106 protein-coding genes, 2 pseudogenes and 1 riboswitch are annotated in these 111,815 nt (G+C 64.3%); of the genes and pseudogenes, 45 read left to right on the top strand and 63 right to left on the bottom strand.

The window, feature by feature from the left end; translation table 11 throughout:
* A partial coding sequence (locus tag ACIPY2_RS11925) for an HNH endonuclease signature motif containing protein (RefSeq protein ID WP_400266598.1) occupies positions 1–501 on the top strand: 501 nt, incomplete at its 5' end.
* Positions 502–667: 166 nt separating this feature from the next.
* Here ACIPY2_RS11925 and ACIPY2_RS11930 read toward each other — a convergent pair.
* Together ACIPY2_RS11930 and ACIPY2_RS11935 are read right to left on the bottom strand one after the other, a co-directional pair.
* Positions 668–1,855 carry a 4-hydroxybenzoate 3-monooxygenase gene (locus ACIPY2_RS11930; RefSeq protein ID WP_400266599.1) on the bottom strand — a complete coding sequence of 396 codons (1,188 nt, stop codon included), beginning with the start codon at positions 1,853–1,855 and terminating at the stop codon, positions 668–670.
* A 121-nt stretch (positions 1,856–1,976) separates the two neighbouring features.
* Positions 1,977–2,717 (bottom strand): IclR family transcriptional regulator, encoded by a 741-nt coding sequence (locus ACIPY2_RS11935; protein ID WP_400266600.1) that lies wholly within the window; start codon positions 2,715–2,717, stop codon positions 1,977–1,979.
* A 157-nt stretch (positions 2,718–2,874) separates the two neighbouring features.
* On the opposite strand from ACIPY2_RS11935, the gene ACIPY2_RS11940 reads away from it, so the two are divergent.
* Complete coding sequence (locus ACIPY2_RS11940) at positions 2,875–4,137, top strand: MFS transporter (RefSeq protein WP_400266601.1); 1,263 nt, start codon at positions 2,875–2,877, stop codon at positions 4,135–4,137.
* A 67-nt stretch (positions 4,138–4,204) separates the two neighbouring features.
* On the opposite strand, the gene ACIPY2_RS11945 is transcribed toward ACIPY2_RS11940, so the two are convergent.
* The 3 genes from ACIPY2_RS11945 to ACIPY2_RS11955 all read right to left on the bottom strand — a co-directional run bounded on the left by ACIPY2_RS11945 (position 4,205) and on the right by ACIPY2_RS11955 (position 6,415).
* Positions 4,205–4,642 (bottom strand): Hpt domain-containing protein, encoded by a 438-nt coding sequence (locus ACIPY2_RS11945; protein WP_400266602.1) that lies wholly within the window; start codon positions 4,640–4,642, stop codon positions 4,205–4,207.
* Positions 4,635–5,510: a signal peptidase I gene (locus ACIPY2_RS11950; protein ID WP_400266603.1), complete on the bottom strand. Its 876-nt coding sequence runs from the start codon at positions 5,508–5,510 to the stop codon at positions 4,635–4,637. The genes ACIPY2_RS11945 and ACIPY2_RS11950 overlap by 8 nt, the downstream gene beginning before the upstream one ends.
* Before the next feature lie 299 nt (positions 5,511–5,809).
* Positions 5,810–6,415 carry a TasA family protein gene (locus ACIPY2_RS11955; RefSeq protein ID WP_400266604.1) on the bottom strand — a complete coding sequence of 202 codons (606 nt, stop codon included), beginning with the start codon at positions 6,413–6,415 and terminating at the stop codon, positions 5,810–5,812.
* Positions 6,416–6,681: 266 nt separating this feature from the next.
* On the opposite strand from ACIPY2_RS11955, the pseudogene ACIPY2_RS11960 reads away from it, so the two are divergent.
* A pseudogene (locus tag ACIPY2_RS11960) lies at positions 6,682–9,157 on the top strand (molybdopterin oxidoreductase family protein).
* Complete coding sequence (locus ACIPY2_RS11965) at positions 9,154–9,615, top strand: hypothetical protein (RefSeq protein ID WP_400266605.1); 462 nt, start codon at positions 9,154–9,156, stop codon at positions 9,613–9,615. The pseudogene ACIPY2_RS11960 and the gene ACIPY2_RS11965 overlap by 4 nt, the downstream one beginning before the upstream one ends.
* 143 nt (positions 9,616–9,758) lie before the next feature.
* Here ACIPY2_RS11965 and ACIPY2_RS11970 read toward each other — a convergent pair whose 3' ends face one another.
* The 16 genes and pseudogenes from ACIPY2_RS11970 to ACIPY2_RS12045 form a co-directional block, all read right to left on the bottom strand.
* Positions 9,759–10,019, bottom strand: a complete 261-nt coding sequence (locus tag ACIPY2_RS11970; protein WP_400266606.1) for a GlsB/YeaQ/YmgE family stress response membrane protein — start codon at positions 10,017–10,019, stop codon at positions 9,759–9,761.
* A 68-nt stretch (positions 10,020–10,087) separates the two neighbouring features.
* The gene (locus ACIPY2_RS11975; RefSeq protein ID WP_400266607.1) at positions 10,088–10,990 is read right to left on the bottom strand and encodes a serine/threonine-protein kinase; all 903 of its coding nucleotides are present in this window, start codon (positions 10,988–10,990) and stop codon (positions 10,088–10,090) included.
* Positions 10,987–11,280: a hypothetical protein gene (locus ACIPY2_RS11980; protein WP_400266608.1), complete on the bottom strand. Its 294-nt coding sequence runs from the start codon at positions 11,278–11,280 to the stop codon at positions 10,987–10,989. Before ACIPY2_RS11980 ends, ACIPY2_RS11975 begins: the two co-directional genes overlap by 4 nt.
* A 207-nt stretch (positions 11,281–11,487) precedes the next feature.
* Positions 11,488–11,997, bottom strand: coding sequence for a MarR family winged helix-turn-helix transcriptional regulator (locus ACIPY2_RS11985; protein ID WP_400266609.1), 510 nt, complete (start codon positions 11,995–11,997; stop codon positions 11,488–11,490).
* Positions 11,998–12,155: 158 nt separating this feature from the next.
* Positions 12,156–13,178, bottom strand: coding sequence for an FUSC family protein (locus tag ACIPY2_RS11990; RefSeq protein ID WP_400266936.1), 1,023 nt, complete (start codon positions 13,176–13,178; stop codon positions 12,156–12,158).
* A gap of 254 nt (positions 13,179–13,432) precedes the next feature.
* Positions 13,433–14,647 carry a hypothetical protein gene (locus ACIPY2_RS11995; protein WP_400266610.1) on the bottom strand — a complete coding sequence of 405 codons (1,215 nt, stop codon included), beginning with the start codon at positions 14,645–14,647 and terminating at the stop codon, positions 13,433–13,435.
* Between the two features lie 29 nt (positions 14,648–14,676).
* The gene (locus ACIPY2_RS12000; RefSeq protein WP_400266611.1) at positions 14,677–15,192 is read right to left on the bottom strand and encodes a hypothetical protein; all 516 of its coding nucleotides are present in this window, start codon (positions 15,190–15,192) and stop codon (positions 14,677–14,679) included.
* 1 nt (position 15,193) lies between these two features.
* Positions 15,194–16,027 (bottom strand): hypothetical protein, encoded by an 834-nt coding sequence (locus tag ACIPY2_RS12005; RefSeq protein WP_400266612.1) that lies wholly within the window; start codon positions 16,025–16,027, stop codon positions 15,194–15,196.
* 95 nt (positions 16,028–16,122) lie between these two features.
* Positions 16,123–16,578: a hypothetical protein gene (locus tag ACIPY2_RS12010; protein WP_400266613.1), complete on the bottom strand. Its 456-nt coding sequence runs from the start codon at positions 16,576–16,578 to the stop codon at positions 16,123–16,125.
* Positions 16,579–17,138: 560 nt separating this feature from the next.
* Positions 17,139–18,146: a lipoyl synthase gene (gene lipA, locus ACIPY2_RS12015; protein ID WP_400266614.1), complete on the bottom strand. Its 1,008-nt coding sequence runs from the start codon at positions 18,144–18,146 to the stop codon at positions 17,139–17,141.
* Positions 18,147–18,291: 145 nt separating this feature from the next.
* The gene (locus tag ACIPY2_RS12020; RefSeq protein ID WP_400266615.1) at positions 18,292–19,692 is read right to left on the bottom strand and encodes an L-serine ammonia-lyase; all 1,401 of its coding nucleotides are present in this window, start codon (positions 19,690–19,692) and stop codon (positions 18,292–18,294) included.
* Between the two features lie 258 nt (positions 19,693–19,950).
* Positions 19,951–21,270 carry a serine hydroxymethyltransferase gene (gene glyA / locus ACIPY2_RS12025; RefSeq protein ID WP_400266616.1) on the bottom strand — a complete coding sequence of 440 codons (1,320 nt, stop codon included), beginning with the start codon at positions 21,268–21,270 and terminating at the stop codon, positions 19,951–19,953.
* Positions 21,267–21,650, bottom strand: coding sequence for a glycine cleavage system protein GcvH (gene gcvH, locus ACIPY2_RS12030; protein ID WP_400266617.1), 384 nt, complete (start codon positions 21,648–21,650; stop codon positions 21,267–21,269). The genes glyA and gcvH overlap by 4 nt, the downstream gene beginning before the upstream one ends.
* A 21-nt stretch (positions 21,651–21,671) precedes the next feature.
* Positions 21,672–22,793, bottom strand: a complete 1,122-nt coding sequence (gene gcvT, locus ACIPY2_RS12035; protein ID WP_400266618.1) for a glycine cleavage system aminomethyltransferase GcvT — start codon at positions 22,791–22,793, stop codon at positions 21,672–21,674.
* A 10-nt stretch (positions 22,794–22,803) separates the two neighbouring features.
* Positions 22,804–25,665 (bottom strand): aminomethyl-transferring glycine dehydrogenase, encoded by a 2,862-nt coding sequence (gcvP, locus tag ACIPY2_RS12040; RefSeq protein WP_400266619.1) that lies wholly within the window; start codon positions 25,663–25,665, stop codon positions 22,804–22,806.
* A 149-nt stretch (positions 25,666–25,814) separates the two neighbouring features.
* Positions 25,815–25,914: riboswitch (glycine riboswitch) on the bottom strand.
* 84 nt (positions 25,915–25,998) lie between these two features.
* Positions 25,999–26,184 (bottom strand): annotated as a pseudogene (locus ACIPY2_RS12045) (helix-turn-helix domain-containing protein); the annotation flags it as partial.
* Positions 26,185–26,412: 228 nt separating this feature from the next.
* On the opposite strand from ACIPY2_RS12045, the gene mscL reads away from it, so the two are divergent.
* The 7 genes from mscL to ACIPY2_RS12080 all read left to right on the top strand — a co-directional run bounded on the left by mscL (position 26,413) and on the right by ACIPY2_RS12080 (position 33,334).
* On the top strand, positions 26,413–26,871 hold the full coding sequence (gene mscL / locus ACIPY2_RS12050; RefSeq protein ID WP_400266620.1) for a large conductance mechanosensitive channel protein MscL: 459 nt from the start codon (positions 26,413–26,415) through the stop codon (positions 26,869–26,871).
* Positions 26,872–26,948: 77 nt separating this feature from the next.
* Positions 26,949–27,818, top strand: a complete 870-nt coding sequence (locus tag ACIPY2_RS12055) for an amino acid-binding protein (protein WP_400266621.1) — start codon at positions 26,949–26,951, stop codon at positions 27,816–27,818.
* A gap of 405 nt (positions 27,819–28,223) precedes the next feature.
* Positions 28,224–29,564 carry an MFS transporter gene (locus ACIPY2_RS12060; RefSeq protein WP_400266622.1) on the top strand — a complete coding sequence of 447 codons (1,341 nt, stop codon included), beginning with the start codon at positions 28,224–28,226 and terminating at the stop codon, positions 29,562–29,564.
* A 98-nt stretch (positions 29,565–29,662) separates the two neighbouring features.
* A complete protein-coding gene (locus ACIPY2_RS12065) occupies positions 29,663–30,343 on the top strand; it encodes a GntR family transcriptional regulator (protein WP_400266623.1) in 681 nt (226 codons plus the stop codon).
* Positions 30,340–31,149, top strand: a complete 810-nt coding sequence (locus ACIPY2_RS12070; protein ID WP_400266624.1) for an aspartate/glutamate racemase family protein — start codon at positions 30,340–30,342, stop codon at positions 31,147–31,149. Before ACIPY2_RS12065 ends, ACIPY2_RS12070 begins: the two co-directional genes overlap by 4 nt.
* Before the next feature lie 24 nt (positions 31,150–31,173).
* Entirely contained in the window at positions 31,174–32,598 is a 1,425-nt protein-coding gene (locus ACIPY2_RS12075; RefSeq protein ID WP_400266625.1) for an amidohydrolase family protein, read from the top strand.
* Between the two features lie 10 nt (positions 32,599–32,608).
* Entirely contained in the window at positions 32,609–33,334 is a 726-nt protein-coding gene (locus ACIPY2_RS12080; protein ID WP_400266626.1) for an aspartate/glutamate racemase family protein, read from the top strand.
* A 43-nt stretch (positions 33,335–33,377) separates the two neighbouring features.
* On the opposite strand, the gene ACIPY2_RS12085 is transcribed toward ACIPY2_RS12080, so the two are convergent.
* The 4 genes from ACIPY2_RS12085 to ACIPY2_RS12100 are packed head-to-tail and all read right to left on the bottom strand — an operon-like array spanning position 33,378 to position 36,639.
* A complete protein-coding gene (locus ACIPY2_RS12085) occupies positions 33,378–33,725 on the bottom strand; it encodes a hypothetical protein (RefSeq protein WP_400266627.1) in 348 nt (115 codons plus the stop codon).
* A 15-nt stretch (positions 33,726–33,740) separates the two neighbouring features.
* Positions 33,741–35,114 (bottom strand): NAD(P)(+) transhydrogenase (Re/Si-specific) subunit beta, encoded by a 1,374-nt coding sequence (locus ACIPY2_RS12090; protein ID WP_400266628.1) that lies wholly within the window; start codon positions 35,112–35,114, stop codon positions 33,741–33,743.
* Positions 35,111–35,452, bottom strand: coding sequence for an NAD(P) transhydrogenase subunit alpha (locus ACIPY2_RS12095; RefSeq protein WP_400266629.1), 342 nt, complete (start codon positions 35,450–35,452; stop codon positions 35,111–35,113). Before ACIPY2_RS12095 ends, ACIPY2_RS12090 begins: the two co-directional genes overlap by 4 nt.
* Positions 35,452–36,639, bottom strand: coding sequence for a Re/Si-specific NAD(P)(+) transhydrogenase subunit alpha (locus tag ACIPY2_RS12100; protein WP_400266630.1), 1,188 nt, complete (start codon positions 36,637–36,639; stop codon positions 35,452–35,454). The genes ACIPY2_RS12095 and ACIPY2_RS12100 overlap by 1 nt, the downstream gene beginning before the upstream one ends.
* A 188-nt stretch (positions 36,640–36,827) precedes the next feature.
* On the opposite strand from ACIPY2_RS12100, the gene ACIPY2_RS12105 reads away from it, so the two are divergent.
* Together ACIPY2_RS12105 and ACIPY2_RS12110 are read left to right on the top strand one after the other, a co-directional pair.
* Positions 36,828–37,439, top strand: a complete 612-nt coding sequence (locus tag ACIPY2_RS12105; protein WP_400266631.1) for an NADPH-dependent FMN reductase — start codon at positions 36,828–36,830, stop codon at positions 37,437–37,439.
* Positions 37,440–37,541: 102 nt separating this feature from the next.
* Positions 37,542–37,946 carry a hypothetical protein gene (locus ACIPY2_RS12110; RefSeq protein ID WP_400266632.1) on the top strand — a complete coding sequence of 135 codons (405 nt, stop codon included), beginning with the start codon at positions 37,542–37,544 and terminating at the stop codon, positions 37,944–37,946.
* Here ACIPY2_RS12110 and ACIPY2_RS12115 read toward each other — a convergent pair.
* On the bottom strand, positions 37,943–38,641 hold the full coding sequence (locus ACIPY2_RS12115) for an HAD family hydrolase (RefSeq protein WP_400266633.1): 699 nt from the start codon (positions 38,639–38,641) through the stop codon (positions 37,943–37,945). The genes ACIPY2_RS12110 and ACIPY2_RS12115 overlap by 4 nt on opposite strands.
* Complete coding sequence (locus tag ACIPY2_RS12120; RefSeq protein WP_400266634.1) at positions 38,635–38,901, bottom strand: hypothetical protein; 267 nt, start codon at positions 38,899–38,901, stop codon at positions 38,635–38,637. Before ACIPY2_RS12120 ends, ACIPY2_RS12115 begins: the two co-directional genes overlap by 7 nt.
* A gap of 144 nt (positions 38,902–39,045) precedes the next feature.
* On the opposite strand from ACIPY2_RS12120, the gene ACIPY2_RS12125 reads away from it, so the two are divergent.
* From ACIPY2_RS12125 to ACIPY2_RS12135, 3 genes are all read left to right on the top strand, one after another.
* On the top strand, positions 39,046–39,687 hold the full coding sequence (locus tag ACIPY2_RS12125; RefSeq protein ID WP_400266635.1) for an NADPH-dependent F420 reductase: 642 nt from the start codon (positions 39,046–39,048) through the stop codon (positions 39,685–39,687).
* A 127-nt stretch (positions 39,688–39,814) separates the two neighbouring features.
* Complete coding sequence (locus tag ACIPY2_RS12130; protein WP_400266636.1) at positions 39,815–41,404, top strand: phytoene desaturase family protein; 1,590 nt, start codon at positions 39,815–39,817, stop codon at positions 41,402–41,404.
* A gap of 114 nt (positions 41,405–41,518) precedes the next feature.
* The gene (locus ACIPY2_RS12135; RefSeq protein ID WP_400266637.1) at positions 41,519–42,301 is read left to right on the top strand and encodes a VOC family protein; all 783 of its coding nucleotides are present in this window, start codon (positions 41,519–41,521) and stop codon (positions 42,299–42,301) included.
* 21 nt (positions 42,302–42,322) lie between these two features.
* On the opposite strand, the gene ACIPY2_RS12140 is transcribed toward ACIPY2_RS12135, so the two are convergent.
* The 9 genes from ACIPY2_RS12140 to ACIPY2_RS12180 form a co-directional block, all read right to left on the bottom strand.
* Entirely contained in the window at positions 42,323–43,201 is an 879-nt protein-coding gene (locus ACIPY2_RS12140) for a PaaX family transcriptional regulator C-terminal domain-containing protein (RefSeq protein ID WP_400266638.1), read from the bottom strand.
* Positions 43,202–43,335: 134 nt separating this feature from the next.
* Entirely contained in the window at positions 43,336–44,346 is a 1,011-nt protein-coding gene (locus ACIPY2_RS12145) for an EAL domain-containing protein (RefSeq protein WP_400266639.1), read from the bottom strand.
* Between the two features lie 471 nt (positions 44,347–44,817).
* Positions 44,818–45,264 (bottom strand): acyl-CoA thioesterase, encoded by a 447-nt coding sequence (locus ACIPY2_RS12150; protein ID WP_400266640.1) that lies wholly within the window; start codon positions 45,262–45,264, stop codon positions 44,818–44,820.
* Between the two features lie 7 nt (positions 45,265–45,271).
* Positions 45,272–46,630 (bottom strand): MFS transporter, encoded by a 1,359-nt coding sequence (locus tag ACIPY2_RS12155; protein ID WP_400266641.1) that lies wholly within the window; start codon positions 46,628–46,630, stop codon positions 45,272–45,274.
* Between the two features lie 2 nt (positions 46,631–46,632).
* Positions 46,633–49,038 carry a bifunctional salicylyl-CoA 5-hydroxylase/oxidoreductase gene (locus ACIPY2_RS12160; protein ID WP_400266642.1) on the bottom strand — a complete coding sequence of 802 codons (2,406 nt, stop codon included), beginning with the start codon at positions 49,036–49,038 and terminating at the stop codon, positions 46,633–46,635.
* A 13-nt stretch (positions 49,039–49,051) separates the two neighbouring features.
* Positions 49,052–50,722, bottom strand: coding sequence for an AMP-binding protein (locus ACIPY2_RS12165; RefSeq protein ID WP_400266643.1), 1,671 nt, complete (start codon positions 50,720–50,722; stop codon positions 49,052–49,054).
* 58 nt (positions 50,723–50,780) lie between these two features.
* Positions 50,781–51,647 (bottom strand): acyl-CoA thioesterase, encoded by an 867-nt coding sequence (locus ACIPY2_RS12170; protein WP_400266644.1) that lies wholly within the window; start codon positions 51,645–51,647, stop codon positions 50,781–50,783.
* 2 nt (positions 51,648–51,649) lie between these two features.
* Positions 51,650–52,132 carry a cupin domain-containing protein gene (locus ACIPY2_RS12175; protein WP_144660639.1) on the bottom strand — a complete coding sequence of 161 codons (483 nt, stop codon included), beginning with the start codon at positions 52,130–52,132 and terminating at the stop codon, positions 51,650–51,652.
* A 30-nt stretch (positions 52,133–52,162) separates the two neighbouring features.
* Positions 52,163–52,999: a fumarylacetoacetate hydrolase family protein gene (locus ACIPY2_RS12180; RefSeq protein ID WP_400266645.1), complete on the bottom strand. Its 837-nt coding sequence runs from the start codon at positions 52,997–52,999 to the stop codon at positions 52,163–52,165.
* Positions 53,000–53,136: 137 nt separating this feature from the next.
* Between ACIPY2_RS12180 and ACIPY2_RS12185 the strand changes: the two genes are divergently transcribed.
* On the top strand, positions 53,137–53,535 hold the full coding sequence (locus tag ACIPY2_RS12185; RefSeq protein ID WP_400266646.1) for a RidA family protein: 399 nt from the start codon (positions 53,137–53,139) through the stop codon (positions 53,533–53,535).
* A 40-nt stretch (positions 53,536–53,575) separates the two neighbouring features.
* On the top strand, positions 53,576–53,920 hold the full coding sequence (locus ACIPY2_RS12190) for an iron chaperone (protein ID WP_400266647.1): 345 nt from the start codon (positions 53,576–53,578) through the stop codon (positions 53,918–53,920).
* Positions 53,921–53,937: 17 nt separating this feature from the next.
* On the opposite strand, the gene ACIPY2_RS12195 is transcribed toward ACIPY2_RS12190, so the two are convergent.
* The 12 genes from ACIPY2_RS12195 to ACIPY2_RS12250 all read right to left on the bottom strand — a co-directional run bounded on the left by ACIPY2_RS12195 (position 53,938) and on the right by ACIPY2_RS12250 (position 65,486).
* Positions 53,938–54,735 (bottom strand): IclR family transcriptional regulator C-terminal domain-containing protein, encoded by a 798-nt coding sequence (locus tag ACIPY2_RS12195; protein ID WP_400266648.1) that lies wholly within the window; start codon positions 54,733–54,735, stop codon positions 53,938–53,940.
* A 162-nt stretch (positions 54,736–54,897) separates the two neighbouring features.
* The gene (locus ACIPY2_RS12200) at positions 54,898–55,566 is read right to left on the bottom strand and encodes a 3-oxoacid CoA-transferase subunit B (protein ID WP_400266649.1); all 669 of its coding nucleotides are present in this window, start codon (positions 55,564–55,566) and stop codon (positions 54,898–54,900) included.
* Positions 55,567–55,568: 2 nt separating this feature from the next.
* Positions 55,569–56,255, bottom strand: a complete 687-nt coding sequence (locus tag ACIPY2_RS12205) for a 3-oxoacid CoA-transferase subunit A (protein WP_400266650.1) — start codon at positions 56,253–56,255, stop codon at positions 55,569–55,571.
* Positions 56,256–56,260: 5 nt separating this feature from the next.
* Positions 56,261–57,481 (bottom strand): thiolase family protein, encoded by a 1,221-nt coding sequence (locus tag ACIPY2_RS12210; protein ID WP_400266651.1) that lies wholly within the window; start codon positions 57,479–57,481, stop codon positions 56,261–56,263.
* Between the two features lie 80 nt (positions 57,482–57,561).
* A complete protein-coding gene (gene pcaC, locus ACIPY2_RS12215) occupies positions 57,562–57,996 on the bottom strand; it encodes a 4-carboxymuconolactone decarboxylase (protein ID WP_400266652.1) in 435 nt (144 codons plus the stop codon).
* Complete coding sequence (locus ACIPY2_RS12220; RefSeq protein WP_400266653.1) at positions 57,993–58,796, bottom strand: alpha/beta fold hydrolase; 804 nt, start codon at positions 58,794–58,796, stop codon at positions 57,993–57,995. Before ACIPY2_RS12220 ends, pcaC begins: the two co-directional genes overlap by 4 nt.
* Positions 58,789–60,207, bottom strand: coding sequence for a lyase family protein (locus ACIPY2_RS12225; RefSeq protein WP_400266654.1), 1,419 nt, complete (start codon positions 60,205–60,207; stop codon positions 58,789–58,791). Before ACIPY2_RS12225 ends, ACIPY2_RS12220 begins: the two co-directional genes overlap by 8 nt.
* Complete coding sequence (gene pcaG, locus ACIPY2_RS12230; RefSeq protein ID WP_400266655.1) at positions 60,204–60,791, bottom strand: protocatechuate 3,4-dioxygenase subunit alpha; 588 nt, start codon at positions 60,789–60,791, stop codon at positions 60,204–60,206. The genes ACIPY2_RS12225 and pcaG overlap by 4 nt, the downstream gene beginning before the upstream one ends.
* Before the next feature lie 4 nt (positions 60,792–60,795).
* Positions 60,796–61,680, bottom strand: a complete 885-nt coding sequence (gene pcaH / locus ACIPY2_RS12235; RefSeq protein ID WP_400266656.1) for a protocatechuate 3,4-dioxygenase subunit beta — start codon at positions 61,678–61,680, stop codon at positions 60,796–60,798.
* Between the two features lie 41 nt (positions 61,681–61,721).
* Positions 61,722–63,593, bottom strand: coding sequence for a bifunctional sugar phosphate isomerase/epimerase/4-hydroxyphenylpyruvate dioxygenase family protein (locus tag ACIPY2_RS12240; RefSeq protein WP_400266657.1), 1,872 nt, complete (start codon positions 63,591–63,593; stop codon positions 61,722–61,724).
* Positions 63,593–64,510 (bottom strand): shikimate dehydrogenase, encoded by a 918-nt coding sequence (locus tag ACIPY2_RS12245; protein WP_400266658.1) that lies wholly within the window; start codon positions 64,508–64,510, stop codon positions 63,593–63,595. Before ACIPY2_RS12245 ends, ACIPY2_RS12240 begins: the two co-directional genes overlap by 1 nt.
* Before the next feature lie 205 nt (positions 64,511–64,715).
* A complete protein-coding gene (locus ACIPY2_RS12250; protein ID WP_400266659.1) occupies positions 64,716–65,486 on the bottom strand; it encodes an IclR family transcriptional regulator in 771 nt (256 codons plus the stop codon).
* Between the two features lie 200 nt (positions 65,487–65,686).
* On the opposite strand from ACIPY2_RS12250, the gene ACIPY2_RS12255 reads away from it, so the two are divergent.
* On the top strand, positions 65,687–67,009 hold the full coding sequence (locus ACIPY2_RS12255; protein ID WP_400266660.1) for an MFS transporter: 1,323 nt from the start codon (positions 65,687–65,689) through the stop codon (positions 67,007–67,009).
* Positions 67,010–67,143: 134 nt separating this feature from the next.
* On the opposite strand, the gene ACIPY2_RS12260 is transcribed toward ACIPY2_RS12255, so the two are convergent.
* On the bottom strand, positions 67,144–69,885 hold the full coding sequence (locus ACIPY2_RS12260; protein ID WP_400266661.1) for an FG-GAP-like repeat-containing protein: 2,742 nt from the start codon (positions 69,883–69,885) through the stop codon (positions 67,144–67,146).
* A gap of 237 nt (positions 69,886–70,122) precedes the next feature.
* Between ACIPY2_RS12260 and ACIPY2_RS12265 the strand changes: the two genes are divergently transcribed.
* Positions 70,123–70,359 carry a hypothetical protein gene (locus ACIPY2_RS12265; RefSeq protein ID WP_400266662.1) on the top strand — a complete coding sequence of 79 codons (237 nt, stop codon included), beginning with the start codon at positions 70,123–70,125 and terminating at the stop codon, positions 70,357–70,359.
* A 57-nt stretch (positions 70,360–70,416) separates the two neighbouring features.
* Here the strand turns inward: ACIPY2_RS12265 and ACIPY2_RS12270 are convergent, their stop codons facing one another.
* Positions 70,417–70,704 (bottom strand): MoaD/ThiS family protein, encoded by a 288-nt coding sequence (locus ACIPY2_RS12270; RefSeq protein WP_400266663.1) that lies wholly within the window; start codon positions 70,702–70,704, stop codon positions 70,417–70,419.
* A gap of 7 nt (positions 70,705–70,711) precedes the next feature.
* A complete protein-coding gene (locus tag ACIPY2_RS12275) occupies positions 70,712–71,956 on the bottom strand; it encodes a WD40/YVTN/BNR-like repeat-containing protein (protein ID WP_400266937.1) in 1,245 nt (414 codons plus the stop codon).
* A gap of 233 nt (positions 71,957–72,189) precedes the next feature.
* Here ACIPY2_RS12275 and ACIPY2_RS12280 point away from each other — a divergent pair, with 233 nt between their 5' ends.
* On the top strand, positions 72,190–72,675 hold the full coding sequence (locus ACIPY2_RS12280) for a flavin reductase family protein (protein WP_400266664.1): 486 nt from the start codon (positions 72,190–72,192) through the stop codon (positions 72,673–72,675).
* A gap of 63 nt (positions 72,676–72,738) precedes the next feature.
* Here ACIPY2_RS12280 and ACIPY2_RS12285 read toward each other — a convergent pair whose 3' ends face one another.
* Both ACIPY2_RS12285 and ACIPY2_RS12290 read right to left on the bottom strand, forming a co-directional pair.
* Positions 72,739–73,968, bottom strand: a complete 1,230-nt coding sequence (locus tag ACIPY2_RS12285; RefSeq protein ID WP_400266665.1) for an amidohydrolase — start codon at positions 73,966–73,968, stop codon at positions 72,739–72,741.
* Positions 73,969–73,991: 23 nt separating this feature from the next.
* Positions 73,992–75,458, bottom strand: a complete 1,467-nt coding sequence (locus tag ACIPY2_RS12290; RefSeq protein ID WP_400266666.1) for an MFS transporter — start codon at positions 75,456–75,458, stop codon at positions 73,992–73,994.
* 102 nt (positions 75,459–75,560) lie between these two features.
* Here ACIPY2_RS12290 and ACIPY2_RS12295 point away from each other — a divergent pair, with 102 nt between their 5' ends.
* From ACIPY2_RS12295 to ACIPY2_RS12315, 5 genes are all read left to right on the top strand, one after another.
* The gene (locus ACIPY2_RS12295; protein WP_400266667.1) at positions 75,561–76,559 is read left to right on the top strand and encodes an Lrp/AsnC family transcriptional regulator; all 999 of its coding nucleotides are present in this window, start codon (positions 75,561–75,563) and stop codon (positions 76,557–76,559) included.
* 136 nt (positions 76,560–76,695) lie between these two features.
* Entirely contained in the window at positions 76,696–78,915 is a 2,220-nt protein-coding gene (locus tag ACIPY2_RS12300) for a catalase (RefSeq protein WP_400266668.1), read from the top strand.
* A 364-nt stretch (positions 78,916–79,279) separates the two neighbouring features.
* Positions 79,280–80,428 (top strand): glutathione-independent formaldehyde dehydrogenase, encoded by a 1,149-nt coding sequence (locus ACIPY2_RS12305; RefSeq protein WP_400266669.1) that lies wholly within the window; start codon positions 79,280–79,282, stop codon positions 80,426–80,428.
* Positions 80,429–80,476: 48 nt separating this feature from the next.
* Positions 80,477–81,625, top strand: coding sequence for a zinc-dependent alcohol dehydrogenase (locus tag ACIPY2_RS12310; protein WP_400266670.1), 1,149 nt, complete (start codon positions 80,477–80,479; stop codon positions 81,623–81,625).
* Positions 81,626–81,637: 12 nt separating this feature from the next.
* Positions 81,638–82,219 (top strand): hypothetical protein, encoded by a 582-nt coding sequence (locus tag ACIPY2_RS12315; protein WP_400266671.1) that lies wholly within the window; start codon positions 81,638–81,640, stop codon positions 82,217–82,219.
* 74 nt (positions 82,220–82,293) lie between these two features.
* Here the strand turns inward: ACIPY2_RS12315 and ACIPY2_RS12320 are convergent, their stop codons facing one another.
* A complete protein-coding gene (locus ACIPY2_RS12320; RefSeq protein ID WP_400266672.1) occupies positions 82,294–83,367 on the bottom strand; it encodes a LacI family DNA-binding transcriptional regulator in 1,074 nt (357 codons plus the stop codon).
* A 401-nt stretch (positions 83,368–83,768) separates the two neighbouring features.
* On the opposite strand from ACIPY2_RS12320, the gene ACIPY2_RS12325 reads away from it, so the two are divergent.
* The 10 genes from ACIPY2_RS12325 to ACIPY2_RS12370 all read left to right on the top strand — a co-directional run bounded on the left by ACIPY2_RS12325 (position 83,769) and on the right by ACIPY2_RS12370 (position 92,721).
* Positions 83,769–84,929 (top strand): substrate-binding domain-containing protein, encoded by a 1,161-nt coding sequence (locus ACIPY2_RS12325; protein WP_400266673.1) that lies wholly within the window; start codon positions 83,769–83,771, stop codon positions 84,927–84,929.
* Positions 84,930–84,979: 50 nt separating this feature from the next.
* On the top strand, positions 84,980–86,485 hold the full coding sequence (locus tag ACIPY2_RS12330; protein WP_400266674.1) for a sugar ABC transporter ATP-binding protein: 1,506 nt from the start codon (positions 84,980–84,982) through the stop codon (positions 86,483–86,485).
* A 3-nt stretch (positions 86,486–86,488) separates the two neighbouring features.
* Positions 86,489–87,475, top strand: a complete 987-nt coding sequence (locus ACIPY2_RS12335; RefSeq protein WP_400266675.1) for an ABC transporter permease — start codon at positions 86,489–86,491, stop codon at positions 87,473–87,475.
* A 43-nt stretch (positions 87,476–87,518) separates the two neighbouring features.
* Complete coding sequence (locus tag ACIPY2_RS12340) at positions 87,519–88,334, top strand: sugar phosphate isomerase/epimerase family protein (RefSeq protein WP_400266676.1); 816 nt, start codon at positions 87,519–87,521, stop codon at positions 88,332–88,334.
* A 62-nt stretch (positions 88,335–88,396) separates the two neighbouring features.
* The gene (locus ACIPY2_RS12345; RefSeq protein ID WP_400266677.1) at positions 88,397–89,569 is read left to right on the top strand and encodes a Gfo/Idh/MocA family protein; all 1,173 of its coding nucleotides are present in this window, start codon (positions 88,397–88,399) and stop codon (positions 89,567–89,569) included.
* Between the two features lie 76 nt (positions 89,570–89,645).
* Positions 89,646–89,966 (top strand): putative quinol monooxygenase, encoded by a 321-nt coding sequence (locus ACIPY2_RS12350; protein ID WP_400266678.1) that lies wholly within the window; start codon positions 89,646–89,648, stop codon positions 89,964–89,966.
* Between the two features lie 107 nt (positions 89,967–90,073).
* A complete protein-coding gene (locus tag ACIPY2_RS12355) occupies positions 90,074–90,853 on the top strand; it encodes an isocitrate lyase/phosphoenolpyruvate mutase family protein (RefSeq protein WP_400266679.1) in 780 nt (259 codons plus the stop codon).
* Positions 90,854–91,037: 184 nt separating this feature from the next.
* The gene (locus ACIPY2_RS12360; RefSeq protein WP_400266680.1) at positions 91,038–91,433 is read left to right on the top strand and encodes a cupin domain-containing protein; all 396 of its coding nucleotides are present in this window, start codon (positions 91,038–91,040) and stop codon (positions 91,431–91,433) included.
* 63 nt (positions 91,434–91,496) lie between these two features.
* Positions 91,497–92,096 (top strand): hypothetical protein, encoded by a 600-nt coding sequence (locus ACIPY2_RS12365; protein WP_400266681.1) that lies wholly within the window; start codon positions 91,497–91,499, stop codon positions 92,094–92,096.
* Between the two features lie 205 nt (positions 92,097–92,301).
* Positions 92,302–92,721: a hypothetical protein gene (locus ACIPY2_RS12370; RefSeq protein WP_400266682.1), complete on the top strand. Its 420-nt coding sequence runs from the start codon at positions 92,302–92,304 to the stop codon at positions 92,719–92,721.
* Between the two features lie 7 nt (positions 92,722–92,728).
* Here ACIPY2_RS12370 and ACIPY2_RS12375 read toward each other — a convergent pair whose 3' ends face one another.
* Positions 92,729–93,652, bottom strand: a complete 924-nt coding sequence (locus ACIPY2_RS12375; RefSeq protein WP_400266683.1) for a LysR family transcriptional regulator — start codon at positions 93,650–93,652, stop codon at positions 92,729–92,731.
* Positions 93,653–93,811: 159 nt separating this feature from the next.
* On the opposite strand from ACIPY2_RS12375, the gene ACIPY2_RS12380 reads away from it, so the two are divergent.
* A complete protein-coding gene (locus ACIPY2_RS12380) occupies positions 93,812–94,132 on the top strand; it encodes a hypothetical protein (RefSeq protein WP_400266684.1) in 321 nt (106 codons plus the stop codon).
* Between the two features lie 84 nt (positions 94,133–94,216).
* Positions 94,217–95,242, top strand: a complete 1,026-nt coding sequence (locus tag ACIPY2_RS12385; RefSeq protein WP_400266685.1) for an LLM class flavin-dependent oxidoreductase — start codon at positions 94,217–94,219, stop codon at positions 95,240–95,242.
* Here the strand turns inward: ACIPY2_RS12385 and ACIPY2_RS12390 are convergent, their stop codons facing one another.
* The gene (locus ACIPY2_RS12390) at positions 95,243–95,443 is read right to left on the bottom strand and encodes a hypothetical protein (protein ID WP_400266686.1); all 201 of its coding nucleotides are present in this window, start codon (positions 95,441–95,443) and stop codon (positions 95,243–95,245) included.
* A gap of 147 nt (positions 95,444–95,590) precedes the next feature.
* Here ACIPY2_RS12390 and ACIPY2_RS12395 point away from each other — a divergent pair, with 147 nt between their 5' ends.
* The 3 genes from ACIPY2_RS12395 to ACIPY2_RS12405 are packed head-to-tail and all read left to right on the top strand — an operon-like array spanning position 95,591 to position 98,982.
* On the top strand, positions 95,591–98,110 hold the full coding sequence (locus ACIPY2_RS12395; protein WP_400266687.1) for a CHAT domain-containing protein: 2,520 nt from the start codon (positions 95,591–95,593) through the stop codon (positions 98,108–98,110).
* Positions 98,107–98,472 carry a CU044_2847 family protein gene (locus ACIPY2_RS12400; RefSeq protein ID WP_400266688.1) on the top strand — a complete coding sequence of 122 codons (366 nt, stop codon included), beginning with the start codon at positions 98,107–98,109 and terminating at the stop codon, positions 98,470–98,472. The genes ACIPY2_RS12395 and ACIPY2_RS12400 overlap by 4 nt, the downstream gene beginning before the upstream one ends.
* 3 nt (positions 98,473–98,475) lie before the next feature.
* Positions 98,476–98,982, top strand: a complete 507-nt coding sequence (locus ACIPY2_RS12405) for a universal stress protein (RefSeq protein ID WP_400266689.1) — start codon at positions 98,476–98,478, stop codon at positions 98,980–98,982.
* Between the two features lie 217 nt (positions 98,983–99,199).
* On the opposite strand, the gene ACIPY2_RS12410 is transcribed toward ACIPY2_RS12405, so the two are convergent.
* From ACIPY2_RS12410 to ACIPY2_RS12425, 4 genes are read right to left on the bottom strand one after another with little or no spacing between them, the layout of a single operon-like run.
* Positions 99,200–100,591 (bottom strand): GntP family permease, encoded by a 1,392-nt coding sequence (locus tag ACIPY2_RS12410; RefSeq protein ID WP_400266690.1) that lies wholly within the window; start codon positions 100,589–100,591, stop codon positions 99,200–99,202.
* A 23-nt stretch (positions 100,592–100,614) separates the two neighbouring features.
* Entirely contained in the window at positions 100,615–101,250 is a 636-nt protein-coding gene (locus ACIPY2_RS12415) for a bifunctional 4-hydroxy-2-oxoglutarate aldolase/2-dehydro-3-deoxy-phosphogluconate aldolase (RefSeq protein WP_400266691.1), read from the bottom strand.
* On the bottom strand, positions 101,247–102,902 hold the full coding sequence (locus tag ACIPY2_RS12420; protein WP_400266692.1) for an amidohydrolase family protein: 1,656 nt from the start codon (positions 102,900–102,902) through the stop codon (positions 101,247–101,249). Before ACIPY2_RS12420 ends, ACIPY2_RS12415 begins: the two co-directional genes overlap by 4 nt.
* A gap of 8 nt (positions 102,903–102,910) precedes the next feature.
* Positions 102,911–104,209, bottom strand: a complete 1,299-nt coding sequence (locus ACIPY2_RS12425; protein ID WP_400266693.1) for an alanine racemase — start codon at positions 104,207–104,209, stop codon at positions 102,911–102,913.
* A gap of 179 nt (positions 104,210–104,388) precedes the next feature.
* On the opposite strand from ACIPY2_RS12425, the gene ACIPY2_RS12430 reads away from it, so the two are divergent.
* The 3 genes from ACIPY2_RS12430 to ACIPY2_RS12440 are packed head-to-tail and all read left to right on the top strand — an operon-like array spanning position 104,389 to position 106,563.
* Entirely contained in the window at positions 104,389–105,396 is a 1,008-nt protein-coding gene (locus tag ACIPY2_RS12430) for a sugar kinase (protein ID WP_400266694.1), read from the top strand.
* Entirely contained in the window at positions 105,356–106,162 is an 807-nt protein-coding gene (locus ACIPY2_RS12435) for an IclR family transcriptional regulator (protein WP_400266695.1), read from the top strand. Before ACIPY2_RS12430 ends, ACIPY2_RS12435 begins: the two co-directional genes overlap by 41 nt.
* Positions 106,159–106,563: a RidA family protein gene (locus tag ACIPY2_RS12440; protein WP_400266696.1), complete on the top strand. Its 405-nt coding sequence runs from the start codon at positions 106,159–106,161 to the stop codon at positions 106,561–106,563. The genes ACIPY2_RS12435 and ACIPY2_RS12440 overlap by 4 nt, the downstream gene beginning before the upstream one ends.
* 128 nt (positions 106,564–106,691) lie before the next feature.
* Here the strand turns inward: ACIPY2_RS12440 and ACIPY2_RS12445 are convergent, their stop codons facing one another.
* The 3 genes from ACIPY2_RS12445 to ACIPY2_RS12455 all read right to left on the bottom strand — a co-directional run bounded on the left by ACIPY2_RS12445 (position 106,692) and on the right by ACIPY2_RS12455 (position 109,256).
* Positions 106,692–107,450: a polyprenol monophosphomannose synthase gene (locus ACIPY2_RS12445; RefSeq protein WP_400266697.1), complete on the bottom strand. Its 759-nt coding sequence runs from the start codon at positions 107,448–107,450 to the stop codon at positions 106,692–106,694.
* A 491-nt stretch (positions 107,451–107,941) separates the two neighbouring features.
* Positions 107,942–108,556 carry a hypothetical protein gene (locus ACIPY2_RS12450; protein ID WP_400266698.1) on the bottom strand — a complete coding sequence of 205 codons (615 nt, stop codon included), beginning with the start codon at positions 108,554–108,556 and terminating at the stop codon, positions 107,942–107,944.
* A gap of 49 nt (positions 108,557–108,605) precedes the next feature.
* Entirely contained in the window at positions 108,606–109,256 is a 651-nt protein-coding gene (locus ACIPY2_RS12455; protein WP_400266699.1) for an LssY C-terminal domain-containing protein, read from the bottom strand.
* Positions 109,257–109,480: 224 nt separating this feature from the next.
* On the opposite strand from ACIPY2_RS12455, the gene treS reads away from it, so the two are divergent.
* Entirely contained in the window at positions 109,481–111,811 is a 2,331-nt protein-coding gene (treS, locus tag ACIPY2_RS12460; protein WP_400266700.1) for a maltose alpha-D-glucosyltransferase, read from the top strand.
* Positions 111,812–111,815: the final 4 nt, after the last annotated feature.

Consider the following 111,815-nt stretch of genomic DNA (forward strand, 5'->3'; position numbering starts at 1 on the left):
CACCGCGACCTCTACAACCAACTCACCACCACACCCACCAGCCAGGAACCACAAACACCCCCACCCGGCACCGGAACCGGAACCGGGACCTTCACAGGCCCCCTCCACCCCTCCACCATCCGCAAAATCGCCTGCGACGCCGACATCCTGCCCGTCCTGCTCGGCACCAACGGACAAATCCTCGACATCGGCCAAACCAGCCGCATCTTCCCACCCCACATCCGCAAAGCACTCAACGCCCGCGACCAAGGCTGCACCTTCCCCAACTGCACCATCCCCGCACCCTGGTGCGAAGCCCACCACATCACCTACTGGTCACACGGCGGACCCACCAGCACCAACAACGCAACCCTCCTCTGCTCCCACCACCACCACCTCATCCACAAAGAACAATGGAAAATCACCACCCAAAACGGCATCCCCTGGTACACCCCACCACCACACCTGGACCCCACCCAAACACCCCAACGAAACCACCACACACCACAACTGCGCACCTAAACGCGGGCACACCCAAACCCGACCGCTCCACCACCAACACAGCAGTGCGCACCAGCCACGCAAAAAGCGCCCGACAGCGGGATCACCGCCATCGGACGCTTCCAACGAGGCACACGAGCCAAGCCGCGAAGTACCGCAGAACGCTCAGGCCACGGGCCGGGTAAGGCTAATGCGAGGTCGGCCATCCGGTGTAGGACTCGGCGAGGTACGCCTTCGCATGTTCGGACGAGACGACCGAGTGCAACTCGCCGAGCTGGCGTGCCCGGTCAAAGTCGTCGGCACCGGGGACGGTGTGGAGCATTGAGGTCATCCAGTAGGAGAAGTGCTGGGCCTTCCAGACCCGGTCAAGGGCACGGTCGCTGTACGAGTCCAGGAGGGCCGTGGATCCCGTGGAGTAGAACGAGTCCAGGCCTTCGAAAAGCACTTTGACGTCGTGGATCGCGAGGTTCAGGCCCTTGGCGCCGGTTGGCGGAACAGTGTGTGCGGCATCTCCCGCCAGGAAGAGGTTGCCGTGCCTCATCGGGGTATGCACGAAGCTCCGGAACGGCAGCACCATCTTTTCTAGGACGGGGCCTTCCTTGAGCTCAAACCCGTTGCCGTTGACGCGTTTGCGAAACTCGGACCAGATGCGTTCGTCATCCCACTCAGCCACGTTCTCCTTGGGGTCGCACTGGAAGTACATGCGCTGAACCGTCTCGGTCCGCTGCGAGATCAAGGCAAAGCCGTGCTCGGAGTTTGCGTAGATCAGTTCGTCGGCACTGCGCGGCGCCTCGGCGAGGATCCCGAACCAAGCGAACGGGTACTCGTGAAAGAACCACTTCCTGTTGGCTTCGGGAATCTGGAAGCGGCAGTGGCTCCGGGAACCGTCGGCACCTATGAGGAAGTCGGCTTGGATCTCGAACTCCTGCCCGTCGGCGTCGGTGAACCAGACTTTGGGTTTTCCTTCGAGGTCGTGCACGGAGGTGTCAGAGACGCTGTAATGGACTTGGCCGCCGTCGGATTCCCTCCGTGCGGCCAGGTCCATGAAAACGTCGGTCTGCGGGTACAGCCACACCGACTCGCCGACGAGTTCCTTGAAGTTGATCCGGTGGCTTTCGCCGTTGAAGCGCAGTTCGATGCCGTCGTGCCGGTCGCCCTCCCGAAGGACCCGGTCGGACACCCCGGCGTCCACGAGCAGGTTGACCGTGCCGTGTTCGAGGATGCCGGCGCGGACGGTTTCGCTGATTTGCTTGCGACTGCGGATCTCAACCACCACCGATTCGATGCCCTGCCTGGCCAACAGGTGGGACAACATCAGTCCGGCCGGGCCTGCGCCCATAATGGCGACTTGGGTGGTGATTGGAGTGCGTGCCATGGTGTTCCTCGCTTCGTTGCGGTCCCGGAGCATGCCCGGGATGAGCCTGGATCCAGTGTGGCGGGAGGCAAGTGACTGGCGTTACACCGATTCCGTTGAACGGAATATCGCGAGGTAATCCTCAGTCGGCCAACTGGCGGCCGATCCCCCTCGCGGCAGTCTGCAGTGCGGGAACCAAAGCTTGGAGCCGCATCTCCGCCAGGGGTACCACCACGCCCAATGCGGCCACGGTTCGGCGCTTCCTATCAATGACCGGAACAGCTATGCCCCAGGTATCCGGATCAACCACGCCCGCCAGTTGTGCGTACCCCTGCTGCGCGGACTCGGCCAGCAGGTGACGCACGACGTCGGCCGTCACCTTGCCGGTAGGGTCTTGGAATTGCTTGAGGTACTCCGCCTGCAGCCCTTTGGGCTGATGGGACATGAGGGCGAGGCCCGCCGAGGAGATGTGAACGGGCATGCGTCCGGCAACCCGTGCACGGTTTGCCACCGAACCCCGGCGGGACAACCTTTCGACGAACAACGCCTCCCAACCCTCCAGCACCGCAAGGTTAACGTTTTGGTGCAGGACCTGTTGGATGTCCTCCATGAATGGCATGGCAGCCTGGCGTAGTGCCAACGTTGGAGAGTTGCGGTTCACCAGCTCCCAAAGCCGCAAACCGAGCCGAACAGTCCCGCCTGCCCCTGTATCCAGCAATCCATGTCCGGCCAACTGGCGGACCAGTCGGTGCGTAGAGGAGAGGGGTAGGCCCGAACGCTCGGCGAGTTCGGTCAACTGCAGGGATGTCACACCCTCCGGAAAGGCTTCGATGACGCGGACAACGCGGTCCACCACCGAATCACCGGAAGTCGAGTTGGCCATCGTCAGCTCCTTCGCCGCTCAGCACTCAGACAACAATCTTCCATTCAATGGTAGAACGTGTGCCCGGTTACAAGGCGCGGTGATACAAATCTCATACCTGTGCGGCCGTTCCGGCGGCGGGTTTCATCCAAGAAGTACCGAGGACGCAATGCCAACGATGTCATCTTCTCAACGCTCGCAGTGGCCTGTTTGGCTGTGCTGGCTAGCCATGGTCCTGGACGGGTTCGACCTTGTGGTCCTGGGAACCGTCATACCCACCCTGATCAAGACCGGTGAACTCGGCTTCGACGCCGTGGGAGCCACGTTCGCGGCAACGATCTCCCTGGTGGGCGTTGGCCTCGGGGCACTTTTCATTGCCCCGCTTTCGGACAAGTTCGGGCGGCGCAAGCTGCTCATTGCCTGCGTGGCAGGTTTCTCGCTCTTCACCATTGCGGTGGCTTTTGCGCCGAACGTGGCAGTATTCGCTGTCTTCCGCCTCCTTGCAGGCCTAGGACTCGGTGCCTGCCTTCCCGCAGCACTGGCCTACATGAACGACTACGCCCCGGCCGGTTCCGCGGGCAAGTCCACGACGCGCACCATGACCGGCTACCACGTAGGCGCTGTCCTAACGTCCTCGCTGGCAATCCTGATCATCCCCAACTGGCGGCTCATGTTCATCATCGGCGGCCTCGCCGGCATCGCACTCCTGCCGTTCCTGTGGCTGAAGTTGCCCGAATCGCTCCCCGAAGCAGCCCGCCCCCAGGTGAGCAAGGAAGCAACGCCGGCTTCCGGCGTCGTACGTACCGCAGAAGCTGCTCCCAAGACCGGGTTCCGCGACCTGCTCCGGAAGCCCTACCCCTTGGTGGCCGTGGGCATTGGTATCGCGTCGTTCATGGGGCTGCTGCTGGTCTACGGGCTGAACACTTGGCTGCCGCAAATCATGGCGGCTGCCGGCTACTCGGTCAGCACCGGCCTCACGTTGCTGCTGGTCCTCAACGTCGGCGCCGTGGTGGGGTTGGTATTGGCCGGGATCCTCGCCGACCGCCACGGGACCAAGAAGATCGTGCTGCTGTGGTTCGGTCTTTCGGCAGTGCTCCTGGCTATCCTCAGCGTGAAGATCCAGAGTGAGCTGCTGCTGAATGCAGCTGTCTTTGTCACCGGCGTCTTCGTTTTCAGCTCGCAGGTCCTGGTCTATGCGTGGGTCAGCCAATTGTTCCCGGCCAATCTCCGGGGAACCGCCCTCGGCTTCGCTGCCGGAGTGGGCCGGCTGGGTGCCATCCTTGGGCCGGCGGTTACCGGAACGTTGGTGGCTGCCAAAATCGTCTACCCGGCAGGCTTCTACGTCTTCGCCTCGGCCGGAGTCCTTGCTGTTGCCGCGCTGCTGCTGGTGCCGAGCCGGGTCCGGGAGGAAAAAGTAACCGTGCCGGCGGGAGAACGGTAACCGCCGGCACGGAGTATTTACAGGCCCCGCGAACCTTATCCCAGAAAGGATCGCGGGGCCTGTAGCTTTAGGGGCACTCGAGGGTTTCGCGTGCCTTTCCCAACAGTTGGGGCCTGGCGGCGACGCAGCGGTCCGTGTACTGCCTGAGCGCCGGAAGGGCCTTGACGGCGTAGTCGATGTGGTCTTCGCGGATCATGTGCTCCATGGCCCGGCACTGGTTCTCGGTCTCGCGTGCCCCGATCATCGCCGAGGAAATCTTCAGGCTGAGGACAGCTTCCATGCTGGCATCGGCATCGTTCTCGCAAAGGCCATTCGCGATCCTGCCGATCCGGCCCGGAAGCATGGACAGGTAGGTGGACAGGAGCCGCAGCACCGGCCGGGAATCGCCAAGTTCATCAGCGAGGGCTTTGAGGGTGCTGCCTTCGAGGGCCGGGATCGCAGCCGATGCAGTGCCGGGGAGGATAATTTCCGGGGTCGGGACCACCCGGTCTGCGAACTCACTCACCGCCGGCCGCCTGGGGTGCTGGGGCCGGGCCAGCCTGGGGTGCTGCGACCCGAGCGCCCGGCTTGGTCACCGTAGAGCGCTTCGCAGGGTCTTTGGACCAGATCGAGGCGAGCATGCCGAGCACCAGGATGGTCGGAGCCCCGTACATCAGGACCTTCAGCACCAGGGGATCGCGCAGTGCACGGATCGCATTGCCCACGTAGGGAATGGTGGCCACTTGTTTGTCCACAGTCTGGCCCTGCAGCGTGGCAACCCAGGGGTCGATGCCGTTGTTGGCGTCGCCCTTGGTCTGGACTGCGGTCCCGCCGTCGGCCGTCGTGGTGATCTCAGTGATCCGGTGGGTCTCCACCCGCTGGTCCTCAACGGGTATGTGGTACGTGATGATGTCGCCCACTTTGATGTCCTTCACCGGCGTCGGAACCGTCACCACAACGTCCCCCGGGTTGATCAGCGGGGCCATGGAGCCGGTCAGCATGGTGGAGGTCTGGTAGCCAAGAAGGCGTGGACCAACGGCCAGGAAGACAAAAGCTATAGCTGCCAGCACCAGCATGCCCGCGCCAAGCATCCTGAAAGACATCCCGGCGATGCGCCGGAAAACGCCTTGGACGGCTTTGGCCTCGGCGGTCCCGGCCTCTGCCGGCTTAGGTGCCGCTGCGGACTGCTTCACAACGACGACGCCGGCCTCTGCCGGCTTAGGTGCCGCTGCGGACTGCTTCACAACGGCGGCTTTGGAAACCCGGGCGGCCTGGCCGGACCCGGCGCCCCGACGGGGCTGCTGGGTCGGGCTGTTTCCGGCGGCCCGGGTGCTTTTGGTGGCGGAACGCCGGCCGTGAAGGGCTGGTGTGTTGATGCTGGTCAGTGCGCTCATGGTCCTGGCGTTCCTTCCGTGGACTGGTGGTCTCTGGTTAAGAGTTTGGATGGGCAGGCTCAGTCTTTCCTGCTGGAAATCCTCAAGTCTTGCTCAGGAATGGCCGACGGGCCTGATCAGAAAGGGGGGAAGCCTGACCAGGCCCGCCGGGGTGTGATGGCCGCCGGGGCCGCCGGGGTGTGATGGCCGCCGGGGCCTGCGGTGCCCGCCGGGGTGTGATGCCCGCCGGGGCTGGGGTGTCCGCCGCCCGGACGCGTCATCCAGCGGCTGATTGACCCGCAGGATGTAACCGGGGCGTCTTACTTGGTGGTTTGGGTGCGTTGGGTTCCGGTGAAGGAGAACGCGATGGTGGAGGTGGCGCCTTGGAAGGTGTTGTCCGCGGTGGTCGGGAACGCGGTGGTGACCTTCAGGTTGTCGGTCTTGGCCGAGGTCAGGGACGTCAGGTTGTTCAGGACAGTGTTCGCGGTGATCACCGGAGCCGAGGCCAGCACGGTGGTCTTGGTCCCGGCGCAGGTGTACGGGGCAGCGGCACCGGTCCACGGCACGGAGCAGTTCTCAATCGTCAACTGCAGCCCGTTCACCGTGTCCGTGGTCAGCAGCGAACCGGTGGCCCCGGCGGAGGTGGTCAAGGTGACGTTGTTCAGATCCGAGTTGCCGGTGTTGGAGAGAGTGACGAGCTTTTCGACCTTGTCACCGGGCAGCAGGCCCGCTACCGGGACGTTCAGGGTGTTCGAGGCCCCGGTGCCCAGGGCGATGGTGACGGTGCCTGCCGTGACGGCCTGTGAGGCAGAGGTGGAGGAGGTGAACGCACCATAGGTGCCCATCCCGGCCACGGCAGCGGCGGTGCCCACCAGAGCGACGGAGGCGAGGATCTTGCCGGAGGTGGTCTTGAGGCTGATACCCATCTGAATCGGTGTCCCTTCCAAAGTGGCCACCGTTTCCCCGGACGGCCGTTTCCTGTTTCCAGCCTCTCTGGCTGACAAGAAATACTCTGGCGGCCCCGCCTCAAGAACCCATCCTGCAAAACCGCAACAGTTCCTCAGGAAATCCTCAAGAGTTTTCCGCCCCTCCCCGCCAGCCTTGAGCACACTCCGAGGGCAGACTCTGGACGAAAGATAAGCATGCTGATAATCCTGTAACCGTGAACCAAAAACGGTAGAGGGGTTGCTCCATGACTGACCGGATCAAACACATCTGGGGCGAAAGGACACCGTACACGCGCGACGAGCAGTGGCCCGCGCGGGTGGACTACGCGATGCTTGAAGGGCTCAAGGAAGAAGACGTGGACACCTGGGTCCAGTCGGCCTGCGTCCTGTGCAGCAATGGCTGCGGCTGTGATATCGCCGTCAAGGACGGAGCCATGGTGGGCATCCGCGGCCGGGCCGTGGACATCATCAACAAAGGCCGGCTGGGACCGAAGGGCTTGTTTGCCAGCTGGCAAGGCGTGAACAACAAGGACCGCCTCACCAAGCCGCTGATCCGCGAGAACGGCCGGCTGGTGGAAACCGACTGGGACACCGCAATGAACCGGATCGTGAAACGGAGCACGCAATTACTGACGGACAAGGGCCCGCTGAGCCACGGCTTCTACACCAGCGGGCAGTTGTTCCTGGAGGAGTACTACGCACTTGGCGTGATCGGAAAGGCAGGAGTCGGCACGCCCCACATGGACGGCAACACCCGTCTCTGCACGGCGACGGCGGCCTCGGCACTGAAGGAGACGTTCGGCGCCGATGGCCAGCCGGGCGCCTACGAGGACATCGACAGCTGCGATGCCATTTTCCTCTACGGCCACAACATGCCCGAGACCCAAACTGTCCTGTGGTCGCGCATCCTGGACCGCCTTGCGGGCCCAAACCCACCCAGGCTGGTTTGCGTCGACCCCCGCAACACCGAGGTGGCCCGGCATGCAGAGGTCCACTTGGCGGTGCGTCCCGGCACCAACCTTGCACTGATGCATTCCCTGATCCGGGAAGTCCTACACAACGGCTGGCATGACCCCGGCTACGTGGAAGACCACACGCTGGGGTTCGAGGAGCTCAAGGCAGCGGTGGAAGAATGGACTCCCGAGGCAGCCGCCGCGGTCTGCGGGGTCAGCGCCCACGATATCCGCAAAGCCGCCCGGATCTTCGGAACAACCGAGCGGGTACTGTCCACGGTGCTGCAGGGTTTTTACCAGTCGAACCAGGCAACCGCGTCATCCTGCCAAGTCAACAACCTGCACCTGCTGCGCGGAATGCTCGGCCGGCCCGGTGCCGGGCTGCTTCAAATGAACGGCCAACCTACCGCGCAAAACAACAGGGAATGCGGAGCCGACGGCGACCTTCCGGGCTTCCGCAACTGGCACAACCCGGAACACATCAACGAACTCGCGGCCCTATGGAACGTGGATCCGGCGGTCATCCCGCACTGGGCGCCTCCAACACATACGATGCAGATCTTCCGCTACGCGGAACAGGGTTCCATCAATTTCCTGTGGGTCTCAGCCACCAATCCCGCGGTTTCCCTCCCCGAGCTGCCAAGGATCCGCAAGATCCTGGCCGAGCCGGAACTCTTCCTGGTTGTCCAGGACCTGTACCTGACAGAAACAGCCGAGGTGGCCGACGTCGTACTTCCCGCCGCGGCCTGGGGCGAGAAAACCGGCACCTTCACCAATGCCTCCAGGGTGGTGCACCTTTCGGATAAGGCGGTGGACCCGCCGGGCGAGGCCCGCAGCGATCTTGACATCTTCCTGGACTACTCACGGCGGATGGGCTTTACCAACCTGGCCGGACAACCGTTGCTCAGCTGGTCCGATCCGGAGGAGGTCTTCGAAGCCTGGAAGGACTGCTCCCGCGGTCGCCCCTGTGATTTACACGGGCCTCAGCTACGACAAGCTTCGCGGGGGCAGCGGCATCCCTTGGCCGTGCACGGAGGAACGTCCGGGCGGTACGCAGCGCCTCTACTCGGACGGCCACTTCCCCTCAGAGGCCGATTATTGCGAAAACTTCGGCCATGACATGCTCACGGGCGCCGAGGTTGAACCGGAGAGTTACAAGGCCAAGCAGCCGAAGGGCAGGGCCTGGCTCAAGACCACCAAATTCCACCCGCCCCATGAAGAACCGGACAACGAATACCCATTGCTGTATTCGACCGGCCGCACCGCGTACCACTTCCATACGCGGACCAAGACGGGCCGCTCGCGGGCCCTCAACGCGGCGGCGCCCCGCATGTGGGTGGAAATTTCAGTGGATGACGCCGCTCACCTGGGGATCAAAGAGGGCGACGTCGTTCGGGTCACGTCGCGCCGCGGTGTGGTGGAAGCCCCCGCACGAGTCAGCGAAATCCGCCCCGGCACCGTCTTTGCCCCGTTCCACTACGGCTATTGGGACGATCCCCAGGCCGACGGAAACAAGCCCGAAGAAGGCAACTTCCGGTCGGCGGCGAACGAGCTGACCTTGACCGAGTGGGACCCCATATCCAAGCAGCCTGTCTTCAAGAATGCGGCAGTGAAGGTGGAGAAAATACGCGACGGCGCCGGCATGGCTCCCGCACCCACCACCACGGCTTCCCGCCCCGCGGGGCAGGCCAGACCGGGAGGGCAGGCCACCCCCACTGGGCAGGGCACCCCCACCGGGCAGACCGGACAGGAAGGTCAGGACCGATGAACCTCAATATCTATCTGGGCCTGCTGCATAAGGGGGAGCAGACGCTGGCCGAGTCCTTCCGACAGGTGTCAGAGGGACACGGCGCCGAGCCCGATGTGCATTTCCTCTGCCGGACCCTGGCGAAGCAATGCGATGAGCACGAGGAACTCCTGCGTCCACTGGCTGAACGCTACGGCGAAGATTCCTCCGACAATGAACCCGAGCGTCTCCATGCAGACGGCTTGCACGAAACCCGGAGCGGACCCGTCGGGTTGCTGCGGGACCTCCAGGATCTTTACGTCCTGGCCAGTTTGGTGGATGTCACGTGGACCGTAGTGGAACAGGCCGGTTCAGCACTGCGCGACCGCGAACTGCTTGCCGCCGTCGAAAAGTGCCAACAGGAGACACAGCAGCAGATCAGCTGGCTCAAGACGCGCATGAAGCAGGCCGCACCGCAGGCGCTGCTCGTGGCTGGCTAGCGCTGGGTCTCCGCGCGGCTGGTGAAAGCAGGTGCCGCTCTTGGATTACAGAGGGGGGCGTGAAGGCCAACCACCATAAACACGCCAATGGCCCCGCTGCTACCGGGTTGCGGAAGCAGCGGGGCCATTCAGGCTTTAGGAGACTATGCCTTCCGGCGCGTCAACAGGCCCCAGATGATGAGGACGATCAGCGCACCACCGATGGCCAGCAGCCAGGTGGAAAGCGACCAGAACTCGTTGATGCCCACATTGAAGAGGGCGCTGCCGATCCAGCCGCCGAGGATGGCGCCGACCACACCCAGCAGGAGGGTGGCAAGGATCCCGCCGCCCTGCCTGCCCGGCTTGATCGCCTTGGCGATGGCGCCGGCAATAAGTCCCAAAATAATCCAGCCAAAGATTCCCATTTTTCCTCTTTCTCTAGTGCTGTGGTCCTGCGGTGATGTTTTCTCCCGCTACGGACCGTGGATAGTGCCTACCAGCGCAAGCGCCGGAACATGCCGGCCACTTGCTTGGCAGACGGCCTGCCGGCAGGGTCGGGGTCTGTCATGGCGTGCAACACCATGGACCAGCGCCGCCGAACCGTGCCGGGAACCCGGGGTTCGCTCAGAGTCCTTGCAACCATGGACTCCAGCGGTGGCCCTGGGAAGGCCTTGGTGCCGGTGAGGCACTCAAGGGCAACCAATCCCAGGGCATAAATGTCGCTCGCAGCAGTGGGCGCTTCTCCGCGCACAGCTTCGGGACTCATGTAGTGGGGTGTCCCGGAGGACGAGCTGCGTGCGGCATGCGCGGGACTGATCGCTACCCCGAAATCAGTCAGCATCGCATGTCCGGCAGAATCGGATGCCCGCGCTACCAGGATGTTCCCGGGCTTCACATCGTTGTGCACGATCCCGCGGCGGTGCAGGTGCGCCAAAGCCTTCGCGATGTCCGTCATCCAAGCAACGGTCAGGGCCGGACCTGCCGGGGCCTCGCGGAGTACGGAGCGCAGATCCTGGCCGCCGACCAGGTCCATCACCACATAGTCGCGGACCTGCTCTCCGTCCAGCAGCTTGCCCGAGTCGCGCACACGCACGATGTTCTTGTTGCGAAGGCGCTTGTGGATCTCCAGCTCCCGCCGGAACGCCTCGCCCTTGAGCCGGTCCGTTTCACGGAACACCTTGGCGGCCACCAATCGGCCTGTCCGCTCATCCAAAGCCTCGTGAACGTGGGCCTCGGATCCACCTCCCAACCAGGGTCCAAGCCGGTACCGGCCGCCGAGCAGCAGGCCGTCGCCTGCAGGGGGACGAATGGCTTCCGAACCCATCGCTTCGTGATTCAGGTTCGACGCCGGTGTCCCCGGTTCGGCCGCTTCGGCGGGAGTAATGAGGGAGGTCACTTGAGCAGGTTTTCGATGTCGGCCGGAACAACTCCGACAGCCCGGGCGAGTGTCTCCCGCTCGACGCCCGACTCTACAGCCTTGGTGAACGCGAGCTGGAGAGTGTTCTGCGCTATGGCGAGCTCGTGCTGGAGACTCTGCCAACGCTCGGCGGCTATCCAGACACTGCTGACCGGGTCCAGGGCATCGATGTCCATCCGGAAACCGCAGCCACAGGCCCACTCCGGCCAGACCGGTTCCACTGAAGTCCACTGCATCGACCCGCCCGTGGCACCCGAGGAGATAGCCATGCTGGCTCCGCAGTGTGTCGGTCCGGCCAAAACCGGGAGGACTGATACCTGCGCTGGCACCTGCATATCCCGGCAAACTTCCCCGTGGTGGACGGGTTCGGTTCCAGGGATTGGATCACCGGCGGGAGATGGCTCCCTCACTGCGATAGTCATGCTCTCTCCCGGAAGTCGGTAAGTAGTTTGGCTATCTAGTTATATGTGTACTTATCAATTATGTCCAGTCCGGGCGTCATTCGACTCAATCCCATCCACGACATCCCTGATCCTGCGCAGGAAATCGACCACCACCATCGACTCCCCGCGACTCAGCGAGGCGGCAACCTCCAACATCTGGTGATGCATGCCCCCGAGGGTCTGGCGGACTTCCCGATCGATGCCGGGAGTTGGCCGTAGAAGCAAAGCGCGACGATCCGTCGGATGCGGCTCGCGGGTAACGTGGCCGGACTTCACCATCCGGTCCACCAAACTGGTCATGGAGGCAGATGTGATCCCAAGGCGGGAGGCCAGCTCTTTGGGGCCCACGCCCCTACCCTCGCGCTCACACTCCAACAGGTAGCGCAGTGCCAGGAGGTCGGTTTCGCCCATGCCCATGGACGTCCGGGTTCGCCGACGCATGGCCGCCTCCGCCGAGCGATAGTCGCGGAGCGCGTTCAGAACCTCGACCGCAGGGGATTCCTGCCCGTACCAATAGCCCTCCTTGACGGCTTGCATAGTCATGAGAATATCCTTCGTTAGACGAGTAGCTTGTCTATCTAAGTACTCTAATGATAGCGAAGGTTACTTATGAACCGCGAGTCGAGATGACGGGTCGGCAGAGCGAGCCCACCGCCGTCGTGCGTCCGGGCGATGAGCGGCAAGTGCTTGGCGAAACAGACCTAGGCGCGGACGCGCCGCCACACCGCCGGGGCAGCCACAACCGCGACGCCGACGGCGGCACCGATCACCGTCTCGACGATCCGGTCGCGGAGCAGCAGGTTGGGATCAACCGGGGCCGCCAGCAGAGTGGCAAAAAGCGCCAACGGCGTCACGAAGACCTGGGCCACAAGATACTGGCGCGCAATGAAGAGTTCGGCCCCGAATTGGCAGGCAGCGATCACCAGGACCATGGCCCACGGCGCCGGGTTGAGCCACAAGATTCCGGCCAGCAGCACCAGACCGATGACCGTCCCCGCGATTCTCTGGACACCGCGGCTCACCCGGTGCCGCGTGGAATGGCCCACCAGCGGCACCACCGCGGCCACCATCGCCCAGTAGGTATGCCCGAAGCCGAGCCGCTGGCCCACGAGGGTGGCAATCGTCCCGGCCAGTCCTGCGGCAACAAGGTACCCGGCGCCTTCGAGCCAGATGGCCCTGCGTTCCGGTTGGGTGTGCCGGATACGCGGCGGACGCTTCCAAGGCGTCCTGTGGCTTTTGGCCACGCGTGCCGACATGCCTATGAGCAGGCACAGGACCGTGGTCAGTACGGCAACGAACATCGCCTCCCACAGAGGGGGCTGGGCCGTGATGGAAGCAATGGCCGCAAAGGCAAAGATGTGGAAGAGCGAGCCTCCCGGACGCAGGCGCCACGCGGCGACCACCACAGACGCGAGTCCGGCCACCAGGGTGGTTGCTGCCGTCAGCAGCCAGGAATAGGAGATGCCCTCGATGCCCAGCGCGGGTGCCAGCCGGGCCGTCAACGACGCACAAAGGATGATCAAAAGCATGAAGCCACCGGCACGGACTTGGCTGCGAAACCGGACACTGTGGGGCTCGTTGCGGCCGTAAATCCCCGTGAACGCCCCGAAGGAGGCAAACACCGCCAGGTCGAGCCGCCCGATCAAGGTCAACGTGATGAGCGGGACGAAAACACCTACGGCGCAACGGAGGGCGGGGTGATGGTCCTTGTTTCCGGGACCCATAGTGAACAATTCCGTTACAGCCTTCAAGGGGCGGCTCGCCTTTCGTCGCAGGATCAAACGTACGACGACGGCACTGGCGTCCGCTTCGAATATTACGCCCGGGTTGCGGAGCTGCTTCGGGTCCATGGCCGGATAGTGCGCCTAATCACGCTGAAGTGACGAAGGAGCCGGCCCCTAACCCGGGCTTCCGGGGTTGTGTACAGAGAATCCTTGGGAAGGGCTGCCAAGGTGTCCATCTGCACACAACCCCGGGCTTAGAAGCGGGAGGCCGTGGGGTCAGTAACCTGACTCGTAGCCAAGGCGTTGCCGGCAATGTCGCTGTGCCCGGAGGAAGGGGTGAACTTTGCCGACGCTGCGCTTTGCGGAGTCGAGTTGCTGTTTCCGGATTGGGTGCCCAAGGTTATGGTTATTGTCTTCGCGGCAGGGTCCCATTCAAGTACCGAGGCGTTGGCACTTGTTCCCTTGAAACTCATGCTCCCCGACGCGTAGTTTCCACCCAACGCGACCGTTCCAAACCTTAGCGTGCAACCGGTGGACGACACCGTCAGGTTGTCGGAATTGCTGATGCTCACCGTGACCTGGTTGTCGCCTCCGAGTCGCTGCTTTACTGTGTCGTCGGTCCAGGTGCTGCAGATCTTGCTAGCGTCCAAAGCCTCCGAGAACGTTACGACTACCTTGTCGCCCTGTTCCACCTTGCCGGGCGTGGCTCCGCCGTTGACGAGTTGTACACCTGTGACAGTTGGCGCGGTGGTGTCCTTGACCGAAGTGGTTGTTCCCGCAGGACCTGTGTTGCCCGCCGCGTCAGTGGCCCGTGCGGAGTACGTAATAATTCCGGCGTTGAACGTACTCAGGTTCAACGTTGTGGCCGACCAGGCCCCAGATGAATTGGCTGTCCTCGTCTGCGTCACGGTGTGGGCTGCGCCCACATCGGTCACAGTCAGCACAACAGTCGAGTTCGCTTCTGCTGTTCCACTGACCGGGACGTTGCTGACGTTGGCGGGAACGACGTAGGCGGGCGCTGTGACCGTGGGCGCAACAGGAGCAGTGGCGTCCACCGTAGCGACGGCGCTGCGCAGGCTCTCAGCTCCCTGCCACAGGGAAACGGTTGGGGTCACCACGTAGTACCAGGAGCCCGTGGTCGCAACGTCCGTGCAGGTCAGGGCAGTGACTACAACGGCGCAGGTGCCGGATCCAGCCGTGCTCGTTCCGCCGGTTGCGCTGGAGTAGCGAGCAATGGTGTAGCCGGACACAGGCTTTCCTGCCGCCGTCGTACTTGCCGCCCATGTGACGGCCACGTTCCCGGCTTGGCCGACTGCGACGGACGGCTTGTTGCCCTGAGCCAGCGCGTCGGCCTTGGCAGCAGCACCGTTGCTGCTGACCGAGCTCCAGAACGCGCTGGCGGCCGGACCGCCCCATGAGACGAGCAGGACGCCCAGCACCAGCACGACCAAACGGTTCCAGCGTCCCATGCTGACGCCCTGGGACTGACGATGCCGGTTCACTTCCGTACCTCCAGCGTGACGGGGATGGTGAATTGCGCGCCTTGGCAGGCAGAAACGGATGAGGTGCCCATGCTCGCCGCGCCCTGCAGGGTCAGCAGTACGGAACTGTTGGCCTGGATGGTGAGGGTCTGCGTGAGCGTGGGCGGTGTGAACGTGACGCCCGTGGTGGTGCAGCCGGAGTGGGCTCCGTCAGCGGTGGCTGTACCGTTGCCGCGGATTCCGTAAACCGTGACCGGATGGGCATTGGGGTTGGTTGCCCGCAGGATGACGTCCGCGGTTCCGCCCGGCACGAGGCTGGTCTGCAGGGTATCGCCCGGGACGAGTGCGTCCACCGTGACGGTCTGCATGGTGCCGTTGACGGCCGAGCCGCTGCCGAGTCCGGTGGCGGTCCAGTAGGCGTAGGCCGAGCCGACGCCGCCAAGAATGCAAAGGGCGGCAGTGGCGGCTGCGGTGCGGGCGAGCCTGCCGGGCTGGCTGAGGGTGCGGGTACGGGATGAGCGGAAGATGTTCATGTCAATTCGCCTGTCCCGTCCCGGAGAACGTGAGTTGGAGGGTGGCGCCTTTGCAACCGTCCTGGAGAAGAAGGGTGTCCAGCATCTTCACTTGCGGCCATTTGCTTTGGGCCACGCCCAGGCCGGACAACGAGCTGCTGCCGTTCGGAATGGTGAGTGGATACGTGCCACTGAACTGGGTGATGGCATAGTCTGCCGTGCTGCAGGGCAGGCCCGCAGCTACGGCCGCCGGAGTGCGGACCACCTGACTGATGGCCACAGTCAAGTCGCTTACGGCGATGCTTTTGCCCGTGCTGTTGGACATCTGAAGGTCCATGGCCCTGCTGATCCCGGGAGCCAAGGCAGCGATGGAACCGGTGACCCCGAAGGTGCGCTTCACCTCCTGCACCTGCAACTGCGCCGGGGCGCTGGACTGGATGCTTCCGCTGGTCCCGGTCACGGTGAAGTCCGTCTTGCCGGCCGGCGTGGTGGGCGACGTGGAAACCGTCAAGGTCACCTGCGCTGTTCCACCGGAAGCCAGGTTCACGGACGACGCCGACCACGTAGCCGAGGCGCCTGCCGGGAGCCCCGCTGCGGTGAAGGTGACCGGGCCGGTGAACCCTCCCGTTGAGGTCGCGGCGGCGGTGTAGGTCACTGAGAGACCTTGGTCGGTGCTGCGGCTCGACGGCGACAACGTCACCGTTATCCCCTTGGTGACCTTGGTGGTATTTCCCTGCCCGCTTCCCGCGGCGATCGCTGCCGCGGGCACCAGTGCCACCAGCACCGCGAGTATCACTGCGCGCAGCGGCCTTCCGACTCGGAGGAACGGTGTGCGGCGCTCTTGCCTGGGGTCCATGGAAGCTCTTTTCGGACTAACGGGTGGGAAGCGTTGGGAAAGGCCAAAAAGCCAGCCGGGGACCGCCGTCAAATGCGGTCCCCGGCCGGCACCGGCTACTTGCTGGTGACGTTGACCGTTACCTTGGCACCCTTGCAGAGGTCCTGGTTTTCGGTGGCGCTGTCGTTGAACTTGAGGATGCCGGTGCCCACGGCGGTGTTGGTGGAGTTGGCAGCAACCACCGCGTTGGTGGTGTTGGCCGTAACCTCGAACCAGGCCGGGAGGCAGCCGGTCACGTCGGTAGTGACGGTTGCGGTGAGGGCACCCACCACCGTGCTGGAGCTGGTGGAGTTGTCCGCCGAGTAGGCGACGTTGACCTGGTTGCCGGGGGCCAGCCCGTCGGCGTAGCTGGCGTGCAGGGTAACCGTTCCGCCGCCGTTTGAGTTGGTGGCCGTGCCGTTGCCCGAACCGGTGGTGGTCCAGTAGGCGTATGCGGCGCCGCCACCGACGGCCACGAGTGCCACACCAGCGACGGCAGCGGTGATACGGCTCTTCTTGGAAAGCTTGCGCATGATGACTCCTTGGGTTGATCTACGTTCCAGGGAGCCGCTTCGCAACCCCCAGCATCCGATCGTTGTTGTCGGATGAAGCGATGACCCCATGTTTGTTGGCGCTCCAACACTCCCGCCACTCTTGGGAGTACGCCTTTTTTCGTCCCGAACGATAGGTCGGAAATACCCTCATCCAGGAGGCAAGTACTCAGTTTCCGGGAAGCGGACTACTTGGTTTTCCCTGGTTGTTTGCTAGCGACGCCGGCATTTAGCGAGCGCTTGAACCACTCTGGTTCCTTGCCGTGGCTGGGATCCCGGGGTGTCTTTGCCGTGCTCCCAAGCCTGGCAAAAGAGCAGCATCCTGTGTACTCGGTTTTGCCCGTTGTTGAGGGGTTCCCTGAAGGTGGAGGTCTTCCAGCCACGAAGGCATTGCGCCAAGATTGTGCGCGTCTTGAGCTAAAACTGCGCTGGTGTTCGAGTGTTTCCGCACATGCCGTTCAAGCACGACGGCGGTCCGGTCACCTTGAGAGGCGACCGGACTGCCGTCGGGCTTCGATCTGGAGTGGTGTTGTGGCTGTGGTCTAGTTGTGGGCGGCGAGGATGGTGGAGGCTTCCTGGCGGGTGGTTCCGGAGGATTCGATGTGGGCCAGCGCTTCGGGGATGTCCCAGCCCTTTTTGCGCATCGCGGTGGCCCAGAGCCGGCCGGCACGGTAGGAGGAGCGGACCAGCGGCCCGGACATGACGCCGAGGAAGCCGATCTCTTCGGCTTCGTGCTGGAGGTCCACGAATTCCTGGGGCTTGACCCAGCGGTCCACGGGCAGGTGCCGTTCGGAGGGGCGCAGGTACTGGGTGATCGTGATCAGGTCACACCCGGCGGCGTGCAGGTCGCGGAGGGCTTCGGAGATTTCCTCGCGGGTCTCGCCCATGCCCAGGATCAGGTTGGACTTGGTCACCATGCCCAGGTCCCGGCCTTGGGTGATGACATCCAGGGACCGTTCGTACCGGAACGCGGGCCGGATCCGCTTGAAGATCCTCGGTACGGTCTCGACGTTGTGGGCGAACACTTCGGGTTTGGATTCGCAGATCGCGGCGATGTGTTCGGGTTTGCCGGAGAAGTCAGGGATCAGCAGCTCCACCCCGGTGCCGGGGTTCAGTTCATGGATTTTGCGCACCGTTTCGGCGTACAGCCACACGCCTTCGTCTTCGAGGTCGTCGCGGGCCACGCCGGTGACCGTGGCGTAGCGCAGCTGCATGGCCTGCACGGACCGGGCCACCTTGGTGGGTTCGAACCGGTCCAGCGGGGAGGGCTTGCCGGTATCGATCTGGCAGAAATCACAACGCCGGGTGCACTCGGACCCGCCGATCAGGAACGTCGCTTCCTTGTCTTCCCAGCACTCGAAAATGTTCGGGCACCCGGCCTCCTCGCACACGGTGTGCAGGCCTTCCTTCTTCACCAGGTTCTTCAACCCGACGAACTCCGGCCCCATCTGGACCTTGGCCTTGATCCACTCGGGCTTACGTTCAACCGGGGTTTGTGCGTTGCGGGCCTCAACGCGCAGCAACTTACGGCCTTCAGGTGCCAGGGTCATGGTTTTCCTTCATGTTTGGTCTGTACATTGTTGGCCTCCACGCAGGTTTCCTGCATGTGCGGCTGGCTTCCCTGCGTTGCGGGGCCCGCTCAGCGCGCTTCGCGAGCGTTTTGGGGCGCAGAGCGGGCCTCACAACAGGATGGGTTCAGCATTCGACGACGTTGACGGCCAGGCCGCCCATCGCGGTTTCCTTGTACTTATGGGACATGTCCTTGCCCGTCTCACGCATGGTCACGATCACCTCATCCAACGAAACCCGGTGCGTCCCATCACCCCACAACGCCATCTTCGCCGCGTTGATCGCCTTCGCAGCAGCAATCGCGTTCCGCTCAATACACGGAATCTGCACCAACCCCCCGATAGGATCACACGTCAACCCCAGATTATGTTCCATCGCGATCTCCGCAGCGTTCTCCACCTGCGCCGGCGAACCACCCATCACCTCAGCCAACCCCGCAGCAGCCATCGACGACGCCGAACCCACCTCACCCTGGCAGCCCACCTCGGCACCGGAAATCGAGGCCTGCTCCTTATACAAAACCCCCACCGCCCCGGCAGCAAGCAAGAACCGCACCACCACATCGTCCTTATCGGCCTCGGTGGCCTGATCCATCCCCGGAGCGTAATTCAACGCGTAATACAACACCGCCGGAATGATCCCCGCCGCACCATTGGTCGGAGCCGTCACCACCCGGCCACCGGAAGCGTTCTCCTCATTCACGGCCAGGGCGATCAGGTTCACCCACTCCTGCCAATACTTCGGATCATTCCGGTCCTTGTCCTCCTTCAACAACCGCTCCAACCAATCCGGTGCACGCCGCTTCACCCGCAACCCGCCCGGCAACACACCCTCACGCTTCAGCGACGTCTCAACACAGGCCTCCATCACCGACCAAATATGCAAGAGCCCCTCCCGGATCTCCTCCTCCGACCGGGACGCCCGCTCATTGATCAACATGATGTCGCTGATGCCCAGGCCCTTCGAGGAGCACCGGCCCAACAACTCCGCCGCCGTCCTGAACGGCAACGGCAACTCCGCCTTGGACTCCTCCAACTCCGCCCGGGCCGCGTTCTCCTCACCCTCACGGACAATGAACCCACCACCCACCGAGAAAAACGTCGCCTCCCGCAACACCGTCCCCTCAGCATCGGACACAGCAAACTTCATCCCATTCGTATGCCGCGGCAACACCGTCAACGGATGCAACACCATATCCGCAACGCCGTACTCCAGGAGCACCTCGCCGGCGAGGTTGAGCTTCCCCGTTTCCTCGATGGAGGCAAGCCGCTCCTCAACCTCATCGGGGAGGATCAGCTCGAGCTCAAACCCCTCAAGGCCCAGCAAAGTGGCCGTGAAAGTGCCATGGCCTTTGCCGGTTGCGGCCAAGGACCCGTAGAGGTCAACCCGCAACCCGGCCACAGCAGACAGCACGCCGGATTCACGCAGCTCCCGCGCAAACACCGCCCCAGCCCGCATCGGACCAACCGTATGCGAACTCGACGGGCCGATGCCCACGGAAAACAGATCGAAAACACCAACAGCCATGGCCGTGATCCCTTTCAGGGAGGAGTCAAGAACAAACAAGAAGGTGGGGGCTGGGCCAATCCTGAGCCAAGGCGGCCCAGCCCCCGTGGAGGTCCAGTACCAAACCTCCGAACCCGGTGTTGATGTGGAGCATCCGTTCCCAGCAAATGCCCCACCCGGGAGATTTCAAATTGCCCGTTTCGGGGGTTTGCTGCGGAACATGCCGTGCGCTCGGCCGTCTCCGCAGCGAACCCCCGTTTTGGCACCGGCGCGCGAGCCTTAGCCCAGGTTCGCGACTCCCGGGTAGAGCGGGTGCGCTTCAGCCAGGGCCTCCACACGGTGACGCAACCCGCTGAGGTCCGTGTCGGCGTCGGCAATCAATGCTTCGGCGATGATGTCCGCAACCTCGCGGAAGGCAGCTTCACCGAAACCGCGCGTCGCAAGAGCGGGCGTGCCGATGCGCAGCCCCGAGGTGACCATCGGCGGGCGCGGGTCGAAGGGCACTGCGTTGCGGTTGACGGTGATGTCGATCGAGGCGAGGCGGTCCTCGGCCTGCTGGCCGTCGAGCTCGCAGTTGCGCAGGTCCACGAGGACCAGGTGCACATCGGTTCCGCCGCTGACCACCGAGATACCTGCCGCGGCGACGTCGGGCTGGACCAGGCGCTCGGCGAGGATGCGTGAACCTGCCAGGACACGGGACTGGCGCTCACGGAATTCTTCGGACGCGGCGATCTTGAATGCCACGGCCTTGCCCGCAATCACGTGCTCCAACGGCCCACCCTGCTGGCCCGGGAAGACCGCCGAGTTGATCTTCTTGGCGATGTCGGCGTCGTTGGAGAGGATGATGCCGCCACGCGGACCTGCGAGGGTCTTGTGCGTGGTGGAGGTGGTCACGTGGGCGTGCGGGACCGGTGAGAGGTGCAGGCCAGCAGCTACCAGACCCGCGAAGTGGGCCATGTCCACCATCAGGTAGGCGCCCACGGAGTCGGCGATCCGGCGGAACTCGGCGAAGTCCAGCTGCCGCGCGTATGCGGACCAGCCGGCCACGATCAATGCAGGCTTGTGTTCCTGGGCCAGGCGTTCCACCTCAGCCATGTCCACCGTGTGGGTGTCCTCGCGAACGCCGTAAGGGACCACGTTGTAGAGCTTGCCGGAGAAGTTGATCCGCATCCCGTGCGTGAGGTGTCCGCCGTGTGCCAGGTTGAGGCCCATGATGGTGTCGCCCGGCTTGATGAGCGCGTGCATCACCGAAGCGTTGGCTTGGGCACCGGAGTGCGGCTGCACGTTGGCGTACTCGGCGCCGAACAGCGACTTGATGCGGTCGATCGCGAGCTGCTCGATCACATCCACGTGCTCGCAGCCACCGTAGTAGCGCTTGCCCGGGTAGCCTTCGGCGTACTTGTTGGTCAGCACCGAACCCTGCGCCTGCATCACTGCAACGGCGGTGTGGTTCTCCGAGGCGATCATTTCCAGGCCACCGCGCTGGCGACCCAGTTCGTCGTCGATCTTTGCCGCGATCTCGGGGTCCAGCTCCGAAAGCTGGGCGTCCAGCGACGCCGACACGACCTGCTCGAATTCAGTCACGGATACCGGGTTCACAGTTCGCCTCCGTTGGCTGCTGCGTATTCCTCGGCCGTCATGAGCGGGCCTTCCTCAGTGGCGGCGACCTTGAAGAGCCAGCCGGCACCGTAGGGGTCGTTGTTGATGAGGGCCGGATCTCCGACGACGGCGTCGTTGATCTCGGTCACTTCACCGGTGACGGGCGAGTACAGGTCGGAGACGGACTTGGTGGACTCCACCTCGCCGCAGGTCTCCCCCGCGGTCACCGTGGAGCCGACCTCGGGCAGGTCCACGTAGACGATGTCGCCCAGGGCATCCGCGGCGACGGCGGAGATGCCGATGCCTACCGGCCCGCCACCATCGCCAGCAACCCATTCATGCTCAGCCGAGTACTTCAGCTCGGCAACTACTTTGCTCATGTCAAAATCCTTCTCTCGTGACTACTTGGAACGCTTGTAGAACGGCAGCGCAACGACTTCGAACGGTTCGGCCTTGCCTCGGAGGTCGACGTCCACCACAGTGCCGACGGCGGAATGTTCGACGTCGACATACGCCAGGGCGACCGGGTAACCGAGCGTGGGGCTCGGCTGGCCCGAGGTCACCTCGCCGATCAGCGAACCGTCCTTCAAAACCGAGTAATGACCGCGGGCCGCACGGCGTCCGGTGCCCTTGAGGCCTACCAGCTTCTGCCCGATCGTGGAGCCAACACCGGCGGCTTTGATCGCGGCCAGCGCTTCCTTGCCCACGAAGTCGCCCTCCTTGGACAGCGCCACCACGGGGCCGAGCCCGGCTGCGTAGGCGTTGACGTGCCGGGAGAGTTCGTTGCCGTAGAGCGGCATGCCTGCTTCGAGGCGGAGGGAGTCGCGGGCAGCCAGGCCCGCCGGGATAAGCCCGTGGCCTTCGCCGGCTTCGAGCAGTGCCTCCCACAGCGAGGGAGCGTCCGTGTTCGGGACGTAGATCTCGAACCCGTCTTCGCCCGTGTAGCCGGTGCGGGCCAGCAGCAGGTCCTGTCCGCTGATGGTCACCTCAACAGCCGCGTAGTACTTCAGCTCCGTGATCAGGGAATGCTGCTCCGCCGGCACGAGCTCCAGCAGGATGGCTTCTGCGTTCGGGCCCTGGACAGCGATCAGGGAGGTCTCAGCGGAGGCGTCCTCGACAACAACATCGAACCCGGCGGCACGCTTCTGCAGCTCCGCTGCAACAACTGCAGCGTTGCCCGCATTCGGCACCACGAGGAACTTCTCCGCACCCCGACGGTACGTGATGAGGTCGTCGATGATGCCGCCGTCGGCGTTGCAGATCAGCGAGTACTTGGCTTTGCCGTCGGCGATCGCGGACAGCTTGCCCACCAGGGCGTAATCCAGGAAGGCGGCTGCTTCCGGGCCGGTCACCCAGACTTCGCCCATGTGGGAGAGGTCGAACAAGCCGGCCGCCTGGCGCACCGCGTGGTGCTCAGCCAACTCGGAGTCGTACTTGAGGGGCATCTGCCAGCCGCCGAAGTCCGTGAAGGACGCGCCGGCCTTTTTGTGCTGCTCATAGAGAGCGGTGTAGTTCTCAGACATCACGGGTCCTTTAGTTCTCAAACTCTGCTGTGTTTTCCTCGAACGCTTCGAGGGGCGGGCAGGAGCAGACCAGGTTACGGTCGCCTGCAGCACCGTCAATCCGGCCGACCGGCGGGAAGTACTTGTCCTGCTTGAGGCTCGCCACCGGGAATGCTGCCTGCTCACGCGGGTAGTCGCGCTCCCAGGCGGAACTTACGACGGCGGCTGCCGTGTGAGGCGCGTTGCGGAGCGGGGAGTCCTCCACGGAGAAGTCACCGGCAGCTACCTGCTCGATCTCTGCCCGGATGGTGATCATGGCTTCGATGAAGCGGTCGATCTCGGCCAGGTCCTCGGATTCGGTGGGCTCAACCATCAAAGTGCCCGCAACCGGGAACGCCAGGGTGGGCGCGTGGAAGCCGAAGTCGATCAGGCGCTTCGCAACATCCTCGGCCGTGACACCGGTACGCGCGGTCAGCTCACGAAGGTCCAGGATGCACTCGTGCGCCACGAGTCCGCCTTCGCCTGTGTAGAGGACCGGGAAGTGCTCATCCAGGCGGGAAGCAACGTAGTTCGCAGCCAGCAGCGCCGACTTGGTCGCCTCGGTCAGCCCTTCGCCGCCCATGAGCTTCACGTAGGCCCATGAAATCGGCAGTACGCCAGCGGAACCGAAACGGGATGCGGAGATGGCCACGCCACCCTCCGAAGATGCGTTGTTGGCGTCACCCGGCATGAACGGAGCCAGGTGTGCTTTCGCAGCAACGGGACCGACACCCGGTCCGCCGCCGCCGTGCGGGATGCAGAAGGTCTTGTGCAGGTTCAGGTGGGAGACATCGCCGCCGAACTTGCCAGGCTGCGCAAGGCCAACCAGTGCGTTAAGGTTCGCTCCATCCACATACACCTGCCCACCGGCTTCGTGCACGGCGTCGCAGACCTCGACGACGTCGGCATCGTAGACACCGTGCGTGGACGGGTACGTGATCATGATGGCCGAAAGCACATCGCGGTTCGCTTCGATCTTGGCCTTCAGGTCAGCGTGGTCGATGGTGCCATCGGATGCCGTAGCCACCACAACCACCTTCATTCCCGCCAGCACTGCCGAGGCGGCGTTGGTGCCGTGGGCAGAAGCCGGGATCAGGCAAACGTTGCGCTGGTCATCGCCCCGGGACAGGTGGTAGCCGCGGATCGCGAGGAGACCGGCAAGCTCACCCTGGGAACCGGCGTTCGGCTGGATGGAGACCTGGTCGTAGCCCGTGATCTCGGTGAGGTCGGCTTCCAAACCGGAGATCAGCTCACGCCAACCTTCAGTCTGGGAATCCGGCGCGAACGGGTGGATCGAGGCGAACTCAGGCCAGGAGATGGCTTCCATCTCGGCCGTGGCGTTCAGCTTCATGGTGCACGAACCCAGCGGGATCATGGTGCGGTCCAGCGCGAGGTCCCGGTCGGACAGCTTGCGGATATAGCGCAACAACTGCGTCTCGGAACGGTGCGTGTTGAACACCGGGTGCTGCAGGAAGTCAGAGGTGCGGACTACGTCGGATGCCAGCTCGAACCCGGCGGCGTCCCCTACCGGACCAGCGCCGAAGGCGACGGCCACAGCAGAGAGGACCTCCGGCGTCGTGGTTTCATCAACGGAAACACCCACAGTGTCGGCGTCGATGTAGCGGAGGTTGATGCCGCGTGCTTCGGCAGCACCGATCACCTTGTCAGCCTTGCCGGGGACGCGGACAGTGAGGGTGTCGAAGAAGGAGTCTGCGACGAGTTCGCGGCCTGCCTTCTGCAGGGCGGTAGCCAGCACACGGGCGTGGCCGTGGACAGTTTCGGCGATCGCCTTGAGGCCGTCCGGGCCGTGGTAGACGGCGTACATCGAGGCAACGATGGCCAGCAGTGCCTGTGCCGTGCAGATGTTGGACGTGGCCTTTTCGCGGCGGATGTGCTGCTCGCGGGTCTGCAGGGCGAGGCGGTAGGCAGGCACGCCGGCGTTGTCCTTGGAGACACCCACAATGCGGCCCGGAAGCGTGCGTTCCATACCGTTCCGTACCGCCATGTACGCGGCGTGCGGGCCGCCGAAGAACAGCGGGACACCGAAACGCTGCGCGGTTCCGACGGCGATGTCCGCACCCTGTTCGCCCGGGGGCGTGATGAGGGTCAGTGCCAGCAAATCGGCGGCAACGGTGACAAGCGCACCGCGGTCCTTGGCGTCGGCGATCACGGCGGAGTGGTTGAAAACCCGGCCGGAAACGCCGGGCTGCTGGAGGACGACGCCGTTGATGTCGCCGTCGGGCAGTCCGGCGGAGAGGTCCGCGACAAGAACCTCGAAGCCGAGCGCCTCGGCGCGGCCCTTCACGATCGCGATGGTCTGCGGCAGGAGGTCGGCGTCCAGGACGGTCTTGCCGTCCTTCACGGCTTTGTTCGCCCGGCGCATCAGCAGCACGGCCTCGGCCACGGCGGTCGCTTCATCCAGCAAGGAAGCGTTGGCGATGGGCAGGCCGGTGAGGTCCTGCACCATGGTCTGGAAGTTCAGGAGCGTTTCAAGGCGGCCCTGGGAAATCTCCGGCTGGTACGGCGTGTAAGCGGTGTACCAGGCCGGGGATTCAAGGATGTTGCGGCGGATGACCGGCGGGGTGATGGTGTCGTAGTAGCCTTGGCCGATCATTTGCACGGCGGTTTTGTTCTTCGCCGCGAGCTTACGGAGCTCGGCCAGGACCTGGGTCTCGCTCAACGCCTTCTGCAGGGCGAGGGGCGAGGACTGGCGGATGGAATCGGGGACAGCCACGTCCACCAGGCCGTCGACGGAGTCGTAGCCGATGGCCTTGAGCATGGTCTCAACATCGGCCTGGCGACGGGCGCCGATATGCCGGTCCGCGAAAGCGGTTGGGGAGGATTGAACAGTCAAGAGGAACTCCAGGATTCAGGCGCCCATTGAGCGCCATAGTGAATATGGGTTCCTCCCCGCTCTGTATTGGACCTGAGAGATTCCGTGGACTTGGTTGCCCACTTGCACCGTCGGTGAGCCCGGTTGCCCGGACTACTTTCCAGAGTTGCCTCGCCGCGGCGGTACATGGGCCTGAGAGATTCCTGGGGAGGATTTGCTCCTACGGCGCCTGACTGGATGTACCCGGCAGGACTCTCCCGCCGCAGATCAAAAGCGTTTGCGCCACGTCAGTGACACGCTTCACACCATAGCGGGTGGCCGCCGGAAAGTGCAAGGCGCGCCTTCCCATGGCGATTAACCCTGCATCGCCTCATGGATCTGCAGGGCCAGCCAGAGCTGCGCCAACGTGGACGTCTCACCCATGTCCAGCCCAGTCAGTTCGCCGATTTTCCGGATTCTGTAGATGATGGTTTGCCGGTGCGTGAAGAGCGCTGACGCAGTCTTTTGCCATGACCGCTGGGAGCCCAGATAGGTCTTCAAGGCGCGGGATGTGAGCGAGCATCCCCAAAAAACGGGCGGGACGTGAGCGAGCATCCCCAAAAAACGGGCGGGATGTGAGCGAGCATCGGGTAATACTGATGCTCGCTCACATCCCACCCCCAATTCCCGATCGCTCGCTCACATCCCGTGACACCTTCTGCGAAACCCCGGAATGGTAGTTTGTTCTCTGCTTGAGCCATACGCCCCGTACCGACCAGAGGACACTCCATGTTTAAGGGATTCAAGGACTTCATTCTCCGCGGCAACGTGATCGAACTGGCCATCGCGGTGGTTATCGGCAGTGCCTTCACCGCACTTGTTGCCGCTTTCACCAACAACATCATCAACCCCGTGATCGCCGCGGCCGGTGGCGTCAACGCGGACGGGCTGGGCTTCCGGATCTGGCCGGACAAAGAGGCCACGTTCGTCAACATCGGCGCCGTGCTGACGGCACTGGTGACCTTCCTGATCACCGCCGCCGTGGTCTACTTCATCTTCGTGGCGCCCATGAACAAGATCAACTCCATGGTCAAGGACCGTTTGGCCACCGCAGAGCCCGAGGAAGAGCCGATTCCGGCCGATACCGCGCTCCTGGCCGAAATCCGCGACCTCCTCAAGGATGCCGCAGAAGCCCGCGGCACCAACCGCGGCCTGGACGGCGACCTGGACCCCGACCGCATCCGCTAGGCACTCCCGCGAAAGCTGCCGCGAGACCGTGACGCAGCAGCAACGCCTACGAAACACCCGGACGGCAGCATGGGTTCATGAAGCCCAATGCGAGCTCTCCCGTTACCGCCGACCTCGTATGCGAGGTCTGCGGCCAGCTGCCTGAACCTCCCAAGGCCCGGCTCACGCTGGCCAACATCGCCGTGATGTTGCCCATTGAACTCCTGGTGCACGCAGCAGTGGTGGAAACACATTTGCCGTATGTCGCAAAGGTCCTCCTGCTGACAGTGACCGCGACCGTCCTGGTGATCTGGGTGGCCGAGCCGTCGGCCGCCAAGGTCCTGCGGCGGTGGTTGCACGCCCCGGCGCTCAAACACCGCCGCAGTTTGAACTCAGCCCCGTCCCTGTGGCGTGCCCGTACCCTGCTCCTCGACCAGCCCGGGTCCCTGCAAAAAATCACGCAGTCCCTCGCCCGGCTGGAAACGAACATCCTCAGCATCCACGTCCACCCCATGGATGGCGCGGGCCTGCAAGACACAGTGATGGATGAGTTCGTCCTGTCCGCGCCGAGGCAGCTCACCGAGGAGGAACTGCTTCAGGCAATGCACGACGGCGGCGGGCGCGAGTCCCGCGTTTGGCCCACCACGGCGCTGGCCATGGCGGACGGACAAACCAAGGCCCTCAGCCTCGCGGCGCGCATTGCCGGCAATCCGCAGGAACTGCCCTTGGCCGTCGCCGAGTTGTTGTCCGCCAAAGTGGTCCCGACGGACCCGGAACACCCGGCTCCCGAGGTGAGCGCAGGCGTCGGACGCTCAGCAGACATCCTGAAGATTCCCACGGCCTGGCACGGTCCCTTGGTGTTCTCCCGCCCCGGTGAGCCGTTCACTCCGGCGGAGTCGGCGAGGGCCCACAGATTGGCTGAGCTGGCGGAGATTCTGGCATACAGTCCGAGCCCGGAACCCAGCTAGGCCAGGACCTCGGTATCCCAAGGCTGGGCGTGCCCCTACCCCTTGGCTGCGAAAGCCCGGCGAATCCCCCAAGATTTGCCGGGTTTTCGCACGTCAATCACACATAGTCCGCAGACAGCCGGGCAGGAACCCCAAGATCCCACCGTCCCGGTCACAATCCGTCTGCGCGATTTGTATACCAAACCCCTTGACAGTGCTACCCGTCACATCTAACTTTGTTTTTGGGATCCCAAAGCGGGATCCCAAAAGATCCAGCACCGGCTGCGGACCCGCTCAATCAACGGGCAGGAACCGCAACAGTTGCCGCCGGCACGGGTCAGGCCGCAGCGGTATCCCGCCCGGCTCATCCCCCCCAAAAAGCCCCAAAGACATTCCCACCCGTTGACTCCTACTGAAGGAGAAGCTGTGTCTCTCGAAAACACCCAACTGGCAACCCAGGACAACCAACAAAAGCCCGGAAAGGACGGCGTGCAGCGACGCACGAACGTCCGCTGGAAGCTCTTCATCCTGTTGCTCGTCCTGGTCTCGGTCAACTACATCGACCGCGGATCCATCTCCGTGGCCCTGCCCATCATCCAAAAAGAATTCAACCTTGCTCCCGAACTCGTCGGCCTGCTCCTCTCGGCCTTCTTCTGGACCTACGCCCTCATGCAGATCCCCGTCGGCTGGCTGATCGACAAGTTCGGCCCCCGCAAGGTTGTTACCGCATCCTGCATTGGCTGGGGCGCAGCAACTGCCGCCTCAGGCTTCGCGGGTGGCTTCCTGAGCATGTTCATCGCCCGCTTGGGCATCGGCGTCACCGAAGCAGGCGTCATGCCCGCCGGCGGCAAGCTCAACGCCATCTGGATGCACCGGAAGGAACGGGGCCGCGGCGCCACGATCCTCGACGCAGGCGCTCCCCTCGGCGCAGGCCTCGGCGGCATCCTCATCACCTGGCTGATCGCCTCCACCGGAAGCTGGCGGATGTCCTTCATTATTGCCGGTGCAGCCACCGTCCTCATGGGCCTGGCGGTCTGGTGGTACATCCGTGACAACCCCCGCCAGCACAAGGGCGTCAACGACGCCGAGGCCAGTTACATCGAGGCTTCCCACGCCGAGGAAGACGCTGAAGCCGCCCGCGAAGGTGCCCGCGGCAAGCGAGCCCTCCTCCCCTACTTGAAGTTCCGCTCCTTCTGGGCCATGTGCTTCGGCTGGCTCGGCTTCAACGGCGTGTTCTACGGCCTGCTGACCTGGGGCCCGCTCTACCTCGCACAAGCAAAGGGTTTCGACCTGAAGACCATCGGCTGGTCCACGTTCGTGATCTTCGGCGCCGGGTTCGTCGGCGAAATCCTCGGCGGCACCATCGCCGACAAATGGCGTGCCGCCGGCGCTTCGGCCAACAAGGTCATGCGTACCCTGCTCGGCATCTCCAGCGTCGTCGTGGTGGGCGGCCTGGTTGGCGTCACCGTCGTCGCAGACCCGATCACCGCCGTCGTGCTCCTTTCAGTGGTCCTGTTCTTCCTCCGCTGGGTTGGCCTGTTCTGGTCCATCCCGTCCATCCTGGGCGGCCGCACCAACGCCGGCGTCCTGGGTGGAGCGATGAACTTCAGCGGCAACATTGCCGGGTTCATCACCCCGATTGTGGTAGGCCTGATTGTCGGGGCAACCGGCTCCTACACCTGGGCACTCATCTACTTTGTTGGATCCGCTGTGGTCATGGGCGCCTCCGTCCTGGCCCTGGACTACAACAAGCGGCTCCCGGTCTGACTCGCACTCACCGGGCCGGCCAAGGGGCCTGAACCACCCAAGGCCGGACACCGCCGGGCCGGGCGCATCGCCTTACTCATCACGGAAATGGAGCTGACATGCTGACCGCAGAAGACACGAACACCACGGACCGCCCCCTCCGGGAATCCGTGCGTGACACGCTCCGTACCCGGATTTTCGAAGGCCACTATGCGCCCGGCACCCGGCTGGTGGAGCGGGACCTCGCCGCCGAGTTCAACGTTTCCCGCCTGCCTATCCGTGAAGCCCTCCGGATGCTCCGGCAGGAAGGGCTCATCCGGGACCGCTCGGGGCGAGGCACAGAGGTGAGCGGCCTGAGCCCCAAGGATGTTGAGGACTTGTTCGATGTCCGCCAATCGCTCGAAGTCCTCGCCTGCCGGCTCGCCGCGAAGCGCGCCACGCCGGATGACCTCCACCACCTATCCGGGCTGCTCGACCAGGCCGAGCACTTCCTTGCCAAGGGCTCGGTCCTGGAAGCCCACCGCGCCAACAGCGAATTCCACGATGCCATCACGGGCATCGCCAACAACGATTTTCTCCGCTCCGCGCTCGAACCCCTCCAAGGCCGCATGCACTGGCTCTTCCGCCATGTCAGCGACCTGCCGGAACTGATCCGCGAACACCGCGAACTCTACGCAGCGATCGCCAGCGGTGACGCCGACCGCGCCGCCGCCCAATCGGCGTCGCACGTTGGCAAGTACCGCGACCAGTTCCCCGAGGACTACAGCGCCACGGAGCCCCAGCTACGGAAGAAACCATGAAACTCCTGGTCATCAACCCCAACATCAGCGACGACGTCACGGCGCTCATCGAGGCCGAGGCACTCCGCTCCGCCAGCGCGGACACCGAACTGATCGTCCGGACCGCAGGGCACGGCGTCGAGTACATCGAGACGCGCTTCGAATCGCTCATCGCCGCGGGCGCGGTTGCGGAGCTGATCGCCCAATACGCGCACGACGGCGGGACTCCAGCCACAGAGACAGCCGCCGGTCCCGCCGTGGACGGAGTAGTCGTGGCCGCTTTTGGCGATCCAGGCATGCCCGCCCTGAAAGAACTCGTGGACGTCCCGGTTATCGGGATCACCGAAGCTGCGCTCTGCGCCGCAGCGTTGCAAGGCCAAAGATTCTCCATCATCGCCATCTCGGACCGCATCCAGGCCTGGTACCGCGATTGCGTGGAACGGTTCGGATTCGGCGGCCGGCTCGCCTCGATCCGATCCATCAACCAATCCCTCAATTCCATCGGCTCAGTCCAGGCCGATTTCAAGGAAACCCTCCTGGCGCTGAGCCGGCAGGCCGTGGCGGAGGACGGCGCCGACGTCGTCATCCTGGCGGGTGCGCCGCTCGCGGGGCTGGCCCGTGAGCTCGAAGGCCAGATCCCCGTGCCCGTGGTGGACGGCATTTCGGCCGGTATCCGCATGGCCGAAGCCGTGGTTTCGCTGAAGTCCGGCGTACACCGAGGTGGTTCATTCGCGGCTCCCCCGGTAAAGACCCGACGCGGCCTTTCCGCCAACCTCGACGCCGCGCTGACGGCCGCGCAATCAGCCCGGCTCTCGCCCACGGCCTAAGACTCTTCAGAAAGAAGGACGACGATGTCCCAACTCCCAGACCTCGTGATCGCCAACGGCACGGTGGTGAACAGCTTCGGCCGGCAGGCCGCCCATGTAATCGTGGACGCCGGCAAAGTTGCCGCGCTGATCGACGCCACCGACCCCGTACCCGCCGCAACCCGAACCATCGATGCATCGGGAATGCTGGTGATTCCAGGTGGCGTGGACGGACACTGCCACGTGGCCCAGGTGACCGGCCGTTTCCGCACCCTGGACGATTACAACATCTCCTCCACAGCCGCTTTGTGGGGCGGAACCACCACCATCATCGACTTCGGAATTCCCCGCGACGCCCAGGAAACCCCGCTGGATGCCGCGCTCAACAAGAAGCGCCTCGCCACCGAATCCCGGTGCGATGTTGCCCTCCACGGCTCGGTGATTTCCTGGGACGAGACAGTGCCGTGGCAGCTGGAACAGCTTGCTGCCGAGGGTATCCGCTCGGTGAAGATGTACACCACCAACCGCGGCTCGACCATGGCGGACAACGACACCATCCTCAAGGTCATGCGGGAGATGGTCCGGCTGGACGGCCTGACCTACATCCACGCCGAGCACGACGCCATCATCACCGACTGCACGGAGGAGCACGCAGCCGACGGCCTGATCGGGATCGAGCACCTGCACCGCACGCGGCCCGAGCTCGCCGAGGAAATCTCCGTCAAGGAAACCCTGGCCATGGCCGAGTACACGGGAGCACCCGTGTACTTCGTTCACCAGTCAACGCCCGGCGCGGTGGATCTGGTCTCTGAGGCCCGTTCCCGGGGAATGGAAGCGTACTCCGAGACGTGCCCGCACTACCTCACCCTGGACGACACGGTCTACGGCTCAACCTTCCCTGAGTGGTACGCCTGCTGCCCGCCCATGCGCAGCGCGGAAACTGTGGCTGCGTTGAAAGACCGCCTCGGGGCCGGCGACATCCACACCGTCTCCTCGGACCACTCCTGTTACGACCTCTCCCAGAAACGCGAACGCACGGACGACATCCGTTTCATGCCCCACGGCCTGCCCGGCGTCGAGACCCGCATGCCTGTCACGTTCACTGCCCTGGTCGCCGAGGCCGGTGGCTCCGTGGAGGACTTTGTTGAGGTCTTCTCCGCAGGCCCCGCCCGCATCAACGCGCTCCCTTTGAAAGGCGCCCTCGTGGAGGGTTTCGACGCCGATCTGGTGATCTTCGATCCCGCCACCCAAAAAACGGTCGACGGCGTTGCGCTGCACATGGGGACTGATTTCTCGCCTTTCGAAGGGAAGACGCTGAGCGGCTGGCCCGCCGTCGTGGTTTCCGCCGGACGCGTGGTCCTCGATGCCGAGGGCTTCCACGATCCCGGTCCCGTGGGCCGTTTCGTCGCGCGGAACGGGTTCACCGAGCACCGCGATGCCCTTTCCGCGCCCATTTCCACTTCTGTCTAAGGAGTCCCCTATGCCCACCCTTGACCGACCCACCCGCATCGGCATGATCGTGCCGTCCTCCAACACTTGCCTTGAACCGCAGACCTACCGGATCCTGGGCGAGCGCCGGGACGTCACCGTCCACTCCACGCGCATTCCCGTCACCCGCATCGCCTTGGACGATTCATCCGACAAGCAGTTCGACGCAAACGTGATGCGCGACGCCGCGGAACTCCTCGCTACAGCCAACGTGGATGTCATCGCCTGGAACGGCACCTCCGGCTCCTGGCTCGGAGCGGGTCACGACCACGCGATTGTCCGCGAGATTACCGAAGCCACCGGCATCCCCGCCACCACTTCAACGCTCGCCTATCTGGCTGCGTTCGAGGCATTCGGGACGGAGCGGATCGGACTGTTCACCCCGTACACCTCAGATGTGAATGACGCCGTGATCGCCTCCTACGACCGCGAGGGCATCAAGACAATCGACCACCGGCACTTGGATCTCAGCGACAACGAATCCTTCGCCCGGGTGACGGACCAGGAGATGCTGCCCGGCTCCCTCGAACTGGCCGCATCGCATCCGGATGCGTTGGTGTACCTCTGCACCAACCTGTACGGCGCCAACATCACGGCGGAGGTGGAGGCCCGCACCGGAGTACCCGTTCTCGATTCCGTGGCGGTCACCCTCTGGCACGCCCTGAAGCTGGCGGGGGCGCCGTTGCTGGAGCCGAAGTGGGGCCGGTTGCTGGCCTAGCTGGGCACACGGACTGAGCGCCTGCGGAGTTACCGGCAGGCGTTCAGTCTTTGTCGATCAGATCCAGGAGCTTGCCCAGGGCGTCCCGGATGTCGTCGTAGTCGTTCTGCCCGGCGCGGCTTTCGGCCGAGATGACCCCGCAGCGGTGGATCTTCTTGAAGTCACCGATGGGGAACTTGTAGTGGCCCTTCTGGTCGTCGGGGTGCTCGTCGTCGACGCCGAGGTACCACTTCCCGTACTCAGCGAAGTCGTGTTTCTCCAGGAAGGCGTTCTCCTCCTTGGTTGAGGGAGCGTGCTCGCTCCAGTCATCGCGTTCATCCTTGACGGCCTTGCCGTCCCGGATCAGGTGCTTCGCGTTCTCGAAGGCCTTCTTGTTGAGTTTCACTGTCACGTTGCAGCCCTTTCCCTAAAGCGCCTTCACGGCACCCAGTACTTTGGTCAATGAATCCTTTGCATCCCCGAACAACAGCGTCGTTTGGGGTTCATAGAGCAGGTCGTTCTCGATGCCCGCGAAACCCGGCCGCATGGAACGTTTGAGGAACACTACCTGCCGGGCGTCGGCCACCTCCAGGATGGGCATCCCGTAAATGGGTGAGCCGGACGTGGTTTTTGCTGCAGGATTCACCACGTCATTGGCACCCACCACCAGGGCAACGTCGGCCGTCTTGAACTCCGAGTTGATGTCGCCCATTTCCTTCAGCGACTCATAGGGCACATTCGCCTCGGCCAGCAGCACGTTCATGTGCCCGGGCATGCGTCCGGCCACGGGATGGATCGCGAAGTCGACTTCCGTTCCGCGGGATTCCAGTGCCAACGCAAGCTCCGCTGCCGTGTGCTGCCCCTGGGCCACGGCCAACCCGTATCCGGGCACGATGATCACCCGTTGCGCATAGCCCAGGAGGACCGCCACGTCTTCTGCGCTGGACGAGCGTACCGGCCGCTCGCTCACGGCGGTGGATCCCGCCGTCGAGCCTCCCTTGAAGGCGCCAAACAGAATGCCGGCGACGCTGCGGCCCATCGCCGCCGCCATGGCCCGGGTGAGGATGGTGCCCGAGGCGCCCACCAACGTACCGGCCACCACCAGCAGCACGTTGCCCAGCACCAGGCCCGACGCCGCCACTGCCAGACCGGTGAAAGCGTTCAGGAGCGAGATGACAATCGGCACGTCGGCGCCACCCACGGGCAGGACCAGCAAGACGCCGGCCACGAGTCCGAGAACCAAAAGCACAACGGCCCAGCCTGGCGCACCACTGGCAATGATCACCACACCGGCAGCCACAGCGGCCAGTAACACGAGGGCCATCAGCACCGGAAGCCCCGGGAAGGTGACGGGCCTCGTGGTCACGAGCCCCTGCAGCTTGCCAAAAGTGACAGCCGACCCGGCAAACGACACCGCGCCAACCAGCAACGTGAACACAATGGCCAGGCGGACCCACGAGTCCTCCGTGTGCGGCAGCTCAAGCAGCGCCACCAATGCGGCCGCACCGCCACCCACCCCGTTGAACAGGGCTACGAGCTGCGGCATCTGGGTCATTTGCACGCGTCGTGCCACCGGCGCCGCAATCCCGGAGCCCACCACAATCGCGCCGAGAATCCACGGAATGTTGTCCAGCTTCACGGACAGGAACACCGTCAGTACAGCCACCAGCGCCCCGAATGCGCCGATCAGGTTGCCCCGGCGTGCAGTCTTCGGCGAGCTGAGCCCCTTCAGTGCGAGGATGAAACACACCGCCGCCGCGAGGTACAGGAGGGCGGTCCACATCGGGTTCAGGAGCGTCATGATCGGCGCTCCCCTGCTGCCCGGTCCGCCTTAGCTGCCGGGTTCACGTCCGACGGCGTCCGCTGCCTACCGTGGAACATCTCCAGCATGCGGTCGGTCACCACGAAACCGCCCACGAGGTTGGCCGTCGCGAGAACCACTGCCAACAAAGCGACAACCAACACCCATGGCTCGGATGCCTGGCCCGCCACGATGATCGCGCCCACCAGGATGATTCCGTGGATGGCGTTGGCCCCGGACATCAAGGGCGTGTGCAGGGTGCTGGAAACCTTGGAGACCACCTCGAAACCCACAAAGACCGCCAGTACGGTGATCGTCAGCAAGCTCAGGCCATCCATCAGTGCGCTCCTTCTGGTCCACGTGCTTCTCCGGTCGTCTCCCCGGCGAGCGCAGCAAGTGCCTCCGCCGTGGGCGCGTGCCGGATGACGCCGTCGTGCGTTAAGCAGGTCCCGGCCACCACTTCGTCCTCAAAATCAGGGGTGACCACCCCGTCCTTCGTCATGAGCGCAAGCAGGTTGGAGACGTTCTTGGCATAGAGCCGGGACGCATCCGCGGGCATGGCGGACGCCGGATCCTTGAGGCCCACCAAGGTGATGGTGCCCTGGCCGTCGGCGGTGGGAATGTGCAGGTCCTGCCCCGGAATGACGCCCTCCACGTTGCCGCCCGACTCCGCAGCCAGGTCCACCACCACGGAACCGGCCCGCATACCCTGCAGCATTTCGCGGCTCACCAGCAGCGGCGCCCTCCTGCCGGGGACAGCAGCGGTGGTGATGAGGACATCGGCCTGGGCTACGTGGGGGGCGAGGAGTGCCCGTTGCAACGCACCCCGGTCGGCACTGAGTTCGCGGGCATACCCGCCGGAGGCTTCGGCGGTTTCGAGGTCCAGTTTGATGAACGTGCCACCCATGGATGCGACCTCGTCCGCCGAGGCCGGACGGATGTCGTTGGCAGAGACGCGTGCTCCGAGGCGCTTGGCCGTGCCGATCGCCTGCAGTCCGGCGACACCCGCGCCCAGAACGAGCACGCGTGCGGGCGGGATGGTTCCGGCAGCGGTCATGTAGAGCGGGAAGAAGCGGGGCAGTCGCATCGCGGCCTCGAGCACGCAGCGATAGCCGGCCACGAGTGCCTGCGAGGTAAGTGCGTCCATGGACTGGGCCCGCGAAATGCGGGGCACCAGCTCCAAGGCAAAGGAGGTGATGCCGCCTGCGGCGAGCGCGCGGACGGTAGGCAACTCGGACGACGGCGACCCAAGACCCACGCTGACGGCGCCCCTGCGTAGGGCTCCCGCCGTCGTCGGATCCAGGGGACGCACATGGCAGTAAACGTCCACGGACGCCAGGTCCAGGGAAGGCACGACGGTTGCACCGGCCGTCCGGTAGTCGGCGTCGCTGTGGCCGGAGGCGACGCCGGCACCGGACTCGATGTCGACGTCGAGTCCCAGCCCCGTCAGTTGCTTGACCGTTTCCGGCGTGGCTGCCACCCGCCGCTCGCCGTCGAGCGTTTCGCGTGCAATGCCTGCTTTCAACGCCACCCCTCTCCGGAGCAGTCCAGAACATGGTTGCCACGAGTTTATGCACGTGGGCTGGGCGGCGGTAGTAGCAGGGGGCTGCGCCGGACCGGCATCTTGGCTAGGGTCGAGGGTGAGCTGGGGGCAACCAGCCTCCGCACGTCGACGCGCCGGTTCCGGCCGTGCCGTCGGGAAGGAACGCCTTCATGGATACATTCAAGATCGGCTATTTTGTTGGAAGCCTCTCAAGTACCTCCATCAACCGGACCCTCTCCAAGGCGCTCATCAGCGTGGCGCCGCCTGAACTCGAATTCCATGAGATCGAGATCAAGGATCTCCCGCTCTACAGCTCCGATTATGATGCCGAGTTCCCGCCTGCCGGCAAAGCGTTGAAGGACGCTATCGCAGCCTCCGACGGCATCCTGTTTGTCTCCCCCGAATACAACCGCTCCATTCCGGGCGCCTTGAAGAACGCGATCGACTGGGGTTCGCGGCCCTGGGGCACCAACTCTTTCGCCCGCAAGCCCACCGGAATCATCGGCGCTTCGCCGGGCGGCATCGGCACCGCCGTGATGCAGTCGTCCATGCGCAGCGTCCTGAGCTTCCTCGACGCCCCGCAATTGAACGCGCCTGAGGCGTACATCCGTTTTGTCGCGGACGCTTACGACGCCGATGGGACAGTTAAGGACGAAGGCACCGCGGCCTTGCTGCGGCACTACATGGAGGAATACAGCGCTTTCGTCCAGCGCGTCCTCGCGGCCAACGCGCCGGGCCATATCGGCGACCAGGAACCTGATGCGGACAAGTTGAGCCGCTAGAAGCGGGGGGTGCTGCCTGCTTCCCCGCGGGCGGCACCCCACCTATTCTCAAATAGTCAGTATGCTTATTACTATGAAGAACGCCCCTATCAAGGAGAAACGATGCTTCGTAGATTAGCCCTGACCACATTCGCAGCGACGCTGCTCTTCGGCTCGTTGCTGTCCACCGGAGCCGCCAATGCCGCAGCACCGGCCGCAGGTTCCGTGGCCGGCACTGTTTCGGCCACAACTTCCACCCCGTCGCCGGCTTCAAGCAACCCCTCCGGCCCGTCAACGCAGACGCCAACCAACCCGGCGCCGTCACAAGGCTCCTCGCAGACCGCCAACCCGGCCAGCAGCGGCCCAGCCAACCCCGGTACCGGAGAATCCGATCCGCAGGAAGCGAACCGCACCAACGTCATTCCGTGGATCCTGGGGATCGTTGCAGTACTGCTCATCGCCGGCCTCATCCTATGGGCCGTCCGTGGCCGTGGCCGCAACAAGGAGCTGAGGGACGAGCAGCTCTAGCTTTCCAGGCCCGAGGCGAGCCGACCAATAGCACTGCCTTCCAGGTGCTCCAGCAGGTGTCGCGGATTGTCGTAGACCTCCGCGGCGCCTGCTTCGCGCAACTCGCCTTCGCTGATTCCGCCGCACGTCAGCGCAATGGCCGGGACGCCGATGCTGGAAGCCGCCTTGACGTCCCAGACCGCGTCACCCACAAAGACAACGTCCTCCGGCTTGAGCTCCAGCTTCTCAATACATGCCAGCAGGATGTCCGGGGCGGGCTTGCTCTCCTCGGCGTCATTTGAGCTCGTCCACGCATCGATCGAAGATCCGGCATCGAGCAGGCGGCGGCTGACCTCAAGGTCACGCTCCTGGGCAGAGGATGCCAGGCCAACGGCCAACCCTGCGTCGGAACAAGCCGCCAGGAGATCCCGCGCTGCGTCAAACGTGCGGAGCGACGGCCAGAACGTCGAGAAAACCGCACCGTGCGCTGATTTCAGGCCTTCCTGCAACTCCTCAGTGCAGTCGGGAACCAACTGCTGGATGAGCTTGTCCCCACCCATGCCCACGCACCGGTGGATGTCGGAAATCTGGACATCCATGTCCTCGCGCCGGAACGCCTGCCACCAGGCGAAAGCGTGGAAGTAGCTGGAGTCGATCAGGGTGCCGTCGACGTCGAAGAGCACCCCCCGCTTTTTTGACCCGGCCACCGTCAGCACACCTCGGAGCAGGAGGAGGCAGTGCCGGCGAGCGCACGGTCCATCATGAACTCTTCCGATTCCAGCAGCGCGTATCGGTCTGCCGAACCTTGGCGAAGCAGCCCGGTGCCCGCAACTTCCCGCAACGACTCAACCGCTTGCACGGCCTCATTAACCGTGGAATAGCGCCTGGAGAGCCCCATCAACACATCTTCGCCATCCACCATCAGCACGCGGTAGCCCCCATCGGGCGCATCAACCAGTTCCAAATGTCCAGCCATCCCAACCTCCTCGTACTCGACGACACATGCTTACTAAGATTACTTAGTATATCGCGATGCAGTGCGGTCGAAGACCGCCCCAACTGGGAAGACTTATTGCGTAACGCCGGAAATAGGCGCCTGCAACTTCTTGTTGGCGTGGATATGACAACAATCGGAATCATCGGAGCAGGACACATTGGCAGCCAGGTTGCACGCAAGGCCGTGGAGCTGGGCTATGACGTCGTGATCAGCAATTCACGGGGTCCCGAGACCCTTGACGGGCTGGTAGCGGAACTGGGGCCACGCGCCCGTGCCTCGACGGCAGCCGCGGCGGCAGCGGAAGGCGATTTCGCCGTCGTAACCGTTCCCCTCAAGAACTACCAGGACATCCCGGCAGAGCCACTCGAGGGAAAGGTCGTCATCGACACCAACAACTACTACTGGGAGCGCGACGGCCGCATCCCGGAGCTCGACAACGGTGAAGCCACCACCTCGGGCCTCCTCCAGAAGCACCTCCCCACCTCCAAGGTGGCCAAGGGCTTCAACCACATCTTCGCGAAGGACATCACCGCGGACGGCACCCCCGCCGGAACCGTCAACCGACGGGCACTGGCCACCGCGAGCGACTTCCCGGAGGCCGCGGAACTCGTCACGAGGCTCTACGACGAATTCGGCTTCGATACCGTCAACATCGGCCCGCTTGAGGAGAGCTGGCGCGTCGAGCGCGACCGCCCCGCCTACGTGGTCCGGCAGAACGCCGTCGAGCTCCGCGAAAACCTCGCCAAGGCGACGCGTACCATCTGAGAAACAGCGCACGACGGCGGGCAGGCGGCTTACGCTTGCCCGCCGTCCCCGTGAGCCGAGGCCAAGCATTGCTTATTTCACGGAGCTGTTTGGCTAAGTAACGCCATCTGATGGCTAGTCTCTCCGCATGGAAAACACACACTTCGACGTCGTCATTGTTGGCGGCGGACACAACGGATTAACGGCGGCCGCGTACTTGGCCAAAGCAGGCAAGAGCGTTGCCGTCCTGGAACGCGATGACCACTTTGGCGGGGCCGCGATCTCAGCCGCCGCCTTCAAGGGAGTGGATGCCCGCCTCTCGCGGTACTCCTACCTGGTCAGCCTGCTCCCGGAGCGGATCATCACCGAGCTTGGACTGGACATCAGGCTGGCCCGGCGACGCTACTCCTCCTACACCCCCAACCCCGAGGGCACGGAAGCGGGCCTGCTTGTGGACGGCGGCGACCCGGACGCAAGCCGCAGTTCGTTCGTCCGGGTCGGCGCGGGGCCGGATTTCGAGGCTATGGAGGGCCTCTACGCCGATACCGAAAAACTGGCACGGGCATTCTTCCCCACCATGTGCGGCCCCCTCCCCACGCGTTCCGAAGCCCGGGCGCTCCTGGGTGATGAGCAGTTATGGGAAGACTTCATCGAGAACCCCCTGGGCAAGGCCGTCACTGAGCGCCTTGACCACCCCCTGGTTCAAGGCCTCGTGGCAACCGATGCCCTGATCGGTACCTTCACGTCCTTGGATGATCCCTCGCTCGACGCCAACCGGTGCTTCCTCTACCACGTGATCGGAAACGAAACCGGCCACTGGGACATCCCGCTTGGCGGCATGGGCTCGGTTTCCCGCGAACTGGAACGGGCCGCACGGGAGGCCGGCGCGCTGCTGCTGTCCGGGGCGGAAGTCACAGCGATCGACGACGACGGCACCGTCCGGTTCCAGCATGGCGGAACCACGCAGTCGTTCAACGGCGAACGCGTGCTGGCCAACGTCTCGCCCTGGGTCCTCCAGCAGCTGTTGGGCGCTCCGATCGCCGGAGCGGGGGAACGCCCGGAGGGAGCGCAGATCAAGGTCAACCTGCTCCTGAAGCGGCTGCCCAAACTTCGGGACACCTCGGTGGCACCGGAAGCTGCGTTCGGCGGCACCTTCCATATCAACGAAAGCTACCCCCAACTCCAGTCGGCCTACGAGGCGGCGGATAGTGGCCGCCTCCCCTCCCCGCTCCCCTGCGAGATCTACTGCCACTCGCTGACCGATCCAAGCATTCTCTCCGCGGAACTCAGGGCATCCGGAGCGCAGACGCTCACAGTCTTTGGCCTCCACACACCGCACCGGCTGGTCACCGAAGCGAACAACGACCAGCTGCGCGCTGAGCTCCAGGCCGCCGTCCTCGCATCGCTCAACTCGGTCCTGGCGGAGCCCATCGAGGACCTCTTGCTCACCGACGCCGACGGGAATCCCTGCATCGAGGCCAAGACCACCCTGGACCTGGAGCGCGCCATCAACATGACCGGCGGGAACATTTTCCACGCCAAGCTGCAGTGGCCGTTCCTCGAGGACGATGAACCCCGGAACACTGCCGCCGAACGGTGGGGCGTTGCCACTGGCCACCCCAGGATCTTCCTCTGCGGCGCCGGCGCCCGACGCGGCGGCGGGGTCAGCGGGCTCGGTGGACACAACGCAGCAATGGCCGTCCTTGAGGAGCTCGGAAACCCACCCAGCGGTTTGTGACACGAATCGGCGCAGACGCACACAGTATCGGTGGCTGCCTTCCTGAAACCATGCGCGTGGTCCCCCCGGGAAGGCAGCCGCTCCAAGCAAAGCGCCTATTCCGAGGAGTCTTCCTTGTCCACCAAGATTTCCAAGTGGCCCGCCGGCACGCCCATGTGGATCGATCTTTCCGTTGACGACGTGGAGGAGGCGCTGGCCTTTTACACAAACCTCTTCGGGTGGAGTTATCTCACGGACGACGAGGAGGCCAGCGGATACCTCCTGGCCCAACTCGGCGGCCATGCCGTGGCCGGCATCGGACCCAAGCAGGATCCAGGGATGCCGCCTGTCTGGACGACGTATTTCGCGTCGGATGACGCGGACGAATCTGCCCGGCTGGTCAAGGCCGCCGGGGGACAACTGCAGGCACCACCGTTTGATGTCATGGACTCCGGCCGGATGGCCATCGCCGTGGATACGGTGGGAGCAACGTTCGGCATCTGGCAGGCGGGAAACCACATCGGCGCCGAACGCGTCAACGAGCACGGCTCGCTCTGCTGGAACGAACTCCACACCAGGGACGCGGCGAAGGCCAAGGCGTTCTACTCCGAGGTGTTTGGCTATGCGTACAACGACCTCCACGCGGATCCCATGGCCTACTCAACGTGCCTGCGCTTCCCCGACGGGCGGGAAGTGGCCGGATTGCAGCACGATCCCCTTCTTCCCGAAGGGATGCCGGACTACTGGCTGACCTGGTTTACCAGCGACGACGTTGCAGGCACAGCCCTGGACGCACAGCATCTCGGCGCAAGCCTGATCATGCCTGTTACGGACACTCCCTTTGGACGGATGACGATCGTCCAAGGCCTCCAAGGCGAGGTGTTCGGCGTCATCGCAGTGGCCCCCGCGGACGACTGAGAAATCGGCCCGGCGGCCGCCTCAGGCAACTGCCGGGTCCATCGCTCCCGCGATGACCTCGTGCGCGTACGCGGCAGCAAGGGGTGCGGCCAGCCGGTGAACGGCCTGGAAGGTCCTGCGCACAGCCGGACCGTGCCAATCGGCGGGCAGGTAATCCGCGGGCAGGTTCGGGTCGCGGTAGGGAAACCTGCGCCACATCGTCAGCATCGGGATGTAGTAGCGGAAGGCGTCCCGGCGCAGTTCGTCCGACGGTTCGGCGCCTTCAGCGTGCTCGCCGAGGCGTCGCGTCCATTGTTCCTCCGCGCCGCCGTACAGCTCCAGGAATTCAGTGAACTGCTGGTCCAGTTCCTTCAAGTCCCACCACTCGGAGATCTTGGGCCGCATCGGTCCGTCAAAAACGTAGTCACTGCGGAACAGGTCCACGAACTCGATCAGCCCGCCCGCGGTAAGCCGGTCCCGCGCTTGCTCCAGCTTGTGCGCCGGCGCGATCCACACCCCCGAGGCCACCGAACCGAATCCAAGCCCGGACAGCGCCGACCTCAGCTGGTGCCGGCGGTTGCGCATCGATTCCGGGACGGAGAAGACGGCCAAAACCCACGTGTCCACAGGCTCGGGATGCTCGGGGGCGAAGATGCGGCGGTCGCCTTCACGGAAAACGTCGCTGATCGATTCCGAGATCTTGTACTTGGCGATCCCGTCCTCACGCACGCTCTTCAACACGCCCTTGGCCTTCAACCGGGACACGGACGACCGCACGCCCGGAGCGTCATAACCCAGGGTTCCCAGCATGGAAATCAGCGCCGACACCGGCAAAGCGTCGCCCGCGTTACGGCCATAGAGGCCGAAGATGGTGACAAGCAGCTGCTGGTGGCGCACCGGGGGTGCCGGGACGGCGAACATCTAAAGTCCTCATTTCCGCGCCCGGGTCAGGCGCCAGTCATGTTCATCATAGGTGCGGGGGCTGTCCCCTTCCCTGAAGATCACGACGGCGGATGGTCGCCTGGGTGGCGGCCCGCTCCCTGCTACCCGGCGCTTTACCCGACCGACTGCGCTTCGGCCTGCGAGTGCAACGTCCAGGAGGACCAGTCGAGGGGGTGCACGGACGGCCGGCCCAAAAGGTAGCCCTGCGCCGCTGAGACGTTCAAGGCCGTGGCCTCACGCAGTTCGGCGGCGGTTTCGATGCCCTGCGCCACCACTGACGCGCCGAGTTCACGTGCAAGTTCAACAACCGAGCGGGCACGGATGCGCTGTCCCTCGGAACTATCGATCCCTTCGATCAGGTGGCGGTCCAACTTGATGATGTCCGGACCGAGCTCCTCGATCTTGTCCATGGAGACGTAGCCGGCACCCGAGGCGCTCACTGCCAGCCGCATGCCGCGCCGGCGCAGGGGTCCCAGGCCGCTTTCGTCGCCGACCCCTTCGGCGGGCGCCAGGCTGCCGGTAAGCTCGATGACAATCCTCGAGGGCTGAAGGTGCGCCTCCTCCAGCAACGCCCGCACGCGGGGATCCCGCGACGTTGCCGGGGTCAGGTTGAAGGCAACAAACATGTCCTCCGGCATTTCCTCGGCGGCGGCCAGGGAGCAGTGCAGTGCCGCTATCTCCAGTTCCGTGCCGAGGCCGGCATCGGAGGCTTCGCGGAACCAGACATCCGCGGCCGCGCCGTCCTGCTCCACAAAGCGGATCAAAGCCTCGACGCCGATCACGTCGCCACCGGGCAGCTCATGGATGGGCTGGAAGGCGGTCAGGAGCAACTTGTCACGAAGGACGGCCTGGATGCGTTTGCGGACCTCGCTGTTAACCGGAACGGTCACCGTTTGAGGGGCTTCCACCGACTCCCGGTTGAGGCTCATCGATTCCTGGTGGCCGGCCGACTCGTCCGGAACCACCCTTCCCTCGCGCGTGTCGATCAGGTGCTCAAGCAGCGCGCCCTTGGGATCACCCGGGTGCGCCGCCAGGAGTTCCTGGAGGTGGCCGCGGGCGAATTCACTCCGGGGATCAGCATCGCTGAGGATGTCTTTGATGATCTCCAGCGCCTGTTGCTTCACGCGGGCATCGTTAACAGGTGAGGGCGGTGGAGCCTGGTCCCCAACACGTGCTGAGGGTTCCGTGGCGCCACCGAAGGGAAAAGAGAGCCCACTTCTAGACATCGACTGTTCCTTCAATGTGAACTTGTGCCGGCTGCGCCCAGTACACAGTCGGCTCGCTTCGATCGGGCTGCCCTGCCAGGACTGCCCGGAAAGAAGCAGCCCAGTCGAGCATCAGCGCAACCAGGCTTGTGACGAATCTTACAAGAGAAAGCGCCACAATTGGACCAAGCAGTTGCACCGCAGTCACCAACGGGACAGCCGCCCACCAACGCTCTCTCACGTCCCACCCCCTTTTCGCGGATGCTCGCTCACATCCCACCCCCTTTTCGCGGACGCTCTCTCACATCCCACCGGTCGACCATCGGGGAGTGAGAGAGCATCCGGCGTCCGCGGGGTTTTAGTGAGAGAGCATCCGGCTTCCGCCGGGTTTTAGTGAGAGAGCGTCAGGCGGGGGACGAAGTGCTCCGGCCAAGGTTGTGCCCCAAGGGACCCCGGCGGGACGTGCGCTGTGGTGACCGTACCGTAGGCTGCCACGACGGCGGCTGCCGGGCTCCCGCCGTCGGAGGCTCCGGCGTCGTGCGCTGTTGCCTCCAGCGCGTGACCCAGCACCTCGAAAGCCAAGGTGAGCGACGTCCGGCCGAGTCTCTCCACCTTCACCGAAGCCGTGACACGCTGCCCGAACCACAGCTTGGCCTTGTAGTTGATCACTTGCTTCACCCGTGGCGCGCTCGGGAAGTAGTCGGGCAACTCGAGAGCGCGGAACAGTTCAGCCTCCGCCGCCTCCACCCAGCGCAGGATGGCCGAGTTGTGCTGGTGCCCGGAGGCGTCCGTGTCCACCCACTCAACGGTTCGTTCGACGCACGCCTCCGGAAACATGGCTCTCCTATCGCGCGCCGACTGCGGCGTCGTCCGGATCAACGTCGACGGCGGGCGCCGTCGCCTCGGGCTGCGGCTTCGGAATAAGCGCGACGGCGGCAGCGGCCAGGACCGCGATACCGGCGAAGATCCCGAAGTTGGCCTCGAACGGGAGCTTGGACCCTGCGATCCAACCCCCGATCAAGGGACCGGAGATCGCACCGAGCCGGGCGAAGCTGAGCGCCCAGCCGGTGGCCGTGCCGCGCACCTTCGCCGGGTAGTAGTCGGCGATGTAGCCCGTAAGGACCAACGACGTCGAGATGGATCCGACGCCGGCGAAGGCCACGAACAACAGGTTGACCACCATCGTGTTCGGGAAGACCAGGAGCATGATGCCCAGGCCGCCCAGGATGTAGAAGACCACCAGGATCAGCTTCTTGCCGTACTTGTCGGCAGCGCGGCCGAGGAGCAGGCCGCCGATGGCCGAGGCGAGGCTGAAGACCAGCAAGAAGGTGAGGGAAGAACCGAGGTCGTACCCGGCCTTCTTCATGATGCTCGGCAGCCAGGTGTTCAGGCCGTAAACCAGGAGCAGGCCGCAGAACAGCGAAATCCAGAAGAACACCGTGGAACGTAGGTACTGCAGGGAGAACATGGTGGTGATGGTCTTCCACCACGGATCCACCGGGCCACCGGCCGCAGGCTTCGCAACCACCACCGGCCGGTAATCCGTGATTCCCAGCTTTGCCGCGAGCGACTTGGCTTCTGAACCTCGACCCTTGGACTCCAAGTACTCCAGCGATTCGGGCAGGAACTTCCAGATCACGGGCAGCAACACCACGGGAGCCGCGCCGATTGCGATCACGGCGCGCCAACCACCCAGTGGGAGGACGAACAGCGCAGCGAGCGCAGCAGCCACGATCCCCAGGGAGTAACCGGAATACATGAGCCCGTAGTTATACGAACGCTTGTTCGGGGCGGAGTACTCGATGGTCAGGGCCGCAGCCACCGGAATCACACCACCCATCCCGAGGCCACCAATCAGGCGGAAGATGCCGAAGAGCTCCGGAGTCGGAGCCCAGGCAGCGCCTGCCTGGGTGATGGTGAAGATGATCATCGATGCGAGCAGCATCCTCTTTCGGCCCACGAGGTCGCTCAGGGTCCCGATGAACAGGGCCCCTATAAGCATGCCGATCAGGGCATATGACCCCAAACCGCCCAGTGCGAGGGGCGAGAGATTCCATTCTTTGTACTCGGCGAGTGCTGGGAGGACTGCTCCCAGCACGCCGACGTCGTAACCTTCGGCGAGGATCGCCAGCCAGCAGCAGAGGAGGACTACCCCGGTGGTGCGCTTGGGCACGTTCCAGGTGTTCAGGGGTGCGGCGGCCATGGCTACTTCACCAGGACCGATGCTGAACGGGCTGATGCAGCCGTTGCGGCCGGCGTCCAGCGGAGGTGGTTGGTGGCTTCATCGGTTTCCGGTTCCTTCAGGAGGGACAAACGCGGGCGGATGGCATCGGTTCGTGAGCTCGGCGGCTTCCGGCGGCCGGCTCGGAACTGGGGAATCCAGTCTGCACCGGGGCCTTGGTACTCCTGCTCGGCTGCTGCGTGCAGGGTCCACTGGGGATCGTACAGGTGGGTGCGGCCCAAAGCGATCAGGTCGGCCCGCCCGGCGAGCAGGATCGAGTTCACGTCGTCGTAGCTGGAGATGGCGCCGACGGCGATCACTGCCACGCCTGCCGGAGCGGCAACTTCCTGCCGGATGCGGTCAGCAAACGGGGTCTGGTAGCTGCGTCCGAACGCGGGCTTCTCTTCCTTGGCAACCTGGCCGGTGGAGATGTCCAGGCCGGCGGCACCGTGCTCAACAAAAGCCTTGGCGATGGCGACCGAATCATCCGAGGTGTTGCCGCCGTCGATCCAGTCTGTTGCGGAGATGCGTACCGTCACCGGCTTGCTGGCCGGCCAGGCCGCGCGGACGGCGTCGAACACTTCCAACGGGAACCGCAGCCGGTTCCCCAGGCTGCCACCGTATTCGTCCGTCCGCTGATTGGAAACCGGCGACAGGAAAGACGACAGCAGGTAGCCGTGGGCGGCGTGGATCTCGAGGAGGTCGAAGCCCGCTTCATCGGCGCGCTTTGTGGCGGCGACAAACTCGGCCTTGATGGCGTCCATGCCCGCGCGGTCCAGCTCCACCGGGGTCTGGTTTTCGGCGCTGTACGGCAGGGCAGAAGGTCCTACGGCGGTCCAGTTGCCGGAGTCGAGGGGCTGGTCGATGCCTTCCCACATGAGCTTGGTAGAGCCCTTGCGGCCGGAGTGACCCAGCTGTGCACCGATCTTGGCGCTGGAACGGGCGTGGACGAAATCGACGATTTCCTTCCAGCTGTCCCGCTGCTCGTCCGTGTAGAGGCCGCTGCAACCGGGGGTGATGCGGCCGGTTTCGGAGACACACACCATTTCGGTCATCACCAGTCCGGCGCCGCCGAGGGCCTTGGAGCCCAAGTGGACCTTGTGGAAGTCGCCGGGGATGCCGTCCGTTGCGGAGTACATGTCCATGGGCGAGACGATGATGCGGTTCTTCAGCTCGAGTTCGCCGATGCTGAAGGGCTGGAACATCGCCGGCGCAACCTCGCTGAGGCCCTGCGATTCCGCGAAGTTGCGGTCCACGGCGTCCGCGAATTCAGGGTCCCGCAGGCGCAGGTTCTCCTGGGTGATGCGGCGGCTGCGGGTGAGCAGGTTGAACGCGAACTGCGTGGGGTCCTGGTCCTTGTACTGGCCGATACGCTCAAACCACTCCAGGGAAGCCTGGGCCGCCCGTTGCGTGGACGCGACCACGGGACGGCGCTCGGTTTCGTAGGCTTCCAGGGCGTCCTGCAGATCGGCGTGCTCGTGCAGGCAGGCGGCCAATGCCAGGGAGTCTTCCATGGCCAGCTTGGTCCCGGAGCCGATGGAGAAGTGGGCGGTGTGGGCGGCGTCGCCCAGCAGGACCACGTTGCCCTTGCGCCAGCTCTGGTTGCGGACCGTGGTGAAGTTGATCCACTTGGAGTTGTTGGTGAGGACCTCGTAGCCGTCCAGTTCCTCGGCGAAGATCTCGCGGATCTTGGCGATGGACTTCTCGTCGGAGACGCCCGGAGGAAAGACTTCATTGGCGGTCTCGTCGAAGCCCGCGGCGTGCCAGACGTCCTGGTGCATTTCCACAATGAACGTCGAACCCTCATCCGAGTACGGGTAGCCGTGGATCTGCATGACACCCCAGTCGGTTTCCTTGACGAAGAACTTGAAGGCCTCGAAAACCTGGTCCGTTCCGAGCCACATGAACTTGTTGGTGCGGGGATCCAGGCTGGGCTTGAAGGAGTCGGCGTATTTTGCGCGGATCTGGGAGTTGATGCCGTCTGCCGCAAGCACCAGGTCGTAGTTGGCTTCCAGCTCCTCGATGGCGGGGGCCAGCGTGCTGAACCGGACGTCAACGTTCAGTTCGATGCAGCGGCGCTGCAGCAGTTCCAGCAGCTCCTTGCGGCTCATGGCAGCGAAGCCTTGGCCGCCCACGGTGATGGTTTCGCCGCGGAAGTGGATGTCGATATCGGACCAACGCGCGAAACGGCGGCTCATGTACTCGGCCACCACCGGGTCCGCGTTGCCGATGCCGCCGAGGGTCTCATCGGAAAACACGACGCCGAAACCGAAGGTATCGCTGGCAGCGTTGCGTTCCCAGAGGGTGATGTCGTGGGACGGATCCAGCTGCTTCATCAGTGCTGCGAAGTACAGGCCGCCCGGGCCGCCTCCGACGATTGCGATCTTCATGGTGATGCTCCTTCTACGCCTGGCTCTGGCCTGCGGCGGTAAGTTCGTTGGTGCTGGGGATGTCCTCTGCCAGGACGCGGTCGCGCAGTTTGAAGTGCTGCAGTTTGCCGCTGGGATTGCGCGGAAGTTCGGTGACGAAGCGGACATCGCGGGGGTACTTGTAAGGGGCGATGGTTTGCTTCACGAAGTCCTGGATTTCCTTGCGTTTGGCAGCGTCGCCGGTGACGCCCTCACGCAGGACCACGAAGGCGCACACAATGCTGCCGCGCTCCTCGTCCGGGATGCCGATGACCGCGTTCTCCACCACGTCCGGGTGCTGGTCGATGGCCGCCTCAACCTCGGGGCCACCGATGTTGTACCCGGAGGAGACGATCATGTTGTCCGAGCGGGCCTGGTACGTGAAGTAGCCGTCCTCGTCCATGGAGAACGTGTCCCCCGTGACGTTCCAGCCGTTCACTACATAGTTGAGTTGCCGGGGATCGTCCAGGTACCGGCAGCCGGTGGGGCCTATGATCGCGAGTCGCCCGGTCTGTCCGGGGCCAAGCTCCTGGCCTTCTTGGTCCAGGATGGTGGCCCGGTAGCCCGGCACGGCCTTTCCCGTGGTCCCGGGACGGATGTCGTCCCCGGCGGCGGAAATGAACACGTGCAGCATTTCCGTGGCGCCGATGCCGTTGACCAACCGCTGGCCGGTGGCTTCGTGGACCGCTTCCCAGGTTTCCTTGGACAGGTGCTCTCCTGCCGAAACTGCCACCCGGAGGCCGTTGAGCAGGTCCCCGCGCTTCTCCTTCAGGATCGCTCGGTACGCGGTGGGCGCAGTGAAGAGCACCGTGGCTCCGGCTTCCGCTGCCCGCTCAGCCAATTCCACCGGACCGGCCTTCTCCGCCAGCAACGCAGATGCACCGAACCTCAACGGGAAGACCACCAGTCCGCCAAGGCCGAAGGTGAAGGCCAGCGGAGGAGAACCCGCGAAAACATCATCAGCGGTGGGCTCAAGGATGTACCGAGCGAACGTGTCCGCGTTGGCCAGGATGTCCCGGTGAAAATGCATGGTCACCTTCGGCACGCCCGTGGTTCCGGATGTGGGTCCCAGCAGGGCAACATCGTCCGAGGACGTGTCCACTGCCGTGAACTCCCCGGTCTTGCCCTGGCAGCGGGCGGTGAGGTCGCCGTCGTCGTTCTTTCCGTAAGTCAGGACTGTCACGTCCGCACCGGCCGCGACTGCGAGCTCGTCCACGAAGCGGTGGTCCGAGATCGCGACCACGGGCTTGGTGAGCTGGATGATCGTGGCGACTTCGGTGGACCGCAGCATGGGCATGGTGGTGACCACCACTGCGCCGGCTTTCAGGACACCGAGCCACGCTGCGACGATCCACGGGTTATTGGGGCCGCGGAGCAGCACGCGGTTGCCGGGAACCACGCCGAGGTCCTCGGTGAGTACTTGGGCCACCTGGTTGGAGCGGGTTTGGAGCTCGCCGTACGTCCAGACAACGCCGTCTGGAGTGCGGAGGGCGGGGCGGTCGACGCCATGCCGGGCGACAGCGTCGTCGATCAGCACGGTGGCGGCGTTCAGCCGGTCCGGGTAGTTCAGTTCGGGGAGGGTGAATTCGAACGCCGGCCAGGTATCGGCGGACGGCAAGTGGTCACGGGTGAACGTGTCCACATGGGCCGATGGCAACATGCTCATGGCCGTTCCTTTCAGTGGTGCGTCGTTGGGGCTGGGGATGTCTTGCGGCGACAGCCGTTCAGGCGCGGATCATGCCCTCTTGGGCGACGGTCGCGAGGAGTCGTCCCTGGCGGTCGAAGAAGCGGCCCATGGCGAGGCCGCGGTTGCTTTGGCCGGAGATGGCGTCCTGGGCGTACAGCACCCAGTCGTCCACGCGACCGTCGCGGTGGAACCACATGGAGTGGTCCAGGCTGGCGGTGGCGAGTCCGGGGCTGGACCAGTTGAGGCCGTGGACCCGAAGCAGCGGTTCGAGGATGGTGTAGTCGCACACGTAAGCCAGGGCGGTGCGTTGGAGGTTGGCGTCATCGGGCAGGGTGTCGAAGGCCTTGACCCAAATTGCCTGCTGCGGGGCTCTCCCGCCTTCGAGTTCGACATATACCGGACCCGGAATATGCCGCATGTCGAAACTACGGCCAGTTGCCCAGTAATCGGCGGCTGGGCCCTCGCTTTCGGACAGGGCCTCGGCTGCGGAACGCAGCGATTCAGGCTCGACGGCGGCTGGCGCTTCGGGCTGGAAGTCCGGCCCGCCCTCGGGAACCTGGAACGAACCCATCGCGACATACACGGGCTTGCCGTTCTGGAACCCCCGGACGGTGCGGGTGGAGTAACCGCGGCCATCCCGCAGGCGCTCCACCTCGTACCGGACCGTTGAACCGATATCCACGGGGCGCATGAAGTAGCTGTGCATCGAGTGGAGCTGCCGGTCGGCATCCACCGAGCGCATCATCGCCGCTGCGGCCTGGGCCACCATGTCTCCACCGTAAGCCTTGGGCCACGGAACGTACTGGGTAGTGGCCTCATAGGCTTCGTCAAAGACCTGCGCCTCGGTCTTTGTCAGTTCAACAGCCCGGAGGAAGGTCTCCGACGTCAGGATTCCCGTGATCATGGCTAGGCCCGGCGGTAGTCGGCGAGGGTCTCGTCCGGAACGTCCTCGAGGTTGACCACGAGGTTCTCCGGGGTGCGGGCCGTGAGCCAGACGAGTTCTTCCGTGACGGACATGTTCGCTTCGACGTGCGGCATGAACGGCGGCACGAACACCCAGTCCCCGGCCTTCATGTCGATGAACTCGCTGTAGTTCTCGCCGAAGTAGATGCGTCCGTGGCCGCGGAGGACGTAGCCGCCCGTTTCTGCTTCGCCGTGGTGGTGCGGGAGCGAACGGTAGCCCGGAGTGTTGGACACCTGGCCGAACCAGATCTTGGTTGCCGGGGTGTGCTGGATGCTGACACCGGAAACGCGGATGCAGTCGCCGGACTGGGCCGTATTCGTGTCCTCGGCGCCGGCACGGGTGACGACGGGGACTACCTTGCCATCGGGCTGGGCGTAGATGGAGTTGTCGCCTTCGAGGCGGTATTCGGTGGTGGCCTGGCTCATGGGGTTTCTCCTTTGTCTTAGACAGTGTTTTTAGGCGAGGGCGTTGGCGTTGGCGTGGATCGCGAACCGGTTTTCCAGCCGGCCGATCCCCCCGATTTCAGTGACCAGGGTGTCGCCGTCCTGCAGGAAACGCGGCGGCGTCATGCCCATGCCCACTCCCCCCGGCGTTCCCGTGAGGACAAGGTCCCCTGGACGCAGGACGGTGAACTGCGAGATGTAGGACAGCAGTTGGGCCGGGCCAAAGACGAGCGTGCGGGTGTTGCCGTTCTGCACGAGCTCGCCGTTGACGTAGCCCTTGACCTGGAAGTGCTCTCCGGCCTCGTCAGCGGTGACCATCACCGGGCCCACCGGAGTGGTGCGGTCCCAGGCCTTGCCCTGGAACCACTGCAGCGTCCGGTTTTGCCAGTCGCGCATGGAGACGTCGTTGGCCACGGTGTACCCGGCGATTGCCTCGCGGGCCTGGTCCTCGTCCGCTTGGTAAAGCTCGGAACCCACGACGACGGCCAGCTCGGCTTCCCAGTCCACGCGCCCGCTGCCGTGGACTTCCACGGGGTCATTGGCGCCGACCAGCGTGTCCGCGTACTTGGCGAACAGTGTGGGGTATTCGGGGAGGTCGCGGCCCATCTCCTGGATGTGATCTCCGTAGTTCAAACCACAGCAGATCACCTTGCCCGCATTGGGGAGGAGGGGTGCGAAGTCTGGGTTGCCCATCTCCTCACCCTCGGCCGCCAGGGCGATGAGTCGCCAATTCTTCCTGCTCAGGAACGCGCCCACATCAGTGGCCGGAAGCGCGACGTACGTACCGTCGCCCGTGGCGAGTGCCGCCGTCGTACGTCCGCCCGAGGTGCGCAGGGTGGCTAGTTTCATCGCTGGGTTCCCTTCGAGATATTCGATGTGTCGACTTTTTTACGATCGTCACATATGCTCAACGTAGCAGGGCGGGAATGATCTGCATAGGGGCTTTTCAAAAGTTTTCGCAACTGCCAGAACCGAGGAGGACCACCATGAGCCACAAGACCATCAACCCGGAATCACTGCCTAAGCCATCCGGATTCGCCCACGGCATGCTCGCCGGAAACACCGTGTTCCTGGGTGGCCAGACTGCGCTGGACAAGGACATGAACATCGTTCCCGGCGGCATCGTGGAGCAGTTCACGCAGGCGTTTTCCAACGTCCTCACCACGCTCCGGGAAGCCGGCGGCCAGCCCGAGGACCTGGTCAACGTGACCATCTACCTCACGGACGTGGACGATTACATGGCCAACGGCCGGGAGATCGGGCGCATCTGGCGCGAAATGGCCGGCTCGCAGTACCCCGCGATGGCGGGCATCGGAGTCACCCGGCTGTGGCAGAAGGAAGCCATGATCGAAATCCAGGGCATCGCGGTGATTCGGGAGCGCTAAGTTACTGCGCACCCGGACGGGCGTGCGGCACCATATCCCTATGGGAACCGTCACTGAATACTTGGACAGCGTTTCAGGGCCGAACCGCCCCGTCCTGGAAAGGATTGTGGAGATTGCCCGGGAACTGGCGCCCGACGCCGAGGAAGGCACCAGCTATGGGATGCCCGCGTTGCTGGTGGACGGCAAGGGCTTAGTGAGCGTCATCGAAACCAAGAAACACCTGGCGCTCTACCCGTTCAGCGGACAGATCCTGCCGGAGATGTCCGAGGAGCTCGGCGGGTATTCGTGGTCGCCGGGGACACTGCGGTTCTCGGCGGACAACCCCGTTCCGGACTCGATGGTCCGGCGGATCCTGGAGACCCGGCTCGCGGCGATCCGAAAGTAGCCCCCTCACCCAGCGGTTCAGTGCTTGGCGGAGACGTCCTGCGAAATCGCGTCCGCGGTGGCGACCACTTCCGCGCGGACCGAATCCAGATAGCCCTCCGGCTGCGCAGCGACCGCCTGGGCCTGCAGTGACACATTGATCGCCGCGACGGTATCGCCGTTGTTGCGGTTGTGGACCGGTGCCGCGATGGACATCAGGCCGAGTTCCAGTTCCTGGTCCAGCAGGCACCAGCCTTGCGTCCGGACACGCTCGACGGCGGCCCTCAAGTCGGGCGCGCTGGCGACGGTTCGCGGGGTGAGGGGCTTGAGTTCGGCGTCCTCCAGATACGCATCCAGCTTGGCCGGTGGCAGGCCTGCCAACAGGACGCGGCCCATCGAGGTGGCGTAGGCGGGGAAGCGGGTGCCCACGGTGATGCCCACGTTCATGATGCGTTTGGTGGCTACCCGGGCAACGTAGAAGATGTCCTGCCCGTCCAAGACTGCGGCCGACGTCGACTCCCCCAGCTTCAGGGACAGCTCCTCAAGGTGCGGCTGGGCCAACTGCGGCAGGGACAGCGCCGATAGGTACGAGTAGCCCAGCTGCAAAACCTTGGCCGTGAGCGCGAAGGTCTTGCCGTCGGTCCGTACGTAGCCGAGCTCCACGAGGGTGTGCAGGAAGCGTCGGGCCGTGGCACGGGTGAGGTCCGTGCGGGCCGCGACTTCGCTGAGGGTCATGACCGGGTTGTTGGCATCGAAGGCCCGGATCACAGCAAGACCCCGCGCCAACGACTGCACGTACTGGTCGCTGGCCTGCGGGGTTGCCGTGGATTCGCTCATGGTTACCAATCGTAGAGTGCGTTGCGGGGCCCGCTCTGCGCGCCAAACCCACGGGTTTCCACGCTCAGCGGGCCCCACAACAAGGGGATCCAAACTTGCGGGGCCTGCTCTGCGCGCCATTTCGTGGAGTTAGCGCGTTCAGCGGGCCCCACAACGCGAGGCCTACTCTGCCTTTTTCAGGGGCAGCGGCACGAGTTCCTGGATTTCTTCGAAGGTGCAGCCGAAGGTTTCGCGGACGGTGACGCCTTCGGGGCCCGTGAGGAATACGGCTTTATCGGTATACACGCGAGTGACGCAGCCGACGCCAGTCAGCGGGTACGTGCACTGTTCCACCAGCTTGGAGGCACCGTCGCGGGTCAGCAGGGTCATCATCACGAAGACGTCCTTCGCGCCGGTGGCCAGGTCCATGGCACCTCCGACGGCGGGGATCGCGTCGGGTGCGCCAGTGTGCCAGTTCGCGAGGTCACCGGTGGCCGAGACCTGGAAGGCGCCGAGGACGCAGATGTCCAGGTGCCCGCCGCGCATGATCGCGAACGAGTCTGCGTGGTGGAAGTAGGAGGCGCCGGGCAGCTCCGTGACGGGAATCTTGCCGGCGTTGATCAGGTCACCGTCAACGGCGTCCCCTTCCGCGGCCGGGCCCATGCCGAGCATCCCGTTCTCCGTGTGGAGGGTGATGTTCTGGTCCTCGGTGAGGTAGTTCGACACCAGCGTCGGCTGCCCGATACCAAGGTTTACGAAGGAGCCGGGGGCGATGTCGCGGGCTACCAGCTGCGCGAGTTCGTCGCGGCCCAGTGGCTTCTCCGAGGTCTGGATGCTTGTTTGCGTGCCCATGCTCAGGCCACCTTTCCTGTTGCGTCGGCAGAACCCACGCGGACCACGCTGTTGACGTAAATCCCCGGCGTCACCACGTTCTCCGGATCCAGCGAACCGGTCGGCACGATCTCCGAGACCTGCACAATGGTGTGTTTTGCCGCGGCGGCCATGATCGGACCGAAGTTCCGCGCGGTCTTGCGGTAGACGAGGTTGCCCTTGCCATCGGCCTTCAGCGCCTTAATCAGGGCGACATCGGCGTGGATCGGAGTCTCAAACACCTGCCACTTCCCGTCAAGGAACCGCGTTTCCTTGCCCTCGGCCAGCGTGGTGCCGAACCCGGTGGGCGTGAAGAACCCGCCAATACCGGCCCCGGCAGCACGGATGCGTTCAGCCAGATTGCCCTGGGGCACGAGCTCCAACTCGATCTCACCAGCGTGGTATTTCGCGTCGAAGTGCCAGGAATCGGACTGGCGTGGGAAGGAACAGATCATCTTCCTGACCCGGCCTTCCTTGATCAGCAACGCCAGGCCCTGGTCACCCTGGCCGGCGTTGTTGTTCACCACGGTCAGGTCCTTCGCGCCACAATCCATCAGCGCATCGATCAGCTCGAACGGCTGCCCGGCATTGCCGAACCCGCCGATCATCACCGTGGAACCGTCCCTGATCCCGGCGACCGCCTCGCCAACAGTGTCAATGAAATTCAACATCGCCCTTAGACTCCTTCCGAAACGCCAGAGGATACGTTTTCCAGCACGACGGCCAGTCCCTGGCCAACGCCGATGCAGATCGCGGCGACACCCCAACGCTGGCCCGACGCCTGCAAGGAACGGGCCAGCGTGCCAAGGATGCGTGTGCCCGAGGCACCGAGCGGGTGGCCCATGGCGATCGCACCGCCGTGACGGTTCACGATCGACGGGTCGATCCCCCACGCATCAATGCACGCCAGCGACTGCGCGGCGAACGCCTCGTTAAGTTCGACGGCGCCAACTTGGTCCCAGCCGATGCCCGCCTTCGCGAGGGCCTTGTTCGCGGCCTCCACCGGGGCGAACCCGAAGAACTGGGGATCGTTGCCGTGCGCGCCACGGCCGGCGATACGGGCCAATGGCTCCAGGCCAAGAATGGAAGAGGCAGCTTCGGAACCGATCCACGCCGCGGAAGCACCATCGGACAACGGCGAGGCGTTCCCGGCGGTGACCGTGCCGCCGTCGGGCCCTGAACCCTCGGGACGGAACACCGTCTTCAACCCCGCCAGTTTCTCTGCTGAGGAGCCCGCGCGGATTCCTTCGTCGCGGACCAGCTCCGTGCCCGGCACCTGCGACACCAAAGAATCGTAGAACCCTTCGTTCCACGCGGCGTCCGCCAGGTTGTGCGAGTCAGCCGCGAACGCATCCTGCCGCTCACGTGTAATCCCGTACTTCTCCCGCAGCCGCTCCGTGGCCTCGCCCAGGGAAATGGTCCAGTCCTTGTTCATCGCCGGGTTCACCAAACGCCAACCCAGCGTCGTCGAAGCCAGGGTCATGTCGCCGGCCGGGTAGGGCTTGGAGGTCTTGGGCAGCACCCACGGCGCACGCGACATCGACTCCGCCCCGCCAACCAACACGACGTCGGCGTCGCCGGCGTTGATCTGCCGCGAAGCGATGATGGCCGCGTCCAGGGACGAGCCACAGAGGCGGTTCACGGTGGTGCCCGGAATCGAGACCGGCAGGCCAGCCAGCAGCGTGGCCATGCGCGCCACGTTGCGGTTTTCCTCGCCAGCGCCGTTCGCGTTGCCGAAGACCACTTCGTCGATCCGCTCGACATCAAGCCCCGGGGCCCGGCGCACAGACTCACGGACCACATGCGCAGCCAAGTCATCAGGACGGACAGCAGCAAGCCCGGAGCCGAACTTGCCAAACGGCGTGCGCACGGCATCGTACACAAAAGCCTGGTTCATAAGATTTCCTTCGTTTCTTGGTACCCAACTGGGGGACAGTAAACGTCGCTACGGGCGTTCAGTGGGACGTTTGCTGTCCCCTAGTTGGGTGAGTTTGCATCGATTTCTGCGAAGACCTTTTGCGCCGTCTTGAACGCCGAGTTGGCCGACGGGACACTGCAATAGATCGCGGTCTGCAGCAGGATTTCCTTGATCTCGTCCCTGCTCAGGCCGTTGTTGAGGGCGGCCCGGACATGCATGGCCAACTCCTCCCAGTGACCGTGAGCCACCAGCGCCGTCAGCGTCACCGCCGAGCGCATCTGACGGCTCAACCCCGGCCGCGTCCAGATCCCACCCCAGGCAATCCTGGTGATCATGTCCTGGTAGTCCTCGGTAAAGGAATCCTTCGCGGCGTTGGCACGGTCTACATGCGCGTCACCGAGCACTTCACGCCGGACCACCATGCCGGCGTCGTAAATGTCCTGCGCCGTGGCCTCCGGCTGGACAGCCCCGTTCCGCTCTGAAGACAAGCTCACAGTCCGTTCTCCTTCATGAAGTTCCGCATCAAACCAGCCACGACGGCGGGCGCCTCGGCAGGCGCAAGGTGCCCGACGCCGTCGAGCGCTTCCGCCACCGCCAAGGTGCCACCCGCGCGGACACCCGAGACAATCTCCTCGGCGACCGACGGCGGCGCAACAGTGTCCTCGACGCCGGCAATCGCCTGTGTGGGGACGGTGATGCTGCCGAGCTGCTCGCGGACGTCGAACGCGGCGAGGGCTTCGCAGCAGAACGAGTAGCTGAAACGGTCTGCGTCGCGAAGGGCATGCAGCAACCGGCTGCTGATCTCCGGCTGACGGTCCATGAAGCCCTTCGCGAACCAGCGTTCGGCCGAACCCTGGATCATCACCGGCGTGCCCAGCGAGCGCACGGTTTCCGCCCGCTCCAGCCAGCCCTCCGGGGTGCCGAGCTTGGCGCCGCTGCACTGCACGGACAGGCTGCGGAGGCGGTCGCCGTGCTTGATGCCGAGCTGCAGGCCTGTGGCCCCGCCCAGCGAAACGCCCGCGTAATGGAACCTCGCGCCCGGAGCAACAGAGTCAACAAGATCGACGACGGCGTCAGCCAGTTCCGCGACATCGAAACCTTGCGTGGCGGCCGGCGAGATGCCGTGGCCGGGGAGGTCCCAGCCGATGACGTCGTACTCGTCACCGAGGAGGGCCGCGGTTTCGGACCACAGCACCGTGGAGGTACCAAGCGACGGGCCCAACACCAGGAGCGGCTTGGCTCCCAGTTCGCGCTGCGGGGACAGCAGCACAGCCTTGACGATTGGCTTAGCCACGGGGTGCTCCCTTCGTTGAAGCGGTGAATTCGGGATAGGCGGCAAGGATGCGGCGGCTTATTTCCGCAGCCTCGCCGAGGTAGCTTGCGGGATCCAGCAGGGCGTCCAGTTGGTCCTCGGAGAGTGCTTCAGCCGCGACGGCCTCCCGCAGCAGCTTGCGGTAGGTGTCCGCTTGCTGCGTTGCAGGCGCCGCCAGGGTTTGGTCGACGACGGCCTGCAGCTTTTGCTTCCCGTCCTCGCCCAGGAGGGGTGCGACGGCGGCCGACACACCTTCGCTCAGGAGCAGCGGACCGGAGATCTCCAGGTTCCGGCGCATGGCTTCGGGGAACACCCGGAGTCCCTCGCTGAGTTCACGCAGTTGGATCGCAGCGCCCAAGGCCAAGGCGAGCAACCGCCGCAACGCGGGCCATTCGGTGTGCCAGGCACCGTCGGGCCGCTCGTCGTTGAAGGTGCCGGCGGCCGAGTGGAGCTGGGAAGCAAGAGCCGGCGCCTGAAGTGCCGCACTGCGGATCAGCACGGAAAGCACGGGGTTCTGCTTCTGCGGCATGGCCGAGGAAACCCCGCGTCCGGCAGCCAAGGGTTCCCCGAGTTCGCCGACTTCCGGGCGGCTCAGGAACACGAGGTCCGCGGCGATCTTTCCGAAGGAATCCAGCAGTGAAGCCAGTGAATCACCAAGGGACGTGACAGCCAGGCGGTTGGTGTGCCAGGGTGCGGGCGCGGGGGTCAGGCCAAGCTTGGAGGCCAGCGAGTCAGCCAGGGTGAAAGGCGTGGAAGAAGTACCCGCAGTCAGCTTGGACCCGGATGCCAACGTTCCACTGGCACCGCCGAACTGCACCGGCAACTCCACTGCGGCCAACTTCGACGCCGCCGCAGCCACTCCTTGGAACCACTGCGCGGCCTTGAGCCCGAACGTGTACGGGAGGGCATGCTGCGTCAGGCTCCTGCCCACGCACAGCGTGTCCGCATGCTCTGCGGCCAAGGTGGCGAGCGCCGTCGTCGTGCCTTTGACCTCAGTGAGCAACGCCGAAACGGTGCGGCTTGCCAGCAGCATGAGGGCCGAGTCGAGGACGTCCTGGCTGGTGAGAGAGGTGTGTAAAGCGGAAGCCGCGCCGACCCCCGCGGCATCCAGGCTGCGCACGCGGGCGCGGAGTTCGCCCAGGAGCGGAATCACCGGGTTGCCGCCACCTTGGGCACGTTCAGCAATAGCGGCAGCGTCGTAGAAAGAGACGTCGGCGGCTTCGGCCACCACAGCGGCGGACCCTTCCGGGGCCAGCCCGGCTTCCTCGAGGACAGCCGCCCAGGCAGCTTCGACGTCGAGGATCGCCGCGATCACGGCACGGTCGCCCGTCAGTGCCGTCACCGCGGGCGAGGCAGTGACGGGGCTGAGGAGGCCGAAGTCGCCGTCGGTCATGACTGTCCCGAAAGGTCCAAGGACCCGTCCTGCTGGAAGTCCAGGAACACGGTCTCGTCCTCACCCTGAAGGCGGATGTCCCAAGTGAGGCCGCCGTCGGGGTCGCGGCGTGCGATCAGTGTCTTACGGCGCTCGGGCTCAAGGGAGCTAAGCAGCGGATCGTTCGCCAGCGCCTCCTCGTTCTCCGGCAGGTACACGCGGGTGAAGAGCCGGTTCATGAGGCCGCGGGCGAAGACTGCGACGGAGATGAACGGCGCCGCTCCGGCCTTGAGGGGACCGGGGTTGACAGTGGTGAAGGTGTAGACGCCGGAGTTGCCCACGGCGCCGCGGCCCCAACCCGTGAAGGTGTAGCCGTCGCGGACCAGGGATCCGGTGCGCTGGACGATGTTGCCCTCGGAGTCCGGCTGCCAGATTTCCAGGATGGCATCAGGGATGGTGTGGCCCGCGCCGTCGTACACGGTGCCCTGGAGGCGGATACTGCCGGGGCTGCCGGGTGCCAGGAGTTCGTTGTCCTTGTTAAAGGGAAGGGCGTAGCCGTAGAAAGGTCCGACGGTCTGGCCCGGTGTGGGTGTCAGCTTGCTCATGTGCTTACTCCTCGTCCCCGGCGTCGCCGTATGCTTCGTTCTCGGTCCAGGTCCGCTTGGAACCGGTCAGGATGATGTCCCACTTATAGCCGAGGGCCCATTCGGGGCTGGTCAGCTCGTGGTCGTACTGGGCCACCAGGCGGTCACGGGCGTCCTGGTCCACGATCGACTGGTAGATCGGGTCCAGCGGGAAGAGCTGGTCGCCCGGGAAGTACATCTGGGTGACGATGCGCTGGGTGAACTCCGAGCCGAACATGGAGAAGTGGATGTGGGCCGGGCGCCATGCGTTGAGGTGGTTCTTCCACGGGTACGCGCCGGGCTTGATGGTGGTGAAGCTGTAGGAGCCGTCGGCGCCGGTGATGCAGCGTCCGACGCCGGTGAAGTTCGGGTCGAGCGGTGCGGGGTGCTGGTCACGCTTGTGGATGTAGCGTCCGGAAGCGTTGGCCTGCCAGATTTCCACGAGCTGCCCGGCAACCGGACGACCGTCGCCGTCGAGCACGCGCCCGGAGACGATGATGCGCTCACCCTGGGGCTCGCCGTTGTGCTGGATGGTCAGGTCAGATTCCAGTGCGTGCACGTCCTGGTGCCCGAACGCGGGTGAGTAGAGCTCGATGGTCTCCGGGTCCGCGTGGTGCAGGCTCTTGGTGGGGTGGCGCAGGATGGAGCTGCGGTACGGCGCGTAGTCCAGGCGAGGCATGGTTTCCGGTGCCTTGCCGTTCTTCAGCGCCTCGGCATAACGGTCGCCGATCGACTTGATCTCTGCGCTGAGGTCCGCCTGCGTTTCCACCTTCTTGGAATCGTGCGCGGCGTGTGGCTCAGCTGGCGGCACGAGTTCCTCGGATTCGAGAGCCTGAACAGAGTTGGTTTGTGCGGTGTTGTCTTGCGGCACAACCGGCTCCTTTCTATGGATTCTTTGTCGGGTTCGGGCGGCTATGCCCGGTGGAGCGAGTCGTATTGGACGGCGTGGCGGACAGGTGCATTCGGGGCTCCGTAGCCGTCGTAGTTGCCCCGGCGCTCCACCATTTCGAAGAACACACTGCCCACTGTGGCGGTGTAGAAGTGAAGGAATTCGCCGTTGGCGTCCCGGTCATACAGGAGATTGAGCTCCTGGAGGGTGGCCAGGAAACCGGGTTCAAGATCGAACCGCGCATCCAGGTCCTCGTAATAGTTGGCCGGAATCTGCAGGAACTCGAGGCCACGATCTTTGGCGGCGCGGGCGGTCGCCACGAGGTCATCCACGGCGAACGCAATGTGTTCCTGGTAAGTCTTGCGTGCCTTTTCGGCCTGCTGCGCCGGAGCCAGGTTCAGCACCAGCCGGACAGCGCCGTTGCTGGTCTCCATGACCTGCGAGCGCACCAGGCCGCTGGGGCTGGGCACCTCGGCGAACGGCTGCGGCTCCAGGGCGAGGGCGCTCGTATAGAAGAGCACGGCCTCGTCGAAGTGCTGCCACGGCTGGGCCAAATTCACGTGGTCGATCACGGCTGATGTGCCGCTCGAAACGTGCTCCAGACCTTCGCCGAATTCGTGGGTCCAGGCAGCCGTGCCGTCCGGGTTTCCCTGGCACAGGAAGATCTCGGTGGAATCCGGAGCGGAGATGCCTTGGAACACTTCCTCGTCCGCCTGCACCTTGCGGGCGACCACAGGGGCCTTGAGCTGCTGGGCCCGGGCGGAGGCAATTACCGGGGAGTCGACGTCGAACCCCAAAGCGGCGATAGCCGGTTCGGTGTGCGAGGCCGCTTGTTCATTGATGATCACGCGGGCCTGGCCCATGGTCCACAACTGGACGTCCTTGGTGCGGTGCCGGCCCTCGAACTCGAAGCCGAGCTGGCCCAGGAGTTTTTCCAGCTGGGCGGTGTCGTCGGCCTTGACCTCGGCGAAGTTGAACCCGGCGGGCTCGTTCACCTTCGGCAGCGTGGCCAGTTCCATGGGATAACGACGGCGGGCCGCGCCTGCGTTGCCGGCGGCGGTGTCCGCTGAGGTGTCCGCCAGCCACTTGGCGCTCTGTTCTTCCAGCCAAATGAGTGAGCGCATCGCATCCACGGCCGTCCGCTCCACGTCCGATTGGCGAAACACATCATTGAAGACCTCCAAGGAGACCGGCCCGGTGTAGCCTGCGCGGACCACGTGGCCCATGAACTTGGCGAGTTCAAACTGACCTTCCCCGGGGAAAACCCGGTAGTGGCGGCTCCAGGACAGCACGTCCATGCTCAGCTTGGGGGCATCCGCTACCTGGACGAAGAAGATCTTCTCCGCGTTGATGTCCTCGATCGGCGCGGTGTCCCAGTCGCGGGAAAGGATGTGGAAGGAGTCCAGGCACGTGCCCAGATTGGGGTGGTCCACCATCTCCACCAGGCGGTAGGCGTGCTCGTAGTCGTTGACGTACTTGCCCCAGGCCAATGCCTCGTAGGCAACTTTGATCCCGTGGTCGCCCGCCAGTCCGGCGAGCTCAGCGAGCTGTTCCGCCCTCAGTTGGTCATCATCAATGGTCGCTGTGGCCACGTTGGAGCAGACCAGGATGGTGTCCATGCCAAGGCGGGCCATCAGCTTGAACTTGGCCTCCGCGCGCTTGAGGTTGGCTTTCAGCAAGTCCGGAGTGACGCCGTCGAAGTCGCGGAACGGCTGGTAGAGGTCCAGGCCCAGCCCCAGGTCCGCGGCCATTTTGCGGACATCTTCAGGACTCAGCGATGACGTGACGAGATCCTGTTCGAAGATCTCGATGCCGTCGAAGCCCGCGATGGCGCAGGCCTGCATCTTCTCCTTCAGGGTGCCGGACAGGCAGACGGTGGCGATTCCGGTGCGCATCAGTGGGCCGCCTTTGCGAACGTGCCGGCGGTGAGCGAGGCTGCAGCGTCTTCCAGGGCGATCAGCTCCAGGAAGTGCGTGCGCATCCGGTCCCGGTCGGCGTCCCTTCCGGTGAAGAGCTTGAAGGCGTCGGCCGCCTGCCCAACCGCCATGCGGCCGCCGTCGAGCACTGCGCAACCCTTGGCGCGCGCTTCGCGGACCAGTTGCGTCTCGATGGGGCGGTAGACGATGTCCGCTACCCAGTGGCGGGGTTCCAGGAGCGCGATATCCAGCGGCAGACCGGGGTGGGCAGCCATACCGACCGGCGTGCAGTGCACCAGCCCGTCCGCGAGGGGCATCAGCCCGGGCAACTCGTCCAGGCCACGCGGCGTGACGGTGGCTTCAGTGAAGAGGCTGCCAAGTTCGGCGGCACGCTCAGCCGCGCGGGCGGAATCCATGTCCACGAGGTCCAGGGTCTTTACCCCGGCTTTGAGCAACGCGTAGGCGACGGCGGAACCCGCGCCTCCAGCGCCCAACTGGACCACCCGGTCCAGCTTGGCTCCAGGAAGTCCGTCGGCGAGCGCCGAACCGAAGCCGGAAAAGTCCGTGTTGTGGCCGATGAAGCGGCCGTCCTGGATCAGGACCGTATTGACGGCGCCCAGGCGAGCGGCGTCGTCGGAAATCTCGTCAAGGTGCCCCAGTACCAACTGCTTGCAGGGGTGCGTGATGTTCAGGCCGTTGAAGCCCATCCGCTGGGCTGCTGTGAGGAGATCGCCGACGGCGGTGGCCGGCAATGCGAGTTCCAGCAGGTCGATGGGGCGGTACAGCAAGCGAAGGCCCTGCACATCGGCCTCGCGTTCGTGCATGGGCGGAGTGAGCGAGGGCATGACGCCTTCACCAATCAGGCCCACCAGAACGGATTCGGCTCGGTTGCTCATCCTCAAGCTCCTTTTACTTTCACGTCCCGCCGGTGCGTATCAACGCGGTCCCGACCGGGCGTATGACTCAGATTACTACAGTTGTTCATATTCCGCACGCTTGTTCTTATCGCGAACATCCTCAGCGTGCGCACCTTCGTTGCGGGGCCTGCTCTGCGTGCCATTCGGCGCACTTGGCGCGCAGAGCGGGCCTCGCAAGGCGAGGTCAGCGCTGGGGCAGGCGGGCCGCGAGTTCAGCAGCGGCTTCCTGGAGCGTTGGGACGTGGGCGACGAGCTCCTCCATGGTCAGGCGGAACACCGGCACCGCCACGGCCACCGAAGCGAACGCGTGGCCCTGCGAGTTGAGGACCGGTACGGCCACGGCGCGCATGCCGATCTCGTTTTCCTCATCCATGACCGCGTACCCCTGCCGGCGGACCTGCTCAATCTCCTCGCGGAACTTGTCGCGGTCCGTGATCGAGTGCTCGGTCAGCGCCTCAAGGGGCAACTCTTCAACGAGCCGCTTGCGCTCCAACTCGGTCTCGAAGGCCACGATCGCCTTGCCCACCGACGTCGTATGCAGCGCGCCGAGATGACCTGGATCGCTGGTCACGCGGAAAGTCTTGGGCCCATCCACCTTGTTGACCGTCAGGTGATGGTCGCCGTCGCGGACTGAAAGGATCGTGGCCTCATGCGTGCGCTCGGTCACCCGCTGCAGCACCGGAAGCGCCGTGGCGGCAAAGCCGTGATGATTGGAGACGCGCTGCCCTAGCTGGAAGACCCGCAAGCCAAGGTGATAGCGGCGGCCATCCGGTTCGTAGTCCACGAATCCGTCGCGGGTCAGTGAGCCCAACAGGCGGTAGGTGGTGCTGAAGGGCAAGTTCGCGCTGCGGGCGAGGTCGGCTGCGCTTGCCCCCTTTGGCTCGTTGCCGAGCAGCACCAACAAACTCAGGGCCTTGCCGACCATGTCGGTCTTTGTGTCCTCTTTCACACTCATATCTTGATGCTCTCACATAGTGAGAGCTATTTCTAGATAGTGATTACATCTCTTGACAAGTGACCGCACTCACAGCCACTATTGCTGTATTGCACAAGTAGCTCTCACCATGTGGTTACTTTCGGGAAGGGCCAGCCGCACCTCGCTCGCCCTTCCCTCCAGCTTTACCCGCGACATCGTTGTCACAGAAGGAACCTCCCATGAGCCAAACAATGCCGTCAGCGACGCCCGGCACTGAATCCGCAACCGGTACTCCCAAGAAAGCCGCACTCGCCAGCTTCCTCGGCAGCGCCGTCGAGTACTACGACTTCTTCATCTTCGGATCCGCAGCCGCGCTGATCTTCCCCCACGTCTTCTTCCCGGACGCCGATGCCAATGCGGCCATCATGTCCTTCGCGACCTTCGGTTTCGCCTACGTCGCCCGGCCCGTGGGCGCGATCATCCTTGGCCACTTCGGTGACCGGATCGGGCGCCAAAAAGTCCTCATGTTCACCTTGGTGCTCATGGGTGCCGCTACTTTCGTGATCGGCTGCCTGCCTGACTTCAAGACCATCGGCTGGTGGGCTCCGGTCCTCCTGGTCCTCGCCCGCCTGGCGCAGGGTCTCTCCGCTGCAGGCGAGCAGGCCGGCGCTTCGTCCATGACCCTGGAGCACGCTCCGGACAACCGCCGCTCCTTCTTTACCTCCTGGACCCTGACGGGTACCCAGGGCGGCCAGATCCTGGCTGCACTCGTCTTCATTCCGGTGGTGGCACTTCCCGACGAGATCAAATACGGCATCGGCTGGCGTATCCCGTTCTGGCTCAGCGCAGTGGTGGTGATGGTGGCCTACTTCATCCGCCGTACCCTGCACGAGCCGCCGGCATTCGAGGAAGCCAAGAAGAACAACCAGATTGCCAAGCTCCCCATCGCCGACCTCCTGAGGCTGCACTGGCGCGACGTTCTGCGCGTCGTTTGCTGTGCCTTTATCGCGGCCGTCAGCACCGTCTTCGGCACCCTGGCCATCAAATATGCCCAGGACGTAGCCCACGTCAACAGCACCATCACCCTGTGGTTGGTCGTTGCGGCCAACGTAGTAGCCCTGGGTACGCAGCCCCTGTTCGGCATGCTCGCAGACAAGATCGGCCGGAAGCCTGTCTTCATCTACGGAGCCGTGGCCAGCGCCATCATGACGCCGGTGTTCCTGCTGACCCTTGAAGGCGGAAACGTGCCGCTGATGTTCCTGGTCTCGGTGGTGTTCTTCTCCTTCGGCTATGCCGCAGCCAACGCCGTATGGCCTTCCTTCTACGGTGAAATGTTCAGCACCAAGGTCCGCTTCTCCGGCCTGGCCATCGGTACCCAACTCGGCTTCCTGATGGCAGGCTTCGCACCGGCCATCGTGACAGCCATGGGCGGCACCAAAGCAGGCGGTTGGGTCCAGATCTCCATCTTCAGCGGAGTGATCTGCGTGATCGCAGCAATCTCCGCCCTGACCGCCCGCGAATCGGCCAAGGTCCCGACTGCGCAGCTGGGCCTCTACAAGTAGGCCTACGCCCCACCAACCGAGCGCTCCTTCCCGGTTCCTGGGAGCGCACACCCTTCCTGGGGCGCACTGATGACGACAAACAGAATGCCCGGCATGTTCCCCGACATGCCGGGCATTCTGCGTCCGCCGCCAGGTTACCGCGGGTTCAGCGTCACCGGCTGGAACTTGCCGCGCCCCGACCCGGAGTACAGCAGCAGCGATCCGTCGCCGGCCACCCCGATGACGGCAGGATTCCCCGTGCCGGTAAACCCATTGCCCAACGCAGCCATGCCGGAGAACATATTCCAGCCCGATCCCAGGTAGGACGGGGCAAGGAAACCGCTGTTGCCATCGCCCGGGTACAGCCACAGGCCACCATCAGCAGTACGCCCCAGCAGGTCTTCCCTGCCGTCGCCATTGAAGTCGCCTGCTTGCAGCACCAGGTTGAACATGTCCCATCCGGAGCCGATCTGCTTGCGGGCCAGGAAGCCGCCCGTTCCGTTGCCGGGGTAGACCCAGAGCGTCCCGTCCGGAGAAGCCGCCACGATGTCCGGTTTGCCATCACCGGTGAAATCGCCGGGAGCCAGCAGCTGCGTGAAGCCTTGCCAGCCGGTTCCGATCTGCTGACGTGCCAGGAACTGCCCCTTCCCGTCCGTCGGGTAGAGCCACAGCGTCCCATCGGGGGCCCGTCCCACCAGGTCCGGATGTGAGTCGCCGTCGAAATCGCCCGCACTCAGCACGGAGTTGAACATGTTCCAACCCGATCCCACCTGGACCCTCGGCAGGAAACCGCCCGAACCGTTGCCGGGATACAGCCACAAGGCGCCGTCCTTGCCGCGCGCCAAAACGTCCGCCGCCCCGTCGCCGTCGAAATCCCCGGCCTCCCAGACCTGGCTGAAGGTGTTCCACCCCGTTCCGATCGTGAGCCGGTCAGCAAATCCGTTGCCGTCACCCGGATAGAGCGTCATCCCGCCGCCGGCCGCGGCTGCGAGGACGTCGGCCAGCTTGTCGCCCGTCAGGTCCTGGCCGCCAATGATGTCACCGGTACCGTTCCATCCGCTTCCGACGGCGGCACTTGGCAAGAAGCCACCCTTGCCGTCACCAGGGTAGACATACAGCGTTCCGTCGCCGGAACGGGCCAGGAGACCGGCCTTCCCACCGCCAAATGAACCCGCCGGGGCGAGCGTGTTGAAGACGTCCCAGCCTTGCCCGACCTGGACGGCGGCGAGGAACCCACCCGATCCGTTTCCCGGGTAGAGCCACAAACGTCCGTCAGTGCCGGCGGCGATGAGGTCGTTGCGTGAGTCGCCGTTGAAGTCGCCCACTGCCACCAACTGCGAGAACCCCTGCCATCCGAATCCCACTTGCGTTCGCGCCAGGAAGCCTCCCTTGCCGTTGCCGGGGTAAAGCCACAGTCCGCCGTCGCTGGTCCGGGCAAGGATGTCCGCGAAGCCGTCACCGTTGAAGTCCGCCGTGCCGAGAACGGCGTTGAATATGCCCCAGCCCGAACCGATCTGCGTGGGGTCACCCAAGCGGTTTCCGGGCATGCCACGGAACAAGAGCAAGGAACCGTCGGCCTCGCGCGAGATGACATCGGGGAGTTTGTCGCCGTCGAAGTCCCCGGCGGAGAAACGCATCCGGGTCTTGAGCTTCGGATCGGCGTTGATGGTTACCGTCGCGGAAGTATCGGAGATGGCCGTCATGGTCACCTGCGTACCGGTGTAGGTGGTGAAGGTACTGCCTTGCTGCCAGGCATGGTTCTTCGCGTACCAAGGTTCGGTGAAGGGAATGGTGGAAGGCATCAGGATCAGCGACGAAGCGACGGTTGCACCGCCTCTTTGGACAATCTTGACGCCCCTGTTGCCCTCCTGCCCGGCGTTGCCCAAGTAGGCGTCGTACTTCCCCACCGGTTGCCGGAGCTCAAGGAAGTAGACCTCTTTGCTCACGGGGTCGGTGAACTTGATGGCGCGCTGTGCGTCGGTTCCGCCCCAGGGTTTCAGCGTGTAGCTCTTCACGCCGCTCGCGATACCAACATCCCGGATCTCATCGCCCCGGCCCAAGCTCGCATAGTCCCAAAACGACGAGCTGACCACCGGCTGGGCATACTGCGCCGCACCCATGATGTCAGTCGTGTCGCCGTATTCGCGGATGTAGCAGGAGGGGTCGGTGAACCTCCCGCTGCTGTCCGTTCCGACGTCCGAAACGCCGCTACCGCACTGGAGGGCATCGGCGTGCATCAAGCCGATGACGTGCCCGAACTCGTGGGTCATGACGTTGTTGGAGAAGCTGCTGAGCTGGGGCATCAACACACGGCCGCTGTAGCTTCCACTGCTGTAGCCGGCGCCGAGCGCGTTTGCGGAAAGGGTGGAAGTCGGGATGAGAATCACCAGCGCCGTATAGGGGCTGGCCGACCATTTCAGCTCGCTGGTGATGGTGGACATGATGGTGGGGTAACTGTCGGTGGAACGGGCGCTGGACTGGAAACCAGCCACCCTCGAGTCCACCGTCATGGACAGTCGGCCGGCCGTCATGCTTTGCCAGTAGCCACTGGTGGCAGCGACCGCTTGCTCGGCGCCGCTCATGGAAACCGTGTTGCTGTTGTCCGCCAACTTTGCGGTGACCAGGCGGATACGGATATCGCCGTTGGGACCGGCCGCTGCCGCACCTTCACTGAAGAGGCCTTCGACGCCGGCACTTCCCTTGGCGGGTTGGGGCGAGGCCGTGGGCGGAGTCTCGAAGACGTGCTCCGAATGCGGTGTCCCTTCAACGAACCTGACGTTCGGATTATCGGGGGATGGCAGCGGCACGGCCGTTGCCGGAGCCTGGACAAAAAAGAGGCCGGTGGATAAAAGCACCAAGCCCGTGGACACCGCGATTGAACGCCGCAAGAAACCCATGAATTCTCCCTGGGGTGGAGTTTGCGGTTCCCTGAGTCTCAAGAACCGACATCAGGGTACAACCGCCCCGGTGGAGCCCCGTGGAACCTCCCCTCCAGCGGCGGCGCGTCACGCCGAAACGCTGGCAGCGCGCAATGCTAACCGGACCCTAACCACGCCGAAATACGGCGGCAACAATGCCCCGCCACACTGGAATAGCCGGCAACTGCAGGCGCAAGCTCCAGCCAGGAGGACACCATGCTGAAGGAAGTCAAAACTCAAACAACACGTATACGCGCGATCAGCCAGCTCCACCGAGGAGACGAGATCGAGGCCCGCCTGTCGGTGGGCCCCGCCTATGACGACGTGGTGATCCGCCGCGGACTGGTCCAGGAAACGGCGCCCGGGATCGGCGTTGTATGGATCATGGACCACGTCTCCGGGATGAGGAAAGCCATCAATACCGACGAGTGCACTGTTTGGCGAGTCGCCTGAGCCACCCGGAAGTGGACACCACCCCAAGTGGACCCAGGCTCGACCCCAAACGCTCCCTCAACCACCGGCCACGGACTGGATAATCAAGACCTCCTGGCCGCCCGTAACCTCCGTATCCAGCCCTTTGAGTCGCCGGACCTCGTCGCCGTTCACGTAAATATTCACGAAACGGCGGAGCGCTCCGGTTTCATCGCGCAAACGCCGGGCCAGCACTGGATAATCTCCAGTCACAAAGTCCAGCAACTGTCCAACGGTCACAGCTCCGTCGGCGGACGCAGTCAGGTAGGACTGTCCGCCGACGAGGGGCTGCAGGACGCCAGGCAGCACCACCGTAATGTCAGCCACGCCGGACCTAACCGGGCACCGGGGCGCTGGCAGTATCGTCCGGAGTTCCGGCTACTTTCGCAGCTGTCTCGACGACCTTCGCAGCCTCCGCCAGCACCGACTCTTCGGCGGCTGCCGGCGGTACTTCGGCGTCCGTTGGGTTCCCAACCACGACGGCGGCCCTCACGCAGAGCACGTCCGGCAGGTGTGAGGCCACCTCGGTGAAAGTCTCGCCCTCGTCGGCGCTGGCATAGACCGACCCGCCGCGGGTTCCGAAGTAGACGCCAACCGGTTCTGCTGTGTCTACGGCGGCGGCGTCACGCAACACGGCGTTGTATTCGTGGTCCGGTAAACCGGTATGCAGTTCGGTCCAGGTGTTTCCGGCATCGTCGGTCCGGTGCACGCTGAGCCTGCTGTCAGGTGGGATGCGTTCGCCGTCGGCTTTCAGCGGGATCACCCAAGCCGTGCCTTCGCGGCGGGGATGGGTGAGCATGACGAAGCCGAAATCGGCAGGCAGTCCCTCGGCGATTGAGTTCCAGTTTTCGCCGTCGTCATCCGTGCGGTACACGCCGTGGTGGTTCTGGGCGTAGAGCCGGCCCTCCACCTTGGAGTCGGCCGCAATCTTGTGGACGCACTGGCCGAACTCGGGGTTGGGGTCCGGCATGAAGTACGCCGAGATGCCCTTGTTCCGGGCCTCCCAGGACGTGCCGCCGTCGAGCGATCTGTAGACGCCGCCCGTGCTCATGGCGATGTGGACCTTCTCCCCTGACGGGTCCACCACAATCGAGTGCGCCGCCGCCCCGCCGTAGCCTGCACCCCACTCACTACGGTGCGGGTGGTCCCACAGCCCGCGGTTCAACTCGAAGTGCTCGCCGCCGTCGATCGACTTCCACACGGAAATCGGTTCGCAACCAGCCCAAACCACGCCGGGGCGGGACTCGGCATCCGGGTAGATCTGCCAAATGCGTTCCAAGGCGGCATCGGTGCCGTCCGGGAACTTGATGGCGCCCTGCTCGGGCTCGGTCCAGGTAGCGCCGAGGTCATCCGAGTGGGCGACGGTGGGTCCCCAATGCTCGGAGCGGACGCCCACCAGGATGCGTGTTTTGCCGTCCCGCGTATCAATCCCGATGCTCGGTATCTCGCTCATCAGGAAGTACGGGCCGGAGAGGGACCAATCCTTGCGGTCGGTGCTGGTTGCCAGCCATAGTCCCTTCTTGGTCCCGATCGCCAAGACATAACTCTGTGCGGTATTTGGGGTTGCCATGAGACCCATCGAACCATCGTGGTGTGGGGAGGGCAATGGGTTCATGCGGGCTATGTGGAAAGCTGCGGACCCCGGTGCCCGTCTCCCGCGGGAGACGCCGACGTTTGGTGGCCGGGCTGTCCGCCGATTGGACCTCAACATTTGTTGAGGTTTTAGGGTTAGAGTGGCCTCGGAACCCCGGGACCGCAACGAAAGCACAGGATATGCCCCTCTCAAGTGCCCCAGCGGACGCAACCCCAGCAATGACCGACCTCTTCAGGAATGCCTTCCGCTCCCACCCTGCGGGCGTAGCGGTGATAACCGCCGTCGGAGTATCCGGGCCGGTGGGACTGACGGCCTCCTCGCTCGCTTCGGTTTCCGCCGATCCGCCCGCGCTCTCGTTCTCCCTGTCCGGAAGCCGATCGGCGGAGCAACTGATCGAGGCGGAGACGGTTTTGGTGCACATGATGGATGCTGCGCAGGTGGAGCTCGTGAAGCTGTTTTCCAAGCCTGGCACAGAGCGGTTCACCTCCGGAATGAACTGGAGCACCCTGCCCACCGGCGAACCCCTGCTCCTGGACGCTCCGTGGGCGCTGCGCTGCCGGATAACGCACCGCGTGCCCGTGGGTGCGTCGATCCTCCTGGCCGCGGAGGTCCTTGACGTGCTGACAACTCCGGGAAAGGCCGCGCCGCTGGTCTATCACGACCGGGCCTTCCACCGGCTCACGGACGAGTCCCGGATGGACTAGCTGCGCCGGACGGCGGACGGCACCCAAAGGGACCATCCGCCGTCGGGCTCTACGCGAAGTACCTCATGCCTCCAGCGTCACAGTGGTGGCGCCCGGTTCGCGCGCTTCCTGCAGCTCCAACAGCTCGGACCGCAAAGCCGGGTCCAACGCGGCATCGAGCACGGTCAACGCGATGACCGTGGCGCCGTCCACCACGGCATCGTCGGCCTCGGGAGTAATGGCGTCGGCCGTAAAGTCAGGGTGGTGTGGCACAGCGGTGCTGTTGCGGACCACCACCATGCCGTGCACGGAAGGAAGCACCTGCGAGACATTGCCCATGTCCGAGGAGCCGCCCCCGAAGACCGGGGTGTGGTCCACCGGACGGCCGATGCCTTCCATGTTGGCGTCCCACAGACTGCCCAGTCCGGCGTGGGTGTCGATCGGGGCATAGGGGTGTTCGGTCTGCCGGTGTGTCCAGGTGCATCCCGTTGCGATGGCCGCGCCTTCGAAGCAGGCGATCACGCGCCGCTTGAGGCCGCGCCACACATCAACGTCCCCCGCGCGGACTTCCACCTGCACGGTGGATTCTCCTGCGATGACGTTGGTGGCTCCGCCGCCGTGTGAAATGAAGGCGTTCGTGTTCGCGTTTTCAGGCAAGTGCTGGCGCAGCACTGCCATGTTCATCAGGGCCAGGCTCGCGGCGGCCCCGGCGTTGACGGCTTTGTCCGGCGCACCGGCGGCGTGGGCCTCGCTGCCTTTGAACTGCACCTCGAACCGCTCCACGGCGGCCATGCTGAAGGCCGTGGCGCTGCGCTCCACCCCCGTCATGCCGTGCACCATGAGCGAAAACGCGGCGTCTTCAAAGGCCCCGGCCTGCAGGAGCGAAACCTTGCCGCCGCCATGCTCCTCGGCGGGAGTGCCCAGGACCTTGATGCGCAGCCCGGCGGCGTCGGCCACGGGCTTGAGGGCCAACGCGGCACCGACGCCCGCGGCTGCGATGATGTTGTGGCCGCACGCATGGCCTACCTCGGGCAGGGCGTCGTACTCGGCGCAGATCACCACTGTCAGTTCGCCCGTACCGTAAGTGGCCTCGATCGCCGTCGGAATTCCGTAGGCACGTTCGGTGACGTCGAAACCGCCCTCGCGCAGGGCGGCAGCGACGGCCGCCGCTGATTCATGTTCTTCCCAGGAAATTTCGGCCAGCGCGTGCACTTTATGGCTGAGTTCCAGAATGGAGGGTACGACGGCGGTCGCGGCCTCGCGAACGGCGTCGCGCAGGGTTTCCTTGGAGGTGATGTCAATCGAAACAGTCATTGTTCCTATCCTTTTGTTGAGGTTCAGTTGGCGGGTTCGAGGGCCTGCTCGGCGGCAGGGTCCTGCCGCAGGGATGCGTGGTGCTCGGCGGCTTCGGGTGCGGTTTTGGCCTGCCGGATGAAGAGCACTGCGATAGCGAAGAGGACACACAGCCCCGCGCAGATCCACCAGACAGCGTGGAAGGAGAACTGCGTGGCAACACGTGGTCCCGATGCCGAGGCAGTGGTGAGGGCCGACATGAGCAGTGCGAAGAGCGCACCGGCAACGCCACCCGCAGCGGTCCGGGCAGTGTTGTAGAGGCCGGACGCGATGCCGACCGAGTCGGCGGCGGCACGCTGCACCACCAGCGTGGGAAGCGTTCCGCTGACGACGCCCGTGCCGAGGCCTGCCACCACCAGCCACACCGTGAAGGTGACCAGGGTTCCGGGTGCCAGGATCATAAGCACGTAGGCCACTGCCCCGAGGAGCCCGCCGAAGGCAACGGTTCGCGTGCCGCCGAGGATGCGGGAAAGGCGGTGGGCGAAGGTCGCTCCCAGGAAGGCTGCCAGTGCCATGACGCTGAGCAGGATGCCGGCAGCGGACGCGGCGGCACCAAAACCGAATCCCAGCGTCGCGGGATCCGAACGGAGGTAGACCGAGATGGGCGCCTGGGCTCCGAACAGTTGGGCGCCGAACAGGAAGGCAACCACGATCGGCAGGCCGATGCCTCCACGAAGGAGCATGTTAAGGTCCACCAGCGGGTGTTTGATGCGACGGGCGGACACCACCCAGCCCGCGAGCAGTGCAACACCAACCAGCATCGAGATCCCGACGGCGACCGACGGCCAAGTGGCCAGGTTGGACGCGCCACCGAGGACGGCAACCAAGCCGCCACCCAGCAGGACGGCGCCGAGGTAATCCACCTTGCCTGTACTGCGAAGCGGGGTTTCCTTGACGAAGACGGCTATACCGGGGATGCAAAGAGCCATGAAGATCGCCGGGAAGAGAAGCGTGAGGGAGAGGCTGCCTGCGGCGTCGAGGACGATGCCGGACAAGAGGCCGCCGATTGTGGCACCAAGAGTCAGCGCTGCGACAAGCCGGCCGATGCTGCGTCCTGACGTTTCAGAATCACGCTGATGGACAATGGCGAATTCCAAGGGCAGGAACACAGCCAGTGGAGCCTGGATCGCGCGGCCCAACAGGAACAGTTCGTAGTTCGGCGCGAAGGCAACCAGGACGGATGCTGCGGCGACGATCGCCGTGGCGATCATGAGGACGCGCTTGTGCCCGTGGATATCGCCGAGCTTGGACAGGAGGGGAACAACGAGGACCGTCGCCAGCAAGTAAGCGGCACTGATCCAGTTCAGCGAGGCGGCCGAAACACCGTAGTGTTCCCCGATCGATGAAAACAAAGGACTCAGCCAGCCTTGAAGGATTCCGCTGCCGAGTTCCATGACAATCAGGAAGCCTACGGCTCCGGCGGCGGGGGACTTCTGCGCAGTAGTACGCATGTGCGCTCCGATGTGAGAAGAAGTGAACGGGATCACACCATGATTGGAGCGTCATGTTTCTGTTAGATGAAATTGAAGCTTTCCATGGATTATCTTGCTCCTATGCAGGAAAACGTGCTGGATCCCCTCGAGGAGCGGATCATCCATGCTTTGCAGATCGAGGGCCGGGCCTCGTGGTCCGAGCTCGCACCACTCCTTGGGGCGGATGCCGTGACGCTTGCCCGACGCTGGGAATCCCTTCGCGAACGGGGACTGGCCTGGGTCACCGGGATCTTCACCGAAGGGGCCAGCGCCTTGGTGGACATCACCTGCATGCCCCAGCACACTGCGGAAGTGGCGCAAGAGCTCACCAAAATCCCGGCTGTCATGACACTCGACCACACTTCCGGCGGACGGGACCTGCTGGCCACCGTGCTCGCAGAGAACCCCCTGGCAATTTGGGATGTGGTGACCAACCGGATCGGAGCCCTTGACGGCGTCCGGAACACGCAAACACACCTGGTCACCGAGATGATCATGGAAGCATCGGCCTGGAGGCTGCGTGCGCTCACTCCGGCGGAAGCCGGCAAGGTGGCCAAACCCAAGGCACCGCGGGCCAGGGCCCCCCGGACCGTGCATCCCGACGTCGAACAGGCACTGCGGCATTGCCTGCTGGAGGACGGACGCCGACCGGTTAGCCGCATCGCCGCTGAACACGGGTTGAGCGAACAACGCGTGGCAGACGGGTTGGCCAGGATGCGGGCAGACGGTCGGCTGCGGCTACGCACGGACGTGGCCCGCAGTGTCACCGGCTGGCCCGTCTACGCCTGGTACTTTGTGCGAACCGCAGCCAAGCACATCCAGCAAATGCGGGGGCTCATGGCCCAAATTCCCGAGGCCCGGACAGCCCTTGCCGTCGCCAGCCAATACAACCTCGTGGTGGCGGTATGGCTGCGCGAAATGACGGACGTCATGCGCTTCGAAGCCGCCCTCGAAGCTGCTGTTCCGAGTGCTCGGATTGTGGATCGCAGCGTCGTATTCCGGATGAGCAAGCATCTTGGCCACGTCATCGACGACGACGGCCGGGCTACGCTCGGGTTCGTCCATCCCTTCACCCCGTAGCAAACGGGTCCGGATCACGGGCAAAGTTTGTGGAGTTAAGGAATCTTCCCTAGGGTGCAAAGCATGCTAAGTATGCTTAGCTTTTAGGCCATCGGTCGAACACTGCTGGTTTCACGCATCCTGAGGAGAAATTCAAATGGCGGAAAAGAAGAGCAGCATCCACATTCCCGGAGCCCCCGGGGGCGAGCCGGCCAGCCTGGAAGAACCTACGACGCCGAGGGAGCCCCTGCCGCCCAAGCCGGACCAGCGCGCCCCCGAGGCCGTCTCCCCCACCGGCACCCCCACGGGAGCGCCCGAGACCTCGCGCGCCCAGTCCGGCCAATACCTGACAACCGCCCAGGGGCTCCGCCTCAGCGATACCGACCACTCACTGAAGGCCGGCCCGCGCGGCCCCATCCTGCTGCAGGACCACCACCTGCGGGAAAAGATCACGCACTTCGATCATGAGCGCATTCCTGAGCGCGTGGTGCATGCCCGCGGCGCCGGCGCCCACGGAGTATTCCGCTCCTACGGCACCGCAGCCAACATCACGCGCGCCGGGTTCCTGGCCAAGGACGTGGAGACCCCTGTCTTCGTGCGCTTTTCCACCGTCCTTGGTTCGCGGGGCTCAGCGGACACGGTTCGCGATACCCGTGGCTTCTCGACGAAGTTCTATACGGATGAGGGCACCTACGATCTTGTGGGCAACAACATCCCGGTCTTCTTCATCCAGGACGGCATCAAGTTCCCCGACGTCATACACGCAGGCAAGCCCCATCCCGACCGCGAGATTCCGCAGGCCCAGAGCGCGCATGACACCTTCTGGGACTTCGTCTCCCTCCACACCGAGGCGCAAGCACACACCATGTGGAACATGTCCGACCGCGGGATTCCGCGCTCATACCGGACCATGGAAGGATTCGGCGTCCACACCTTCCGGTTCGTGAACGCTGAGGGCCGCACCACCTTGGTGAAGTTCCACTGGAAACCGAAGCAGGGCGTCCACTCGCTGGTCTGGGAAGAAGCCCAGATCATCAACGGCATGGATCCCGACTTCCACCGCCGCGACCTCGCCGACGCCATTGAAGCGGGCGCCTACCCCCAGTGGGAACTCGGCGTCCAGACCTTCCCGGACACCGAAGACCAGATGTTTGAGGGTATCGATCTTCTGGACCCCACCAAGTTCGTGCCGGAGGAACTGGCTCCGGTCCAGCCCATCGGCATCATGACCCTCAACGCCAATCCCACCAACTTCTTCGCCGAAACCGAGCAGGTGGCCTTCCACCCGGGCCACCTGGTCCCGGGGATCGACGTCACCAACGACCCCCTGCTGCAGGTGCGCCTTTTCTCGTACCTGGACACGCAGATCTCCCGGCTGGGCGGGCCAAACTTCGGCCAGATCCCGATCAACCGCCCGCAGGCACCGGTCAATGACATGCTGCGCGACGGGATGCACCAGCAGGCGGTCCACAGCGGAGTCGCCCCCTACCGCCCCAACTCCCTCGACGGCGGCTGCCCGTTCCGCGCCGGACAGGACGTGGGTGCGTTCATCGACGTCCCGGAGGAAATCGCCGCGTCGCTCAAGGAGCGCCGGAACCCGGCTTCCTTTGACGACCACTACAGCCAGGCGGGGCTGTTCTTCCGCAGCCTGAGCCCGATCGAACAGGACCACGTGATCCAGGCCTATACGTTCGAGCTTGGCAAGTGCTACGAGAAGTCCATCCGCGAACGGCAACTCGCGGCTTTGGCCAATGTGGACGCCGATCTGTGCGCCGCCGTCGCCAAGGGCCTTGGCCTCCCGGCGCCATCGGCAACCGTCGACGTGCCGGAGGCCGAGACCAGCCCCGCCCTTTCGCAGGTGGGGAAGACTTGGCCCGTAGCCGGCCGCATCGTGGGAATTCTAGCGGACAAGGACAGCGACCTTTCCGCCGTGGAAGCGGCCCGGCAGGCCCTGGATGCTGAGGGCATCGTTCCGCTGGTGATCGCACCTGACGGCGGCTTCCTCGGAGCGGAGGGCGACGGCGGAATCCCCGTGCAGCGTACGTATCTCACCGCACGCTCAACGGAGTTCGACGCCGTCGTCGTCGCAACGGCCGCCACTCCGGCGCCTGACGCGGCACCCGGACTCGATGCCAAGGCCGGCGCTCCCGGCGACGCCTTGGATCCGCGGGCGGTGCTGCTCCTGACCGAGGCGTTCCGCCACGCCAAGGCCATTGCTTCCCTGGAGAGCGCATCAGGGGCTTTGGCAGCGGCGGGCATCCCCGAAAGCGCTCCAGGGATCGTTTCCGGAACGGACGCAGCAGCCCTGGTGGGCCAAGTGACCGAATTGCTGGCTGCCCACCGGGTTTGGGAGCGGTTCCCTGCCGTTTCAGCCTAGAGGCCTGCGCTTTCATCAGGCCTGATCCCGGTGCCGATCCGCCGGACCGGCCGCCCACCAACGGATTTTCCGTTCGGTGGGCGGCTCCCGGCCGGGGCCTGCCGGATACATTCCACATTCCCCTCGACATTGTTAATAAGGTTCCTTAGTATTAAGACTTCAGTCGGTTTCATCCTGAAAACGGGCTGACCGGCCCGGCTCCTGCCGGGGCAGCCAGTCGTCTTGAATCCCGGGGCTCACGCCGTTTTGGCGTGCCCCGAGGTCCTATACAAATCCCATTCCTTCGCGGCCTTTTTCGTGCCCCGGGACATTGTGGACGCGGCGCAGAGGCCCCTTGGAGTGGACCAAGGAAGAGAGCGGAACAATGAAGGCAGTAGTTTACAAAGGACCAAACGATGTCAGCGTCGAGGAAATCCCCGATGCCAAGATTGAGCACCCTGCCGACGTCCTGGTGAGAATCACCTCGGCGAACATCTGCGGTTCGGACCTCCACATGTACGAGGGCCGGACGAGCTTTGAGCCCGGACGTTCCTTCGGACACGAAAACCTGGGGGAGGTGGTGGAGGTCGGCCCTGCGGTGAGCAAAGTCAAGGTGGGCGAGCGGGTTGTCCTGCCCTTCAACATCGCCTGCGGCTTCTGTAAGAACTGCGAACGCGGATTCACCAACTACTGCCTGACCATGCAGCCTGAGCCCAAACTTGCCGGCGCGGCCTACGGCTTCGCGGACATGGGCCCGTACCAAGGTGGCCAAGCCGAGTACCTCAGGGTTCCTTACGGCGACTTCAACTGCCTGCGGCTGGGCGAGGACGCCGAGGAGAAGGAACTCGACTACGTCATGCTGGCGGACATCTTCCCCACGGGCTGGCACGCCACCGAGATGGCCGGCGTATACCCGGGAGACTCCGTGGTCATTTATGGCGGCGGGCCCGTCGGGCTCATGGCCGCCTACTCTGCCGTCATCAAGGGTGCCGGCAAAGTCATGGTGGTAGACCGCCACCAGGACAGGCTGAAACTGGCCGAACAGATCGGCGCCATTCCCGTGAATGATGCGGAAGTGGACCCTGTGGAGTTCGTCAAGGACCAAACCATGGGATTCGGCGCAGACCGCGGCTGCGAGTGCGTTGGCTACCAGGCCCACGATCCCGAAGGCAACGAACATCCCAACCAAACCCTGAACCGGCTGGTCGACTCAGTGCGCTTTGTTGGCGGCATCGGCGTGGTGGGCGTCTTCCTGCCCCAGGATCCGGGTAGCCCCGACGAGCTCGAGAAGCAGGGCCAGGTCGCTTTCGATTACGGAAACTACTGGTTCAAAGGCCAGACAATGGGCTCCGGCCAGTGTCCGGTCAAGAAGTACAACCGCGCTCTCCGCGACCTCGTCGCCGGCGGAAAGGCCAGCCCCTCCTTCATCGTCAGCCACGAGCTGACCCTGGACGAGGCGCCTACGGGTTACAAGAACTTCGACAGCCGGGAAGACGGCTGGACGAAGGTAGTCCTCCACCCTGCCGGAGTCTGAGAGGGAATTCCCCATGACACGACCAACCAGAACCAGGACAGGGTACTGATGAAGGCAATGGTTTACCGCGGCCCCTACAAAGTCAGGGTCGAAGAGAAAGACATTCCGAAAATCGAGCATCCGAACGATGCGATCGTCAAGGTCAGCGCGGGCGCCATTTGCGGCTCCGATCTGCACCTGTACCACGGCATGATGCCGGACACCCGGGTAGGCATGACCTTCGGCCACGAATTCGTGGGCACTGTCCACGAGGTGGGCTCGTCCGTGCAGAACCTATCAGTGGGCGACCGCGTTATGGTGCCGTTCAACGTGTACTGCGGCTCTTGCTACTTCTGCTCACGCGGACTGTACTCGAACTGCCACAACGTCAATCCGAACGCGACGGCGGTGGGCGGCATTTACGGCTACTCACACACCTGCGGCGGTTACGACGGCGGCCAAGCGGAATTCGTGCGGGTTCCGTTCGCTGACGTGGGGCCTTCAAAGATCCCCGACTGGCTGGAGGAAGAGGATGCGGTACTGCTCACCGACGCCCTGCCCACCGGCTACTTCGGGGCCCAGCTTGGGGACATCGTGGAAGGCGACACGGTGGTGGTGTTCGGTGCAGGCCCCGTGGGACTGTTTGCTGCAAAGTCGTCCTGGCTGATGGGTGCCGGTCGCGTGATCGTGATTGACCACCTGGAATACAGGCTGGAGAAGGCACGCAGCTTCGCCCACGCAGAGACATACAATTTCGCCGAGTACGGCGACATTGTGGTCCACCTCAAGAAGGAAACCGACTTCCTGGGTGCCGACGTCGTTATCGACGCCGTGGGGGCCGAGGCGGACGGAAACTTCCTGCAGCACGTCACCAGCAGCAAGTTCAAACTGCAGGGCGGCTCGCCCATCGCACTGAACTGGGCGATTGACTCGGTGCGGAAGGGCGGCACGGTGTCCGTGGTGGGCGCCTACGGTCCAATCTTCAGCGCCGTGAAGTTCGGCGACGCGATGAACAAGGGCCTGACTTTGCGCATGAACCAATGCCCGGTCAAGCGACAATGGCCACGGCTTTTCGAGCACATCCGGAACGGGTACCTCAAGCCAAGTGACATCGTCACGCACCGGATTCCGCTTGAACACATCGCCGAGGGTTACCACATCTTCTCCGCCAAGCTGGACAACATCATCAAACCGCTGGTTATCGCCGGGCAGTCCTGAAGGGAGCACACCTTGACTGAAACAGCCACGCCATATGTCGCCGAAAAGACTGCCAAAAGGGAGTCTGCGGAGGCTTTGCGGGCCCGGATTCCGGGGTGGGGTGCCGACCTCGACCCCGCCGACCGCCCCTCCTACCCCCGTGAACAACCGGGCATCGAAACGGGCGCACACTGGGATTTCCCGGAACGCCAGCCGGAGAAGTGGCCCAGGGAACGGTCGGTGGAACACGCCTTCCTGCCTCCTGTCTTTGGAACCTCCACTCCCCCTGCCGGGGTCTCGGGCGCCATCCGAAAATACGCCTACAAGTACAGTGAGGGCCGGGCTGCGCACTGGCTGCTGCTCGTAGCAGCAGACAGGGTGGACGCCTGGGAGCACCACCTCCGTTCGTTCGCCACCTTGCGGCCGGACAATCCCATAACCGAAACGGGAGTGCTCAGCGAGTTCTCACGTGGAGGTGTCCGTTCCCGCGTGGGACAAAAGCGCACCGACCTCAGCCACCAGTGGATGGATCCGATCCTGGTCGGAGGCCCCTGGGTGCTGGCGGCGGGCGGCCTCACCGTCGTCATCCTCCGCGGGCTGCGAAAGCGCAGGTGAGCCTGACGGATAAACGTCGCAGGGCCACCGGCAAGCAGTTTTGCCGGTGGCCCTGCGCGTCATCAACGGCCCGCTTAGGTGCCGTTTGACCGCGTTGCAGGAACAGCGCTGCTGCGGACAACCAGGGCCGGGGCGATGGGCGTACGGTCCACCTCCCGCCCCTCCATCGCTCCGATGAGAACCTCCATGCTCATCAGGGCCAGGGCAGTGAAATCCTGCCGGACGGTGGTCAGCGGGGGCAGGAAGTAGTCCGATCCTTCAATGTCGTCAAAGCCCACCACGCTTACATCCTCCGGGACGCGGACCCCGTTCTCGGCGAACGCGCGGATGAGTCCAAGCGCGGTGTGGTCGCTGGCTGCGAAGATCGCCTGCGGTACTTTGCCCTGACGGACCAGCTGGAGCCCGGTTTGGTAAGCCCAGCCAGGACTCCAGTCGCCTTCAAGGCAGATGCCCGGGGCGAGGCCTGCATCCCGCAGCGCTGCCTCCCAGCCCCGCCTGCGGACCCGACCATCAAACCAGTCCATGGACCCGGCGATGTGGGCAATATCCTTGTGGCCCAGGTCAATGAGATGTTGGGTGGCCAACCGCGCGCCGAGCTCCTGGTTCTCGGAGTAGGTAAAGACCCTGGATGTGGACGAAGCGCCGGCGGCAATCATCTCCACGGGTACACGGCAGGAAGCCTTCCAGACAGCCTCGGCCATATCCACCACCGGAGCAATGACGATGATCCCGCCCACGCCGATGTCATCGAGGGTGTCCAGGGCCGACTGTACGGACTCTGCATACGGCTGCTCCACGCTGATGACCGTGATGGCATAGCCCTTCTTCCTCGCCACGTTTTCAAGGGCCATGAGGGTGCCCACCGGACCAAACCGGGGCGAGCCGGCCGCAAGGATTCCGATTGAGGTGGACCGGCTGGTGACCAATGCCGTAGCGGCCCGGTTCCTCCGGTACCCGATCTCCTGGATCACTTGCAGGACACGCTGCCGGGTTGCGGCGCTGACATCCGGCGCATCATTGAGGACCCTGGAGACGGTCCCGAAGGAAACCCCCGCCACGCGGGCTACGTCGTTGATGGTTGGTTTTCGGCGCAAGGAGTTCTCCGGACGCCGTCCGTTCACCCCGCGCGGGGTCGCAGCGCCTGTCATGCTTTCTCCTGTCTTACGCCGTCAGCGCCGAGGCGGTCAGCGGACCTCGCGCGTCCTAATCCTACGTTGGGCAACGGCGGCCTGCTTCTGGCAAATATCCGGATTGTGAGGTTTGACACTTCTCATCGTAAACGTTTACGATCCTTTCCGTAAACGTTTACGACATCGCGTTAGCGTTTACGACGGCACCGTTTCAATGACGAAGGAGCACGAATGCGAGGCACTGTTGCATCCGCAGAAAGCGCTCCTGTCCATCGCCAGGCTTCGAGGTATTGCCGGCGGGTGCCGTTGGCCAAGACGGCAAAGCTTCCCACAAACGAGGCAGCCGGAATCTCCCGCGCACCGGCCGGGCCGAGGCCTGATCCATCCCCACCACCCATCCCCCCAAGCACTGGAGAACAATGATGATCCGCAGGCTTCCCCTCGTGGCGTTGGCAGCCGCCTTGACGCTCACTGTCGCCTCCTGCAGCAGTTCCACCACGGCGTCGTCGAATGCACCCGACTCGGGCGTCTCCGAGAAGGCCCAGCAAGCCCTGGACAAGATCAAGGGCCAGGTCCTGAGCAAGGGCCCCAACGGCGAAACGCCTTCGCCTGCTTCCGTTGCGGAGCTGACTCCCGAAGAGATCCAGAAGATCAAGGCCCTCAACGCCAAAGCCGCGATCGTGATGCACTACGGCGGCAATGACTGGGCAACCGCCCAAGTGAACGGGCTCAAGGACGAATTCGAAAAGCTGGGCATCAAGGTCGTCGCCACCACCGATGCGAACTTCAAGCCTGACAAGCAGGTGTCCGACATCGAGACGGTGATGACCCAGGACCCGGACATCATCGTGTCCATTCCCACTGACCCTGTAGCCACCGCGTCCGCCTACAAGAAGGCTTCCGCTGCCGGCGCGAAGCTCGTCTTCATGGACAACGTTCCGCAGGGTTTGACCGCGGGCAAGGACTACGTCTCAGTGGTCTCCGCCGACAACTACGGCAACGGCGTCGTTTCCGCCCACCAGATGGCCAAGGCACTGGGCGGCAAGGGGAAGATCGGCCTCGTGTTCCACCAGGCTGACTTCTTCGTCACCAAGCAGCGCTACCAGGGCTTCAAGGAAACCATCACCAAGGAATACCCGGACATCCAGATCGTGGAAGAGAAGGGCATCGCGGGCCCCGACTTTGCCGGTGACGCGCAGGCTGCCGCGAACGCCATGATCAGCAAGTACCCGGATCTCTCGGGTATCTGGGCCGTATGGGATGTCCCGGCCGAAGGCGTCATGGCCGCGGCACGAGCTGCGGGCCGGCAGGACCTCAAGATCGCCACGGAGGACCTCGGCAAGAATGTCGCCATCGCCCTGGCCAAGAACGAACTCGTCGTGGGCCTCGGAGCGCAGGTCCCCTTCGATCAGGGTGTCACCGAGGCACGCCTTGCAGCAGGCTCACTCATCGGCAAGGAAGCACCGGCGTACGTTGCCCTGAGCGCCCTCCCCGTTGACCACGGCAACGTCCTGGAGGCCTGGAAGCAGGTCTACCACGAGGACGCCCCCAAGGACATCCAAGAGTCCTACAAGAAGTAGCCATACCCACGGTGCGGGGGCTCCCGCCCCCGCACCGCCGAAAGGGCAACATGAACACCGCAGACAATGTCGTCGAGATGCGCTCGATCTCCAAAGGGTTCAACGGCGTCTCCGTCCTGAAGGACGTCAGCTTCGAAGTCCGACACGGCGAAGTCCACGCGCTGGCCGGGGGCAACGGCGCCGGAAAGTCGACGCTGATGAAGATTCTCCAAGGCGTCTACCAGGCTGACTCCGGCCAGATCCTGGTCGGGGGCAAGACTGCCTCGATCAACTCGATCCAGGACGCAAAAGCCGCCGGAATCGGCATGGTTTTCCAGGAATTCAGCCTGGTACCCAGCCTCACGGTCGCCCAGAACATCTTCTTGGGCGCTGAACCGCTCGGGCAGGGCGGACTCATCGACGATCGCGCTGCGGTGAGGCGGGCGAGGGAAGTCTTCGCGGAGATGGAGGTCGACGTCGATCCACGGGCGGAAGTCGCCCGGCTCGGCACCGCGTATTGGCAGCTGACAGAAATTGCCAAAGCCCTGGCCCAGAACGCCACCGTGCTGATCATGGACGAACCCACCGCCAGCCTGGCCCGCCACGAGTCCGAGGCACTCTTCGAACTGATAGACCGCCTCAAGCAGCGCGGCATCTCCATCATCTACATTTCCCACCGGATGGACGAGGTGTACCGGCTCGCTGATCGCATCACCATCCTCCGGGACGGGCGGCATCTCCTCACCGAACCGCTGACGGGGGTCACACCGGAGCAGATCGTGGAAGGGATCGTTGGCAAAAAGATCGAAGGCCAGCTCTCCTACCGGACCCGCAGCGTGCCGCTGGACGCGGCACCCGTCTTGGAAGTGCGCGGGCTGAATGCCGGATCGCGGGTCCGGGACGTGTCCTTCACGCTCCGGCCCGGGGAAATCCTCGGCCTGGCGGGACTGATGGGCAGCGGCCGGACCGAGCTTGCGCGCGCACTTTTCGGCATCGACAAAGTGGACAGCGGCGAGATCCTCCTGCGCGGCAACAAAACCACCATCTCCTCTCCGCGCCAAGCCATTGCTGCCGGGGTGGCCCTCATACCGGAAGACCGACGGGCCCAGGGCCTCGTCCTGGAGCACTCCGTCCAGGACAACCTGCTGCTGCCGCTCCTGGACCAAGTTCGGCGTGGCCCCTTCCTTGATGGCGGCAAGGGCAAAGAGCTGTCCTCGTCATTGATCAAGAGGTTCGCCGTCAAGGTGGCCCATCCCCACCGGCCGGTGCGGCTGCTTTCGGGCGGCAACCAGCAGAAAGTCGTCATCGCCAAATGGCTGGGCACCGATCCGGACATCCTGATCCTGGACGAGCCGACCGCCGGCGTCGACATCGGCACCAAAAGCGAAATCTTGGACACGATCCGCGAACTGGCAAACGCAGGCAAGGCCGTCGTCGTCATCTCTTCCGAGTACCCCGAACTACTTGCGGTCAGCGACCGCGTCCTCGTCCTCAAGGACGGCTCCATCATCCGCGACATACCCCGCAGCGAGATCGCTGACGAGGAATATCTCCAACTTGCAGTCCAGGGAGTCTGAACAGTGAGCAAGGTAAATACCATCACAGCCCGGGAAGCCACGGCATCCCGCAATTTCGGCACCGTCCTGAAAGAACTCGATTGGCGGCGCTACGTCATCTACATCGGCTTCGTCGTCGTCTTCATCTTTTTCGCCGTCCTCCTCCGCGACCAGGGCTTTCTCTCGCCGAACAACCTGCTGAACATCTTCCGGCAGACAGCAACCATCACGGTCATCGCCGTAGGCATGACCTACGTGATCGCCTGTGCGGAAATCGACCTCAGCGTGGGTTCCGTGGCCGGCCTCTCGAGCGTTTGCACGGCAATGGCACTCTCCCAGTGGGGACTGGTCCCCGGCATCCTGGCCGGTCTCGCCGTGGGGCTGCTGGTGGGCTCCGTCAACGGCGCCCTCGTCAGCCTGCTGGGCATCCCCTCATTCCTGGTTACCCTCGGCATGCTGGGCATCGCGGCCGGTCTGGCCCAGTGGATCACGGCCTCTGCACCGCAGCCGATCCTGAACGACACCTTCAACATGCTGTTCGGTTCCGGAAACTTCGGTCCCGTTCCAGGCCTGGTCCTGTGGAGCGCCATCTTTGTGGCCATAGGTGCCGTCGTGCTGAACCGCACCCGGTTCGGGCGCCAGGTACTGGCCACGGGTGGTAACCGCAACGCCGCGGAGTTCACCGGTATCAACACCAAGCGCATCAAGTTCCAGGTGCTCCTTATTTCCGGCATGGTGGCCAGCGTCGCGGGCATGCTGTACGCCGGCCGGCTCCAGTCGGGGCGGTTCCAATGGGGAGCAGGTGACGAGCTTTCCGCCATTGCGGCAGTCATCCTCGGGGGAACCAGCCTTTTCGGGGGATTCGGCTCGATCGTTGGAACCCTCTTCGGCGCCCTGCTCATCGGGCTGATCAACAACGGACTGATCCTGGCCGGACTCGACAGCAGCCAGCAGCAGGTGGTGCGTGGAGCGATCATCATCCTGGCCGTCGCCCTCGCCCGGAAAAAGTAGCCAACTTGCCTCCGGGCTCCCCCAGCAATTGAAAGGCACAACAATGAAACTCGGATATTGCTCCATTACTTGGGGCGGCGTCGTCGGGCATGCCCAGGGCGTGACCAGCGTCAAGGACCTCTTCTACATGACCCACGGCTCCATGCAGGAGGCGGTGCAGGACATCGCCGCCGTCGGATACCAGGGCGTGGAAATGTTCGACGGCAACCTGGCCGAATACGCCGACCAGCCCGGGCAGCTGAAGGAAATCCTTGCCGGCAACGGCGTCGAACTGGTCAGCGTCTACACCGGCGCGAACTTCATCTACGCGGACATCCTCCCCGACGAGATGCATCGTATCCACAGGGCTGCCGAGCTGGCCGCCGGCTTCGGTGCAGAACGGCTCGTTGTGGGCGGGGGTGCCCGCCGGGCGGCCGGAACCACGGAGCAGGACTACCACCTCCTGGGCCACGCCTTGGACAGGGTCGGGGACATCGCAGAGAGCTTCGGGCTCTCGGCAAGCTACCACCCGCACCTGAGCACCATCGTGGAAAGCCCAGACGAGCTGGACAAGCTCATGCCGCTCACCAGGATCGGCTTCTGCCCCGACACCGCGCACCTCGCGGCAGGAGGTGCAGACCCGGCAGCGGTCATCCGTAAGTACCCGGACCGGATCCGGCACGTCCACCTCAAGGACTTCCAGCAGGAACCGTTCAACTTCCTCCCCCTCGGAGAAGGTGAACTCGACTTCCCGGACATCATCGCCGCTATCCGCGAAAGCGGATACGACAGCTGGCTGATGGTCGAACTCGACAACTACGACGGCGACCCGAAGGCCGCGGCGGAAATCAGCAAGAAATACCTCGAGCAACTCCTCTGACCCACTTTTACCCACGGGAAGCCACAGGCAGCACCCGACACCCTGGAAGGAACAGGATCAACATGCAGAACCTCAACGTCGGCCTCATCGGAGGCGGCTTCATGGGCAAGGCCCATTCCCTGGCTTACGCCGCGATGCCCATGTTCTTCTGGCCGGCACCGGCGCTTCCGGTCCGCAAGGTCATCGCCGAAGCCAACGAGGACCTGGCCGCCGAAGCGGCCCGCCGCTTCGGCTTCGAAAACTCCACGTCCGACTGGCGGAGCATCATCGACGATCCCGATATCCACGTCGTGGACATTGCCACCCCCAACCACCTCCATGCCGAGATCGCCATCGCCGCGGCGGAGGCCGGCAAACACATCATTTGCGAAAAGCCACTGGCCCGCACCGGTGAAGAGTCAAAGGCAATGTACGACGCCGTCAAGGACAAGGACCTTGTCCACATGGTTGCCTTCAATTACCGCAGGACCCCCGCGGTGGCCCTGGCCAAGAAGTACATCGAAGAGGGCGCAATCGGCCAGGTCCTGAGCTTCCGCGGGACCTACCTCCAGGACTGGAGCGCAGACCCGAACTCCCCGCTCTCCTGGCGCTTCCAGAAGTCGATCGCAGGTTCCGGCGCCCTCGGCGACATCGCAACGCACGTGATTGACATGGCCCGCTACCTCGTAGGCGAGTTCAGCGCCGTCAACGCCCTCCTCTCCACCTGGATTCCCGAACGGCCGCTGCAGACAGGAGGAGCGGATGCCCTCGGAAATGTGCGCGGCGGGGAAGGCCCCAAGGGCGAGGTGGACGTGGACGACGAAGTCATGACCATGATCCGTTTCGCCAACGGCGCCGTGGGATCCATCGAAGCCACCCGCAACGCCCATGGACGGAACAACTACATCACGTTCGAGATCCACGGCACCGAAGGCAGCATCATCTTCAACTACGAACGACGTGACGAGTTGCAAGTGTCCTTCGCATCCGACCAGGCAGACCGCCGTGGCTTCAGGACTGTCTACACCGGTCCGGCGCACCCGTACGGGGACGCACTCTGGCCCATTCCGGCCCTGGGCATCGGGTACGGCGAGACCAAGATCATCGAGGCCCACGACTTCTTCAAGGCCATCGCAGAGGGCGGAAGCGTGAGCCCCAACTTCGCCGATGGATACCAGGTGGCCCTCATCGACGACGCAATCGTCGAATCCGCGGCAAAGGAATCGTGGGTGGAAGTCCCGCAGATCGACGCCTGACCAAGCACAACGCCTGATCCAAGCACAGGGAGGGGCGGCCCCGGCCGCCCCTCCACCAGGACCCTGAGGACAGCAAATGACCGAACCGCAACTTGCCCACCAAAGACAGGACGTCTGGCTCATGCCGGTATTCATTGCAAAAGACGGACACGAAGCAGAGCTTCAGGAGGCCCTGCGGATGCTGCAAACAGCAAGCCGCAATGACCCGGGCTGCCTGGAGTACACGGTCTTCTCGGACGACCAGAGACCCGGCACCTTCGTCCTCATCGAAAGGTGGGCCAGCCGCGAGGAACTTGACTCCCATAACGGGGAACCGCACGTCAAGGACTTCGTCAAGGGAGCGGAGCCGCTATTGGCGGTACCCTTCTCCGTCACTCCGCTCACACCCCTGGCTTGATGATCCCCCGCATGACGTTTTGCTGATCCTGTCTTGCCCCGCCAGGGTGCGGTACGTCTAGGCTGGCCATGGCACCAACTCCCTACCGAGGACGACGGAGAAGAACCATGACTGAAACAAGCATCCAAGCCCGCGCCGAGCAGCTGAAGGCCCTCCATGAGGCCCCGGAGATCCTGAGTGTGGTCAACGTCTGGGACGCCATCAGCGCGTCCACCGTCGCTGCCCTGCCTGAGACGAAGGCGATCGCCACCGCCGGCCACTCGATCGCTGCGGCGTTGGGCTACGCCGATGGAACCATGCCCCTCGACGTGGCGCTCAGCGGGGTCGAAAGGATCGTCAAGGCCGTAGACCTGCCGGTCACTGCAGACCTCGACGACGGATACGAGGACCCTGCCGAAACCATCCGGAGGGCGATCGGCATCGGAGTCGTGGGCGCCAACGTCGAGGACCGGCTGCGGCCTTTTGATGAGGCAGTCGCCCGCGTTCAGGCAATCATCAAGGCCGCCGATAACGAGGGCATCCCCTTCCAGCTGAACGCCCGCACCGACGCCATCGCCAAGGCCGGCGACCGGCCGATCCAAGAGAGCATTGAAGACGCCATTGCCCGTGGCCGCGCATTCCTCGACGCCGGGGCGGCCCTGGTTTTCGTCCCCGGCGCGCTCACCCGCGAGGTGATCGAACCGCTCGTCGAAGGACTCGGCCATGGCAAGCTCTCCGTGATCGGCGCACCCGGTGCCCTCCCGGCCGCCGAGCTCCAGGAACTCGGCGTAGCCCGCGTTTCCTACGGCCCGTTCACACAGCGGGTTGCCCTGCGCGCGCTCCAGGAGCTCGCCGCCGACCTTTATGGCACGGGCGTCATCCCTTCCGATACGCCGGCCCTGAACTAACAAGCAACAGAACGGGTCCCGCCGCATGAACCAGTGGCGGGACCCGTTCTGTTCCCGGAGTCGGACTGGCGGGCCCTCTTTTCCTGGGAGGGAACGCCAGTACCCGTACAAGCGGTACCCTCGCTAAGTTTCCCCAACCCGGGTTTCATGGATTCGGAAGCAATCCCCGAGCAAGGAGAAGAACATGAAGTACACCAGGAGCGGCGGCCAAACCGGGGCCGGACCGGCCGAATGGTTCACGGGTACGGTGCAGATCGACACTGTCAGGAACCCCGACGAACAAACAGCGATCGGTTGCGCGCACGTCAGGTTCGCGCCCGGTGCCCGCACTGCCTGGCACCATCACCCCAAAGGCCAGACCCTGTACGTCACGGACGGCATCGGACTGGTCGCGCGCCGCGGCGGGGAGGTCGTGGAAATCCGGCCCGGAGACGTCGTTTACATCGAACCCGGCGAAGAGCACTGGCACGGAGCCACGCCCCACAGGTTCATGGCCCACATCGCGCTGCACGAGGCCGACGCTGACGGGCAAGTGGTGACGTGGTTGGAGCATGTGACAGATGAGGAGTACGGGGCGTAGTTCCCCAGGTCCTCGCGGCGGATGGTTTACTGGCGTGTGGGACACACATTCATTGGGGGAAATATGAAGGGCCTCGCTGCCACCTTTTTGCTGGTTCCGCTGCTTCTCGCCGGCTGCGTGGTTCCTTATGGCGGGACTCCAACCCCCGCAACGGCCTCCGCGGATGGCCTCGCCAGGCTGGACCGGGCGGGAATCGCCCAAATCCAGGCGTCCAAATCCGCCCGGCTGGACATGACATCCGGGCAACTCACCAAGGAAAGCGTCGGCCTCGGAAACGGGACCAGCCAAGCACCCGAGGTAGAGATCAAGAACGGCGTGATGGCCCTGAGCATCGAAGGGCCCAGGGGGACGGTACGAGCCTCCACAGACCGGTTGCGATTGAACGGGATGAACAACGGAGCCGGGTTCAGTGAGATCACATACTTCCTGACGGCAAGCTCGTTGGATGACTACTCCGCCCTGGTTCGTGACGGGGTGGACCGCTACGGCCTTCCGCGCGAGTCGGCAGAGCGCTGGATTGAGTCCACTTCCAGTCAACCCCGAGGTAAAAGCGACTTCGCTTTGGGACCCGGTACATCCACCGGGCTCAACGTGACCTACGACCTCCGCTATGACGGGGCCAAGGAGAACCAGGTCATCATTGTGCACGTCAATCCAAGCTGACCGGAGTGGTTCGACGCACAAATCCTCCGATCAGAAAGGTCCCTGCATAGTGAACACCAACCCGCATCAGCCGCCATATCCAGGCCAAACTCCCCAGGGCCCTTATCCGCCCCGGCCCAATTACGGACCACCGCAACCTCCGTGGCAGAGCCCTCCTCCTCCGCAGAAAAAGAACAGGACCGGCTGGATAGTCGGTGGAATAGCAGTGGCTATCACGCTCGTTGTCCTTGCATTCGCCGGATGCTCCGCCCTTGCCCAGGGAATCAACGGCGGTGGAGGGTCCCAAGCGGAGAAGGCCAGTGAAATGATGGCCCGGGCAGACAACCTGCCGCAGGGCGACTGGACGGAGGTGTTCCGCAACAACCCCAAAGTGGATCCAGGGTGTTTTTCCATCGACACATCGTGCCTGCGCTTATCTGCGCGTTGGTCTGTGGACCACAAGGTCAGCTTGGAAGAGGCAGCAGACCGGTTCGGCATGAAGTCCAACTCCGACGGTCCTGTCTCGGGACGGTATGAAGGCTGCATCCGGACACAATCCGATTCAGCCCGGGAATCACTCTGCATCGACGAATCCGCGGAAGGCCCGGACTCCTACGACGTCACCATCCAAATGGAGCGCGACTGATCGAGCCTCACGCTCCGGAGCGCGTATCAAAAGCCCCAGCCGATTCACGGAGCAGCCGGGCTACCGTATCCACCGGCAGCGAGGTCGGCCGACGCCGGTCGAACCGCCGCAAAGAGATGTGCCGCGTTCCCAGGCCGGGAACATCCAGGATGTCCACCTGGTTCTGCACCACACCTGTCAAAGCCAACCTGGGCACGATCGCCACGCCTTCTCCAGCGGCCACCAACGCGAGCGCCGTCAGCGTATCCACATACTGGTGGACTGTTTCAATCCGCACCCCGGTTGAGTGCCGAAGCCGGCCGAGCACCGCCACATTGGCGGCAGAAGGTTCGACGCCGAGCCACGGCAACGGCAGGCGGCTCAGGTCGATGTTTTCCGTGGAGAGCAGGGAGCCCGCGGGAACAACCAATTTCCACGGCTCGTCCAGCAAGGGTTCCTCCACCATGCCCGAAGCGAGCGGGTCCTGGTCTGCCGCCGTCGAGTCCTTTTCAACTACCACCGCGTCGAGTTGCCGTTGACGCAATAGCCGCATGAGTGGCGGGAACCCGTCTTCAACGATTTCGATCTTCAATTGCGGGTATTGGCTGCGCCACTCGGGAAGCCGCGGAATCACTACTGTCCGCATGAAGCTGGTGAATCCGCCCACTCTGACAATGCCCGCGACTTTGGCTTCGCCCTCCATGCGCGCACGGGCAACGTTGAGCGCCCTTTCGATTTCTTCGCCGGCCTCAGCCATGGCCAGGCCCGCAGGTGTCAGGACGGATCCTTTGGGCGTACGGACGAGGAGTGCCTGCCCTGTCTCGCTCTCCAATTTGCTCAGTTGTTGCGACACCGCGGAGGGCGTAATCCGCAGCTCATCGGCCGCTGCGAGTACCCCTCCGGTGCGGGCAACGGCGAGCAAAACCAGCAGGCGGCGCGGGTCCATCTCCATGTTAAGCGATCCTAAATACCGGCTTCAGAATAATGCAATTGATCTAAAGCAGGAGTTGCCTCAATATTTAGGTGAAGCCGCAATCTGCGGCTCCCCCCAACCTCAAAACCATGCGCCAGCCACCACTCGCTGAGCTGCCCGGAACCCGAAAGGAATGCAATGGAACTGCTGTGGGAAATTGTTGGATGGACCGGCGCCGCTGCCATGCTGGGCGCTTTCACGGCAGTGTCCATGGGCTGGATGAAACCGGGAATCAGTTTCCAGGCTGTGAACATCTTCGGTGCTTGCGCGTTCATCCTCAATGGCCTGCTGCACGGTGCGTGGCCGTCGGTGGTCACCAACATTGCATGGTTCCTGATCTCAACCCTGGCGATCCTGCGCATGCGCGCCAACCGTAAGCCGGTGGTCGTGGAGACCAAGACCTACACGGCAACGGACACCGGGACTCAGATGGTGGTTCCGGCCGCCAAGATCGCCTAGGCCACAAAAGGTAACTTCCCGGCGTCGTCATGAGATCCACCGCTTAAGGTTGGCAATAACGCAGCCCTACAGCGAAGGAACCCCATGCCAACGCCCAACCGTCCGCTCCGGAAACTCGGCTTCCTCACTATCGGCTTGTTCGATCCCGCTGATCCGGCCGCGGGGCACCGGTCCACGCTGGAGATCATCGAACTTGGCGAGCGGCTCGGCTTCGACAGCGCCTGGTTGCGACACCGGCACCTGCAGTTCGGGATCTCGTCCCCGGTAGCCGTGATGGCGGCCGCAAGCCAGAGGACGTCGAGGATCGAGCTCGGCACGGCGGTTACTCCCTTGGGCTGGGAGAACCCGCTGCGCCTTGCCGAAGACCTGGCCACCGTGGACCTGCTCGCCGGTGGCCGGATCAACCCGGGGGTAAGCGTGGGTGAGCCGATGAACTATGACACGGTAAAGCACGAGCTCTATCCGGATTCCGCCGAGGCAGAGGACTTCAGCCATGCGCGGGTGGAACGGTTCGCCCGGCTGGTAGCGGGCGAAAAAGTCAGGGAGTTCTCCGGCAAGCAAGGCGTTGTTGAAGAGTTCTCCAACCGGGTGGAACCACACTCGCCAGGCCTGCGGGACCGTCTGTGGTACGGGGCGGGCAGCCTGAAATCGGCTGCCTGGGCGGGCCAAAACGGCTTCAACCTGCTCTCCAGCAGCGTGATCTTCCCGGACAAGGACCAGGAGCCGGATTTCGCCCTGGTCCAGCAGTCCCAGATCCAGGCCTACCGCGAGGCTGCCGGAAGCACCAAGGCCAGGGTTTCACAGGGCCTGGTGGTGATCCCCACGGATTCGGCGTCACCGGAACAGCGGGAGAAATACCGGCGCTACGTTGACGAACGCACGCCGCGCACCGCGAAGCCCCAAGGGCCGAGGGGGATGATGTTCGCCGCCGACCTCATTGGCACCAGCGAGCAGATCGCCGAGCAGCTGTACGCGCACAAAGGATTCCAGGAGGTGGATGAGGTGGCGTTCGCGCTCCCGTTCAGCTTTGAACATGAGGACTACGTGCAGATCCTTAGGGACATCGCGGAGAAGCTCGGCCCCGCTTTGGGTTGGCACCCCGGGAACTAGTCAGTCCACGAACTCCGACTGGGTCTCGATGAAGTCCCAGTCGGCCTCCGTCAGCCCGCCGCTGACATCGTCCGGGTGGGGTCCGCCCGCTTCGGCAATGTGTTGGAGGACCGGAAGCGGCAGCTCCTCGGCCCGCAGGTTCTCGCGCAGCCACTCCTTGCTGTCCAGGTGAAGGTCGAGCCACCACATGAAGATTTCCATCGCACGCCACCTTCCTTTGACGCCTGCTGAGACCCCGGATTAACCGTAGGCCGGGCCGCAATCACCTACAAGGCCCGGCAAAACAAAACCCTTGTCCGGGACACCAAGCAGGGCCACTCTGTACGTAGGAACCACAAAGGGACCGCGATGGACTGTGACATCGAGCTGGAGATCACCACCGGCTCTGCACGCGGCGAATATACGGTGCGCGTGGTCCGTGCGCCGGCGGGAGGTCACGCCTCCGGCACTTTGACTTTGGATGTGGACGGCATCCAGGACAGGCTTCCCCAGCTTGAGGCAACTGTCCTCGCCTCCGCGGTATCCGCCCGCAGAACCCTTCCGGTGGCGGAGGCGGCGGTGCGCGAAGTCGGCCAGGAATTGTTCCAAGCGCTCTTCACCCGCGAGGTCTATGGAACCTACAGGGCCAGCCTCGGAGCTGCGCAGCATGCGGGCCAGCAACTTCGCGTGGTCCTGAGGCTGGCAGCGCCGGAACTCGCGATGATGCCTTGGGAGGCCCTCTTCGACCCCGAGACCGAAACCTACCTCTGCCAGACCGAACCCCTCCTCCGGCACATTCCCGCTCCGGACTACAACCAGAACCCCCTCGACGTGGCACCTCCGTTGCGGATCCTCGGCATCGTCGCCTCGCCACGCGACCTCCCGGCCCTTGATGTCGAGACGGAAAAGGACCATCTGAGCCGCGCCCTTGCCGGGCCCATCGGCGAGGGTCGGGTGGAATTGCTGTGGGCAAGGTCCGGCACGTGGGACGACATCCAATCGATGCTCCTGGCCGGTCCGTGGCATGTGGTCCATTTTGTCGGCCACGGCGACTACGACTCCAGGACCGACGAAGGCCGCATCGCCTTGATGGCACCGGATGGACGGGCCAATATGGTCCGGGCGGTCAGGCTCATGGCCCTGCTCAGTGTGGCCGCACCGAGGCCGCGGTTGGTGGTGCTGAATTCGTGCTCGTCCGGCGAAATGGGCCAGGCCGACCTCTTTTCCGGCACGGCTTCCGCGCTGGTGAGAAGCGGGATCGGCGCTGTGGCCGCCATGCAGTTTGCCATCAGCGACGCCGCCGCCATCGCTTTCGCGCACGGGTTCTACGCCGCAATCGCGAATGGGCGCACCGTGGATGAGGCGGCCCGGATCGGCCGCATCTCGGTCATGGCCAGCCCGGACGGCACGTTGGAATGGGTCACGCCGGCCCTGTACATCCGCGGCGGTTCCACGCAACTGTTCACTCTAAAAGGCACGCCACGCGCACCGGCGACGAAGGAAGCGACGACGCCGGAACAAGGCCCGGGCGGCCTCATCACCCCCCGGGAAACAAGCCCGACGGCGGCAGGAACCCCGGCGGGGCGGCTCAGTAGCGCCGATTCCGCCATGAAGCACGCGCAACTCCGCGCTTTGTATGTCCAGGCGTCCGCGGAGTTGCGGGCTCGGCGGTTCGAACAGGCCGTGGAGTTGTTCAACGATCTCCTGACCTTAGAGCCCGGCTACCGTGACGCGGAAGCACTCCGTGACACGGCCCGGAAACGGTTGGAGTTGGCTGCTGCCTACAGCGCTGCCCTGGAAGCCGAGGCGGCGGGGGACTGGCTGGCCGCCGCCGACGGTTTCGCCGCTGTCCAGGACAATCCCGCTTACCCCGAAGCCGCGTCCCGGAGGGCGAATTGCGAGCGCCGGCAACGCGTCGCCGACTTGCAGGGCGAGTTGCGGTACCACTCCTCGCTGGGTTCGTGGGAAACGGTGGTGGATGTTTCGAACGAGTTGGCAACTTTGGACCCGGCAGCCGCTGACCCCGATGGCCTGGCCACGGAGGCAAAGGCGGAGCTCGCGAAGGCGGAACCACGGGCGGCCGGACCTGCCGAAGAAACCGAAGAACCCGAACAACCCAAAGAGGCCGAAGAACGCCGCGGTTCCTACACCGCCTACGACCCACCCGCGGAGCGAGCCGAGCCCACCGAACCCCCCGCCCGCGCAGCGCCCGTGCGTGCCGAGCCTGCAGCGGTCCAGCGCAGCGACGCCCCGGCCAAGCCCAACAGCACCCGGCCCGCGGCACCCAAGCAGGCGCCGTCGTCGAACGTCCCCGAAAAGCCCCTTGGCTGGAAGCCGCTGGCTTGGGGCGCCGCGGCACTCATCGTCGCCGGTGCCGTAGGCGCGGGATTCGCCGTCTACTTCATTTGGCTCGACGACAACTACTGGTACGAAAGCGGTGGTGACGGTTCACTGAGGGTGGTCTATGGGCTGATTGCGCCCCTCGGGTACCTGTTGCTCGCGGTGGCGGGTTTGCCGGACCGCTCGGTTCCCGGCCGCACGGTCATGGCTGCGCTGGTGGCGGCGCATGGTGTGTTTGGCTGGTCGGGCCTTAACTATGCGGTGGAAACCACCGCTGTCGTGGGCAGTTTTGCGGTTGCCGGGCTTGGCTTGTGGGCCGGGGTGCTCGCACTGCGCGCCGGGCAGGACCGTCTCGGCTGGTTGCTGTTGGCGGCCACAGTGTCCATCCCGCTCGTGTGGGTCCAAGACAAGGGCGTCTTCACCGAGTCCTGGTACCGGACACACGCCTATTTCGCGCTCATCCAACTCCTGATCCTTGCCGCGGCGGGGGCCGGAATGCTGGTGGCGGCGCGACGCCTCCGCACCTCCCCTGAAAGGACAGCGACATGACCCGGTTGGTGGAATTCGCAACGGACGACGGCGGCACTGTGGTTGTGGAGGTGGCGAGCACGGCCGGGAGCCTGGTGACGCGGGGCGGTGACCACGCGGCCGATCATTCAGGGGTCTTCGCGCGGGCCCAGCAGACGTTCCAACGGGCGCTCGAACATGTCCGTCCGGCCGTCCAGGGCGTGATTGACGAACTGTTGACCCTGGAAAACCGCCCGGATGAGCTGAGCGTGGAGTTCGGCATCGACCTTCATGCCGAGGCGGGTGCATTCATCGCTTCGGCCAGCACCGGTTCCAACTTCACGGTGCGCATGACGTGGAACAAGCCGGCGCCTGTTCAAGCCCCGCCCGCGGCGCAACAATAAGGTATGGCTGCGGAACATTTCAGCGGACGGATCCCCTTGGTGGTCGGCGTCCTGCCGGACCAGCATGTGGAGGTCCTGCAGACCGCCCGGAACCTTGCCGAGCAGCTCGGGGTCCCGCTGGTTTGCGCGTATGTGGACGAGGCCAGCTACCTCGTGGAGTGGGATCCCTCCCGCGAAACCCACCGCATGTCCCTGCACCCCGAAAAGGACGACGACGATGTTGCAGCGGTCCGGGGAGACCTGGGCCGGGCGATCGCCGAGGCCATGGACGGCGGGTCGGCGGACTGGACCTTGCGCCTGCTCGCCGGCGATCCCGCCCGGGCGCTGGGGAGGCTGGCCGAGGATATCAAGGCGTCCATGATCATTGTGGGCACTCCGGAGCCGGGATTGGGGCACCGGATTTCGGAAGCCTTGAATGGCTCTGTTGCGGCTTGGCTGAGCCATCACCAGCGCCGCCCGGTGCTGATCGTGCCCCAGAAAAAGAGGCCCGAAAGCGCCTCGAAAAACTAAACCGAAAGTACTAATTCAAGGTGGTGGAAATGCGGCGTGAGGCGTCGTACAGTTATTACTGCAGCGTAGCGAAAGCCGCCTGCCCCAAAGACTGCTCCGGAGTGCGTATCCCCCAATAACGCACTCCGGAGCTTTTGTTTTAAGTACAGCGTCGCCTTAAAGCACAGCGCCGCCGTCGTGGAATCACGACGACGGCACGTGGCTGGAGTCCGCTTGCCTACCTCACGAACGTGTACAGCAGGGCAGCCATACCGAAGCCCACAATGGACAGCACGGTTTCCAGAACGGTCCAGGTCTTCAGGGTGTCCTTGACGGACATGTTGAAGTACTTGGAGATGATCCAGAATCCGCCGTCGTTGACGTGGCTGGCGATGATCGAGCCCGAGGAGATGGCCACAACGATCAGGGCTAGTTGCGGCTGGCTGTAGCCGGACGCAAGGCTCGGGGCGAGGATGCCACCCGTGGTAACGATCGCCACCGTGGCCGAACCCTGGGCGATGCGCATGCCTGCGCTGATCACAAAGGCGGAGAGGATGATCGGTAGGCCCGCCTGGGAGAGGGAGTCAGCCACGGCTTTGCCAACACCGGTTGCGGACAGCACGGCACCGAAGAACGCACCCGCACCAACAACCAGCAGGATCATGCCCACCGGACGAAGCGAGGAACCGGTGATTTCACTGAGCTCGGCTGCGCTCATGCCGCGGCGAATGCCCAGGAGCCACATGGCCAGGAGGACAGCCACGGTCAAAGCGATGGCCGGGTTGCCGAAGAACTGGAGGGTATCGCGGAAGGCTCCGGCTGGAGCGAAAATGTTGCCGAACGTACCGCCGAGGATCAGGATCATGGGCAGGCCGATGGCCAGGAGCACAACGCCAATGGACGGCTCGTGCCCGCGGGAGGTCTCGGCCTCTTCGACAATCCGGTCCTCGGGAACGTTGACCATGACGCGCTTGCCGATCCAGGTGCCCCACAAGATACCGGAGGCGAACCAGGCCGGGATACCGCAGATCAGGCCCATGAGGATGATCCAGCCGAGGTCCACGTGGAACAGGCCGGCTGCCGCCACCGGACCCGGGTGCGGCGGAAGGAAAGCATGGGTCACGGAGAGGCCGGCCAGCAGCGGAAGCGCGTACAGGGCCAGGGACTTGCCGCCGCGGATCGCCGCGACGTACACCAGCGGAGCCAGCACGAAGATGCCGATATCGAAGAACACCGGGATACCCAGCACGAAGCCCGTGATACCCATCGCGAGCGGCGTCCCCTTCTCACCGAAGATCTTGACGAGCCTGCTGAGGAGTACCTCGGCCCCGCCGGAACGTTCAAGGATCGCGCCTAGCACTGTGCCCAGGCCGATGATGACGGTGATGTGGCCGAGGATGCCGGCGAAGCCCTTCTCAATGAGGGCGTCGCTGCTCTTGGTTGCGGATCCCACCAAGGCTTCAACCGATATTCCGCCCACCAAGGCCACCAGCACACCCGTTCCCACCAGGGCGATGAACGGTTCGAGCTTGACCTTGATGATCAGGAACAGCAGGAGCGCGATACCCGCGCCTGCCAGGAGGAGCAGGCCGACGGTATCGTGCCGCAGCCAATCGAGAAATTCATTCATGGACGTTTCTTTCTAAGTGGGTCCTACTTGAGGGTGCTGGTGAAGGCCGCGGCACGCGCCGCGATGTCTGCCCAATCGCCCGCGGCGACCGCTGCGGGCGGGACGACGCTGGTGCCGCAGCAGACCGCAGCAGCACCGGCATCGAGGTAGCTCTTGGCGTTCGAGGCGTCAATGCCTCCGGAAGGAAGCAGCCGGATGCCCGGGTAGGGTCCCTGCAGGTCCTTCAAGTACGCCGGACCGAGCTGTCGGGCGGGAAAAATCTTGACGACGTCGGAGCCGAGATCCAGCGCCTGCGCCACTTCCGTTGGGGTCATGGCCCCGAGGCTGAACGGAATGCCCGCCTCGGCGGCGACGGCCGCAACCTCGGGCCGGAGTCCGGGCGTCACCAGGAACTGCGCCCCGGCGTCGATCGCTGCGCGCGCCTGGTCGCCGGTCATGACGGTGCCGATTCCGACTGCGGCGCCGTGCTCCGCCGCGGTGTCTGCGGCCCGCTGGACGTGCTTGAGCGCATCGGGCGTGGTGAATGTCAGCTCCACACTGCGGATGCCGCCTTCAGCCAACGCGCGGCACAGGTCCGCGGCGTCGGTGATGGAGGGAGCCCGGACCACGGCAAGAGTGCGGTCGGTTTCGAGCTGCTGGACGAATTCTTCGGGGGTCATTGTTGTCCTTCTCTGTTGGACCCGGTTTCGCGGGTAAGCCCGTCACTGTGGCGGCGGAGGGCACGGCCGGCGCGGGCACCGGTGGGTTGGCCGCCGTCGATCGCTGCCGTGCCGTTGACGAACACGAACCGGATGCCGCCGGCAGCCTGGCGGGGATTCTCGAACGTGGCGGTATCGCGGATGGTTTCCGGATCGAAAAGTACGACGTCGGCGGCGAACCCTTCGCGGACCAGTCCCCTGTTGTGGAGCTTGAGTCGGGCGGCGGGCCGGCCACTGAGGTGGTGGACCATTTCTTCGAGGCTGAGCAGTCCAAGGTCGCGGGAGTAGTGGCCAAGGTAGCGCGGGAACGTACCCCAGGCCCGAGGGTGTGGCTTGGCGCCGACCAGGAGTCCATCGCTGCCGCCGGTGTGTGTACGGTGCTTCATGATGGCCTGGACGTTTTCCTCGTGACCAACGTGTTGGAGGATTCCGGTGCCGAGGCGGTCCTCGGTGAGGATCTGCGCGAAGACATCGAAGGGTTCTTCCCCGGTTTCGGCGGCGATGTCCTTGATGGTCTGGCCCACGTAGCCTGCGAGCGCCGGGTTCTGGACGCCGCTGATTTCCAAGGTGTCCCACTCAGCAACCACGCCGTGGCAACCGTCGGAACCGTAGATCTCCACGGCTTCGCGGATGCGGGCCCGGGTTTCCGGGTCAGCCAGGCGCGCGAGCGTGGCCTCCGTTCCGCCGGACGACGCCCAACTCGGCAGGATCGCACTCAGCGTGGTGGCGCCCGGGAGGTAGGGGTAGGTGTCCAGGGTGATGTCCACGCCCTGCTCCAGCGCTTCATCGATGAGGTCCAGGAGTTCCCCGGCGCGACCCTTGTTTTCGGCGAAGTTCATGGTGGCGTGGGAGAGGTGCAGGGCGCAGCGTGTGTCCCGGCTGAGTCCGATCATTTCGGCGTAGGCGCCCAGGGCGCCCTTGCCGTAGGAACGGTGGTGGGGTGCGTAGAAGCCGCCAAGCTCGCCAACAACGCGGCACAGTCCGGCCAACTCCTCGGTCTGCGCGTACATTCCCGGTGTGTAGGTCAGTCCGGAGCTCATGCCCACGGCGCCTTCCTCCATCGCAGTGCGGACGACGTCCTGCATCTGCTGCTGTTGCTCCGGCGTGGGGTCACCCTCAGCGAAGCCCATCACCATCGCCCGGACGGTGCCCTGCGGCACGAGGTAGGCGGCGTTGGTGGCGATACGGCCGGCCTCGTCCGCGGTGTCCAGACGGTCCAGGTACTCCGCCACCGTCCGCCAATTCCAGTCAAAGTCCGCAGGATTGTCATTCCAACCCGCGATCTTCTCCCGGACTCCGGCCAGCGTGGCATCGTCTACGGGCGCATAGGAGAGCCCGTCCTGGCCGAGCAGTTCCGTGGTGACGCCTTGGCTGAGCTTGGCGTAGTGGTCGCGGTTGACCAACAACTGCAGGTCCGAGTGGGCGTGCATGTCGATGAACCCCGGGCTCAGTACCAGGCCCGTGGCATCGATGACGCGGTCCGCGTCCGCTGCGGTGAGGCTACCGGCGTCGACGACGGCGGCAATGACCGGGCCGTCCAGCAGGACGTCCGCAGTACGTCGGCCAGCTCCCGTTCCGTCCACCAAAATGGCGTTGCTGATGAGGGTCTTCATGGGGAGTCCTAGAAGAAGGTGTGGATGAGGTCGACGACGGTCTGGTCACTGTTGGTGTCGGCGAGGACCGGGATGACGGTCCACTTGTCGAAGGCGGTGCAGGGGTGGGACAGGCCCAGCCGGACCACGTCGCCGGGGCGGACAGTGGTGGTTTGGGGGTCGAAGGTCATGAAGGAGTGCTGGTCGTTGACGGAGGTGATCTCCGCGCCGACCAACGCTTCCATGGCTCCGCCGAGCACCGGGCCCAGGAGTTGCGGCTCGGGAAGGCCTTCGTCGAAGGGAAGGTCGCGCTTGCCCGCGTCGAGGATCGCCAGACCCGGTTCCGGCTGGGAAACGACCCGCGCCCAACCGTACATTCCAGCGTGGAACGGCTGATCGCCAACCCGGGAGAACGGCGAGATCCCGCGGTAGAAGCCGTCGTCGTGGATGATGTAGGCGCCGCTGCGGATCATCAAATCAACTGACGGTCCTCCGGTTTCGGCTCCGGTGCTGATTGTTGGTGCGAGAACGGTGACGACGTCGTCGAAGTACGCGCTGCCGCCCGCGGTGATGATTACTGACCCCGAGCCGTACAGCCCGGCTGCGAGGAGTTCCTCGTGAAGCAGCCGCATGTCGGCCAGGTACCCGCGGACCGCAGCCAGTCCGGCGTCGTCCGCCGTGTGGGCGAGCGAACCCTCGTAGCCGCTGACGCCCACCAAGCGGAGGTGTTCGGCCCCATCCACGGCCCGGGCAACTTCCAGGGCAGCTTCCACGCCACGGGCACCGGTCCGGCCGCCGTGGGCTCCGAGTTCAACCAGGACGTCCAGTACTGAGTCTGTCCCGGCGAGCGTGCGCTCGATCAGCGTGACGGTCTCTGCCGAGTCCACCCAGGACAGGATGGTGGAGTCCTGGCCCGCGACCCACTGGATCGCGTGCGGGTCTGTGAGGCTGTTGGCAAGCTGCAGGTTTTGCACACCGAACTCCCGGGCCACCCGAAGCTGCGCGAAGTTGGCCAAGGTGATGCCCCACGCGCCGCGCTTGAGCTGCTCGGCCCAGAGCTGCGGCGACATGGTGGTCTTGCCGTGGGGTGCGAGCAGTACGCCCTTCCCCGCGCACCACCGGGCGAGCCGATCCGCATTGGCGTCCAAGGCCTGCTCGTCGAGCGTGAGCAGCGGGGTCTGGAGGTCCGCGAGCGTGTGCTTGGCCGCGAGGAACTCGGCGTGCGTGATCCCGTTTGCCGATGCCGGGACAGCCTTGTGGCGCCAGTCGAGTTGGCGGTCGGACAGGGCAGCCACGGCGGTTGCCGAGATTGCTTCGGAGCTGTTCACGGGTTGATTCCCTTCGCGGTGCTGCGTCTTTGGGGCGGCGGGGTTGATGTTCGCTGAGGCGATTCCTAGTGCGTTGCGTATTTTGCAACGCTGGTTGCAAACCTGCTGGTGATATGTCTAACATGGTGGCGGATCGAGAGTCAAGGCCGCTGCGAAGCGCGCGAACCATGGGAGAACGAGTGCTTTCAGCTGTATGTGTCGGCGAAACGATGGCGATGCTGACGCCCACCCAAGCCGTTCCCCTGCACCTGGCCTCCGAGCTTCACTGCGGAATCGGCGGTGCGGAGTCCAACGTCGCCATGGGATTCGCCGCCATGGGCCTGGAGACGCACTGGGTGAGCCGGGTTGGCAACGACGGGTTCGGTACCCGCATCCTGAACGAACTCCGCGAGCACGGCGTGGGCGTTTCGGGCGTTGAGTTCGACGCCGCGCGTCCCACCGGCCTCTACGTGAAAGTGCCCGCCCAGGAGTCGGACCCCGACGGCGGCAGCTCGGTCCTGTACTACCGGCAAGGATCAGCGGCCTCGGCTATGGGACGGGACACCCTTTTGAACCTGACCGTCGCCGCCTTGCTGGAGAATGCATCGCTGATCCATCTCAGCGGGATCACCGCGGCGCTCTCCCCGGAGTGCCTGTCCTTGCTCGAAGAACTGTTGTCGGCTCCCCGGAACGGCAGGATCATCAGCTTCGACGTCAACTGGCGGGCCGCTCTCTGGGCAGGGCAGGACCGCGGTGTCCTGCAGCGGCTGGCGAACCTCGCCGACGTCGTGCTTGTTGGGAAAGACGAAGCCGAACACGCCTTCGGCACAAACGACGAAGCCGAACTCCGCCGCCTCATGCCCGATCCCCAGGTGCTGGTGATCAAGAACGAGGCGATCAGCGCGATTTCCCTTGACCGCAGCGGTACCCGGGAAGAAGTGCCCGCTCTGTCCGTCGCCGTCGTCGAGCCTGTTGGCGCGGGCGACTCCTTCGCCGCCGGTTACCTCAGCGGACTCCTCTACGGGCTGGGCCAGAAGGAGAGCCTCCGTCGCGGTCACGTTGCCGCCGCCTGCACGCTGACCGTGCACGGCGACCGCGGGCCGCTTCCACCCGCCGAGGAGCTCGCCGGCATCCTCGATTCCTCGGACGACGCCTGGGCTGCTATCCATGTTGAAGACGGAAAATTCAACACCGGAACCGGAGCGTGACACCTTGAGCCAAAGCCTGATGCGGGCCATCGACCTGCTTGGCGAACTCGCCGCGAAACCAGCCACCTTGGACGAACTGTCCTCCAAGGCCTCCGTGCACAAGACCACCGTGATGCGGCTCCTGCACGCACTCGAGGAGAAGCGCCTCGTTGTCCGCGACGATGACCAACGGTTCATGCTTGGCTCGAAGCTCTTTGAACTCTCCTCGCTCGCGCTCGAACAGCGGGACATCCGCAAGGTGGCGCACCCGCACCTTGCAGACTTGAACGGCCGCACCGGGCACACCGTGCACCTCGCAGCCTTCGAAGGGAACGAGGTGGTGTACATCGACAAATTCGAGTCCCACCACCCGGTCCGCATGTACTCGCGTATCGGCCTTACGGCGTCGCTGCACTCGGCCGCCGTGTCCAAAATCCTCCTCGCCGACATGCCGCGCAGCCGGCAGGAAAAGATCGCCGCGGGGTTGGACTACGTAAAAGTCACCGAAAACACCCTGACCTCCCCGGAAGCCCTCCTGGCGGAACTGGAGCAGGTCAAGAAGCAGGGCTGGGCCCACGATAACGCCGAGCACGAAGCTTTCGTGCACTGCATCGCGACCCCCATCCGCGACGCCAGCGGCGCCGTGGTTGCCGCAGCCTCTTGTTCGGTACCGGTAGTAATGCTCAGCTATGAAGGCTTGCTCGAGCTGCTGCCCGACCTCAAAGCCAGCACCGAGGCCATCTCCAAGGATCTCGGCTGGATCAGCCACGAAAGGAACTCAGCATGAGTGAAAAGACCGTAGTACTTACCGAAAACGCCCCCGCCCCGGCCCACGTGTTCTCCCAGGGCATCAAGAAGGGCGGCATGTTCCAGGTGTCCGGACAGGGCCCCATGGACCCCGCCACCAACCAGTACATCGGCGACGGCGACATACGCGTCCAGACCCGCCGGACCCTGGAGAACGTCAAGGCCATCCTCGAGGCCGGTGGCTCCTCCGTTGAGGATGTCCTGATGTTCCGCGTCTACCTCACCACCCGCGACGACTTCGCCGCCATGAACGAGGTCTACGGCGAGTTCATCCGCGAAAACGTCCCCAGCGGCCTGCTCCCCAGCCGCACCACGGTGTTCGTCGATCTCCCGCACGAGGTCATGCTGGTGGAAATCGACGCCCTGGCTGTCACCGCGTAACCCTCCCTCACATCCCCACGGGTTTCAGCGCACGCTCTCTCACATCCCGCAGGGTTTGGGCGCTTGCTCAATCACCTGATGCGGAGACGGACGACGGCGGCACTCAAGTCGAGTGCCGCCGTCGGGGTTTAGGAGGCAGTCACCCGGGCGGGTGCTTCTGCCTTCTGGAAGCGGAGCTTCCACGGAGTGAGCGCCGACTCGAGCTGCTCTCGAAGATCCATTTTGGACGCCCCCACCACGCGCTCTTCGAAGTGGATGGGAACCTCCATGATGCTGAGCCCACAGCGCGCTGCCCGGTAGTTCATCTCCACCTGGAATGAGTAGCCGTCGCTTTGGATGGACGCTACGTCTATCTGATGCAGGGCGTTTGCCGTCCACGCCTTATATCCCGCCGTTGCGTCTTTGACTCTCAATCCCAGGATCACGCCCACGTAGAAGTTCGCCCAGGCCGAGAGTGCCTTCCGGTGCCACGGCCATTCCGCAGCGGTGGAACCGCCGTGGACGTAGCGCGAACCGATGACAAGCGCGGCGCCGGAAGTCTCAATTCGCTCAAGCATTATGGGAATAGCAGACACCGGGTGGGACAGATCAGCGTCCATTTGAATGATGATGTTCGCGCCCGTTTCCAGTGCTTGGGTCATTCCGGCCACATACGCTCGGCCCAGGCCATCCTTTTCCTTTCGGTGCAGGACGGACACCGTGCCTTGGGAATCTGCTGCCAACTGGTCTGCCACGGCTCCCGTCCCGTCGGGTGAATTGTCATCTACAACAAGCACGTGGAGTTGTGGAATGGCCAGTGCTTGGAGTTGGGCGACTAGGACCGGCAGGTTCTCCCGCTCGTTATAGGTGGGCACAACAACAGTTATTTTCGGATGTACAGCAGTCAAGACGTGGTCCCCAATTCAATATTCTATGATCGCCGGGGCCTCAACACGCTGTTTGAGCAGCTCCCGGGCAGGGACAGTCTAGTGAGCCGGCCTGATCGACATAACAAGCCCGGGCCGCTACGACCTATTTTGGAGTGCGCGAGGGCGGGCGGGCTGACTTTTCCCACGGCAGTCTCGGGCCCCAATGTGGGTCGTGGCGGTACGGTCGGCCGGGATGTGGGCTAATTCTGCGGCGTTTCAGGGGGCTTTTTCTTTGACCGTTTTGTCAATCCAAGAATCAAGAAGACGGCTCCAACGGCTAGGAAGGCGATCCATCCTGGGTTGCCGATGGTTGCCAACGCCACCGACAAAAGCCCAAAGGTGATACCCACCGGCAGAAATGTTTGATCCTTTGACTTGCCATGCTTAGCCGACGGCCCAGTCTGTTCTGTGTCCCCATTCACCATCGTGAGGCTACGCCGCAGACGGCTGCGCGGACAAATTGAGGGACTTTAGGACGGGAGCCGCTTCGGGGCGAGGCTTGGCGGGACCGCCGGGACCCGTTGGCGCTTGGCGTAAATGCGCGCCCGCTGGCTGGACAGCGCCAAAAGCACCAGGATGTCCGTGGCCAAGCCCGCCAGGCCGGCTTCCAACGTGATGCTGGTGGTGCCGGTGGACGCATCGATGGCCTGGACCAGGATCGACACGGAACTCAGGCCCATAGCGATGACGCGGGCCGCGTTGCTGCCGAGGAAAATCCGCCAAGCCAGAAACACCTCACCCAGCCCGAAGACCAGCACCACGATCCCCACAAAGATGACTGCCGCCGTCGTGGTTTGCTGGTCCGCCGGGGACTCCCCGAGGGTGACGTCAGCGAACTCGCCCGGAGTCGAAAACAGGGTAACGGCCAAGGCGAGCGCAGCAAGGGCACGGATAATGACCAGCGCTGCGCCCACCATGGTGGGCGCAGGACGCCGGTCGCGACTGTCCGTTTGCCGGGGCAGCTCGGAGGCGGGCAGGGGAACCGGGCGGGCGTCGACGACGGGAAGGTCACCGTCCGTGGAAATGGAATCGCCGCCACCGTTCCGCGAGTGGTATCCCGTTGAGAAGTCCTTGATGATGCGCACATTGACGGCCGGTTCGCCTTGGGAGACCGTCCGGACGATGTGGTCCCGCTCAAACGTCGGTGTTCTGCTCGATCTTGTGCGTGATCTGCAGGGTGAAGAGCGAGAAGCCAACGCTGCGGTCGTAGGTCCCGGCAGCAAGCCAATCCACCTTGTGGCCGCCGGGAAGCATCCATCCCTCGGGGCAGCGCCAGAAGCGAACATGGTGCCGTTTGCCCGGATTGTTGTCCACTTCCTGCTGGTAGGCGAAGTCCTGCTGACGGTCGAACAGGTATAGCGGGCTAACGGGTGCCTGCTCGTAGCTTTGCCGCAGGATGGTTGAGCTTACGATGCGCCGGCTGCTGGCGAACGTAACGTCGTCCGCGATGGTCCACCCCGCCCGCCGCATGATCGCGTGGATCTGCCGTTCGTTGCCAAGCAGGGCCACGTTCACGGGATCCCCGAGGAGCCCGTCACTGGTCCGGGCGCGGCCAATGAAGTAGCCAGGGACGTAGATAGTGGTCAGTATCCTGTGGAGGCGCGGCAAGAGCAGGTAGGCCAGGAACGCCCAGAAGACCAGCCAGAACCACAGCTGACCCCAGCCCAGCTGCAGGCTCTCCCCCACCAGGAGGAACGCGAGCCAGACGGCTGCCGCTCCGGCAAGGACGAAGAAGCCGTGGTCCAGCCAACTGTCCTTCACCCTCTGGTTTGGTGACATGTACATGTGCAGGCCCCCTGGGTTGTCCGCCCGGATTCGTGAGCGGTTGCATGCCGCGATCCTAGTTGTCCACCTGTTGCACCGAAAGGGAGACTCACTTCTCCTCAAGGTCGACAAACAGCTGCCAAGGATGCTTAGCATGAATACGCCCGGTAAGCCTGGGTACGTGACCTCTGAACGACCCCTCGGACGGTTGCCGCTGACGCGGCGGCCACGTAAAGGAGAAAGCTGTGCGTGAGCCTGTAGTCAGCGAGAGCGTGTCGGACAACCGTGTGGGGCCCGCGGATACGTCTGCGGGGGCAGAGGAGCCAATTGAGTCGGAGGCACCAAAGACGCCGGAGACGCCGGAGGAAGAGACGCCGGCGATCGACGCCGCCGAGATCACCTTCGACGAACAGTTCTACCCGGCGCGGCCCAAGGCACTCAGGCCGATTGCCCGCCGTCGTCAGTTCTTCGCCGCCCGCCCTTCCCTGGAGTTCGACGGCATGAACAAGACGTACGTGGACTGGTTGCGGAACCAGTCCATGCTCGGCGACGCAAACACCTTGGCCCGGCAGCTGTCAGGCCAGGCGAGCATGTGGCAAAACGCCTACGCCCGGCCCAACCCCCGGGCAGCCGTAGAGAAAGCGCCCGTCTGGTTCACGGCATACCCGTTGTCCTTCATTACCCGCGAAAACCAGTCGTTCCTGTCTGCGCTGGGTGATCCGGAGCTGTGGAAAGCCTTCCGCGAGATCGGTATCCGCGGCCTCCACACCGGCCCCGTGAAGCTCGCCGGCGGCATCAGCGGCTGGTCCCAGACCCCGAGTGTCGATGGGCACTTCGACCGGATCAGCATGGCGATTGACCCCGCGTTCGGCACGGAGGAGGAATTCCGCCGGATGTGCGAGATCGCAGCCGAGCATGATGGCACGGTGATCGACGACATCGTTCCCGGGCACACCGGCAAAGGCGCGGACTTCCGCCTGGCCGAGATGAACTTCCGGGACTACCCCGGCATTTATCACATGGTGGACATCCCCGAGGAAGACTGGCACCTCCTGCCCGAAGTCCCGGAGGGCAAGGACTCCGTAAACATCAGCCCCGAGGCCGAACAGGCCCTGCAGAAGGCCGGATACATCATCGGCCGGTTGCAGCGCGTGATCTTCTACGAACCCGGCGTGAAGGAAACCAACTGGAGCGCCACGCGGGCGGTCGCAGACACTACGGGAAAGATGCGCCGCTGGGTATATCTTCACTACTTCAAGGCCGGGCAGCCTTCCATCAACTGGTTGGACCCGACGTTCGCCGGAATGCGGTTGGTGGTTGGCGATGCCCTGCACTCGCTGCTGGACCTTGGCACGGGTGCGCTGCGCCTGGACGCCAACGGCTTCCTCGGCGTGGAGAAGAGCGCGGAGGAGCAACCCGGCTGGTCCGAAGGCCACCCCCTGTCCGAGGCTGCCAACCAGCTCATCGGCTCCATGATCCGCAAGGTGGGCGGCTTCTCCTTCCAGGAACTCAACCTCACCATCGACGACATCAAGGCCCAGTCCGAGGCCGGTGCCGACCTTTCCTACGACTTCATTACCCGCCCGGCGTACCACTACTCCTTGGTCACAGGCGATACGGAATTCCTCCGGCTTACGCTGCGTCTGGCAAGGGAAATCGGCGTGGACCAAGCCTCGTTGGTCCATGCACTCCAGAACCACGACGAATTGACTTATGAACTCCTGCACTTCGCCGCGGGCCACTGCGAGGATGTTTTTGAACTCGGTGGGGAAGAGCTGACGGGTGCCGAGGTTGCAGAGAAGGTCCAAGGCACGCTGAGGGAGCGGCTGACCGGTGAAAATGGACCCTACAACGCCGTATTCACCACCAACGGCATCGCCTGCACCACGGCAAGCTTCATCATGGCGGCCATCGGCATCAAGGATCCCGACTCCATCACGCCCGAGCAGGAGGCCCAGGTCCGCGACGTCCATGTGCTCCTGTCCATGTACAACGCCCTTCAGCCGGGCGTCTTCGCATTGTCCGGCTGGGATCTCACGGGAATCATTGCCCTGCCCAGGGAGGTGGTGGGCGAACTCACGGCACAGGGCGATACCCGTTGGATCAACCGCGGCGCCCACGACCTCATGGGCACCCGCCCCGACGCCGTCAGGTCCTCAGCCGGCATGCCACGCGCCAGGAGCCTCTACGGTCCCTTGCCTGAACAGCTCAAGGACGCCAATTCGTACGCGCGCCGGCTTCAGGAAATCCTTCGCGTCCGGGAGAGCTCGGGGGTGGCCACGAGCACCCTTCTCGACGTTCCAGACGTGTCCAACCGCGCCTTGCTGGTGCTGGTCAACCAACTCGGCGACGGCACGCTCGAAGTCACTGTCCTCAACTTCTCGGACCAGGACATCGCGGGCAGCATCCAATCTCCGCATCTGGTTCCGGGCTCCACGGTCCACGACCTCTTCAGCAGTTCAGACGTCGGCCAGGTGGATGACCTCCACAGCTTCTTCCTGGAGCTCGGTCCTTACCAGGGCACGGCATTGGTGCTGCGGGAGCCGGAACCTGTCGACGAGGAGCCAGCGGAGTAAGACG

Source organism: Paenarthrobacter sp. NPDC089675, from assembly GCF_044749185.1.
GTDB lineage: Bacteria > Actinomycetota > Actinomycetes > Actinomycetales > Micrococcaceae > Arthrobacter.

What these genes read in the sequence shown, in the direction of transcription:
- ACIPY2_RS11930 (WP_400266599.1), bottom strand. Translation starts at nt 1,855, where the DNA reads ATGGCACGCACTCCAATCACCACCCAAGTCGCCATTATGGGCGCAGGC.
- ACIPY2_RS11935 (WP_400266600.1), bottom strand. Translation starts at nt 2,717, where the DNA reads ATGGCCAACTCGACTTCCGGTGATTCGGTGGTGGACCGCGTTGTCCGC.
- ACIPY2_RS11940 (WP_400266601.1), top strand. Translation starts at nt 2,875, where the DNA reads ATGTCATCTTCTCAACGCTCGCAGTGGCCTGTTTGGCTGTGCTGGCTA.
- ACIPY2_RS11950 (WP_400266603.1), bottom strand. Translation starts at nt 5,510, where the DNA reads ATGAGCGCACTGACCAGCATCAACACACCAGCCCTTCACGGCCGGCGT.
- ACIPY2_RS11955 (WP_400266604.1), bottom strand. Translation starts at nt 6,415, where the DNA reads ATGGGTATCAGCCTCAAGACCACCTCCGGCAAGATCCTCGCCTCCGTC.
- ACIPY2_RS11965 (WP_400266605.1), top strand. Translation starts at nt 9,154, where the DNA reads ATGAACCTCAATATCTATCTGGGCCTGCTGCATAAGGGGGAGCAGACG.
- ACIPY2_RS11970 (WP_400266606.1), bottom strand. Translation starts at nt 10,019, where the DNA reads ATGGGAATCTTTGGCTGGATTATTTTGGGACTTATTGCCGGCGCCATC.
- ACIPY2_RS11980 (WP_400266608.1), bottom strand. Translation starts at nt 11,280, where the DNA reads ATGGCTATCTCCTCGGGTGCCACGGGCGGGTCGATGCAGTGGACTTCA.
- ACIPY2_RS11985 (WP_400266609.1), bottom strand. Translation starts at nt 11,997, where the DNA reads ATGACTATGCAAGCCGTCAAGGAGGGCTATTGGTACGGGCAGGAATCC.
- ACIPY2_RS11990 (WP_400266936.1), bottom strand. Translation starts at nt 13,178, where the DNA reads ATGGGTCCCGGAAACAAGGACCATCACCCCGCCCTCCGTTGCGCCGTA.
- ACIPY2_RS11995 (WP_400266610.1), bottom strand. Translation starts at nt 14,647, where the DNA reads ATGGGACGCTGGAACCGTTTGGTCGTGCTGGTGCTGGGCGTCCTGCTC.
- ACIPY2_RS12000 (WP_400266611.1), bottom strand. Translation starts at nt 15,192, where the DNA reads ATGAACATCTTCCGCTCATCCCGTACCCGCACCCTCAGCCAGCCCGGC.
- ACIPY2_RS12005 (WP_400266612.1), bottom strand. Translation starts at nt 16,027, where the DNA reads ATGGACCCCAGGCAAGAGCGCCGCACACCGTTCCTCCGAGTCGGAAGG.
- ACIPY2_RS12010 (WP_400266613.1), bottom strand. Translation starts at nt 16,578, where the DNA reads ATGCGCAAGCTTTCCAAGAAGAGCCGTATCACCGCTGCCGTCGCTGGT.
- lipA (WP_400266614.1), bottom strand. Translation starts at nt 18,146, where the DNA reads ATGACCCTGGCACCTGAAGGCCGTAAGTTGCTGCGCGTTGAGGCCCGC.
- ACIPY2_RS12020 (WP_400266615.1), bottom strand. Translation starts at nt 19,692, where the DNA reads ATGGCTGTTGGTGTTTTCGATCTGTTTTCCGTGGGCATCGGCCCGTCG.
- gcvH (WP_400266617.1), bottom strand. Translation starts at nt 21,650, where the DNA reads ATGAGCAAAGTAGTTGCCGAGCTGAAGTACTCGGCTGAGCATGAATGG.
- gcvT (WP_400266618.1), bottom strand. Translation starts at nt 22,793, where the DNA reads ATGTCTGAGAACTACACCGCTCTCTATGAGCAGCACAAAAAGGCCGGC.
- mscL (WP_400266620.1), top strand. Translation starts at nt 26,413, where the DNA reads ATGTTTAAGGGATTCAAGGACTTCATTCTCCGCGGCAACGTGATCGAA.
- ACIPY2_RS12055 (WP_400266621.1), top strand. Translation starts at nt 26,949, where the DNA reads ATGAAGCCCAATGCGAGCTCTCCCGTTACCGCCGACCTCGTATGCGAG.
- ACIPY2_RS12065 (WP_400266623.1), top strand. Translation starts at nt 29,663, where the DNA reads ATGCTGACCGCAGAAGACACGAACACCACGGACCGCCCCCTCCGGGAA.
- ACIPY2_RS12070 (WP_400266624.1), top strand. Translation starts at nt 30,340, where the DNA reads ATGAAACTCCTGGTCATCAACCCCAACATCAGCGACGACGTCACGGCG.
- ACIPY2_RS12075 (WP_400266625.1), top strand. Translation starts at nt 31,174, where the DNA reads ATGTCCCAACTCCCAGACCTCGTGATCGCCAACGGCACGGTGGTGAAC.
- ACIPY2_RS12080 (WP_400266626.1), top strand. Translation starts at nt 32,609, where the DNA reads ATGCCCACCCTTGACCGACCCACCCGCATCGGCATGATCGTGCCGTCC.
- ACIPY2_RS12090 (WP_400266628.1), bottom strand. Translation starts at nt 35,114, where the DNA reads ATGACGCTCCTGAACCCGATGTGGACCGCCCTCCTGTACCTCGCGGCG.
- ACIPY2_RS12095 (WP_400266629.1), bottom strand. Translation starts at nt 35,452, where the DNA reads ATGGATGGCCTGAGCTTGCTGACGATCACCGTACTGGCGGTCTTTGTG.
- ACIPY2_RS12105 (WP_400266631.1), top strand. Translation starts at nt 36,828, where the DNA reads ATGGATACATTCAAGATCGGCTATTTTGTTGGAAGCCTCTCAAGTACC.
- ACIPY2_RS12110 (WP_400266632.1), top strand. Translation starts at nt 37,542, where the DNA reads ATGCTTCGTAGATTAGCCCTGACCACATTCGCAGCGACGCTGCTCTTC.
- ACIPY2_RS12120 (WP_400266634.1), bottom strand. Translation starts at nt 38,901, where the DNA reads ATGGCTGGACATTTGGAACTGGTTGATGCGCCCGATGGGGGCTACCGC.
- ACIPY2_RS12125 (WP_400266635.1), top strand. Translation starts at nt 39,046, where the DNA reads ATGACAACAATCGGAATCATCGGAGCAGGACACATTGGCAGCCAGGTT.
- ACIPY2_RS12130 (WP_400266636.1), top strand. Translation starts at nt 39,815, where the DNA reads ATGGAAAACACACACTTCGACGTCGTCATTGTTGGCGGCGGACACAAC.
- ACIPY2_RS12140 (WP_400266638.1), bottom strand. Translation starts at nt 43,201, where the DNA reads ATGTTCGCCGTCCCGGCACCCCCGGTGCGCCACCAGCAGCTGCTTGTC.
- ACIPY2_RS12150 (WP_400266640.1), bottom strand. Translation starts at nt 45,264, where the DNA reads ATGTTTCCGGAGGCGTGCGTCGAACGAACCGTTGAGTGGGTGGACACG.
- ACIPY2_RS12155 (WP_400266641.1), bottom strand. Translation starts at nt 46,630, where the DNA reads ATGGCCGCCGCACCCCTGAACACCTGGAACGTGCCCAAGCGCACCACC.
- ACIPY2_RS12160 (WP_400266642.1), bottom strand. Translation starts at nt 49,038, where the DNA reads ATGAAGATCGCAATCGTCGGAGGCGGCCCGGGCGGCCTGTACTTCGCA.
- ACIPY2_RS12165 (WP_400266643.1), bottom strand. Translation starts at nt 50,722, where the DNA reads ATGAGCATGTTGCCATCGGCCCATGTGGACACGTTCACCCGTGACCAC.
- ACIPY2_RS12170 (WP_400266644.1), bottom strand. Translation starts at nt 51,647, where the DNA reads ATGATCACGGGAATCCTGACGTCGGAGACCTTCCTCCGGGCTGTTGAA.
- ACIPY2_RS12175 (WP_144660639.1), bottom strand. Translation starts at nt 52,132, where the DNA reads ATGAGCCAGGCCACCACCGAATACCGCCTCGAAGGCGACAACTCCATC.
- ACIPY2_RS12180 (WP_400266645.1), bottom strand. Translation starts at nt 52,999, where the DNA reads ATGAAACTAGCCACCCTGCGCACCTCGGGCGGACGTACGACGGCGGCA.
- ACIPY2_RS12185 (WP_400266646.1), top strand. Translation starts at nt 53,137, where the DNA reads ATGAGCCACAAGACCATCAACCCGGAATCACTGCCTAAGCCATCCGGA.
- ACIPY2_RS12190 (WP_400266647.1), top strand. Translation starts at nt 53,576, where the DNA reads ATGGGAACCGTCACTGAATACTTGGACAGCGTTTCAGGGCCGAACCGC.
- ACIPY2_RS12195 (WP_400266648.1), bottom strand. Translation starts at nt 54,735, where the DNA reads ATGAGCGAATCCACGGCAACCCCGCAGGCCAGCGACCAGTACGTGCAG.
- ACIPY2_RS12200 (WP_400266649.1), bottom strand. Translation starts at nt 55,566, where the DNA reads ATGGGCACGCAAACAAGCATCCAGACCTCGGAGAAGCCACTGGGCCGC.
- ACIPY2_RS12205 (WP_400266650.1), bottom strand. Translation starts at nt 56,255, where the DNA reads ATGTTGAATTTCATTGACACTGTTGGCGAGGCGGTCGCCGGGATCAGG.
- ACIPY2_RS12210 (WP_400266651.1), bottom strand. Translation starts at nt 57,481, where the DNA reads ATGAACCAGGCTTTTGTGTACGATGCCGTGCGCACGCCGTTTGGCAAG.
- ACIPY2_RS12225 (WP_400266654.1), bottom strand. Translation starts at nt 60,207, where the DNA reads ATGACCGACGGCGACTTCGGCCTCCTCAGCCCCGTCACTGCCTCGCCC.
- pcaG (WP_400266655.1), bottom strand. Translation starts at nt 60,791, where the DNA reads ATGAGCAAGCTGACACCCACACCGGGCCAGACCGTCGGACCTTTCTAC.
- ACIPY2_RS12240 (WP_400266657.1), bottom strand. Translation starts at nt 63,593, where the DNA reads ATGCGCACCGGAATCGCCACCGTCTGCCTGTCCGGCACCCTGAAGGAG.
- ACIPY2_RS12245 (WP_400266658.1), bottom strand. Translation starts at nt 64,510, where the DNA reads ATGAGCAACCGAGCCGAATCCGTTCTGGTGGGCCTGATTGGTGAAGGC.
- ACIPY2_RS12250 (WP_400266659.1), bottom strand. Translation starts at nt 65,486, where the DNA reads ATGAGTGTGAAAGAGGACACAAAGACCGACATGGTCGGCAAGGCCCTG.
- ACIPY2_RS12255 (WP_400266660.1), top strand. Translation starts at nt 65,687, where the DNA reads ATGAGCCAAACAATGCCGTCAGCGACGCCCGGCACTGAATCCGCAACC.
- ACIPY2_RS12260 (WP_400266661.1), bottom strand. Translation starts at nt 69,885, where the DNA reads ATGGGTTTCTTGCGGCGTTCAATCGCGGTGTCCACGGGCTTGGTGCTT.
- ACIPY2_RS12265 (WP_400266662.1), top strand. Translation starts at nt 70,123, where the DNA reads ATGCTGAAGGAAGTCAAAACTCAAACAACACGTATACGCGCGATCAGC.
- ACIPY2_RS12275 (WP_400266937.1), bottom strand. Translation starts at nt 71,956, where the DNA reads ATGGGTCTCATGGCAACCCCAAATACCGCACAGAGTTATGTCTTGGCG.
- ACIPY2_RS12280 (WP_400266664.1), top strand. Translation starts at nt 72,190, where the DNA reads ATGACCGACCTCTTCAGGAATGCCTTCCGCTCCCACCCTGCGGGCGTA.
- ACIPY2_RS12285 (WP_400266665.1), bottom strand. Translation starts at nt 73,968, where the DNA reads ATGACTGTTTCGATTGACATCACCTCCAAGGAAACCCTGCGCGACGCC.
- ACIPY2_RS12290 (WP_400266666.1), bottom strand. Translation starts at nt 75,458, where the DNA reads ATGCGTACTACTGCGCAGAAGTCCCCCGCCGCCGGAGCCGTAGGCTTC.
- ACIPY2_RS12295 (WP_400266667.1), top strand. Translation starts at nt 75,561, where the DNA reads ATGCAGGAAAACGTGCTGGATCCCCTCGAGGAGCGGATCATCCATGCT.
- ACIPY2_RS12300 (WP_400266668.1), top strand. Translation starts at nt 76,696, where the DNA reads ATGGCGGAAAAGAAGAGCAGCATCCACATTCCCGGAGCCCCCGGGGGC.
- ACIPY2_RS12305 (WP_400266669.1), top strand. Translation starts at nt 79,280, where the DNA reads ATGAAGGCAGTAGTTTACAAAGGACCAAACGATGTCAGCGTCGAGGAA.
- ACIPY2_RS12310 (WP_400266670.1), top strand. Translation starts at nt 80,477, where the DNA reads ATGAAGGCAATGGTTTACCGCGGCCCCTACAAAGTCAGGGTCGAAGAG.
- ACIPY2_RS12320 (WP_400266672.1), bottom strand. Translation starts at nt 83,367, where the DNA reads ATGACAGGCGCTGCGACCCCGCGCGGGGTGAACGGACGGCGTCCGGAG.
- ACIPY2_RS12325 (WP_400266673.1), top strand. Translation starts at nt 83,769, where the DNA reads ATGATGATCCGCAGGCTTCCCCTCGTGGCGTTGGCAGCCGCCTTGACG.
- ACIPY2_RS12330 (WP_400266674.1), top strand. Translation starts at nt 84,980, where the DNA reads ATGAACACCGCAGACAATGTCGTCGAGATGCGCTCGATCTCCAAAGGG.
- ACIPY2_RS12340 (WP_400266676.1), top strand. Translation starts at nt 87,519, where the DNA reads ATGAAACTCGGATATTGCTCCATTACTTGGGGCGGCGTCGTCGGGCAT.
- ACIPY2_RS12345 (WP_400266677.1), top strand. Translation starts at nt 88,397, where the DNA reads ATGCAGAACCTCAACGTCGGCCTCATCGGAGGCGGCTTCATGGGCAAG.
- ACIPY2_RS12350 (WP_400266678.1), top strand. Translation starts at nt 89,646, where the DNA reads ATGACCGAACCGCAACTTGCCCACCAAAGACAGGACGTCTGGCTCATG.
- ACIPY2_RS12355 (WP_400266679.1), top strand. Translation starts at nt 90,074, where the DNA reads ATGACTGAAACAAGCATCCAAGCCCGCGCCGAGCAGCTGAAGGCCCTC.
- ACIPY2_RS12360 (WP_400266680.1), top strand. Translation starts at nt 91,038, where the DNA reads ATGAAGTACACCAGGAGCGGCGGCCAAACCGGGGCCGGACCGGCCGAA.
- ACIPY2_RS12365 (WP_400266681.1), top strand. Translation starts at nt 91,497, where the DNA reads ATGAAGGGCCTCGCTGCCACCTTTTTGCTGGTTCCGCTGCTTCTCGCC.
- ACIPY2_RS12375 (WP_400266683.1), bottom strand. Translation starts at nt 93,652, where the DNA reads ATGGAGATGGACCCGCGCCGCCTGCTGGTTTTGCTCGCCGTTGCCCGC.
- ACIPY2_RS12380 (WP_400266684.1), top strand. Translation starts at nt 93,812, where the DNA reads ATGGAACTGCTGTGGGAAATTGTTGGATGGACCGGCGCCGCTGCCATG.
- ACIPY2_RS12385 (WP_400266685.1), top strand. Translation starts at nt 94,217, where the DNA reads ATGCCAACGCCCAACCGTCCGCTCCGGAAACTCGGCTTCCTCACTATC.
- ACIPY2_RS12390 (WP_400266686.1), bottom strand. Translation starts at nt 95,443, where the DNA reads ATGGAAATCTTCATGTGGTGGCTCGACCTTCACCTGGACAGCAAGGAG.
- ACIPY2_RS12395 (WP_400266687.1), top strand. Translation starts at nt 95,591, where the DNA reads ATGGACTGTGACATCGAGCTGGAGATCACCACCGGCTCTGCACGCGGC.
- ACIPY2_RS12400 (WP_400266688.1), top strand. Translation starts at nt 98,107, where the DNA reads ATGACCCGGTTGGTGGAATTCGCAACGGACGACGGCGGCACTGTGGTT.
- ACIPY2_RS12405 (WP_400266689.1), top strand. Translation starts at nt 98,476, where the DNA reads ATGGCTGCGGAACATTTCAGCGGACGGATCCCCTTGGTGGTCGGCGTC.
- ACIPY2_RS12410 (WP_400266690.1), bottom strand. Translation starts at nt 100,591, where the DNA reads ATGAATGAATTTCTCGATTGGCTGCGGCACGATACCGTCGGCCTGCTC.
- ACIPY2_RS12415 (WP_400266691.1), bottom strand. Translation starts at nt 101,250, where the DNA reads ATGACCCCCGAAGAATTCGTCCAGCAGCTCGAAACCGACCGCACTCTT.
- ACIPY2_RS12420 (WP_400266692.1), bottom strand. Translation starts at nt 102,902, where the DNA reads ATGAAGACCCTCATCAGCAACGCCATTTTGGTGGACGGAACGGGAGCT.
- ACIPY2_RS12435 (WP_400266695.1), top strand. Translation starts at nt 105,356, where the DNA reads ATGTTGAAGACGGAAAATTCAACACCGGAACCGGAGCGTGACACCTTG.
- ACIPY2_RS12440 (WP_400266696.1), top strand. Translation starts at nt 106,159, where the DNA reads ATGAGTGAAAAGACCGTAGTACTTACCGAAAACGCCCCCGCCCCGGCC.
- ACIPY2_RS12455 (WP_400266699.1), bottom strand. Translation starts at nt 109,256, where the DNA reads ATGTACATGTCACCAAACCAGAGGGTGAAGGACAGTTGGCTGGACCAC.